Annotated in this window: 106 protein-coding genes and 1 tRNA gene (1 of these 107 only partly in view); 54 read left to right on the top strand and 53 right to left on the bottom strand. The window is 45.8% G+C overall.

Annotation, left to right across the window (positions count from 1 at the left end):
* Nucleotides 1-175: 175 nt before the first annotated feature.
* Nucleotides 176-511 (top strand): hypothetical protein, encoded by a 336-nt coding sequence (locus K0O23_RS00770; protein WP_219875472.1) that lies wholly within the window; start codon nt 176-178, stop codon nt 509-511.
* Between the two features lie 159 nt (nt 512-670).
* On the opposite strand, the gene K0O23_RS00765 is transcribed toward K0O23_RS00770, so the two are convergent.
* Together K0O23_RS00765 and K0O23_RS00760 are read right to left on the bottom strand one after the other, a co-directional pair.
* Nucleotides 671-744: transfer RNA gene (locus K0O23_RS00765), tRNA-Arg, on the bottom strand.
* Between the two features lie 66 nt (nt 745-810).
* Nucleotides 811-1,533, bottom strand: a complete 723-nt coding sequence (locus K0O23_RS00760) for a TVP38/TMEM64 family protein (protein WP_219875471.1) — start codon at nt 1,531-1,533, stop codon at nt 811-813.
* A 176-nt stretch (nt 1,534-1,709) separates the two neighbouring features.
* On the opposite strand from K0O23_RS00760, the gene K0O23_RS00755 reads away from it, so the two are divergent.
* On the top strand, nt 1,710-2,849 hold the full coding sequence (locus tag K0O23_RS00755) for a cystathionine gamma-synthase (protein ID WP_219875470.1): 1,140 nt from the start codon (nt 1,710-1,712) through the stop codon (nt 2,847-2,849).
* A gap of 194 nt (nt 2,850-3,043) precedes the next feature.
* On the top strand, nt 3,044-3,553 hold the full coding sequence (locus K0O23_RS00750) for a DUF6141 family protein (protein ID WP_219875469.1): 510 nt from the start codon (nt 3,044-3,046) through the stop codon (nt 3,551-3,553).
* Nucleotides 3,554-4,011: 458 nt separating this feature from the next.
* On the opposite strand, the gene K0O23_RS00745 is transcribed toward K0O23_RS00750, so the two are convergent.
* The 4 genes from K0O23_RS00745 to K0O23_RS00730 all read right to left on the bottom strand — a co-directional run bounded on the left by K0O23_RS00745 (nt 4,012) and on the right by K0O23_RS00730 (nt 6,585).
* A complete protein-coding gene (locus tag K0O23_RS00745; protein ID WP_219875468.1) occupies nt 4,012-4,722 on the bottom strand; it encodes an OmpA/MotB family protein in 711 nt (236 codons plus the stop codon).
* 239 nt (nt 4,723-4,961) lie between these two features.
* A complete protein-coding gene (locus K0O23_RS00740; RefSeq protein ID WP_219875467.1) occupies nt 4,962-5,516 on the bottom strand; it encodes a hypothetical protein in 555 nt (184 codons plus the stop codon).
* A gap of 290 nt (nt 5,517-5,806) precedes the next feature.
* Entirely contained in the window at nt 5,807-6,190 is a 384-nt protein-coding gene (locus K0O23_RS00735; protein ID WP_246596854.1) for a SpoIIAA family protein, read from the bottom strand.
* A 56-nt stretch (nt 6,191-6,246) separates the two neighbouring features.
* Complete coding sequence (locus tag K0O23_RS00730; protein ID WP_219875466.1) at nt 6,247-6,585, bottom strand: DUF5329 family protein; 339 nt, start codon at nt 6,583-6,585, stop codon at nt 6,247-6,249.
* Nucleotides 6,586-6,785: 200 nt separating this feature from the next.
* Here K0O23_RS00730 and K0O23_RS00725 point away from each other — a divergent pair, with 200 nt between their 5' ends.
* Both K0O23_RS00725 and K0O23_RS00720 read left to right on the top strand, forming a co-directional pair.
* Nucleotides 6,786-8,720, top strand: a complete 1,935-nt coding sequence (locus tag K0O23_RS00725; RefSeq protein WP_219875465.1) for a hypothetical protein — start codon at nt 6,786-6,788, stop codon at nt 8,718-8,720.
* Between the two features lie 37 nt (nt 8,721-8,757).
* Nucleotides 8,758-9,264 carry a DUF421 domain-containing protein gene (locus K0O23_RS00720; RefSeq protein WP_246596853.1) on the top strand — a complete coding sequence of 169 codons (507 nt, stop codon included), beginning with the start codon at nt 8,758-8,760 and terminating at the stop codon, nt 9,262-9,264.
* Between the two features lie 84 nt (nt 9,265-9,348).
* Here K0O23_RS00720 and trxA read toward each other — a convergent pair whose 3' ends face one another.
* From trxA to dnaE, 3 genes are all read right to left on the bottom strand, one after another.
* Entirely contained in the window at nt 9,349-9,675 is a 327-nt protein-coding gene (gene trxA, locus K0O23_RS00715; RefSeq protein ID WP_219875464.1) for a thioredoxin, read from the bottom strand.
* Nucleotides 9,676-10,272: 597 nt separating this feature from the next.
* Entirely contained in the window at nt 10,273-10,512 is a 240-nt protein-coding gene (locus K0O23_RS20065) for a transposase (RefSeq protein ID WP_246596852.1), read from the bottom strand.
* A gap of 255 nt (nt 10,513-10,767) precedes the next feature.
* Complete coding sequence (gene dnaE / locus K0O23_RS00705) at nt 10,768-14,388, bottom strand: DNA polymerase III subunit alpha (protein WP_219875463.1); 3,621 nt, start codon at nt 14,386-14,388, stop codon at nt 10,768-10,770.
* Nucleotides 14,389-14,666: 278 nt separating this feature from the next.
* Here dnaE and K0O23_RS00700 point away from each other — a divergent pair, with 278 nt between their 5' ends.
* Nucleotides 14,667-15,986, top strand: a complete 1,320-nt coding sequence (locus K0O23_RS00700) for an MFS transporter (protein ID WP_219875462.1) — start codon at nt 14,667-14,669, stop codon at nt 15,984-15,986.
* Between the two features lie 417 nt (nt 15,987-16,403).
* Here the strand turns inward: K0O23_RS00700 and K0O23_RS00695 are convergent, their stop codons facing one another.
* From K0O23_RS00695 to K0O23_RS00680, 4 genes are all read right to left on the bottom strand, one after another.
* A complete protein-coding gene (locus tag K0O23_RS00695) occupies nt 16,404-19,055 on the bottom strand; it encodes a LysM peptidoglycan-binding domain-containing protein (RefSeq protein ID WP_219875461.1) in 2,652 nt (883 codons plus the stop codon).
* 303 nt (nt 19,056-19,358) lie between these two features.
* Entirely contained in the window at nt 19,359-20,003 is a 645-nt protein-coding gene (locus tag K0O23_RS00690; RefSeq protein ID WP_219875460.1) for an O-methyltransferase, read from the bottom strand.
* Between the two features lie 76 nt (nt 20,004-20,079).
* Nucleotides 20,080-21,318 carry a M16 family metallopeptidase gene (locus K0O23_RS00685; protein WP_219875459.1) on the bottom strand — a complete coding sequence of 413 codons (1,239 nt, stop codon included), beginning with the start codon at nt 21,316-21,318 and terminating at the stop codon, nt 20,080-20,082.
* Between the two features lie 500 nt (nt 21,319-21,818).
* Entirely contained in the window at nt 21,819-22,607 is a 789-nt protein-coding gene (locus tag K0O23_RS00680; protein ID WP_246596851.1) for a hypothetical protein, read from the bottom strand.
* A gap of 256 nt (nt 22,608-22,863) precedes the next feature.
* Between K0O23_RS00680 and K0O23_RS00675 the strand changes: the two genes are divergently transcribed.
* The 3 genes from K0O23_RS00675 to K0O23_RS00665 all read left to right on the top strand — a co-directional run bounded on the left by K0O23_RS00675 (nt 22,864) and on the right by K0O23_RS00665 (nt 27,134).
* A complete protein-coding gene (locus K0O23_RS00675) occupies nt 22,864-23,865 on the top strand; it encodes a glycosyltransferase family 9 protein (RefSeq protein WP_219875458.1) in 1,002 nt (333 codons plus the stop codon).
* A 109-nt stretch (nt 23,866-23,974) separates the two neighbouring features.
* Complete coding sequence (locus tag K0O23_RS00670; RefSeq protein WP_219875457.1) at nt 23,975-25,267, top strand: aminopeptidase P N-terminal domain-containing protein; 1,293 nt, start codon at nt 23,975-23,977, stop codon at nt 25,265-25,267.
* 400 nt (nt 25,268-25,667) lie between these two features.
* The gene (locus tag K0O23_RS00665; RefSeq protein WP_219875456.1) at nt 25,668-27,134 is read left to right on the top strand and encodes an OmpA family protein; all 1,467 of its coding nucleotides are present in this window, start codon (nt 25,668-25,670) and stop codon (nt 27,132-27,134) included.
* 82 nt (nt 27,135-27,216) lie between these two features.
* Here the strand turns inward: K0O23_RS00665 and K0O23_RS00660 are convergent, their stop codons facing one another.
* From K0O23_RS00660 to K0O23_RS00630, 7 genes are all read right to left on the bottom strand, one after another.
* On the bottom strand, nt 27,217-27,753 hold the full coding sequence (locus K0O23_RS00660) for an RBBP9/YdeN family alpha/beta hydrolase (protein ID WP_219875455.1): 537 nt from the start codon (nt 27,751-27,753) through the stop codon (nt 27,217-27,219).
* Nucleotides 27,754-27,801: 48 nt separating this feature from the next.
* Nucleotides 27,802-28,725 (bottom strand): aspartate carbamoyltransferase catalytic subunit, encoded by a 924-nt coding sequence (locus tag K0O23_RS00655; protein WP_219875454.1) that lies wholly within the window; start codon nt 28,723-28,725, stop codon nt 27,802-27,804.
* Nucleotides 28,726-28,736: 11 nt separating this feature from the next.
* On the bottom strand, nt 28,737-29,285 hold the full coding sequence (pyrR, locus tag K0O23_RS00650) for a bifunctional pyr operon transcriptional regulator/uracil phosphoribosyltransferase PyrR (protein WP_219875453.1): 549 nt from the start codon (nt 29,283-29,285) through the stop codon (nt 28,737-28,739).
* A 292-nt stretch (nt 29,286-29,577) separates the two neighbouring features.
* Nucleotides 29,578-31,059 carry a hypothetical protein gene (locus K0O23_RS00645; protein ID WP_219875452.1) on the bottom strand — a complete coding sequence of 494 codons (1,482 nt, stop codon included), beginning with the start codon at nt 31,057-31,059 and terminating at the stop codon, nt 29,578-29,580.
* A 122-nt stretch (nt 31,060-31,181) separates the two neighbouring features.
* Complete coding sequence (locus tag K0O23_RS00640) at nt 31,182-31,586, bottom strand: EVE domain-containing protein (RefSeq protein WP_219875451.1); 405 nt, start codon at nt 31,584-31,586, stop codon at nt 31,182-31,184.
* 26 nt (nt 31,587-31,612) lie between these two features.
* Nucleotides 31,613-32,041: a hypothetical protein gene (locus K0O23_RS00635; RefSeq protein WP_219875450.1), complete on the bottom strand. Its 429-nt coding sequence runs from the start codon at nt 32,039-32,041 to the stop codon at nt 31,613-31,615.
* Between the two features lie 96 nt (nt 32,042-32,137).
* Entirely contained in the window at nt 32,138-32,539 is a 402-nt protein-coding gene (locus K0O23_RS00630; RefSeq protein WP_219875449.1) for a hypothetical protein, read from the bottom strand.
* Nucleotides 32,540-32,665: 126 nt separating this feature from the next.
* Between K0O23_RS00630 and polX the strand changes: the two genes are divergently transcribed.
* The 3 genes from polX to K0O23_RS00615 all read left to right on the top strand — a co-directional run bounded on the left by polX (nt 32,666) and on the right by K0O23_RS00615 (nt 35,872).
* Nucleotides 32,666-34,369 carry a DNA polymerase/3'-5' exonuclease PolX gene (polX, locus tag K0O23_RS00625; RefSeq protein ID WP_219875758.1) on the top strand — a complete coding sequence of 568 codons (1,704 nt, stop codon included), beginning with the start codon at nt 32,666-32,668 and terminating at the stop codon, nt 34,367-34,369.
* 120 nt (nt 34,370-34,489) lie between these two features.
* A complete protein-coding gene (locus K0O23_RS00620) occupies nt 34,490-35,461 on the top strand; it encodes a glycosyltransferase family 9 protein (RefSeq protein WP_219875448.1) in 972 nt (323 codons plus the stop codon).
* A gap of 18 nt (nt 35,462-35,479) precedes the next feature.
* Nucleotides 35,480-35,872 carry a hypothetical protein gene (locus K0O23_RS00615; RefSeq protein ID WP_219875447.1) on the top strand — a complete coding sequence of 131 codons (393 nt, stop codon included), beginning with the start codon at nt 35,480-35,482 and terminating at the stop codon, nt 35,870-35,872.
* Nucleotides 35,873-36,151: 279 nt separating this feature from the next.
* Here K0O23_RS00615 and serS read toward each other — a convergent pair whose 3' ends face one another.
* Complete coding sequence (serS, locus tag K0O23_RS00610) at nt 36,152-37,426, bottom strand: serine--tRNA ligase (RefSeq protein WP_219875446.1); 1,275 nt, start codon at nt 37,424-37,426, stop codon at nt 36,152-36,154.
* Nucleotides 37,427-37,710: 284 nt separating this feature from the next.
* On the opposite strand from serS, the gene rho reads away from it, so the two are divergent.
* The gene (gene rho, locus K0O23_RS00605; RefSeq protein ID WP_219875445.1) at nt 37,711-39,528 is read left to right on the top strand and encodes a transcription termination factor Rho; all 1,818 of its coding nucleotides are present in this window, start codon (nt 37,711-37,713) and stop codon (nt 39,526-39,528) included.
* Nucleotides 39,529-40,023: 495 nt separating this feature from the next.
* On the opposite strand, the gene K0O23_RS00600 is transcribed toward rho, so the two are convergent.
* The 4 genes from K0O23_RS00600 to K0O23_RS00585 all read right to left on the bottom strand — a co-directional run bounded on the left by K0O23_RS00600 (nt 40,024) and on the right by K0O23_RS00585 (nt 42,852).
* Nucleotides 40,024-40,497 carry a hypothetical protein gene (locus K0O23_RS00600; protein WP_219875444.1) on the bottom strand — a complete coding sequence of 158 codons (474 nt, stop codon included), beginning with the start codon at nt 40,495-40,497 and terminating at the stop codon, nt 40,024-40,026.
* A gap of 54 nt (nt 40,498-40,551) precedes the next feature.
* Nucleotides 40,552-41,427 (bottom strand): UbiA family prenyltransferase, encoded by an 876-nt coding sequence (locus K0O23_RS00595; RefSeq protein WP_219875443.1) that lies wholly within the window; start codon nt 41,425-41,427, stop codon nt 40,552-40,554.
* Nucleotides 41,428-41,480: 53 nt separating this feature from the next.
* On the bottom strand, nt 41,481-42,272 hold the full coding sequence (locus tag K0O23_RS00590) for a class I SAM-dependent methyltransferase (protein ID WP_219875442.1): 792 nt from the start codon (nt 42,270-42,272) through the stop codon (nt 41,481-41,483).
* 73 nt (nt 42,273-42,345) lie between these two features.
* Nucleotides 42,346-42,852: a hypothetical protein gene (locus tag K0O23_RS00585; protein WP_219875441.1), complete on the bottom strand. Its 507-nt coding sequence runs from the start codon at nt 42,850-42,852 to the stop codon at nt 42,346-42,348.
* 188 nt (nt 42,853-43,040) lie between these two features.
* Here K0O23_RS00585 and K0O23_RS00580 point away from each other — a divergent pair, with 188 nt between their 5' ends.
* Nucleotides 43,041-45,368: a penicillin-binding protein 1A gene (locus tag K0O23_RS00580; RefSeq protein ID WP_246596850.1), complete on the top strand. Its 2,328-nt coding sequence runs from the start codon at nt 43,041-43,043 to the stop codon at nt 45,366-45,368.
* A 76-nt stretch (nt 45,369-45,444) separates the two neighbouring features.
* Here the strand turns inward: K0O23_RS00580 and K0O23_RS00575 are convergent, their stop codons facing one another.
* From K0O23_RS00575 to K0O23_RS00565, 3 genes are all read right to left on the bottom strand, one after another.
* Complete coding sequence (locus K0O23_RS00575) at nt 45,445-46,356, bottom strand: TIGR01777 family oxidoreductase (protein ID WP_219875440.1); 912 nt, start codon at nt 46,354-46,356, stop codon at nt 45,445-45,447.
* A 125-nt stretch (nt 46,357-46,481) separates the two neighbouring features.
* Entirely contained in the window at nt 46,482-47,174 is a 693-nt protein-coding gene (folE, locus tag K0O23_RS00570; RefSeq protein ID WP_246596849.1) for a GTP cyclohydrolase I FolE, read from the bottom strand.
* On the bottom strand, nt 47,137-47,544 hold the full coding sequence (locus tag K0O23_RS00565) for a 6-pyruvoyl trahydropterin synthase family protein (RefSeq protein ID WP_219875439.1): 408 nt from the start codon (nt 47,542-47,544) through the stop codon (nt 47,137-47,139). The genes folE and K0O23_RS00565 overlap by 38 nt, the downstream gene beginning before the upstream one ends.
* A gap of 218 nt (nt 47,545-47,762) precedes the next feature.
* On the opposite strand from K0O23_RS00565, the gene K0O23_RS00560 reads away from it, so the two are divergent.
* Nucleotides 47,763-48,461, top strand: a complete 699-nt coding sequence (locus tag K0O23_RS00560; protein ID WP_246596848.1) for a DNA repair ATPase — start codon at nt 47,763-47,765, stop codon at nt 48,459-48,461.
* Nucleotides 48,462-48,774: 313 nt separating this feature from the next.
* Here the strand turns inward: K0O23_RS00560 and K0O23_RS00555 are convergent, their stop codons facing one another.
* The 9 genes from K0O23_RS00555 to K0O23_RS00515 form a co-directional block, all read right to left on the bottom strand.
* Nucleotides 48,775-49,359 carry an inorganic diphosphatase gene (locus tag K0O23_RS00555; protein ID WP_219875437.1) on the bottom strand — a complete coding sequence of 195 codons (585 nt, stop codon included), beginning with the start codon at nt 49,357-49,359 and terminating at the stop codon, nt 48,775-48,777.
* A 148-nt stretch (nt 49,360-49,507) separates the two neighbouring features.
* Entirely contained in the window at nt 49,508-49,861 is a 354-nt protein-coding gene (gene rplS / locus K0O23_RS00550) for a 50S ribosomal protein L19 (RefSeq protein WP_219875436.1), read from the bottom strand.
* Between the two features lie 172 nt (nt 49,862-50,033).
* On the bottom strand, nt 50,034-50,711 hold the full coding sequence (gene trmD, locus K0O23_RS00545; protein ID WP_219875435.1) for a tRNA (guanosine(37)-N1)-methyltransferase TrmD: 678 nt from the start codon (nt 50,709-50,711) through the stop codon (nt 50,034-50,036).
* Nucleotides 50,711-51,289: a ribosome maturation factor RimM gene (gene rimM, locus K0O23_RS00540; protein ID WP_219875434.1), complete on the bottom strand. Its 579-nt coding sequence runs from the start codon at nt 51,287-51,289 to the stop codon at nt 50,711-50,713. Before rimM ends, trmD begins: the two co-directional genes overlap by 1 nt.
* 12 nt (nt 51,290-51,301) lie before the next feature.
* Complete coding sequence (locus K0O23_RS00535) at nt 51,302-51,856, bottom strand: 30S ribosomal protein S16 (protein ID WP_219875433.1); 555 nt, start codon at nt 51,854-51,856, stop codon at nt 51,302-51,304.
* A 198-nt stretch (nt 51,857-52,054) separates the two neighbouring features.
* Complete coding sequence (locus tag K0O23_RS00530) at nt 52,055-52,816, bottom strand: acyl-CoA desaturase (RefSeq protein WP_219875432.1); 762 nt, start codon at nt 52,814-52,816, stop codon at nt 52,055-52,057.
* A gap of 162 nt (nt 52,817-52,978) precedes the next feature.
* A complete protein-coding gene (locus tag K0O23_RS00525; RefSeq protein WP_246596847.1) occupies nt 52,979-53,668 on the bottom strand; it encodes an RluA family pseudouridine synthase in 690 nt (229 codons plus the stop codon).
* A 19-nt stretch (nt 53,669-53,687) separates the two neighbouring features.
* Nucleotides 53,688-54,506 (bottom strand): 3-methyl-2-oxobutanoate hydroxymethyltransferase, encoded by an 819-nt coding sequence (gene panB / locus K0O23_RS00520; protein WP_219875431.1) that lies wholly within the window; start codon nt 54,504-54,506, stop codon nt 53,688-53,690.
* Between the two features lie 76 nt (nt 54,507-54,582).
* Nucleotides 54,583-57,204: a putative LPS assembly protein LptD gene (locus K0O23_RS00515; protein WP_219875430.1), complete on the bottom strand. Its 2,622-nt coding sequence runs from the start codon at nt 57,202-57,204 to the stop codon at nt 54,583-54,585.
* Nucleotides 57,205-57,319: 115 nt separating this feature from the next.
* On the opposite strand from K0O23_RS00515, the gene K0O23_RS00510 reads away from it, so the two are divergent.
* From K0O23_RS00510 to K0O23_RS00495, 4 genes are all read left to right on the top strand, one after another.
* Entirely contained in the window at nt 57,320-58,102 is a 783-nt protein-coding gene (locus K0O23_RS00510) for an N-acetylmuramoyl-L-alanine amidase family protein (RefSeq protein ID WP_219875429.1), read from the top strand.
* Between the two features lie 25 nt (nt 58,103-58,127).
* Nucleotides 58,128-59,207, top strand: coding sequence for an MlaD family protein (locus tag K0O23_RS00505; RefSeq protein ID WP_219875428.1), 1,080 nt, complete (start codon nt 58,128-58,130; stop codon nt 59,205-59,207).
* Nucleotides 59,208-59,300: 93 nt separating this feature from the next.
* Nucleotides 59,301-60,929, top strand: a complete 1,629-nt coding sequence (locus K0O23_RS00500; RefSeq protein WP_219875427.1) for an acyl-CoA carboxylase subunit beta — start codon at nt 59,301-59,303, stop codon at nt 60,927-60,929.
* 147 nt (nt 60,930-61,076) lie between these two features.
* A complete protein-coding gene (locus tag K0O23_RS00495; RefSeq protein ID WP_219875426.1) occupies nt 61,077-61,925 on the top strand; it encodes a transglutaminase-like domain-containing protein in 849 nt (282 codons plus the stop codon).
* A 73-nt stretch (nt 61,926-61,998) separates the two neighbouring features.
* Here the strand turns inward: K0O23_RS00495 and K0O23_RS00490 are convergent, their stop codons facing one another.
* Entirely contained in the window at nt 61,999-62,583 is a 585-nt protein-coding gene (locus K0O23_RS00490) for a thioredoxin family protein (RefSeq protein ID WP_219875424.1), read from the bottom strand.
* A gap of 21 nt (nt 62,584-62,604) precedes the next feature.
* A complete protein-coding gene (locus K0O23_RS00485; RefSeq protein WP_219875422.1) occupies nt 62,605-63,243 on the bottom strand; it encodes a 4'-phosphopantetheinyl transferase superfamily protein in 639 nt (212 codons plus the stop codon).
* A 106-nt stretch (nt 63,244-63,349) separates the two neighbouring features.
* On the opposite strand from K0O23_RS00485, the gene K0O23_RS00480 reads away from it, so the two are divergent.
* From K0O23_RS00480 to folB, 3 genes are read left to right on the top strand one after another with little or no spacing between them, the layout of a single operon-like run.
* Nucleotides 63,350-64,312, top strand: coding sequence for a WD40 repeat domain-containing protein (locus K0O23_RS00480; RefSeq protein ID WP_219875420.1), 963 nt, complete (start codon nt 63,350-63,352; stop codon nt 64,310-64,312).
* Entirely contained in the window at nt 64,272-65,246 is a 975-nt protein-coding gene (locus K0O23_RS00475) for a DivIVA domain-containing protein (RefSeq protein WP_219875419.1), read from the top strand. Before K0O23_RS00480 ends, K0O23_RS00475 begins: the two co-directional genes overlap by 41 nt.
* Nucleotides 65,247-65,255: 9 nt before the next feature.
* Nucleotides 65,256-65,612 carry a dihydroneopterin aldolase gene (folB, locus tag K0O23_RS00470; protein WP_219875418.1) on the top strand — a complete coding sequence of 119 codons (357 nt, stop codon included), beginning with the start codon at nt 65,256-65,258 and terminating at the stop codon, nt 65,610-65,612.
* Between the two features lie 433 nt (nt 65,613-66,045).
* On the opposite strand, the gene meaB is transcribed toward folB, so the two are convergent.
* Nucleotides 66,046-67,026, bottom strand: a complete 981-nt coding sequence (gene meaB, locus K0O23_RS00465; protein ID WP_219875417.1) for a methylmalonyl Co-A mutase-associated GTPase MeaB — start codon at nt 67,024-67,026, stop codon at nt 66,046-66,048.
* A gap of 270 nt (nt 67,027-67,296) precedes the next feature.
* On the opposite strand from meaB, the gene K0O23_RS00460 reads away from it, so the two are divergent.
* A complete protein-coding gene (locus tag K0O23_RS00460) occupies nt 67,297-68,691 on the top strand; it encodes a DUF5723 family protein (RefSeq protein WP_219875415.1) in 1,395 nt (464 codons plus the stop codon).
* A gap of 82 nt (nt 68,692-68,773) precedes the next feature.
* On the opposite strand, the gene K0O23_RS00455 is transcribed toward K0O23_RS00460, so the two are convergent.
* The 3 genes from K0O23_RS00455 to K0O23_RS00445 form a co-directional block, all read right to left on the bottom strand.
* Nucleotides 68,774-69,907 (bottom strand): YncE family protein, encoded by a 1,134-nt coding sequence (locus K0O23_RS00455; protein ID WP_219875413.1) that lies wholly within the window; start codon nt 69,905-69,907, stop codon nt 68,774-68,776.
* A gap of 138 nt (nt 69,908-70,045) precedes the next feature.
* On the bottom strand, nt 70,046-70,441 hold the full coding sequence (locus tag K0O23_RS00450; RefSeq protein ID WP_219875411.1) for a hypothetical protein: 396 nt from the start codon (nt 70,439-70,441) through the stop codon (nt 70,046-70,048).
* A 30-nt stretch (nt 70,442-70,471) separates the two neighbouring features.
* Nucleotides 70,472-71,014, bottom strand: a complete 543-nt coding sequence (locus K0O23_RS00445) for a metal-dependent hydrolase (protein WP_219875409.1) — start codon at nt 71,012-71,014, stop codon at nt 70,472-70,474.
* Nucleotides 71,015-71,108: 94 nt separating this feature from the next.
* Between K0O23_RS00445 and K0O23_RS00440 the strand changes: the two genes are divergently transcribed.
* Complete coding sequence (locus tag K0O23_RS00440; protein ID WP_246596846.1) at nt 71,109-71,558, top strand: REP-associated tyrosine transposase; 450 nt, start codon at nt 71,109-71,111, stop codon at nt 71,556-71,558.
* 309 nt (nt 71,559-71,867) lie between these two features.
* Here K0O23_RS00440 and scpA read toward each other — a convergent pair whose 3' ends face one another.
* From scpA to K0O23_RS00420, 4 genes are all read right to left on the bottom strand, one after another.
* Complete coding sequence (gene scpA / locus K0O23_RS00435; RefSeq protein WP_219875407.1) at nt 71,868-74,012, bottom strand: methylmalonyl-CoA mutase; 2,145 nt, start codon at nt 74,010-74,012, stop codon at nt 71,868-71,870.
* Between the two features lie 154 nt (nt 74,013-74,166).
* The gene (locus tag K0O23_RS00430; RefSeq protein WP_219875406.1) at nt 74,167-74,607 is read right to left on the bottom strand and encodes a YybH family protein; all 441 of its coding nucleotides are present in this window, start codon (nt 74,605-74,607) and stop codon (nt 74,167-74,169) included.
* An 80-nt stretch (nt 74,608-74,687) separates the two neighbouring features.
* Entirely contained in the window at nt 74,688-76,514 is a 1,827-nt protein-coding gene (locus K0O23_RS00425; protein ID WP_219875404.1) for a methylmalonyl-CoA mutase family protein, read from the bottom strand.
* A gap of 90 nt (nt 76,515-76,604) precedes the next feature.
* The gene (locus tag K0O23_RS00420; protein WP_219875402.1) at nt 76,605-76,985 is read right to left on the bottom strand and encodes a YkvA family protein; all 381 of its coding nucleotides are present in this window, start codon (nt 76,983-76,985) and stop codon (nt 76,605-76,607) included.
* A 751-nt stretch (nt 76,986-77,736) separates the two neighbouring features.
* Here K0O23_RS00420 and K0O23_RS00415 point away from each other — a divergent pair.
* On the top strand, nt 77,737-79,056 hold the full coding sequence (locus tag K0O23_RS00415) for an amidohydrolase (RefSeq protein ID WP_219875401.1): 1,320 nt from the start codon (nt 77,737-77,739) through the stop codon (nt 79,054-79,056).
* A 61-nt stretch (nt 79,057-79,117) separates the two neighbouring features.
* On the opposite strand, the gene K0O23_RS00410 is transcribed toward K0O23_RS00415, so the two are convergent.
* A complete protein-coding gene (locus K0O23_RS00410; RefSeq protein ID WP_219875400.1) occupies nt 79,118-80,515 on the bottom strand; it encodes a T9SS type A sorting domain-containing protein in 1,398 nt (465 codons plus the stop codon).
* A 174-nt stretch (nt 80,516-80,689) separates the two neighbouring features.
* On the opposite strand from K0O23_RS00410, the gene K0O23_RS00405 reads away from it, so the two are divergent.
* The 3 genes from K0O23_RS00405 (at nt 80,690) to dnaA (ending at nt 83,922) form a co-directional block, all read left to right on the top strand.
* The gene (locus K0O23_RS00405; RefSeq protein WP_219875398.1) at nt 80,690-81,445 is read left to right on the top strand and encodes a 5'-nucleotidase C-terminal domain-containing protein; all 756 of its coding nucleotides are present in this window, start codon (nt 80,690-80,692) and stop codon (nt 81,443-81,445) included.
* 13 nt (nt 81,446-81,458) lie between these two features.
* Entirely contained in the window at nt 81,459-82,391 is a 933-nt protein-coding gene (locus K0O23_RS00400; RefSeq protein WP_219875396.1) for a bifunctional metallophosphatase/5'-nucleotidase, read from the top strand.
* Between the two features lie 106 nt (nt 82,392-82,497).
* A complete protein-coding gene (gene dnaA, locus K0O23_RS00395) occupies nt 82,498-83,922 on the top strand; it encodes a chromosomal replication initiator protein DnaA (RefSeq protein ID WP_219875394.1) in 1,425 nt (474 codons plus the stop codon).
* Nucleotides 83,923-83,994: 72 nt separating this feature from the next.
* On the opposite strand, the gene K0O23_RS00390 is transcribed toward dnaA, so the two are convergent.
* Both K0O23_RS00390 and K0O23_RS00385 read right to left on the bottom strand, forming a co-directional pair.
* Nucleotides 83,995-84,501: a hypothetical protein gene (locus tag K0O23_RS00390; protein WP_219875393.1), complete on the bottom strand. Its 507-nt coding sequence runs from the start codon at nt 84,499-84,501 to the stop codon at nt 83,995-83,997.
* Between the two features lie 63 nt (nt 84,502-84,564).
* Nucleotides 84,565-84,999 carry an OsmC family peroxiredoxin gene (locus K0O23_RS00385; protein ID WP_219875392.1) on the bottom strand — a complete coding sequence of 145 codons (435 nt, stop codon included), beginning with the start codon at nt 84,997-84,999 and terminating at the stop codon, nt 84,565-84,567.
* A gap of 158 nt (nt 85,000-85,157) precedes the next feature.
* Between K0O23_RS00385 and K0O23_RS00380 the strand changes: the two genes are divergently transcribed.
* From K0O23_RS00380 to K0O23_RS00355, 6 genes are read left to right on the top strand one after another with little or no spacing between them, the layout of a single operon-like run.
* Complete coding sequence (locus K0O23_RS00380; protein WP_219875390.1) at nt 85,158-86,657, top strand: GH3 auxin-responsive promoter family protein; 1,500 nt, start codon at nt 85,158-85,160, stop codon at nt 86,655-86,657.
* Nucleotides 86,658-86,670: 13 nt separating this feature from the next.
* Entirely contained in the window at nt 86,671-87,042 is a 372-nt protein-coding gene (locus K0O23_RS00375; protein WP_219875389.1) for a four helix bundle protein, read from the top strand.
* A 25-nt stretch (nt 87,043-87,067) separates the two neighbouring features.
* Nucleotides 87,068-88,219: a 1-deoxy-D-xylulose-5-phosphate reductoisomerase gene (locus tag K0O23_RS00370; protein ID WP_219875388.1), complete on the top strand. Its 1,152-nt coding sequence runs from the start codon at nt 87,068-87,070 to the stop codon at nt 88,217-88,219.
* A gap of 48 nt (nt 88,220-88,267) precedes the next feature.
* Nucleotides 88,268-89,581, top strand: coding sequence for an RIP metalloprotease RseP (gene rseP / locus K0O23_RS00365; RefSeq protein WP_219875386.1), 1,314 nt, complete (start codon nt 88,268-88,270; stop codon nt 89,579-89,581).
* Nucleotides 89,582-89,595: 14 nt separating this feature from the next.
* The gene (locus tag K0O23_RS00360; RefSeq protein WP_219875382.1) at nt 89,596-90,690 is read left to right on the top strand and encodes a LysM peptidoglycan-binding domain-containing protein; all 1,095 of its coding nucleotides are present in this window, start codon (nt 89,596-89,598) and stop codon (nt 90,688-90,690) included.
* Between the two features lie 2 nt (nt 90,691-90,692).
* Nucleotides 90,693-91,196, top strand: a complete 504-nt coding sequence (locus tag K0O23_RS00355; RefSeq protein WP_219875381.1) for a DUF6702 family protein — start codon at nt 90,693-90,695, stop codon at nt 91,194-91,196.
* A gap of 344 nt (nt 91,197-91,540) precedes the next feature.
* On the opposite strand, the gene K0O23_RS00350 is transcribed toward K0O23_RS00355, so the two are convergent.
* Nucleotides 91,541-92,275 (bottom strand): DUF4184 family protein, encoded by a 735-nt coding sequence (locus K0O23_RS00350; protein WP_219875380.1) that lies wholly within the window; start codon nt 92,273-92,275, stop codon nt 91,541-91,543.
* Nucleotides 92,276-92,280: 5 nt separating this feature from the next.
* Nucleotides 92,281-94,218: an OmpA family protein gene (locus K0O23_RS00345; protein WP_246596845.1), complete on the bottom strand. Its 1,938-nt coding sequence runs from the start codon at nt 94,216-94,218 to the stop codon at nt 92,281-92,283.
* Nucleotides 94,219-94,488: 270 nt separating this feature from the next.
* On the opposite strand from K0O23_RS00345, the gene lon reads away from it, so the two are divergent.
* From lon to hslU, 3 genes are all read left to right on the top strand, one after another.
* Nucleotides 94,489-96,975, top strand: coding sequence for an endopeptidase La (lon, locus tag K0O23_RS00340; protein ID WP_219875376.1), 2,487 nt, complete (start codon nt 94,489-94,491; stop codon nt 96,973-96,975).
* Between the two features lie 189 nt (nt 96,976-97,164).
* Complete coding sequence (porQ, locus tag K0O23_RS00335; protein ID WP_219875373.1) at nt 97,165-98,214, top strand: type IX secretion system protein PorQ; 1,050 nt, start codon at nt 97,165-97,167, stop codon at nt 98,212-98,214.
* Nucleotides 98,215-98,269: 55 nt separating this feature from the next.
* Nucleotides 98,270-99,664: an ATP-dependent protease ATPase subunit HslU gene (gene hslU / locus K0O23_RS00330; RefSeq protein WP_219875371.1), complete on the top strand. Its 1,395-nt coding sequence runs from the start codon at nt 98,270-98,272 to the stop codon at nt 99,662-99,664.
* A gap of 53 nt (nt 99,665-99,717) precedes the next feature.
* On the opposite strand, the gene K0O23_RS00325 is transcribed toward hslU, so the two are convergent.
* The gene (locus K0O23_RS00325; protein ID WP_219875369.1) at nt 99,718-99,951 is read right to left on the bottom strand and encodes a hypothetical protein; all 234 of its coding nucleotides are present in this window, start codon (nt 99,949-99,951) and stop codon (nt 99,718-99,720) included.
* Between the two features lie 45 nt (nt 99,952-99,996).
* Here K0O23_RS00325 and K0O23_RS00320 point away from each other — a divergent pair, with 45 nt between their 5' ends.
* The 17 genes from K0O23_RS00320 to K0O23_RS00240 all read left to right on the top strand — a co-directional run.
* Nucleotides 99,997-100,725 carry an SDR family NAD(P)-dependent oxidoreductase gene (locus tag K0O23_RS00320; RefSeq protein ID WP_219875367.1) on the top strand — a complete coding sequence of 243 codons (729 nt, stop codon included), beginning with the start codon at nt 99,997-99,999 and terminating at the stop codon, nt 100,723-100,725.
* A gap of 246 nt (nt 100,726-100,971) precedes the next feature.
* Nucleotides 100,972-101,235 (top strand): DUF4212 domain-containing protein, encoded by a 264-nt coding sequence (locus tag K0O23_RS00315; RefSeq protein ID WP_219875365.1) that lies wholly within the window; start codon nt 100,972-100,974, stop codon nt 101,233-101,235.
* A 29-nt stretch (nt 101,236-101,264) separates the two neighbouring features.
* Complete coding sequence (locus K0O23_RS00310) at nt 101,265-102,956, top strand: sodium:solute symporter family protein (protein ID WP_219875363.1); 1,692 nt, start codon at nt 101,265-101,267, stop codon at nt 102,954-102,956.
* A 157-nt stretch (nt 102,957-103,113) separates the two neighbouring features.
* Nucleotides 103,114-105,027: an acetate--CoA ligase gene (gene acs / locus K0O23_RS00305; RefSeq protein WP_219875361.1), complete on the top strand. Its 1,914-nt coding sequence runs from the start codon at nt 103,114-103,116 to the stop codon at nt 105,025-105,027.
* A gap of 530 nt (nt 105,028-105,557) precedes the next feature.
* Nucleotides 105,558-105,968 carry a cyclic nucleotide-binding domain-containing protein gene (locus tag K0O23_RS00300; RefSeq protein ID WP_246596844.1) on the top strand — a complete coding sequence of 137 codons (411 nt, stop codon included), beginning with the start codon at nt 105,558-105,560 and terminating at the stop codon, nt 105,966-105,968.
* 123 nt (nt 105,969-106,091) lie between these two features.
* Nucleotides 106,092-106,223, top strand: coding sequence for a hypothetical protein (locus tag K0O23_RS20260; RefSeq protein ID WP_262902602.1), 132 nt, complete (start codon nt 106,092-106,094; stop codon nt 106,221-106,223).
* Between the two features lie 252 nt (nt 106,224-106,475).
* A complete protein-coding gene (locus tag K0O23_RS00290) occupies nt 106,476-107,147 on the top strand; it encodes a TlpA family protein disulfide reductase (RefSeq protein WP_219875359.1) in 672 nt (223 codons plus the stop codon).
* A gap of 144 nt (nt 107,148-107,291) precedes the next feature.
* Nucleotides 107,292-107,798: a GNAT family N-acetyltransferase gene (locus K0O23_RS00285; RefSeq protein WP_219875358.1), complete on the top strand. Its 507-nt coding sequence runs from the start codon at nt 107,292-107,294 to the stop codon at nt 107,796-107,798.
* Between the two features lie 47 nt (nt 107,799-107,845).
* Complete coding sequence (locus tag K0O23_RS00280; protein ID WP_219875356.1) at nt 107,846-108,226, top strand: RidA family protein; 381 nt, start codon at nt 107,846-107,848, stop codon at nt 108,224-108,226.
* A gap of 35 nt (nt 108,227-108,261) precedes the next feature.
* Complete coding sequence (locus K0O23_RS00275) at nt 108,262-108,591, top strand: DUF1801 domain-containing protein (RefSeq protein WP_219875354.1); 330 nt, start codon at nt 108,262-108,264, stop codon at nt 108,589-108,591.
* Between the two features lie 32 nt (nt 108,592-108,623).
* A complete protein-coding gene (locus K0O23_RS00270) occupies nt 108,624-109,178 on the top strand; it encodes an NUDIX domain-containing protein (protein WP_219875350.1) in 555 nt (184 codons plus the stop codon).
* A 712-nt stretch (nt 109,179-109,890) separates the two neighbouring features.
* Nucleotides 109,891-110,697, top strand: coding sequence for a lysophospholipid acyltransferase family protein (locus K0O23_RS00265; RefSeq protein ID WP_246596843.1), 807 nt, complete (start codon nt 109,891-109,893; stop codon nt 110,695-110,697).
* Nucleotides 110,639-110,926: an Asp-tRNA(Asn)/Glu-tRNA(Gln) amidotransferase subunit GatC gene (gatC, locus tag K0O23_RS00260; RefSeq protein WP_219875349.1), complete on the top strand. Its 288-nt coding sequence runs from the start codon at nt 110,639-110,641 to the stop codon at nt 110,924-110,926. Before K0O23_RS00265 ends, gatC begins: the two co-directional genes overlap by 59 nt.
* Nucleotides 110,927-110,941: 15 nt before the next feature.
* Nucleotides 110,942-113,983: a hypothetical protein gene (locus K0O23_RS00255; protein ID WP_219875347.1), complete on the top strand. Its 3,042-nt coding sequence runs from the start codon at nt 110,942-110,944 to the stop codon at nt 113,981-113,983.
* A 10-nt stretch (nt 113,984-113,993) separates the two neighbouring features.
* A complete protein-coding gene (locus K0O23_RS00250) occupies nt 113,994-114,722 on the top strand; it encodes an ABC transporter ATP-binding protein (protein ID WP_219875345.1) in 729 nt (242 codons plus the stop codon).
* Nucleotides 114,723-115,274 (top strand): cob(I)yrinic acid a,c-diamide adenosyltransferase, encoded by a 552-nt coding sequence (locus tag K0O23_RS00245; RefSeq protein ID WP_219875344.1) that lies wholly within the window; start codon nt 114,723-114,725, stop codon nt 115,272-115,274.
* Nucleotides 115,275-115,304: 30 nt separating this feature from the next.
* Nucleotides 115,305-115,343 carry the 5' portion of a branched-chain amino acid aminotransferase gene (locus K0O23_RS00240; RefSeq protein ID WP_219875753.1) on the top strand. Its footprint extends 1,035 nt past the window's final position, so only the first 39 of its 1,074 coding nucleotides appear in the window; the start codon lies at nt 115,305-115,307; its stop codon lies beyond the right edge, outside the window.

The following is a 115,343-nucleotide window of genomic DNA, read 5'->3' as shown; positions in this document are numbered from 1 at the left end:
TCAGAGTACTGCATAAGGTATCCTATAGAATTAGTAGCATGTTGTGTTAAACAATACTTAATAAATATATTTTAGTAATGTTCTATGAATCTGCTGTTTAAGCACAACTACCTTTTTGCGGACCAAGTATAGGGAGGTACGGCAAAGTATTGTGTCATAGTTCAAATTGATCCTTATGCTTCACCCTTCAACCAATAAGGCCTGTGTTCGGTATTATTATCTGGCCCCGCGCAATGGAAATAAGGCTGAGATAATTAAAGTGCTTAACAGCCACCGCTACACAATTGATGTGCCTATGTGGGAAGAAGACGTAATTCTGGAGCCTTTCTATACCCGTCCCATGACAGTTAAAGAAGAGCACAACTGCAGAGGAGCCGAAACCTGGAAGCTTTTTTCCGACTGGAGCAAAGTATGCGCCGACCTTTTAAAAAATGGTGTTGCCGAAAATGAACTGAAAGAACTGGAAAACTATAGAGATAATTTATTGTCGTCTGAAAACATGGTGGCCTAAACCCAAAAGGTAACAAAAGGCTAAAGCCAGGTACCAAACTATATTGCATAGGGCGGTACCTGGTTTTTTTGTGGAGAGAAGTTTTTGAGACTCAAGTGTACCCAAAACTGCTCGGCACAATAAAAAAAGCCTCTCAGATTTCTCTGAGAGGCTTTCCGGTGGTCGCGAAGGGAGTCGAACCCCTAACCTTCTGATTCGTAGTCAGATGCTCTATCCAGTTGAGCTACGTGACCAATTCCGTTATTGTGAGTGCAAAGTAACGGCGTTTTTTGATTATACGCAAGTCCTTTTTTAAAATTTTAGTCATTTTTTACTGTCGCTTTCCGCAGCGCTTTCTTCAGGGCACGGTCAAAAACAAAGTATAAACCACCTATCGAAATGACTATCAGCGAGATCATGAGCAGCTGGCCGCCTGTGCCGCTGTCGGGGTCCTGCAATAAATTTATGATGTCGTTGGCCTGTGTGCCTATCCAAAAGAAGAAAAGCGTGCGCGGAAGCATGCCAATGATACTTGCCACCAGAAATTTTTTCTTATTTACCTGTAGCAGCGACAGTACAAAGTTCATCAGGGCAAAGGGCAATACCGGTGAGATGCGCGTTAAAAAGATCAGGCTCCAGCTTTGGTTGCGCAGTTCCTGCATCAGGATTCGTGCCTTTTCGAAGCGGTTTAAAAAGCTCATCATTTTGCCGTGGTCTATCAGTTGGGCCAGGCCATAGCCAACTAAAGCTGCAATGCCATACGATACCACAATGCCTGCAAAGCCGTTCCAGCCCAGGTAAAAACCGCTCACCAGGGCCACAAAGGTGGTAGGCGTTAAGGCAAAGGCCATGGTAACGGAGATCACTGCAAAGAATACCAGCATCTCCAGCCAGGTTAGTTCGCGCAGAAAATCCTGGTACTGGTAAAGTATAAAAGCCAGCGTAGAGCTTACCACCACAGGCACCACCACCAACAGCAACATCGATATAAACGTAGAGGCATTTTCGCGTATAAGGTTGCGCAGTACCGGAAATAACTTCATGCAATAGTTTTTGATTTATACTTGCCTTTAGACGAAATACAAAGGACAAAAGATTTCTGCGGCTTTAAAAGTGCTTTCTTTCCGGGGCAGGGCCAAAGTATAAACAGAAGTGCCTCCCTCTGTCTTAATTTTTATAACTTGCAACATACCCATCATTCTGAAAACATACTTTGAACATGAAATTCGGAACAAAAGCAATACACGCCGGCGTAGAGCCAGACCCAACCACAGGCGCCATCATGACGCCAATTTACCAGACATCAACCTATGTGCAGCGCTCTCCCGGCGATCACAAAGGCTATGAATACTCACGCACGCACAACCCAACCCGTACGCAGCTGCAGAATGCCCTGGCTGCCCTGGAGAACGGCAAGCATGGCCTTTGCTTTGCCTCTGGCATGGCTGCTATAGATGCTATCATTAAAATGCTGAAGCCCGGTGACGAGGTTATCTCAACCAGTGACCTTTACGGCGGCAGCTACCGCATTTTTACAAAGATATTCCAGAATTACGGCATCAAGTTCCATTTTACCAACATGGCCGACCTGAGCAAAGTTGAGGCGCTTATAAATGAGAACACCAGAATGATCTGGGTCGAAACGCCAACGAATCCGCTGCTGAACATTATCGACATTAAAGGATGCGCTGCCATTGCTAAAAAGAATAATCTGCTATTGGTAGCCGATAATACCTTTGCTACACCATATCTGCAAACGCCGCTTGATTTGGGGGCTGATATGGTGATGCACTCACTTACCAAGTATATGGGTGGCCACTCTGATGTAGTGATGGGTGCCGTTATTGTAAAAGATGACGAACTGCGCGAACGCCTGGCGTTTATTCAGAATGCGTGTGGTGGCACACCTGGCCCACAGGACTGCTTCCTAGTGCTGCGCGGTGTTAAAACGCTGCACCTGCGCATGGAGCGCCATTGCCAGAACGGACGTAAAATTGCCGAGTACCTGCGTAATCACCCGAAAGTAGAAAAAGTATATTGGCCAGGCTTTGAGGATCACGCCAACCACAACGTTGCCAAAGAGCAGATGCGCGATTTTGGTGGGATGGTGTCGTTTGTATTAAAGGGCGATAGGGTGGAGGATGCAATTAAAGTATTAGAGAAACTTAAGTTGTTTGCTTTGGCGGAGTCGCTTGGCGGTGTTGAGTCGCTTTGCGGCCACCCGGCTACTATGACACATGCCAGCATTCCAAAAGAAGAGCGTATGAAAGCCGGCCTCAGCGATTCGCTTATCAGGCTGAGCGTGGGTGTAGAAGATGCTGAAGACTTGATTGAAGACTTAGAGAAAGCAATAGGGTAAACTTGACAAAGGACTATTTGACAAAGGATCTTTTGACAAAAGAAAAAAGATTGCTCTGAAAGAAGACCGTCTGCTGATTTAGTTTAGCAGGCGGTCTTTTTATTTTAATGTATGTTGGCTAACTTATCTTTCCGTACTTTAAGTTAGGTCCTTTATCTATAAGTCCTTTGTCAAAAATATCCATTGTCAAGTAAATGTCAGATCAGGTTATACTTTACAGCGAGCAGCAACGCTTTAAGCAGTTCTGGCTATGGGCAATTATACTTGGTGCGGCTGCAATATTCTGGGCGGGGTTTATTTACCAGGTGTTATTGGGTGAGCAATTTGGCAACAGGCCGGTTTCAGATGTGCAACTGGCTATACTTTTCGCCTTGATGGGAGTGGGCATGCCGTGGTTCTTCTACCAAATGAAGTTAACCACAGAAGTCAGGCCCGGAGAGATACACATACGATTCTGGCCTTTTCATGTGCGTCCTGTGATTATACACCTGCATTTAGTTCGTGATTTCGAAAAAGTAACCTACAACCCAATCGGCGATTACGGTGGATGGGGAATAAGGTGGGGCTTTAAGGGTAAAGCCTACAACATGTCTGGTAATGAAGGGGTGCAGCTGCGCTTCTATAACCGGAAGCCGCTCCTGGTTGGCTCACAGGATGCTGTTGCACTGTTTGAGGCTATTAAGCTGGCAAAGGAGCTGCGGTGATGGCTGATTGTTAATTATTGTTGAGATTGTAGAGACGCAATATTTTGCGTCTTTTGCGTCACGGGATCCAACCACCCCTGGCCCCTCCTTATCTAAGGCGGGGAATCGGGCTTTGCAGGTTCTGAAGTATAAGTTTTATTGTTGAAGCCAATGGCGGACAGGTCGCGACCTGTCCCTATAGCGCAATTCCCTGCCCTCTCTTTTGTCATCTTGGAAAGATCCTGGTAGAAGGGAGGTTAAGCGGAAGCTACAGATCTTAGGCTTCTGTTAAAGTAAGGTCAGAATTCCCCGCCTTGGATAAGGAGGGGCCAGGGGTGGTTGGACCCGGTACTGCAGATAATCATATAAATCAATATAATCCCCTTAATCACCGGTCAACAACCCTGATTCAGCTACAAACAAAAAAGCCGATGCCTCTTACGAAGCATCGGCTTTTTTTACTTTAATCAGTTAAAGAACTACGCCTGGATACCCAGGATCTTGTAGATCTCAGTGAAGTCTGGAGTTAAGATGATCTCAGTACGACGGTTTTTAGCTTTCGCCTCAGCAGAACGTCCTGTGTCAACTGGCATGTAGTAAGAACGGCCAGCTGGCGTGATTCTGTCTGGAGAAAGACCTTTCTCAGTCATCATACGCGTGATCTCTGTAGCGCGAAGTACGCTCAGGTCCCAGTTGTCAGTCAGGTATTTCATGCCGTTGGCAACTGTTACGTCGTCTGTGTGGCCTTCTACCATAACACCAACCTGCTGGTTTTTCTTAAGCACGTCTACCAGTTGGTTGATCGCTTTTTGGCCACCAGTGTTTACTTTAGTGCTACCAGTAGCAAAAAGAAGCTTGTCAGACATAGAAACGTATACTTTGCCGTCTCTTACGCTAACGCTAAGGTCGCCTTGGTTAAAGCCTTGTAAAGCAGAGTTAACCTCATTTTTAAGGTTATCCAATACTTTTTGCTGCTCGTTCATGGCACGCTCCATTTCAGCAAGCTTCTGCTCGCGTTCTTTTAGAGATGCAGCTAATTGGTCAGCTTTTGCTTTAGAGTCAGCAAGCTCACGCTCCTGAGCCTCTTTGCTAGCTTTCAGATCTTCGTACTTCTTAGAAGAAACACAAGATACCATTAGGGAAGAGCACAGCAACATTGTAAATGCCGCTTTGAAGAAGTTGAATTTCATGTGCGTTTGTGAATTTGTAGTTTAAGGTTTATTTAATTGCTTATAAAACTTGATTGCAAATATGGTAAAAGATTGGTCGGTAAACTATAAAAAAGTATAAAATCAGTGTCTTACCTATAAGATTTTTGTTGCTAAACGCTTATTTCACTGATATATTGTATTCTATCTATATAAATTCAAAATAATTTTAAAAATTGGATTTAAGGAGTTTAAATACCAATCAGGTATAAAGTAAATACCTAGTTTATAGGGCCTTCAGAGTTAAATTTGTTTAAGCGCGGTTGTAGGAACCAAATGCCAATCGGCAGAAACAATACCTGCACTAATACCAGAACAAATTCATGAAATGCCACCACCCGCTGCTGCGCTGCGCTCACAATACTTCTTGCCACAAAGTATACCACGTACAGGTAACAGAAGGTGGCAAACAAATGCATAGGGATTAGTAAAGCCAGCATGCCCAAGGGAAGTGTTCCATCAATTATACTTTCGTGCACAATACCCAGTGTATAGATCAGCAAAAGAATATACAGGGCAAAGTATAAGGCACCCAGGTTAAAGAATACGGCAGTTATGTTAATGCTGCCCGGCAAGCGCCTGTAAAAGTATAAACCCAGCCACCAAAGCCAGAGCACCGGAACAATACTTGGAAGCGCATCAACTAAAGTATAAAGCACAGACGAAGAGGCAAGGACGGCAACGGGTAAAAGCTGTGTTAGCGCATACCGAAGTATAAACGGAAGTATAAAAAGAAGCAGGAAAGCCTGCCAGTGTTTGAGCCGGAGTAAAAGCATTTGGTGTTATTAAAGTATAGACTGCACCTAGGCCGCCATTTTGCAAAATTGTAGATAATACGCTAAACAGACTATCTTTAATATAGCACTAATTTACAGTTAACCCCACACGCACCGGTAAAAAGAACATATGCCTTTCAACTCGGCGGGAATGTACCACGGTGTTATAAAAATCGGAAAGGAGGAAGTGTCTATCTACAAAGACTAGTTTAACAGCATGAATACATTATAAAGCAGAAGGGCTGGAATTTCGAAATCCCAGCCCTTCTGCTTTATAAACGCTATATCGGTCAGGCATGTATCCAGGCCCACGCCTGGTCACGCTGTTTAAAGTCAAAGTACTTAACCTCGGCGGTTGTAAAAGGCTTTGCAGCAAGGGTAATCCAGTCTATCCATTTTTGGTCGCCTACAATAGCTGCGCGGCTAAAGTCTGCGGCATGTGTAAAGTCAAATCTTATTTCCTCCCAAAGTGCCCTGATAGAAAAATCTTCAATATCCTGTACTTCGGCATACACCTTTATCTTGCCATGTTGCTTTATCTTTTCTTCCAGAATAGGTAACATCACGTTGTAGTCGTTTATGTCGATATGCCCGGATATCCTGAAGGCTACTAAATCATCTTTAGACTCTTCTAACAGTTGTATCATAGACATTTCTTTTATCGTGTGATTCATACTTTTATACGTTGGCCTTCGAAGTATAAAACGCCGGTCAACGGATAAAAGTATAACTACAGGTTTTCCAATCTCTTTAGCTCCTGGCTTAACACAAAGCCAGTGGTTTGTACAGTGCCATCTTTAAATCTTATTTTATAAGGCTCGCCTGAAAATCCGGATTTAGATGCGAGGAGCTCTATAAACTCCCTTGCTGAACTGATCTTATCTTTGTGCTTTAGCCATTTGGCCTGCAAATGATCGGCGGCCTGTTTGCAGGTGTGCTCGCTGCCGTTTCGGATGAACGTTGCACCCTCCAAGCCTCTTACAAACTGTATCAGCCTGTCTACTTTTTCAACTTCTGTTAAACCTGCTTCGGTTCGGTTTATAACACTACCTGCAGTTGCAGATGGCATATTGGCCTGCAAGCTTCCAGAACATATTAATACTACCAAACCGCACATCACATATTTCAACATGTCTTCCCTTTCTTTAAATAATTATTTTATGATTATAGCGTTATTATTAGCAATTTTAATGCACTTATGTTCAATCAATAACGTTTCGCTGTCTCGGTGCGTTCACCTGCGCCGCTACAAGACAATTAACGTAGTTTATGAAGAAAATAGTTTTCGCTTTTTTTCTGCTGCTGCTTTGCCAGCAGGCCTTTGCCCAACGCAATATCGAAACGCGCCTGGGCTATAGTTATAACGACGACTTTGCCTTTACGGATGAATGGCAGTACTTGTCCACGGATATTTATCTGTTTAACGGAAATAAATTTACCCGGGTACTCAACGAACTGGAGAAAGGAGTAAGGAAGCCAAAGAAAAAGTATGGCAACTCGCTGGAGTACCTCTTTATAACAGCGCAGCTAAAGAATATGAAGCTGTTCGGCAACGACGCCATTGTGTATCCGCTTTACAACTTTCACATTAACGAGGATAAGAGAGAGTATAAAACACATGTAAGCGACCACCTGGAGGTAGTGCGTATTATCGATAAAATGCCCTTAACCTCTGCGCAAAGTAGTATTGATGCCGTTATCAATGCCAAAGCTGTTACAAACAACGACGGCGACCAGGTATTTAGCCTGGTGGCTAACCAACTGGTAAACCTCTCCAAGCTTACAAACCCATCAAGTGCAGTGCTATCGCTGGTTGGTGAATTTGGTAACCTGCTTAATGCCCGCACCGGAAAAAAAGAGTATAAATTCAGTTCTACCATCCGTCTTTACGAAGGCCAGGATTTTGACACGCGCCTGCATTCAGTACGCATATATGTGTTTGTGCCAGGAGACGTGAAAACAGTAACTATAAAATCTGTTAAGCTTACTGATTACCTTTCTAAAAGCTCTAATAAACTGGACCGTAAGAGCCTGGAAGAGCTTACCGCCTATAAAGACTATCCGTTTATGGTGGTGGCTAACTATAAGTCGCTCTACAAAATGGATGTACTTACAGGCGATGAAGTAACTCTGGACCTGATTGAAAAGCGCAAGCAAAAGATACTAAGCGCTTATGAGCAAAAGCTGGTAAACGATGAGACCTTCCGTCAGGAGAAGCTATATGTGGAGTTTCTGCGTGTGTTTGCCGAGATGAAGCAGAACCTGAACACGTACCGCCTGAACTATCGCAACAATAGCCCTGAGGTAAATGCCAAAAACCTGTTCGGGATAGTGCAGGAGTACAAGCGTTTAAAAAGCACATACGATGCCCGCGAAAAAGAATTTGCAAAGAACAGCACGTATATCAACATCTTTAAGCAGGAGTATGAGGCCATACTTGGCAACGCAGATCTATACTTAGAGGCCGACCATAACCTGAAAAACGGTAAGATACTGGTAAACACATTGCGCGAACTGGAAAATGAGCCAAAAAGCTGGAATACCCCCGAGAAGCGTGAAGCAGCCCTTGCAAAACTGCATGCCGTAGAGCTTCCAAAGCAGGAGTTTTTGTCGGCGTCGGTTGAAGGTGAGGCTATTATCAGGCTAATAAAAAAGCTGGAAGACCTGCAGTATAACGAGGTTTTTGCCCAGGACCTACAGAAACTAAGTGCTGCAGAGGCAAGCGACGAAACCTTGGCCCAGCGCAACGCCCTGCTCGACAAGGCTACATCAAGCAAGTGCCAAAGCTGCCGCGATAAAGTACGCGATGCTGTTACAGAGTATAACAAACGATACGATAGCTTTAAGTTAAGGCAAGCACTTAATAAGAAAAATGAGCTTAACCAGTTGGCTGAGCAAACTGTGTTCAAAAACCTAAAGAAGCAGCTGTGCATCGAAAGCAATCTGCAAACTGCAACAGCTGCCGCTAACCCCACGCTGGAGCTATATGTTAGCCGCATGCACGAAAAGAACAACGAGTTCGGCAAAAGTATAAAGCAACTCGACGAGTTTAACAAGCAGGAACCGGAAGCTACAAGGCTCTCTAAAGTGCAGGAGTACAATACCAGGCTACAGCAGCTTATGAAAGAGGTTGAGCAGAACTTTGAGATCCTGTATAGCCTGGATAAGACCTTGTGCAACTGCAGCGAGGTAGGTCAGGGATAAGAAGAAACCCTTCTGAGGGTGCTTCGTTTTCTGAAGTATGCAGGAAACTTTAGAAACGATTGATCACTTATTGGGGATTGGTGCTGAGTCGCTGAACTGGTGGCAAATGTCTTTAAGAGCCATCGTGGTGTTTTTTGTAGCACTTGCCATTATCAGGGTGGGCAATCACCGCATCTTTGGTAAGAATACTGCCTTTGATATAGTACTGGGTATAATCTATGGCTCTATCTTAAGCCGCGCTATAACAGGTAACTCACCTTTCTGGGCCACTATTTTTGCAGCTTTTACTCTGGTTATATTACATAAGCTATTAGCTATAGTAGCCTATCATTCTTCATTTGGTTTTGGCAACATGATCAAAGGCAAGCCCAAAGCGCTGGTTAAAGACGGAGAAATGCAAAAAAATGTTATGCGTAGCAGCAGTGTAACCGAAAATGATATAAAAGAGGCCTTACGCAGCTCAGGGCACAAACCAGACATCAGTAGTATTCACAGGGCCTATCTGGAGCGTAGCGGCGATATCAGTATTATATGTAAAGATTAAGGATTAATATTGGTAGGCTATATAAACAGCGAAGCCTCTCCTGAGTAACAAGAGAGGCTTCGCTGTTTATGCTTTATACTTTGATTAAGCCATCTGGGCATCCAGCTTCTGCGACAGCACATTTTTAGGCACAGCGCCTACCTGCTTGTCCACCACTTCGCCATTCTTGAAAACAAGAAGGGTAGGGATGCTACGGATACTGAATTTGGCAGATGTCTGTGGGTTAGCGTCTACGTCTACTTTACCGATAACGGCTTTGCCTTCGTACTCGCCAGCCAACTCTTCTACAATCGGGCCTACCATGCGGCACGGTCCGCACCATTCTGCCCAAAAGTCTACCAATACTGGTTTATCTGAATTGATGATCTCATCAAAATTTGCATCTGTAATTTCTAATGCTTTGTTAGCCATAACTTTAACGGTTTGTTGTGTTAAATTCTGTTCTTAAATATAGTAACAATTATAAGTTTGGCAAATATCTGCCCAAACTCTGTTTACCTGACAAGCTGTCTTATTGCCTATACTTTATATATGCAGGGCATATCTGTATACTTACGGCGAATAACAGGTAGAAGTATAAAATGTTTGTATAAACAAATTTTGGTGGTAAAAGTTTAAGAAGCAAGTATCAAGCATAAAAGTTTGTAGAGTAAGGTGTTAAAAGTATAAGTAAGGGTGGCAATTAAGAAAAGTATAAAAAGCTTAATCCAGCATCTCCATGTGCAGCAAACTGTATAGATCGGCATAATTGGTGGCAGAGCTATATCGGTAATGCTCCGGCTCGTTTACCCACTCTGCCCGCACCGGGTTCTGGTGGATATAGTTAAGCTTTTGGTCAATGAAAGCATTGGATAGAAGCTCCTTTGCCTCGTTTCCATCTTGCCATACTTTGTAATATCGTACTTTGGGATTTTGTCTGGCATTGAACTCAAAGCGATGCAGTAACCATTGCCTGCGGCTTTCAGGTTCTTCCTAGATGGTTGTTATAATTTTGCGGCTGGTAAACTGCTAAAAATCGCGGAGGATGTCTGATAGATTTTTGTCTTCTGCCGTTGAGGCGATCAGGTGCAGGTGGTTGCTCATCAATACCCAGGCGTGGAGCCGCAGACCTTTGTTTTCCTGACAAAATCTGAGAGCATCAACTATAATATGCTTGTAAACAGGACGTGTGAAGATATTTACCCAATCGACTACCGTCATCGTCAGAAAGTATAAACCTCCGGGTACAATTCTGTTTTTGATTCCCATGGGAGTTTTATACTTTGAATAACTCTATGCTGTTTCGGATTTCCTAATCCGAAACTAAACCTGAAGCGGATTTCCTAATCCGCGTTAACCGTGACACGGGGATTAGGAAATCCCCGTCAGATGGCTTCCGGACTAGGAAGTCCGAAAGAGCAAGAACAAAAAAGGTATGCCACGACAGCAGCACACCTATTTTATACTTTATCAATTACACAAGAAGTTAATCCTGTGAATCCTTTAATCCTATCAATCCCAGTCCTAGAGCAGCTTACACTCACCCAGTCCCAGGTCTTTTATCGAGCTCAAAAACAGTTTCGGGTCAATTCTATACTTTCTGGAGTAGGTTGGCAGTGCAAGTTTTTCCTCCGGCACGTGCAGCATAATTTCCAGGCGTTTCTGGCCGGGGCTTGTAACGATGGCATTTTCTAAGGCTTCGGCCAGGTTTGGCGTGAAAAGCTGCAGGTTAACATTAACCTGAACACCTTGTGCCATTTTATCCAGTACATCACCTAGCAGCTGAATGTTCTGCGGCTTTAGCTCCCATTGGTCTTCGGTTTTATAACGCAGCTGTACTTTGCCCCGGATAAACAAGTATAAACCCATCTTCAGGTAAGGCGAGAACTTTACGTAATCTTCCCCAAACAACGCCATCTGCATAGATGTGTCGTAATCCTCGATTGTGAATAGGGCAAATGGGTTACCGTTTTTGGCTGTTCGGATCACCACATCGGTTACCATACCAGCCACGTTCACATCACGGGTTTTATATTCTTCGATTCTATCTAGCGAGCAAGTACAGTACGAATCTATCTCCAGCTTAAACTGATCCAGTGGGTGGCCCGACATGTAGAATCCTACCACTTCTTTCTCGCGGCGAAGCATTTCTGCCTGCGTCCAAACGGGCACTTCCGGTATTTTTGGCAATGGAGCGGCTACTGCGGCGCCTCCACCGAACAATGACTGCTGCGCGGCCTGCTGCTCTGCCTGGTAACTGTTGCCGTAGCGTATAGCCTTCTCCAGTATGCTCATGCTTTCTCCTTCCGGTATCTCTATCAGTTGGGCCCGGTGGTACAGCTCCCACGAGTCGAAACAACCGGCCAGAGCCATACTTTCGAAGGTCTTTTTGTTTACTGCACGCAGGTTAATGCGCTTGGCGAAGTCGAAGATATCCTGGTACAAACCATTCTCGCGTTCTGCAATAATAGCATCTACAGCAGCTTCGCCGGTACCTTTTATTGCACCTAAACCAAAACGGATCTGTCCCTGCTCGTTCACGTTAAACTTGAGTAAAGATTCGTTTACATCCGGACCCAATACAGCCACACCTTGCTTGCGTGCTTCCTCTATAAAGAAAGTCACCTTTTTGATGTCGTTCATGTTGTTGGTCAGCACCGCTGCCATGTATTCAGCAGGGTAGTGGGCCTTCAGGTAACCAGTCTGGTAAGCAACCACCGAGTAAGCGGCAGAGTGGGAGCGGTTAAAGCCATACTGGGCGAACTTCTCCATCACGTCGAATACCTCAGAGGCTTTCTTGGCAGGAATTTTATGAATCTCGGCGGCTCCGGCGATAAATTTTTCACGCTCCTCGGCCATCTTTTTCATGTCCTTTTTACCCATGGCGCGGCGCAGTAAGTCGGCACCACCCAGTGAGTAACCGGCCAGGATCTGGGCCGTCTGCATGATCTGCTCCTGGTACACCATGATACCATAGGAATAGTTCAGGATAGGCTCCAGCAGCTCGTGCGGGTATTCTACTTCCTCTTTACCATGCTTGCGGTTAATAAAGTTCGGGATGAACTGCATCGGGCCCGGACGGTAAAGGGCGTTCATGGCAATCAGGTCTTCAATGTTGGTCGGCTGCAGGTCTTTAAGGTACATGCGCATACCCTCCGACTCGAACTGGAACGTACCAATGGTATCACCGCGCTGGTAAAGCTGGTACGTTTTCTCGTCGTCTATCGGAATGTTATCTATGTCAATCTCAACGCCGTGGTTCTTTTTGATCAACTCCATCGCATCTTTGATGATGGTCAGGGTTTTAAGACCCAAAAAGTCCATCTTCAGCATGCCCGCACTCTCGATCACCTTGCCGTCAAACTGCGTTACCAGCAGGTCGGAGTCTTTGGAGGTAGATACCGGGATATAATTCGTGATATCATCCGGGGCGATGATCACACCTGCCGCGTGAATACCTGTGTTACGCACCGAACCTTCCAGCTTTTCAGCCAGTTTCAGTACGGCAGCGCGGTGGTCGGTGCCTTCGCGAATAGCGGCCAGGTCCAGGTTCTCCATAAAGGCCTTCGCCAGTGTCGTGCCCGGGGTATCTGGAACCATTTTGGCCAGCTCATTGGCCTCTGCAAGCGGAAGCGAAGTGGAGCGGGCTACGTCTTTAATCGACGATTTAGCAGCCATCGTACCGAAGGTGATGATCTGTGCTACCTGCGTTTTGCCATACTTATCCACCACGTAGTCGATCACACGCTGGCGGTTCACGTCGTCGAAGTCAATATCAATATCGGGCATGGATACACGCTCCGGATTCAGGAATCGCTCGAACAGCAGGTTATACTTGATCGGGTCGATGTTGGTAATACCGATGCAATAGGCTACTGCCGACCCAGCCGCAGATCCACGACCAGGTCCCACGAACACGCCCATGTCACGACCTCGGTTAATAAAGTCTTGCACAATGAGGAAGTAACCGGCAAAACCCATGGTCTCCACAATGCGAAGCTCATAGTCCAGGCGTTCCTCTACTTCAGGGGTGATGTCGGTATAACGCTTTTTTGCACCTTCATAAGTAAGGTGGCGTAGGTAAGCATCGGGGCCGGCATGCTCTGGCGGAATCGGGAAGTTAGGCAGCAGGATATCGCGCTTCAGTACAGGCGGCGTAATCTTGTCAACGATATCATTTGTATTATCAACAGCCTCCGGCACATCCTTAAACAGCTCGTTCATCTCGGCCTGCGTCTTGAAATAGAACTGGTCGTTAGGGAAACCAAAACGCGTTTTCTGGCCGGCCTCGTCAATGCGGTTCAGCATCTGGCGCACGCTGGATTGGTGGCCATATTTGTTGCGCACATTTTCTATCGTATCATAGATCACCTTTTGATCATCACTCAGAAAACGGTAGTATTTTGTGGTAAAGTCACCAACCGGAGTGCTCTGATCTTCGCCTGTATTTACGCAAAGCAGAATATCGTGTGCGTTCCAGTCTTCCTGATCTACATAATGCGAGTCGTTGGTACAGATAACTTTTACATTATACTTTTTGGCCCACTTTAGCAGCACCTGGTTTATGTCTTCCTGGCTTTTGCCGGTGCCATCAATGTTCATCAGGCCGTGGCGCTGAATTTCGATGTAGTAATCCTCGCCAAATACATCCAGCCACCACTTAAATATTTCCTCGGCTTCCTCTTCACTCTTCCAAAGTATGGCTTGCGGCACCTCAGCGCCAATACAACAGCTGGTGGCAATAAGGCCTTTGCTGTATTTTAAAAGCAACTCCTTATCAATACGCGGCCACTTGCTGTAAATACCCTCAATATAGGATAAAGAGCACAGCTTAGCCAGGTTCTGGTAACCTTCCTGATCTTTGGCTAAAAGCAGCTGGTGGTGGCGCACATCCTTTACTTCTTTACTAAAAGTTTTCTGATGGCGGTCCGTAACAAGGTAAAACTCGCAGCCCACGATCGGCTTCACGTTATACTTGTTAGCCTCGTTCACAAAGTTGAAGGCGGCGAACATATTGCCGTGGTCAGTCATGGCAACGGCGGGCATGCCATCGGCCTGCGCCTTTTTCATGAGCGCGCTGATGCTAGCCTGGCCGTCGAGCAGCGAGTACTGTGTATGCGTATGTAAATGCGAAAAAACAGGCATTTGAGGGAATTAGTAATTACGAATGATGAATTATGAATGACTTCCGGATAAAGTATAAACTGTTTCGTGAGTCATTTTCGGGATGTTAAAATTACGGAAAATAGGCCGGCTGCCCAAACAGAAATCAACCCTTGGCAGAACAAAATTTAAAACAGAATAATGCCTTATCGGGCGGGCGATTTTATACTTTTATTTGTATGCTGTTAGAGTATAACTTGTAAACTCAGGCTACACGTAAGTATAAGCCTGTGCCATAGCGGGCACACCAGATATAAAGTATGGCAGCAGAAAATAAACTTAGCGGAATGTTCAGGGCTTTGCAATCGCGTAACTACAGGTTGTTCTTTGTAGGGCAGGGCATCTCGCTTATTGGTACCTGGATGCAGCAGATTGCTTTAAGTTGGCTGGTGTACCGCCTTACCGATTCTGTATTTCTTTTAGGAGCAGTTACCTTTTCAAGCCAGATACCTTCTTTTTTACTTGGCCCGTTTGCAGGTGTGCTTGCCGATAAATTTAACAGGCACAAAGTATTACTAGTAACGCAGGCGCTGTCTATGGTGCAGGCTTCCACGCTGGCTGTGCTTGTTTTAACCGATACCATCCAGATATGGCATGTGCTGGCACTAAGTGCTATGCTGGGTACTATCAACGGGTTTGATATTGCCACCCGGCAGGCTTTTGTAGTGGAACTGGTAGAGCGGCGCGAAGACATGAGCAACGCCATCGCCCTGAATTCATCTTTATTTAACATGGCTAGGTTGGTAGGCCCTACCGTTGCCGGCTTACTGATTGCGGCAGTAGGAGAGGGCATCTGCATTCTGATCAATGCGGTGAGTTATATTGCCGTGCTGGGGTCGTTGCTGCTGATGCGGCTTAAACCTTTTGAGCGTGTAAAGCAGGACCGCAAAGTATGGAAATCGCTGCAGGAGGGGTTTAGTTATACTTTTGGATTTCCCCCGATACGCGCCCTTATAATTATAGTAGGCCTTATAAGTTTGTTTGGCATGCCTTTTACAGTACTGCTCCCTGTTTTTGCACGTGATATATTGCATGGAGGTGCTAATACGCTGGGTTACCTGATGGGTGCTTCCGGGTTTGGTGCATTGGCCGGGGCGATGTTCCTGGCGCAGCGTAAATCCGTTATAGGCCTGGGTAAGGTAATCATCTTTACCATGTCGCTTTTCGGGTTGGCGCTGATGGCTTTTTCGTTCTCGGAAATATTTCTGCTTTCGTTTCTGTTAATGCTGTTCAGCGGTTTTGGCATGATCGTAACCATGGCTTCCTGCAACACACTGCTGCAAACCTTAGTGGATGATGACAAGCGCGGCCGCGTAATGAGCCTGTATGCTACCGCTTTTATGGGGATGGCCCCCATCGGGAGTATGCTGGCTGGTTCGGTTGCCGAGCATATCGGGGTAGCTTATACGTTGCTGGGCTGCGGCTTCCTGTGTACCATCAGTGTGATACCATTTGCCATACACCGTCCGCGTTTGCGACAAATGGTGCAGCCCATATACGAGCGCCTTGGCATTGTACCCGAGATAGCTTCTGGTTTGCAAACAGCTTCTAACCTGACCGCACCGCCAGAGGATAGGTAAGATTGGTTATTGGTTATTCGTTAATGGTTATTGGTTGATTGTTGTTCGGGAACGTAGAGACGCAATACTTTGCGTCTTGCTTGTTACAAGGCAGTGTCTTTTAAAGTTCGCAATAGCAGACATCCCAAAGTATAACCTATGGCTTACGGAAGTCTGAAGACTTCCCATCATGTAAAGTCACGCTATCGCTTAAGACTTGCGCCAGAAAAAATATAATTTCAGCGGCCAGAGGCCGTGGGATAGCTCACACTCGCCAGAGGCGAGCGAGGGCCCTCGACTGATTTAATCATGCGTCTTATTCGCTACAGGCCGGAAGGTGTTATTGGTTTTTAGCATAAAGTATAAAAGCCGGCTATAGGGCCGGCTTTTATACTTTATGCTATTTGATTATCGATGCTAATAACCAGCAACTAATAACTACTTCTTCTTAATCAGCAGTTGTTCGCCTGGCTTCACATTAAAGTCTGATTTCTTGTTCCACTCCATTACATCCTTAATGGTAACGCCATACTTGCGTGATATCTGGTACATGCTTTCGCCGGTTACTGCGGTGTGGTAAATGCTTTCGCCAGTGGCTGTAGCAGATGCTTTCTCCTGTGTTGCTGGTTTGGCTGTAGGCGCAGCTTCTTTTCCCTCTTCTTCAGGTGCAGCAACACGCAGTTCCTGGCCTAACTTCAGGTTATTATCTGCCAGGTTGTTCCACGTGCGCAGTTGGTCTACCGTTACATTGTAGCGTTTTGAGATCTGGTAAAGCGTTTCGCCTGCCATTACTGTATGCAGATCTACTACAGTCGCGGCAGTTTCCTGAACTTCCTGCTCTTCTGTAACTACTTCTGTTGTGCTGCCCAACGGCTCCGCAACAATTAGCTCCTGGCCAAGCTGAAGTGCCGTAGTACTTAACTTGTTCCAGGCTGTAAGCTCGGCTACTGTAACATTATACTGCTTTGATATAGCATAAAGTGATTCACCTTTGGCTACCACGTGTTTAGCAGATTTGGCTGCCGGTGTAGCTGTTTCATTGCTATTAGTGCCGCCAGATGGCCAACCATCTTCTTCACGCGCCTTTTTGTAATCTTCTCCGGTTTTTTCTTTGGCCGGCTCCGCTTTAACCGGCGTAGTAGCAGGAGCAGTTTTAGTTGGCTCCTGTACTGGAGTTGATACTTTGGTAGAAGCAGGTTTAGCAGTTATGATTTCCTCCTGAGTTGTAGTAGCTTCTTCTTTCTCAGGCGCTTGGTAAAGCACAGATTCAACTTCTTCGGCCTCTATTTTTTCAGTTTCTTCTTTTTGGGCAATAACAGGTTTTTCAGCAGGCTTAACATCTGCTTTCGTTTCCTGCTTTGGCTCTGATTTTACCGGTGCTTTTGTTTCTTGTTTCGGCTCTGGCTTCATTTCTGCCTTTGCCTCTGTTTTAGTTGCTGCCGGGTTCTCTGTTTTTGGCTTTATAACCAGTTTATCTTTACTGGATGGGTACAAAGCACCTTTCGGCTGCGGCGTAGCCTCAACAACCTCTGTTTTCTCAGTTACAGTAGTCTCCGGAGCTTGCTCTGCTACTACAGGTTCAGCCTCTTTGGCAGGTGCAGGAGTTGTAGCAGGAGTGCTTTGAGCTACGGTAGCTTTCTCTTCTACAGGTACCGTTTCTTTTTTATCTTTCTTAAAGCTATTAATAAAACGCTTGAATACATTTTCTTTCGGAGTCTCGTCTTTAGCTTTTGCTACAGGAGTTTCCTTAATCGTTGTGCCTTCCGGGCGGTTATAGCTTGGGACTGTTGAGGACGCTACATTTTGCTTTGCATTGGCTTCTTTTACCTCTACCGGTGTAGTTGACGGACGACGTTTTTGTAACCACAACACGCGGCCAGGTACTGGTACTTCGTTTTTAGCCATGCGATTTTTATAACGCAGGTAATTAAGCCTGATACCATAGTGCTGTGAGATCAGCTGCATGTTTTCGCCTGGCTGTACCACGTGGTACTCTGCATCAGCAATAGTTTTCTTTTGCTCGATGTAGTAAGCAGATCCGGCCACAATCTCATCGAAGTTGTGCAGGTCGTTATACTTCAAGAATTTGCGGGTTGATATGCCTGCCTGTAGCGCCAGCTTGTCTTTTGTGTCGTTTGGCCGGGCAATCAGGGCATTTAATCCATTGCGTTTTACTACCGTTGCGGCTGCCGCTGTTTGCTGCGGCGCTGCACTGGGAGTGGACTTAGCCACTGGTTTTTCTTCTTTAGCTGCTGGAACGTTTGCAGATGCCACCAGTCCGGTTTCGTTGTTGCGTACCGGTACAATTACATAGTAATCCTTATCAGATGGTATCTTGTTACCTAAAAGCCACTTGTTATACTTTTCAAGCTCAGCATAATCCGTTTTGGTAGACAAGGCTATATCGGTCAGGCTCTGGCCTGGAGTGGCACGCAGTTCGCGCAGCGATACAACTGGCTTTTCTCTGCCGACAAAGTTGTCGTAGGCAATTTTGTGTGCCAGAAAGGTAATAACGTAAGGGTGCGACTTTTCAGTAACATCAAGCTTTTTAGAACCTTTGTCGGCTGGCTTTGAGTAGGTCTGCACACCTGTGTAGCCAAGGTAGTACGACAAGAGCGAGGTAAACCAGTTGTCGTAGTTCTTGTTGCTGCGTTTAAAGTATAAAGCAGCGCCACGGCTGGCCTCAATAATATGACGGCGCTCATCCACTACGTTATCCATGCGCAGATTGAAATCAGAGGCGGCCTCTTTTTTAAACTGCCAATACCCCACCGCGTTGGAAGTAGACACAGCATCGCCTATCAAACCACTTTCCTGCAGCGCCAGGTACTTAAAATCATCCGGAACGCCCTCTTCTTTAAAAACACGCTCAATTATCGGGAAGTAAGCATTGGCCAGGTCTACTTTTATTTTAAAGTATGTCTGGTTACGGTGCAGGGCATCTACTTTTTTCTGAATTTCCTGCTGCGCTCCGTCCGAGATTCTAAGCTGGACATCTGCGAAGTAAACGTTTTTGGGAACAGTAACAGTTTGCGCCCATGCCAGAAAAGGCAAAAGCAACAAAACGAGAAGTGGTAGTTGTTTTCTCATAAAAGGAAATGGTAATTATACTTTGGCTAAATAAATTGCTTTTGGGCTCTACTACCGGTTGAATAGCAGAGAGCTAATCATCTCTGAATTAATATATTCGAGAAATAATATAGTGTTTGCAAAAATAAAGGATTTTACCGCTCTTTATACTTAACAACGAAGTATTTTTAGTAAAATTTTTTAGAGCGAGTAGGATTTATTCTTTTATGGTTTGCACAGCCTTATACTTTGCAGAAATGGCTGTAAATGTAAAATGGAATGAGCGTTGTATACTCATTCCATTTACTGCTAAGTATAAGTTGGTTATAATTTTCGTGCAATCATCAAACCGTCGCGGATAGGCAGTAGGATGTTCTCTACGCGCGGGTCGTCGTGCACCTTTTTATTAAAGGCAAGCAGAGCTGCTGTGTCTTCGTCGAGTTTTTTTCTATACTTTTCGAGCACTTTACCGCTCCAGAGCACATTGTCAGCAATAATATACCCACCCTGTGCCATTCGGTCAATTACCATGTCGTAGTAAGCGGCATTGTTTATTTTATCAGCATCTATAAATACCAAATCAAAAGCTGCATCTATAGTCGGAATAATATCAAGGGCATTGCCGATGTAGTACTTTATACTTTGCGATAAACCTGCTTCTTCAAAATAGCTACGCACCCGCTCCTCCAGCTCTTCATTTATATCAATGGTGTGAAGCGTGCCGCCTTGTTGCAAACCTTCGGCCAGGCAAAGCGCCGAGTAGCCGGTATAAGTACCAACTTCCAGTATCTGCTTTGGCTTTATCATGTGCGAAAACATTGCCAGCAACCTGCCCTGCATGTGGCCCGACAGCATGCGCGGTTTCATCACGCTCAGGTGCGTCTGGCGGTTTACTTTGTGCAGCAACTCACTCTCTAGAGAGGTATGCTCCTCAGCGTATAGTTGCAGGTCCTCGTCGATAAATTCCATCTGATTAAATTGTTAAATTGCTGATTGTTGAATAGTTGTTTTGGGAAAGTGCTTAGCAATTAAGCCATTTAACAATTTAAACTTTAACGGGCACATAATTCAGGAAACTCAGCTGTTCTTCGCGCAGCACGTCATTGGCGATATCCAGCAGGTCACCGGCCTTTATACTTTTAATCTTATCAAATATCTCGTTCAAAGATTCTACCCTGTCCAGGTCAAGTATACTTTTGCCGATCATCATCATCAGGCCCATGTTGCTTTCCTCGGCCATGGCTAACTGCCCCATCAGCTGCTCTTTGGCTGTGTGCAGTTGCAGTGAGCCAAGTGGCTTTTCGCGCAGCTTTTTTAGCTCCTTAAGTACGAGCGAAGTAGTACGTTTTAGTTGCTTCTTCTCCGTGCCAAAGTATATGGTAAGCAAACCTGTGTCAACATAAGTCGCATAATTGGCATCAATGGTATACACCAAACCATGTTTTTCGCGCACGGCCAGATTCAGGCGGGAATTCATACCTGGGCCACCCAACAGGTTTACCAGCATAAAGTATGGTATCCGACGATCATCAGACAGAGCATAGGCAGGAGACCCCAGTACACAATGCGCCTGCGAGATCGGTTTTTCTATGGTTACCGTTTTAGGTACGTAGTTGGTAAACGGTACTCGTTCCCGCTGTTGATGAACTACAGGTATATCACTCAAATACTTTTCAGCCAGCTTTACCACCTTTTCAAAAGGGAGGTTGCTAACAGAGCAGAATAGCAATGAGTTATTGCTTAGGTTGCGGTTGATAAAGTCCAGGAAATCCTGTTTAGTAAGGCTGGATACACTTTCTGTAGTACCCAGTATATTATTCCCCAGCGGGTGACCGTCGAATACTACCGAATCAAACTCATCTACAATGGCTTCTTCCGGTGTATCGAGGTACATGGCCATTTCCTCGAGTATAACGCCACGCTCTTTCTCAATTTCCTTTTCCGGGAAAATCGAGTGGAAGGTAATATCTGTCAGCAACTCAAACGATTTCTCGAAATGCTTATCCAGCACTGAGCTGTAAAAGCAGATCTTCTCCTTTGTAGTATAGGCATTCAGCTCTCCACCAACAGACTCTAGGCGGTTAAGTATATGGAACGACTTGCGCTTTTGTGTGCCTTTAAAAGCCATGTGCTCCCAGAAGTGCGCCAGGCCCAGTTGATTCGGGCATTCGTCGCGGCTGCCAATATCCATAATAAACCCGCTGTGGGCTATCTTGGTGTGAGACACCTGCTTGTGTACTATTCGGATTCCGTTTGGTAATGTATGGATTTGATATTCAAGCATTCAATCTGAAATTAGCCTGCAAAGGTACGGAAAATGTGGCAGATTCTTGAGGAAGGGGTAAAGGTTCTTTGTTTGAGTTAGTGTGATTTTCTGTACTTTCTAGCTGTTGTTCTTTTTCAGTCTTATTGAATTTCCTTATACTTTTTAGCTACTGCTGTCCCTCATTCTTAATTGCCCATCCTTTCACCTCAGGCTTTGGTACCCTCAAGGCCGGGAGGCCTCGCCTTTGCGCATCGCGCTGTCTATTGAAGTTGCCTAACGGCTGCCCTCGCGGGCACCGCAACAATAGAAGGCGCTCAACACAAAGCCTGGGATGGACACTTCTTAGCTTGGGGCTTTAGCAACTGGAAAGACTTTGTAGGGACAGGTCGTGACCTGTCCGAGGAATGGCTAGTGCTACGAAACTAATACTTATGTTATGGCAAAGACAGAGCTCTCCTCCTTGGTTAAGGAGGGGTAGGGTGTGTTAAAACGCGGATTTCAGATGTATAAACTCAAATCTACCGGCCCAGATTCCGGCCCCCGACATTAATCACAAACCCAAGCGAAAACACAGAGTAGGCTGCTGTTAACGCATCACGATTTTTAAGGCCAAAGGTGGTGCCGGAGGTATACTGCAGCTGCACCGACGGATTTAAGGTAAGACGTGTGTAAAAAATAGGCTCCAGGAAAATATTGTCTTCTTCTTTGGCAGGCTCACCGTTAATTTTGTAATCGTGCATGTTTACATAACTGGCGCGCAGCGTGGTGCCATAGTTTAACGGAAACTCTCTTTTAAGCAGCTTCAGCGACTTCTTTCTTTTGGATGTAAAATTTGCCTGCACAAAGTACTTGCTGAAGTCAGCCTCCATGCGCTTAAGATGCAGCGTGCCATCCTGATGCTTGTCTTTTTCAACCCGATCGCTGCTGCCACCGCCATAGCCTGCATAAAACTCCAGAATACGTTCCTGGTTAGGGCCAAAAGTGGTAAAGTAGCCGCCTCCAGCCTCCAATAGGTTATGCCTGAAGTCCATTTTTTTGCGCTCGCTGTTTAGCATAGAGCCATTCAGCACCACTGCGAAATGGTCGGTAACCGCATAGGCCGTATTAAACGTGATATTGCCTTTTGGAGTAACATGTCCTCCTGCACTTAGTTCTCCTTTCTGAGTAAACATAGGCACGTTTGGCACATTGGGCATATACGTAGATACACAGCCCGGCATAAGCAGTAGCAGGGCGGCTATGGCACTGTAAAGTATAAAGGTATTGCTGGTAGGCTTGTCTAAAGAGCGGGTACTTGTTTTTTTCATACTTAACTTGGGTGCTATACTTTGACGTTGTGCGTGAAAATCTGGATAAGCTTTAGAGTTTTTATACTCGGAATATAAAGCAAGGCAGAAAACGAAATAAAACCTAAACTTTTAAGAAGAACTTAGAGAAAATATTTTAGCGCTTAAGTATATATAAAATACTATATTTATACTGATTTCATTGTTGCTGATCGGTCTTAAATTTTTAACTGAAGTGAGTTTGCTGTAGCTTTGCCCTGTACGTTGAGTGTCCACCATGAATAAAATACTGATCATACAAACGGCTTTTCTGGGAGATGTTGTGCTGGCAACAGCATTAATTGAAAAGCTACATGCGTTTTACCCGGAGGCACAACTTCATTTCTTATTGCGCAAAGGCAACGAAAGCCTTTTAAAAGATCACCCGCTGCTGCAACAGGTACTTATCTGGAACAAAAAGGAAGGCAAGTATAAAAGTCTGATGAAACTGCTCTCTAAGATTCGCGCCGAAAAGTATGATCTGGTTGTCAACGTGCAGCGATTTGGAGCTACAGGTATACTTACTGCCTTGTCCGGAGCCCGCGAAACAGTTGGGTTTGACAAAAATCCGTTCTCCAGGTTTTTCACCCGCAAACACAGGCACGACGTAACTTCCGGCACCCACGAGATAGAGCGCAACCACCTGCTCATACAAAGTATAACCGATAACAAACCAGCAAAGCCGAAGCTATACCCCAGCCAGGTTGATTTTGCAAAAGTTGAGGAGTTAAAGCAAGAAAAGTATATCTGCATGGCGCCTACCTCGGTGTGGTTTACCAAGCAGTACCCCCTCGAGCAGTGGGTAACACTTATTAATAGTATAGATCCTAAGTATAAAGTATACCTGCTGGGCTCGCCTGCAGACAAAGCACATTGCGACGAGATAATCAGGCAAAGCAGTAACCAGAAAGTAGAGAATTTGTGCGGGCAACTGAGCCTGCTACAGTCTGCTGCCCTGATGCGCGACGCCACACTTAATTATGTGAACGACTCCGGACCGATGCACCTGGCTTCTGCGCTTAATGCACCTACCTGTGCCATTTACTGCTCTACTGTACCATCATTCGGGTTTGGCCCACTTACCGACTTCGCCAACATTGCGCAGCGCGACGAGCCATTATACTGCCGGCCTTGTGGTTTGCATGGGTATAAAGCCTGCCCTGAGGGCCATTTTAAATGTGCCAAAGATATCCGGAACGAGCAGTTGCTGGAGGTGTTGCAATTGGCCGAGATCGTGTAAAACACCTAAAATGCGAAACGTAAAGTATAGCTTGCTATGCAGTAAGGGCTTTTTGCGTAAAATATTTCTTATCTTAGGCTGATAATCACACGTTTCCAATCAGCTACCTATGAGATACGCACCAATTGCACAAGAACTTTTTGTGCGCAACCGCCGCCGCCTTGTTAAACACCTCAAGCAGTCGTCTGTTGTTATCTTCCACTCTAACGATGTAATGCCCACCAATGCCGATGGCACTATGCCTTTCCGGCAGAACAACGACCTGTTTTACTTATCTGGCATAGATCAGGAAGAAAGTATACTGTTGCTATTTCCGGATGCACGCGACCCACGCATGCAAGAGATACTTTTTGTGCGCGAAACCAACGACCACATTCTTACCTGGGAAGGCTACAAGCTTACTAAAAAGCAGGCTGCCGAGGTTTCAGGAATCAAAACCATACTCTGGACCCACGAATTTAACAGTGTGCTGAATACACTTCTGGGTGAGGCAGAGCAGGTTTACCTTAACTCTAACGAGCACCCAAGAGCAGTAGTAGAAGTTGAAACACGCGATGCCCGTTTTATAAAATGGATAAAGGAGCATTATCCGCTTCATAAATATGAGCGTGTGGCACCGATCATGCACCTGCTTCGTGCGGTTAAGTCTGAGGAAGAGATTGCACTAATCCGCCAGGCCTGCCAGATAACAGAGAAAGGATTCAGGCGATTGCTCAAGTTTATCAAGCCAGGCATAATGGAGTATGAGATAGAGGCAGAACTATATCATGAGTTTATCCGGAATAGATCCCGGGGGCCGGCATACCAACCAATTATAGCATCCGGAGCAAATGCCTGCATCCTGCATTATGTAGACAATAACCGTGAGTGCAAAGACGGCGACCTGGTGCTGATGGACTTTGGTGCAGAGTATGCCAACTATGCCTCGGATTTAACACGCACGGTACCCGTAAACGGTAAATTTACGAAGCGCCAGCGCGAGGTGTACGATGCAGTGCTACGTGTAATGAAGGCCGCTACGCAAATGTTGGTACCAGGCAATACGCTGGGGCAGTATCACCAGTTTGTAGGTACTGTAATGGAAAACGAACTAATACGGCTGGGCTTGCTGGATGAAGGAGATGTTCGTAACCAGGATTCTCATAATCCACTTTACAAAAAGTACTTTATGCATGGCACTTCGCATCACCTTGGCTTAGATGTACACGATGTTGGCGATAAGCACCGGGCTTTTGAAGAAGGCATGGTTTTTACCTGCGAGCCGGGTATTTATATAAGAGAAGAGGGGATAGGCATCAGGCTTGAAAACGATATTCTTGTAACAGCTGGTGGCCCCGAAGACTTGATGGCAGATATACCGCTGGAGGCCGAAGAGATACAGCATCTTATGCAAATAGGTTGAAAATTTGTGCCAACATAGTGCATTTGTTAGGTTGCCGGTTACAATGCCGGCAACCTTTTTTATTGTCCTTACACTAAAATAGCGGCCTTTGCATTAATTTTTTCGCTAACCTAAAACCTTGTAAACCTAATTCAGTTTAAATTATTGAGTAATTACTTCTAGCCATAGAGAGTGGTATAGCTGCTTTAGCTGTACAATTTTAATTTATAAAAGTGTTGGCTTTCAGAGCTTTCCTTTTACAAACTTTAAATCTGTTGCTTATGAATAGAATATTTACTTCACACCTAATGCTTTCTCAAGAATCTCCTCCAAGACTCCACGTTCAGTTATTTTTTTAACATCTGAAAACTTGAATGAAAACATGCGCGTATTATCATATCAAAATATACTATATAGAATCATGCGAACTAGAATTACAAAACTGAGTACAATTGCGTTTGTGCTTACTTTAATGCTAACAGCAAGCTCAAACCTGCTGGCACAAAACGCAGATCGACGGACCAACATACAAATATATGGAAGTGCTTTACAGTACGATGGAGAACTGGAAAACCAGAAATGGGAAAGTAGCCGACTTGAATGGGGCGGTGGTCTTTCACTTAATCGTTACTTAAACTCTGCCCTTGATCTTGGTCTGCACTTAACCTACGGTAGTACAGAGTCTAAAAACCAGCCCTTGGGTAGCTTTGATGCCCAAATGGGTACAGCCATGTTAGGCCTGAGACTGAAAATGTACGGTAATATCCTGAAAGAAGACGCCTTTATCGGGCCATACCTTACGGTAGCTGGTGGTGGTGCGTGGGCTAAGACAGATGCTGTGAGAGCTGACGGTACTAGGCAAATGGATGATAAATTCGTTACTGCTGCTGCCAGAGGTGGTGCCGGTATTCGTTTCCGTTTCTCCGATGGCGTTAGTGCTTTCGTAGAATCAAACTACCTGATCATTGGTCAGGATAAAATTGACGGATATGATACAGGCAAAAACGACCGTTTCCTGATGCACAACATTGGCTTAGGCTTTAACCTGGGCAAGGCACCAGATACAGACATGGACGGTGTGCCAGACAGAAGAGATAAATGCCCTGATACGCCAACCGGCGTGCAGGTAGATAAAGATGGTTGCCCTATCGATACAGACGGTGACGGTGTAGCTGATTACCAGGATGAGTGCCCAACAGAGGCTGGTGTTGCTAACCTGAACGGTTGCCCTGACAGAGACGGCGACGGTGTAGCTGATAGAAACGATGAATGCCCTGATGAAGCTGGTACAGCTGCTACAAGAGGTTGCCCTGATTCTGACGGTGACGGCGTAGCTGATAAAGATGACAAGTGCCCAGACACACCAGCTGGTGTACAGGTAGGTGCCGATGGTTGTGCCACAGACTCTGACGGTGACGGTGTTGCCGATAACGAGGATGCCTGCCCTAACACACCAGGTCCGGGTACTGCCAACGGTTGCCCTGAACTGGATGCAGCAACTAAGAAAATCCTGGAAGAAAAAGTTCGCTTCGAGTTCGACAGAGCCAGAGTACAGGAAGGCTACAAGCAACTGCTGGATAGCATAGTGATGGTACTGAGTAAATATCCTGACCACGTGCTGCTGATCAAAGGCCACGCTGACCATATCGGTTCTGAAGAGTACAACCAGGCACTTTCTGAGCGCAGAGCACAGGCTGTTAAGGATTACTTAGTACAACGTGGTGTTCAGAACCCAGACAGACTAGTAACAAGAGGTTATGGTGAGAGCCAGCCACTTGTAAAAGTAAACACAAGACTGTCTAAAGCAAGAACAGAAAGCGCAAGAGCCAGAAACCGTAGGGTAGGATTCGAGATGAATACCCCGGATATGCAACTGAACTTAGATTAGATAATTGGTAATAAAGCAAAAAGGGCCGCAGATCTCTCTGCGGCCCTTTTTGCTTTATTTATACTTTGCTATACTTTATAACTTATGTCTTCAATCCTTCGAAAAGTTTCTGGCCTTGCTCCCAGGCTCCTATATTTGAGTAAGTGTTGATATGGCCTATTGCCCCCACGTTTACAAACTCACTACCCCAAAGGTTTGCCAGATATGCTGCCCTTTCAATCGTTAAGTAGTCATCATCAGCACTGGCCACCAACATCGATTTAAATGGCAACCTATACTTTGGGAACGGGGCGAAGTCAAGTACCTCTTTTAACTCAACGTTTATTTCGACTTCAGGTGGAGCTACCAGAAATGCTGATTTTATGGGTGCTGTATACTTCTGAGCCCAATGTGCTACGGTAAGGCAGCCTAAACTATGTGCCACTAACAGGATGTCTTTATCCTGTACAGCAGAGATTGTGCGCTGCAATTCTTCTACCCAATCCCTGCAAACAGGATTGTCCCAGTCGGCTTGCTGTACCCGTATGCTGGCAGGATCGTTGCTTTGCCAGATGCTTTGCCAGTGCTCCGGACCCGAGTTTCCCAAACCGGGTACATGTATTACCTGCATATTTGTCATAAGCTGGAGATTTTACCCGAAAGTGATAATGATCAAAAGATTAAACGCCTATTGCCTGGAAGCCAGCAAATATAAAACGGCCATGCGTATGGCAACACCGTTCTCTACCTGGTTAAGTATGATAGAATGATGTGAATCGGCTGCATCGGAGCTTAGTTCTACGCCTCGGTTTATTGGACCTGGGTGCATAAGAACAATCTCTTTATCGAGACTGTCGAGCAATTTTTTATCGATGCCATAGTATAACGTGTACTCACGCAGCGATGGGAAATACTTCATTTGCTGGCGCTCCAGCTGTATGCGCAGCACGTTGGCCACATCGCACCAGGCAAGGGCCTTACGTACATCCAGCTCTACTTTTACACCCAGTTCCTTAATATACTTTGGCAATAGCGTAATTGGTCCGCAAACCATTACTTCGGCACCAAGCTTCTGTAAGGCAAAAATGTTCGAAAGCGCCACCCTGGAGTGCAGAATATCGCCGATGATCACCACTTTTTTGCCGGCCACGTCGCCAAGTCTCTCTCTAATAGAGAAGCTATCCAGCAGTGCTTGTGTGGGATGTTCGTGTGTGCCATCGCCGGCATTTACGATATTAGCAGTGATATGTCGGCTCAGGAAATGTGGGGCTCCCGGGCTGGAGTGTCGCATCACGATCATATCCACTTTCATGGCCAGGATGTTGTTTACGGTATCAAGGAGCGTTTCGCCTTTTTTTACTGAGCTGCTGCTGCTGCTAAAGTTTATTACATCGGCAGAAAGCCTTTTCTCGGCAAGCTCAAAAGAGAGGCGCGTACGGGTTGAGTTCTCGAAAAAAACGTTGGCAATAGTAATGTCGCGGAGCGAGGGCACTTTTTTAATTGGCCTGTTAAGCACGTCTTTAAAATTGTCGGCAGTCTCGAAGATAAGCTGGATATCCTGCGGAGTAATGTCTTTGATGCCTAAAAGGTGCCTAACGCTAAGCTCTTGCATGGGTGAGAAATCTATTCGTCGGTTTTTGTAATTAGCCAGATATTGTCTTCCGGTGTATCCTGCCCCTGCCACTCTACCAATACCCGCTGGCTTAACAGCGAATTAACATGGCGGCCCACATAGGTGGGCTGTATGGGCAGATGGCGCGTGTACAGCCTGTCTATCAGCACCAGCAGCTCCACGTTGGCAGGGCGGCCGTAAGCAATCATGGCATCCATGGCGGCTCTTACAGAGCGGCCGGTGTATAGCACATCATCCACCAGAATCACTTTTTTGCCCTCAATCAGGAAATCAACTTTGGTTGCGTTTGCTGTAAGTGGGGTATCACGTCGGCGAAAATCGTCGCGGTGAAAGGTAGTGTCGAGGTAACCGGTAGGCACCTGTTTGCCAAGTATGGCTGCTAACGTTTTCTGGATGCGCTGCGCTACGTAAATGCCGCGGGGCTGCAGGCCAAGAATAACGGAATCAGAAAAGTCGCCGTGGTTTTCGATGAGTTGGTGGCAAAGGCGCATCACCATTATCTCGAGCAACTTGTGGTTTACGATGATTCTTTTCTGCATAGCCGGAGGTCTTGCTTACAAATATAGGTTAATTGTTGGATTGTTGAATTGTTGATTGCCGGTTATTTGTTATTGGTTGTTGGTTTATCGTTATTGGTTGGATTAAATTCCTGGCGAAAGTCTTTAGCACAGTGGTGACTTGTGACGTGTCATGATGGGAAGTCTTCAGACATCCGTGAGCCATAGGTTATATTTGTAGATGGTCTCTGTAGCGAGCTTTGAAACCCGCTGCCCTGTAGCAAACAAGACGCAACGTATTGCGTCTCTACAACCAATAACGAACAACTAATAACTAAAAACTGATCTTGTTGAGGTAAAAAACGGTGCGGTATTCTGCTCCTGAGGGTTTAATGCGCTGGAAACCGAAAGCTACGAAATGGTTATCATACCACTTAATGATGCCAGGGTCTTCTGTTGCCTGCGCTTTTTCGTTTTCATTATAAGTCATGATCTTCAGTTTGTGTTCCTTGTCATCAAACTTATCTTCCTGCATGATGTGGTATATAATTTCTTCCTGATCGGGGTAGGCCATAATCACACGTCCGTCAGGCGCACGTGCCACTTCTACAGTGTGCACTAACTCCATACTTGCGACATCCTTTAATGGAAAGGTATTATCCCAGAGCAAGTTTCCTTTTTTATCAAAACCCATGGCAACTGCATGTGTTCGCTTATAGCCTTCAGTGTTCTGCATAAAAGCCTGCCTGCGCTCCAACGGTAGCGATACTGAGTTGTTGCGGTATTGGGGATAGTATGCTTCGCCGGCCAGTATGTAACCAGTTGGCGTAGTTATCAGGTCGTGCAGCAGTATCCGGAAACGGTAAAGTGGCTCTTTGCCGGCACGCAGACGTGCTGCCTCGCGTGCACGAGTACGCTCTTCACGGCGGGGCTTCATGTACTTCAGGAAGTTCTTGAGTTGCATGATGCTGTAAAAGTCGCCGGTATTGTATACAGCAGATACTGGCTTTGTGAAAAAACCGGAGGTATAGCGCAGGTCTCGGGTGCCATATGTACCTAACAGCATTTTCTGGGCACTGTCGCCGGGGGTAATCTCGGCGTTTAGCAGACTTTTATCATTTTGCTGAAGTATAAAGTGGTTGCCGAGCAATTCTCCGTCTGCGTTAAAACTTTTTACCTGCAACCTAGACACACGCCCATTCGATTCGGATAGCACCACATCCAGGCGCCTGTTTTCCTGGTCGGCCAGCATATCTGAAAACGTGGATTCTTCGCCATACACAGAGGGCAGGTGCTTTGGCTTTTCTTCTGAAGGCTTCAGGTGAAGCAGCAGCGGTTTCTGGCTAAAGCGGTTGTGCCCAATCAGGAAGTAATTTCCCTGCAGTACATTAAACTCATGTATCGCCTCAATGTCATCCAGTTTATACTTTTTAACATCTGTGCGGCCATTAATGCTGTTGGTGCGGGTAAAAATATACTCTTCAGGAATATCGCCGGTAAATATCAGATAAGTATAAGGCATCTCGGTATAGTGCCTCACAAAATCATAGCTGGGAGGAATGTCTACGGATGTAGTCCAGACTTGCTCAAGCTTTTGATTGTACTTTGTAAAGTAGAAATCGGCTTTGGTGTTCCAGGCGTTACTTGTCTTGTGGTAAACCAGCAGGCTGCTATCAGGCAAGGCTAGTACTTCTACACTGTTTTCTGTTCTGTTAAAAGGTAATTCTAAACGCACAGGCTGAGTCGGCTCCTGGGCAAAAGCCAAAGAGGTAAAAAGCAACAGGTAAAAAATTAACACAAAACGTACTTTAGCCATAGTAGGGTATTTATGCTATGCAGTACCGGGAAAGTATAAATGGTGCCTGTCTCTATGTACTCCTTTCAGGTGCCGTTCGTTGTTATTTCATCCGTACTTTATTAATTACAGAACTATGATGCTTAATTACCTAGTGCAAGCAGCACATCAAATTCCTCGGCCTTTAGCGGCATAACAGACAAGCGCGACTGGCGCAGCAAGGCAATGTTTTCCAGGCGTTTGTCCTTTTTGATCTGCTCTAATGTTACAGGCTCTTTAAAATCGCGGAATGGTACGAGGTCAACTACTACCCAGTTGCCTTCTTTAGCGGTAGGGTCTGGGTAGGCAGCCTTTTCTACTTTAGCAATGCCCACAATGGCTTTCTCTGATACGCTGTGGTAAAATAAAACCATATCGCCGGGTTGCATTTGCTGCATGTTGTTGCGGGCCTGGTAATTGCGTACGCCATCCCACATTGTTTTCCCATCTTTTATCAGATCGGCCCAAGAGTAAGTTTCCGGTTCTGATTTTACAAGCCAGTATTGCATTGTTGTAAATAAAGTTAAAGTATATTTTATGGTTTAAGCTGATTTTTCTTGATTCGGGCATTTAGCTTTAACCGTTTCCGCCTGATCATTATTATATCGTTGGCAAGCAGCGCCAGTAGCATACCGCTAACAATACCACCCCAAAAAGTGGCTAGCACGCCAGTAAGTATAAGTATAGTTACTATTACCTGCAGGCCAGCTTTAATAAGTATTTTCTGTTCGTAGATAAGGTTATTGTAGTGCTTTAACAATCCTGTTGTTGATGACGCTCTTTTTAAGGTTTTCTTGAAAAATTTCTGGACTTCTACTTCAAACTGCATCAGTAGCACACCAAGTAATACACCTCCGAAAAAGCTGATAAACAGATCGGCTATTGCAAGCACCATGTACAGCAGGAGCAGCAGTATGGCTGTTCTGGTGCGGGTAGACCTGGATAGCTTTTCGTAATTCAGCATAACAGATTATTTTATATAGTTCTGTATGGGAAGTATAAATCCTTTATAGAGCATAAATTGGTTTTGCCGCCAACTCATACTTTTTTCAGGCTTGCTCTAGTTATTACCGGCTGTGGTCTTCTTTATTTTGAGCACGTCATCTTTAAGCGATACCACCTCTATTACATAGTTCTGAGCTGGTATTCCGTTACCCTCAAGCCGAACATGTATTTTGTTTTTGTCTTCTCTCTTCCATTTGCCCAGGTGCTCTTCCAGTCCATCGGTTGGGGCTATATCATACTGCTTTAGCACGCCTTCTTCTTCAAGGGCAAATCCGGTTCGGCCGCGCGATGGCGGAAAGTCGTAGGTATTGGGGCGGTAAACGGTTATGTCGTCTACATCTTCCTCGTAAGAGTGCAGCCATGTCTTGCCCATCAATTCAGACTCTAACGTGTTTTTCTTACAGGTATTTGCCAGGAAAAGTAAACATACCAGACACAGTAGCGACGCGTATTTCATATTTTTAAGAGGGTTTACTTTGCTAAGATAGTCAATTCTGAATTTATATAGAAGTAAACGAATATAAATGCATGCGTGAAGGGTTCGGGTGGTTTTTCTATCTTTGTAAGTATACGCGACAGAGCCTTGGAAAATAAGAAGATCATCAGATTATTTAAGCTTGCAGCCGAGCTGATGGAGCTGCACGACGAGAACCCGTTTAAGGTACGTTCTTACATAAACGCTGTAGGTGCGCTGGAACTTGTAGAGGACCCTCTGGCAGGCATGAGCCAAAGTCAACTGGAGAGTATACAGGGAGTAGGAAAAGGCATTGCGGCGAAGATTGTAGAGATAAATGCTACCGGCTCTTTTGAGGAGTTGGATCAGATGCTGGCAGCCACGCCTCCGGGCGTAGTGGAGATGCTGCGTATCAAAGGCATTGGGCCTAAAAAAGTGCGTAATCTCTGGAAAGAACTGGGAACAGAAACTGTAGAAGAACTGCTCGAAGCCTGCGAACAGGACAAAGTAAGCAAGCTAAAAGGCTTTGGTGCTAAAACCCAGGATAACATAAAGCAGGCTCTACTCTTTACACAGCAAAACCGTGGCAAATTGTTGTATGCCGAGGCAGAAGCCAGCGCAGGAGAGTTACTGCAAAGTATAAAAAATGCACTGCCAGATGCACAGGTAAGTATGGCCGGAGAAATACGCCGCCGCCTGGAAATCATTACCAGCCTGCAATTTGTACTTGCCACCAACACCCCCGTTGCCTCACACCAGACCTTGAGCACTATTGCAGAACTACAGGAGGACGAAAGAGCATCAGGCCCGTTTGCCTGGCGTGGCGTTTATACTTTAAATGGCTTAAATGTAGAGATAAAGCTTGTGCCGGAAGAGCGGTTTGGCAATGAACTGTTGCTTTGCTCATCAAGTATAGAGCACCTGGCACAGCCGTTTACCAGCAGCACCAACCTGCTTACCGTAGTGCGTGAGCAAGGATATACTTCCGAGGCTGATATTTACAAATCGGCGGGAATGGCTTTTGTAGAGCCTGAGCTGCGCGAAGGTACCAACGAACTTCAATTGGCTCTGGAGAATAAGCTGCCAAAACTGCTGGAGCTGTCCGATCTCAAAGGCATCCTGCATAACCACAGCACTTATTCTGATGGTGCGCATACTTTAGAGCAGATGGCTACTTTCTGCCGCGACATGGGCTACCAATACCTGGGTATTTCCGATCACAGCAAAACGGCATCGTATGCTGGTGGCCTGCGCGAAGGAGATGTGCTGCGTCAGCAAAAAGAGATTGATGAGCTGAACAAGAAACTGGCTCCATTCAAAATTTTCAAAGGCATAGAGTCTGATATTCTGGGTGACGGTTCGCTGGATTACGACGAGGATATCCTGAAATCCTTCGACTTTATTGTAGCCAGTATTCACAGCAGCCTGAACATGGATGAGAAGAAGGCTACTGCACGGCTTATCACAGCTATCGAAAATCCATACACCACCATGCTGGGCCACCCGACAGGGCGTTTGTTGTTACGCCGCGAAGGCTACCCGATAAACCACAAAATGGTGATAGATGCCTGTGCTGCCAATAATGTGATCATCGAGATTAATGCTAACCCATGGCGTCTTGACCTTGACTGGCGCCACGTGCAATATGCTTTAGAGAAGGGTGTAATGCTAAGTATAAACCCCGATGCCCATCACACCAGCGGCTACGACGACATGAAGTATGGCGTGTTGGTTGGCAGAAAAGGAGGACTTACCAAAGAAATGACCTTTAATGCGAAGCCGATGGAGGAAGTGGAGAAGTATTTCAGAGAGCGCAAGGGGAAGATAAAGTAAGTACCAAAGTATGATTTGGAAGACCGGCACAAGCGTCCGCTTGAACCTCTGTTTTTCCAGCCACTATAATGGTAAATTGAAGCATAAGCGAACGCTTGCGCTATGGTTTAAAAGTATAAAATGCCAAAAATCCTTATACTTCGTTTCTCCTCCATCGGGGATATTGTGCTTACTACGCCAGTGGTGCGCTGCATAAAGGAGCAGGTGCCGGGGGCGGAGGTGCATTACTGTACCAAAAAAGCCTTTCAAAGTATACTTGCCCATAACCCTTACGTGGATAAGGTACATGTATTAGGCGATAAACTAGGAGATTTAGTGCAGGAGCTGAAGGCAGAGAATTTCGATTACGTAGTTGATCTGCATAACAACTTACGCACGCGCATCATCAAAACAAGGTTAGCTAAACCGAGCCGCAGCTTCGATAAACTGAACTATGAGAAGTGGCTGATGGTGAACTTTAAAGTAAACCGCTTGCCCGATGTGCACATTGTGCAACGCTATTTAGATGCAGCTTCTGCACTTGGTATAAAAGACGATGGCAAAGGGCTGGACTACTTTATACCCGTTCAAGATGAAGCAGATGTTCATACTTTGCCAGCTGGTTTTCAGGATGGGTATGTTGCCTTTGCCATTGGCGCGCAGCATTTTACCAAGCGTTTGCCCGTTAAGCGAATTATAGAATTATGCAAGCAGCTGCAGCAACCGGTTATACTTTTAGGAGGCAAAGAAGATTCACCTAATGGCGAAGTTATTGCGGCTTATTTCAAGATTCATAATTTACCAAATAAGATATACAACGCCTGTGGTAAGTATAACTTGAACGGATCTGCCTCTCTGGTTCGCCAGGCCACACAAGTTGTAAGTCATGATACAGGCCTCATGCATATTGCGGCAGCCTTTCAAAAAGACATCATCAGCGTTTGGGGCAACACGATTCCGGAGTTTGGTATGTACCCATTCCGCACAAAGTATAAAGTGCTGGAAGTGCATGGTCTCAGTTGCCGTCCCTGCTCTAAAATAGGCTATAAAAAGTGCCCTAAAGGACATTTTAAGTGTATGAGGGATATTTCGTTTGATGATTTGGAAATTTGAAAATGGAGAAATTTGAAGATGCCCAAGTATAATCTGATCTGGAAAGCACCCGATGCTGGTTTTGCAGAAGCCATACTTCTGGCAACAGGTGGTGAAGGCGGAGCCCCTTTGCAGGAAGTGCTGTTGATGGCAGATGCTGCAGACGGTACCGTTTATACTTTTAAAGAAGCAGAGGAGGCGCTTGAAAAATTGACTGCGGCGGGCCTGGTGCAGGTTCAAAAAAATAAGCTAGCGCTTACTCCTGCCTTTATGCATGCCTATGAAAGTATGGATACTGCTGATAAGGAAGCTTTGTTTGAATTGCTGCAGAACTATGTGCTTACAGAGCAAAGCATAGATGAGGCTAGAGAGATACTAAAGAAGTATAAACTGAAGAATTACTATCAGCAGTACTTGGAGCAGTATGGGTAGGTGATTAGGAGATTTGAAAATTTGGAAATGTGAAGATTATATAATTTCTGCAAATCATTAAGATGAATGTTGCAGACTTCACAGTATTTTTCAAGCTTTTGAGTGCTATCGCCGACTACAAAGCTCTATGTAGAGACGCACTATTTTGCGTCTCCTGTCTGGCAGTACCATCAAACCCCGAGTATAATAACCAAAACAGCCACTGAAGTATAAACTCAGCGGCTGTTTTGGTTAAAGGAGAATCATCTCCCCATCTTCAAATTTCCTAATCTGCAAATCTTAAGAAATCTTCTCAAACCCTAAGTATGGGTGCAGCACCTTTGGCATGTTAATGCCATCTGGAGTTTGGTTATTTTCAAGTATAGCTGCTACAATGCGTGGCAGGGCAAGAGCGCTGCCATTTAAGGTGTGCAGCAACTGCGTTTTACCAGATTCGGTTTTGTAGCGCAGTTTTAGGCGGTTGGCCTGGTATGTCTCAAAGTTAGAGGCAGAGCTTACTTCCAGCCAGCGGCTTTGGGCAGTAGAGTATACTTCCATATCATAGGTAAGGGCAGAGGTAAAGCCCATGTCGCCGCCACACAGGCGCAACACACGGTAAGGTAGCTCCAACTTCTGTAAAAGACCTTGTATGTAGCTGCTCATTTCTTCCAGCGCCTCATACGATTTCTCTGGAGTAGTTATCTGAACAATTTCTACCTTATCAAACTGGTGCAAGCGATTCAGGCCGCGCACATCGGCACCCCACGAACCTGCCTCACGGCGGAAACATGGCGTATGGCCTGTATTTTTGATTGGTAGCTGCTCGGTTGGCACAATCACATCGCGGTAAATATTGGTGATAGGTACCTCGGCAGTCGGGATCAAATAATAGTTATCTTCCGTAGCATGATACATCTGGCCTTCTTTGTCAGGTAACTGGCCGGTGCCAAATCCAGAAGCTTCGTTCACCAGAATCGGAGGCTGTATCTCAGTATAACCAGCCTTCATAGCCTCATCTAAAAAGAAGTTGATCAAAGCACGCTGTAACCGGGCTCCCTGCTTTTTATACACCGGGAAACCTGCACCTGTTATCTTGTTGCCCAGCTCGAAATCGATGATGTCGTACTTCTGGATAAGATCCCAATGCGGCTGTGCCCCCTCATGTAATTGAGGAATTTCGCCGTGTTGCAGAACTACTTCATTGTCTTCTGCTGTTCTACCTACGGGCACACTTGTGTGCGGAAGGTTTGGCAGCTTATAAAGTGCCTGCTGAATCTCTTCCTCAAGGGTAGATTGTTGCTCAGCCAGGGCCTTGGTCTTAAGTTTAAGTTCAGAGGTTTCAGCTTTACATGCTTCTGCCTTGTCACGCTCTCCGTTCTTCATCAGCATACCTATTTCCTTGGATAGCGAATTGGCTCTGCTCTGAAGTTCATCATGCTCGTTCTGCACCTGGCGTCGGCGCTGATCAAGCTCTAGTAAGGCGGCAACCTCCTCGGCCGCGTTTTTGTAGTTTTTCTTGCTCAAGCCGGCAATCACGTGCTCGGTCTGCTCTCTTAAAACTGTTAGCTGTAGCATAGTTGGTGTTATGTATTACCTACAAAAATATACTTTTTTGAGTAGTTTGAGGCATTTACGAAATCTTTTAGACAAAAAATGAAACTTTTTTCATAAAATGCTCCGTAATACTTGTTAATTACGCGGCATTGCAATAACATTGCATTGCAATTTAATGAAGGCCCTTTCCTGTGCCTCACAAACTCTTTCGCAACCTATTCTATTTCCTAGTTTAAAAATAAATTCTCTCGCTGCGTTCGCCCATGCAAACCTGGCAAGTTTAGTTAACTACCATACCACTATTTATGTACAATATTGAAGAATTGAAAGATAGACTTCTTTCAGAACTCAAGGAAATTGCTGAAGATCTGGGTGTTAAGAACTTTAAGAAACTTAGTAAACAAGACCTAATCTACAAGATCCTGGATCAGCAAGCCATTACCCCTCCCGAAAAAATAGCCAAAAAGTACAAATCTCCTGCCCGTACTACTGAAGTTTCAGCTGAAGACGCTGAAGAAAACACAACTGTTGAAGTTGAGGAAGCTGTTGCAGCGGAAGCTCCTGCGCAAGCAGAAAGAAGAGCACCCCGCGAGCAGGTAAACCGCAGAGAAGCCCCTGCGCAGACACTTGTACAAGCCCCGGCTCCGGTTGTTAAGGACCATGGCCCGCAAGACCAGTCGCGTGAGCCTCGTGAGCGCATTAACCGCCGCGACAACCGCCCTGAAGGCCGTGACCAGCGCAATGACAACCGTGTCGAGCAGCGCGAAAACCGTTCCGACAACCGTAACGAACAACGCGATAACCGTAACGACAACAGGGAGAACCGTAACGATAACAGAGATAACCGCACTGAGCGCAGCGATAACCGTGCAGAAGGTCGTGAGCAAAGAAGCGACAACCGTAACAACGAACAGCGCGATAACCGTGGAGAGAGAAACGACAATCGCAACGAGAACAACCCGCGCCGTAATAACCAACCACAGGCAAGCAGCAGCAACTTTAAGGAGTTTGACGGAATAATCCTAAACGAGGGTGTTCTTGAGCTGATGCAGGATGGCTACGGTTTCCTTCGCTCAACACACTATAATTACCTGGCTTCCCCGGACGATATTTATGTGTCGCCGTCGCAGATAAAGCTTTTCGGACTTAAAACCGGTGATACGGTAAAAGGCCAGATACGTCCGCCAAAAGAAGGTGAGAAGTATTTTGCCCTGCTTAAAGTAGAAACTGTAAACGGACGTACTACAGAAGAGATCCGTGACCGTATCCCGTTCCAGCACCTTACGCCGCTTTTCCCTGAAGAGCGCCTGAAACTGACAACGCGTCCGAGCCTGATGTCTACGCGTATTCTGGACCTTTTTGCTCCAATCGGTAAAGGGCAGCGTGGTATGATCGTGGCGCAGCCAAAAACAGGTAAAACCGTGTTGCTGAAAGAGATTGCTAACGCTATCTCAGAAAACCACCCGGAAGTATACCTGATGATCCTATTGATCGACGAGCGTCCGGAAGAAGTAACAGACATGGCCCGCAGCGTGAATGCAGAGGTAATCGCCTCTACGTTTGACGAGACTGCCGAGCGCCACGTAAAAGTATCTAGCATTGTGCTGGATAAAGCAAAGCGCATGGTAGAGTGCGGCCACGATGTGGTTATACTTTTAGACTCTATCACGCGTCTGGCTCGTGCCTATAACACGGTAGTTCCGTCGTCTGGTAAGATCTTATCGGGTGGTGTGGACGCTAACGCACTGCACAAGCCGAAGCGATTCTTCGGTGCTGCCCGTAACGTAGAGAACGGTGGTTCACTTACCATCATTGCTACTGCTCTTATCGACACCGGTTCTAAAATGGACGAGGTTATCTTCGAGGAATTCAAGGGTACTGGTAACATGGAACTTCAGCTGGATCGTAAGCTTGCCAACAAGCGTATTTACCCGGCTATCGACGTTCCTGCATCTGGTACACGCCGCGAAGACCTGCTAATGGACAAAGACGAACTGAACCGCGTTTGGATCCTGCGCAAGTTTATGTCGGATATGAATTCTGTAGAGGCTATGGAGTTCTTAAAAGACAGAATGAAAGGCACGAAGAGCAACGAAGAGTTCCTGATTTCGATGAACGGCTAAGCATAAGCTTCAGCTTAAAGTATAAAAAGCGCCTGCCAGGTTTTGTGCCTGGCAGGCGCTTTTGTTTCCGGACCACAGATTAAGGGGATTTGGTCGATTACTGGGATTATTCTCAGCCCGGGTCCAACCACCCCTGCCCCTCAAACCTATATTCGCTAGTTTCGAACTCGCGTTCTCACCAGTCCAAGGAGGGGAGTTGTCTTACTGCTTCTACTGTCATCTCAATAGGTTCTGGTCCTCTTTTTTGTCATCCTGTAAGGATCTTGGTGGAAGGGAGGTTGAGCATCTGCTACAGAGTTTATGCTTTCTAGAGTAATGTCAGAGCTCCCCTCCTTAGTTAAGGATGGGTAGGGGTGGTTGGATCCGGTACTGCAGAAACAAGAATTGGGAATCTACTTTAACTTAATCGTTAGACCAAGAAGCCTGAGAAGTTAAAAAGTGTTTTATGCTCTCACAATTTTCAACTCATTATTCCTCATTCCTAACTAAAAACGCCTACCACCAAAAAGGATAATCTGGTTCTAGCAGCAGATAAAAAGTATAAGTAACTACAAATCCAAAAACAACATGAGCAGAAATAAGTGTGAGCAAGTATGATTTTAAGGGAATAATAGGTGGGTTAGGATGAAGCATAAAAAAGAAATACCACGCAAACATGGCAATGATACCGTGCGCCAGACCAAAAAGCAATCCCCAGGATGCGGTAATAAAGCCAACTTCAGAATTCCACAGAGCCAGGTAAATCACAGCAAAGAAAATCCCGATCAGGTAATGTGCAAGGGTGCCTATTATTCTTGTACTGGTGGCATCAGAAAGGTTTCCGTCTGGTTGTGTGCGGTTGGTAAGCATGGTGCCCAGTATCTTTACCACTTTCATAACACGGTGCGTAAGGTAAGATAGCAAGTATAGAAAGGCAGTCATGGCGGCAGTTGCTGCCAAACCAGCGGGTATAGCGTAGAGGAATTTCATAGGCCGGTTAGGTTATTTTTCAATGTATACGGAGTATTATACTTTAGATATACTTCAGAAGTACAGGTTTGCTACAATCATTAATATAAAGGCTAAACTGATGCACAGCGAAGATATCTTATTCATGAGCATGGTATTACTGTAGTTTACAACACGTGTGTCTTTTAAAGCACGCAGTGCCCAGCCTGCAAAAAAGTATACAATCGGCGCGGTGCACACCAAAAAGATAAAAATGTTGTGTACCTGATAATTTGTAAAGTATAGCCATAGCAATAGCCCTGTGCCCAATAGCAGACTAATTGCCGCAAAAAGGTATGTTCCTTTAATGCCCAGTAAAAGGCTTAGTGTTGTATCACCGCGCTGCGCATCTTCCTGGTGCTGGTAAATTTGCGTTAACGGATAAGAGCCGCAGAGAAATAGCGTACTTACCACGGCGAACCAAACATTTGGCTGCTGCAGTACTTCTGATGCCGTTAAGCCAACACCCACCTGTACCATAAAGTATGTAAAGGCCCCCTGAAAAACCGTAACTACAAATGTGCTGAGGATAGGGTATTTTTTAAGGCGGATTCCCTTGTAACTATAGGCTTTGGATATAAGCAGGTATAAAGCCACTAAGCAGCCAAATAACGGCGAAAGCCAGAGAGCAAGCAAAACAGCCAGCACATCAAATAGTAGCACAAGGTGCATTAGTTCACGTGTAACCTGCGGTGGCCGTTCCAAACCCCCAATGCTGCCTTCGTCGCGGTCGTAATAAGAGTTGTAGCCGTTGCTGGCAGGGTAAACAAGCAAGTGCAGTATAAGGAAAACAACAACAGCACGCCATGCGTCAAAGCTTTGCAATGTACTTAGAGCAAACCAGAACACAGGCATCAGGTACACCGAAAACGGGATACGCAAAAGTGTAAGTGCACTCCGGTAGCTTTGCATTATAGTTATTAGTTGTTGGTTATTTGTTAGTATTCACTCATTCGCACATCCACTCACTCACCATCCTTCGGATATCCGATCAGGTAGATTACGTGTTTGCCTGGTCCTTTGCCTACTCTGCCAGCCTTCCAGGTGTAATTTGAGCCTGCTGTCTTTTTTGCCAGGGATTCTAACTTTTTAGGCGGATAAATACGCAGTAACGACACAGTGCCATCCCATAAAATACCAATCGGAATTAGTGGAATAAGGTAAGTAAACAGAATCCTGCTAAGCTTAAACGGCTTAATAAAAAGAGTCACAAAAATGATCACAAACGGAAAGGTGACCCATAGCAGCAGCATTTCGGTCCAGCTTTTTTTAGCGCCTTCAAATATGCCTATAGCTGCTTTTTTATCAACAGCATCCTGAAGTATACTTTTAGCAATATGCGGCGGGAAATGGTGGAAAGACGAGAAAATAGTTCTGACGCCATGTAAATTTTCAGGCACAGCCAGCGCATTAACCGGGTCAGGCACAAACGTAATGGTTCCTCTAGACTCGTTGTAAAGGTATTCATATGCGTCGAGGTTAGGGTAGAGATCTGTCAGGGTAACCCGAACCGGTACATTCATGCGTTTGCTTAGGGCCTCGCGGATGCCTGCTATGCCGCCTCCGGCTCCTGAACAAAGGTCAGTAATGTGCTGTTGCTGAGTTTTAACCAAAAGCTCCTCCAGTAAAGGCAGGGCTGCCTCATATGTAGATAGGGTGCTGATCATAAACCGCAGATAGTCCTGCATGCCCTGCCGCACCACATGCGGAAACCATTTCTGGTCTTCGAGCTCAAAAAGTTGAAGGCGTATGTCCAATACTTTTTATTTTAAAGTACTATACAGCCGCCTTAAAAGTTGCCGGCGCCATGCTGGGCCTGTTATTGTATCGTTAAAGTATGTAGCCGTTTGCGCCGGCTCCTACAGTAAAGCTATCGCCGCTGTTGCTGAAAAGCTGCCAGTATTCGTCTGCGGGTGTTTCAGGGTCGGGCAGTACAGAAAGTACAGTGCCATCGCTAAAGTATAGCAACAAAGTATAATCCTGCTGCTGCTCTATTCGTTCCACCACGAGGTTTGGGTTGTCGTGGGTGAATTGCATCAGGCGCTGGTCACTTAGGCTGGAGCCGGGTTGCTTCCAGTCCCAAACAGGAGTAGGCAGTCCTGCTTCGCGCTTACGGATGTATACTTCGCTGTGCTTTATACTTTGGCCATCGGGTTGCTGTACCTGCCAGGGGCAGTTTATGGCCAGCGTCATCTCCCCAATGTCGAGCACAAGGCCCTGCGGGGTAGTATAATGTGTGTTGCCAAAATGGAAATACTGTATTGCTGCGTTGCGTGTGGTTTTCGTAAGCGGTAAGCCTATAATTCTGTCAAAAGCCTGCTGAAGTGTCTGCTCCATACTTGTTATGTATTTTATACTTGCTAAGACAAAGATAGTCAGCCGCCTTAAATTAAAGTCTATTTACGTATTATTGCTCAAGTTTTATGACATAATTCCCCTAGATGTGGTGTACAAAAAGTATATTTGCACTCGTTTTTCACTCCATTAAAACGGAATTTTAAGAGGCTCGCCTCTGTTTGATAGCAATGCCGAAAGAGCAAATAGAAATAGAAAAACCAAAGAGGTCGGTTTACAGTGGAATTATCAGGTTTATCTGGAAAGGCTTTTTCCTGGGTTTTGCCTTGGTTGTGCTGTACCTGCTAAGCGTAGAGCACAACATTTTATACTTGTTTGGCTCCTCGCCAAGCCTGGACAGGCTAGAGAACCCGCGCTCCGACCAGGCGTCTGAACTTTATACTTCAGATGGGCAACTGATCGGTAAGTACTTTAGGGAGAACCGCAGTCCGGTAGCTTACAATAAAATGTCGCCGATGCTGATAAAAGCGCTGGTGGCCACAGAAGACGTTCGTTTTTATGAGCATGCCGGCATAGATCCGCAGGCTATTGCTTCGGCGGTGTACGGCAGCTTTAACGGAGATGCACGCGGAGCGAGTACCATTACGCAGCAGCTGGCCAAAAACCTCTACAAAACAAGAACCACCGAATCCAAGGGCGTACTGGGGCATATACCGGGGCTAAGTATAGTTATCTCTAAAACCAAAGAGTGGCTAACGGCCATTAAGCTGGAACAACGGTATACAAAAGACGAGATACTGGCCATGTACCTGAACACCGTAGACTTCGGTTCCAACTCCTTCGGTATAAAAGTAGCCTCTAAAACATTCTTTAATACCTCACCGGATAGCCTTAAAATGGAACAGGCCGCAGTATTGGTTGGCTTGTTGAAAGCACCAACGTACTACAGCCCACGGTTTAACCCTGAAAATGCTACCCGTCGCCGCAACACAGTACTGGCCCAGATGGCAAAGTATAACTATCTTCCGCAGGCCAAATCTGACTCACTTGCTCAGTTACCGCTGGTGCTTGATTATAAAGTAGAGAACCACTATGATGGCCCGGCAACATACTTCAGGGGCGCTGTGGCAGAGTATCTGCAGGAATGGTGCAAACAGAATGGCTACGATTTATACCGCGACGGCTTAAAAGTGTATACCACCATCGACTCCAGAATGCAGCAGCATGCCGAGGATGCGATGACCGAGCATATGCGCAAACTGCAAAAGCGATTTGACAACCACTGGCAAGGCCGCAACCCATGGGTAGACGAAAAAGACCGTGAGATTCCGGGGTTCATAGAGGAAACCATCAAGCGTACGTCTTACTACCAGCGCCTGAAGAAAAAGTATGGGAACGACACTGAGGCTATTAACCGTGAGCTGAACACACCACGCAAAATGATGGTGTTTACCTGGGATAACCCAGCCATGGAAAAAGAAGTGACCATGACCCCGCTGGATTCTCTGGCGTACTACAAGCACTTCCTGCACGGCGGCATGATGACCATGGATCCATTTACAGGACAAATTAAAGCCTGGGTAGGAGGCATTAACTTTAAGTACTTCAAGTATGACCACGTAAAGCAGGCTCGCCGGCAGCCAGGATCGACTTTTAAGCCTTTTGTATATGTGGCAGCCATTGATAACGGTTACTCGCCCTGCGATAAAATTGTAGACCAGCGCATCACGATTAATTATGTAGAGAACGGGGAGAAAAAGTCGTGGTCGCCTACAAATGCTGACTGGCAGTATACCGGGGCACCCATGACGCTACGACGCGCTATGGGTAAATCTGTGAACTCTGTTACAGCAAAGCTTACCGAAACTATTGGCTGGGAAACAGTTGTGAAGTATGCCAAACGCCTTGGTATAAACAGTCCGCTTCAGTCGGTGCCTTCCATTGGCTTGGGGCCAAGTGATGTTTCTATTTTTGACATGGTAGGCGCCTATAGTACTTTCCCGAACAATGGTTTTTATACGAAGCCGATGTTTATAACCCGTATCGAAGACCGCAACGGCAACCTGATACATCAGTTTATGCCAAAGCAGAAAAAAGTATTAAGTGAAGAAACTGCTTTCCTGATGATGCATATGCTAAAAGGAGGTATTGAGGAGCCAGGAGGAACATCTCAGGCGCTTTGGGAGTATGACCTCTGGAAAGGCAATGAGATAGGCGGTAAAACAGGTACAACCTCCAACCACTCTGACGGCTGGTTTATGGGTGTTACAAAAGATCTTGTTACCGGTGTTTGGGTTGGCGGCGAAGATAGAAGTATACACTTCAGAACATCGCAGCTGGGAGAGGGCTCAAAAACAGCCTTGCCAGTGTTTGGCCTTTATATGGAGCGGATTTACAAAGATAAATCATTGGGGTACATGATGGGGCGTTTCCCGGGGCCTGCTGTCAAAATCAGTAAAAAGTATAACTGCACTACTGTGTTGCCAAAAGTTACTGTACCTGATTCTACAGATGTTGATTCTGTGCTGGAGATACTGAATTTCGAAGAGATACTTTAAGATTGCCTGATAAACCAGAAGCGGCCTGCTATAGTTAGCAGGCCGCTTCTGGTTTATACTTTAATATGATTGATTTTTAGCTGGGGCTATAAAATGACTCCAGGGCTTCTTCCAGGTAGTTGTACTCGAAGGTAAAACCAGTTTGCATTACTTTGTTAGCACTTACCCGCTGGCTGGCTAATACTACTTCACTCATCTCGCCCATCATCAGGTTTATGGCAAAGGCCGGTACTTTAGGTAAGACCAACGGCTTGTGCATTATTTCTGCCAGTTCTTTGGTAAACTCCTCGTTGGTTACCGGGTGTGGTGCTACAGCGTTGTAAACTCCTTCAAACTGCGTATCCTCTATAGCTTTGATGAACAGGCGGCAGGCATCGTCTATATGAACCCAGGACATGTATTGTTTGCCTGTGCCAAGTGGGGCGCCGGCCATCATTTTAATTGGTTTTGCTATTTGAGGCAGTGCACCACCTTTTTTACTTAACACAATGCCTAGCCTAAAAATAACAGTACGCAGGTTCAGGTCGCGCATTTGCCAGGCTGCTGCTTCCCAGGCTTTGCATACTTCAGCCAGAAAATCATCCGCGAAAGTGCTTTCTTCAGATACAAGCCTGTTGCCTGAGTCGCCGTAGATGCCAATAGCAGAAGCAGATAAAAACCCTTTTATATGATGTTGGGTATTGCTCAGGCATTTGTGCAGCAGGTTTATACTATCTACCCGACTATTTAAGATTTCTTTTTTTCGTTCTTCAGACCACTTCTCATCTGCCACACTAGCACCCGCCAGGTTAATGAGATAATCGGCATACGATATAGCATTGTCGTCAATGTAGCCTTTATCTACATCCCATTTAAAGGTTTTGTAGTTGGATACTTTGCTAGGGTTACGGCTCAGGTGGGCCACTTCATATCCAAGGTCTATCAGCATTTCAGACAGGCGCATGCCTATCAACCCTGATCCACCTGTAATAAGTATTTTACCTGGCATAATTGTGTTTTAGAATAATAAATATAGAAATGTTCCTATACGTAAACAAACTAGTATTAAGTTTAATCTTTAACCAAATACTTAGCAAATTGCGTTTTCAGATAAAATGGCAGGTACTGAGCAGTTTATTTCTTGCGAATATGAGCCAGAAACTCGTTACGGAAATGGTCTTCCTGAAAAAGTCCTGAATATTCTGCAGTGATGGTGCTGCTGGTTACATCGTTTACGCCACGGCTCATTACACAAAGGTGATCAGCCTCTATAACCACAGCTACGTTCTCTGTTTTAAGGGCCTGCTTAAGCTCATTGGCTATTTGCATGGTTAAGCGTTCCTGCACTTGTGGGCGTCGCGCGAAATACTGCACAACGCGGTTAAGTTTAGATAAACCAATTACGTGCTCATTCGGAACATACGCCACATGCGCCTTGCCTATAATGGGTACAAAGTGATGTTCGCATGATGAGTAAACCGTGATGTCGCGCTCTACGAGCATGTGGTTGTACTTATACTTGTTCTCGAATCGGCGCACAGCCGGCTTATTGTCCGGGTGCAGTCCGTGAAATATTTCTTTCACATACATTTTAGCCACCCGGTGCGGAGTACCTTTCAGGCTGTCATCTGTCAGGTCGAGGCCAAGGGTATGCATGATGTGTGCAAAGTGCTCTTCAATGATTGCGATCTTCTCGCTGTCGGAGAGGTCAAATGCATCGGGGCGCAATGGGGTTTCCAATGAACTCAGGATGTGATCATCCATTTCATCGTCGCGATCCCAGTCCTGGTTATCCATTGTATTCAACAAAATTTCGTTCTGTTTCATAAAGTACTACTGCCAGTTCGTAACCGGCGTCAATTTTCGGGCGCAGTTTGTTCCATATCACCACTGCAATATTCTCGGCGGTTGGGTTAAGTTGCGCAAACTCTTCTGTATCCAGGTTCAGGTTTTTGTGGTCAAATCTGGCTATCACTTCTTCCTGCACCAAGGTACTCAGCTTTTTCATGTCGTACACATAGCCTGTGTCCGGGTCTACGGTGCCGGTAAGCTTTACAATAAGCTCATAGTTGTGGCCATGGTAGTTCGGGTTGTTGCACTTTCCGAAAAAAGCGTCGTTCTGCTCATCGCTCCAGGCGGTGTTATACAGCCTGTGCGCAGCGTTAAAGTGTTCTTTCCGGCAAACGGTTACTTTCATAGTTTCTCCAACAACCTTGTACAACTAATGTTCACCCTTTTAAGCCCTAGTTTAAGGGTAGGTTATAAGTTTACAAAGGTAACGCTGCTATTTCTAATCCCAAACCAATTTTTCGCTAAATTAATCCCCTGGTACATCCTGAATATCAGACCTATTACTTATTTTCGTAATTCATATCAAAGTATACATCACACAATTCACTAAAGTCAGGCATGAGAATGAGAACAGTTTTACTTGTAATGCTATTAATGGTAGCCGGCATATGCCAGGCGCAGCAAGTTAAGGTAGAGGAAAGCGAGCAGACCGTAAATGGTGTACTTCGCCGTGGGCAGCAACTAACCGTGCAGCTTGATCCGAAGTTTGTAGAGAAATTCTGGAAAGACCATCTTGCCAACAAAGCCGGTAAGGTAAAGTATAGCAAAGGGGTTTATACCATCGAGAATGCGGTGGTGGATACCATTAGCAACAAACCTATGCGTGTGCTGTCCACAGTTGGTAGCGGTACAAATGGCAGTTATGTATGGTGGAGCCTTGACATGGGAGTAGCTTATGTAGATAAAAGTGCAACACCTCAGGAGTATGCAGCCGCTGAGAATTTTATGCGTGGCTTTGCCCGTAAAGTATACCGTGAGGATGTGTTGCGCCAGATTAATGAGGCCGAAGATGTGCTGCGTGCCACCAAGCAGGAGCAGGACCGCGTAGTAAAGCAGGCAAACGACATCCAGTTAAATATAGACAAGAACAAGAAGCGTAAGCAGGAACTGGAGGCAGAACTGGTGCGCAATGCAAATGACCTGAAGCAATTGGAGCAGGAAGTAATTAATAACCAGACACAACAGGAGGTTAGCCGCCAGCGCGTGCAGGATATGGAAAAAGCTGTTGAGGCAGCCAGAGCCAAGCTACAGCAGATAAGGTAATACCCACTTACAATTTAATTTTTACGCTGATTAGCAGATGTGATAATGCATTATGCTGATCAGCGTATTTTTTTGTAGTAGGTAGAGGCTAAGAGTTGCTTTTATCCAAATAAAATCGGTTGCGTACCTACACCCTCGCTCGCCTCTGGCGAGTTTGAGTTATACCACGGCCTCTGGCCGTTGAAATCTATACTTTTATACTTCAGCCTAATTTATACTCATAGTATAACGTGGCGAGACGCCACTTAATAGCTCACACTCGCCAGAGTGGGGACACTATATTGCGTCTCTATCAGGCAGTAAGAATGTCCACCTACAGCTTCATCCAGCGCTGTATTTCCTTATCTGCAAAACGTTCGTCGCGCCAGGCAACAAATTTGGTGTTGGCAGTTTTGTCTTGGTTTACAAACCACTCTTTTAGTATAACTTGTGCAGCAGGGTAGGCTTGGGAAAAAGTTGCAAGGGTAGTGGCACTAATTATGCGCTCACGAGGCCGGGCTGGTACCGCTATTACAATTGGTTGTATCTCGCCATCTGTTTCCAGTTGAAGTATACCCAGCGGCAAAACTTCCGTTACTGTGCCTGTTTCCATCCTTTGAGCAAGTACAAGTATAGGCAATCCGTCTCCGTCTTTGCCAACTTCTGTAGATGGTATAAACCCATAATTACTAGGATACGGCAGAAACTCTACAATCCTATCTCCGCCGGCATGCTTAACACTTACAAATTCCTGTGCCTGGCGGTCATACTTTAGTTGCAGGTTGTTGCCGGCCGGTACTTCTATTACAGCCTGTAATTGTCTGCTGCCTGTGTAAGTAGGCAGGTTGGCATAATCGGTTTTACAACTTGTTAGCAACGCAATGGTGCACAATAGTAGCGGGTAAAGTAAACTTCTCATCGGGTAGCTGTTTTTATTTTAGGATGTCGTTTATAAATGAGCTTTGCTAAAATAGTAACGTTTTAAAGCGTATACATAAAAAAAGAGGAGCTGCGCAAACAGCTCCTCCTCACTAAAACTACGGAAAAATTTATGAAAACAGGTATTCTTATCTTCTTTCTTTGATACGAGCTGCTTTTCCGGAAAGACCTCTTAAATAGTAAAGTCTAGCTCTTCTTACTTTACCTCTTCTCACAAGTTCGATTTTCTCGATAGATGGAGAAAGAAGTGGGAAAATACGCTCTAGTCCGATCTGATTAGATACTTTTCTAACAGTAAAAGTTTCGCCGTTAGTGTTCACGTTTTTACGCTGGATCACAACGCCCTGGAACTGCTGGATGCGCTCTTTGTTACCCTCACGGATTCTTACGTGGATATTGATTGTATCACCCGCCTGGAAAGCTGGGAAAGAGGCGCGTTTGTCAGTATATTCCTGCTCAATAAATTTAATTAACTCGCTCATGATGGCTATTTTCTTAAAGTATCTTCTTCAAAATTCGGACTGCAAAGATATGTAATTATTTATTACATAAGAACATTTGCAGAAAAAAATTATAGTTTTTTGCTGGCATTGCTCAAAATTCAGTGCAATGGCAGTACTAAAGTATAAAAGCAGCTGGTTGTCAGTTGCTAAATCAATCGTCAAGCAGATCTGGTCTACGCTGTTTAGTACGCTCCACAGCTTGCTCAAACCGCCATTTTTCTATCTTGGGTGCATCTCCCGACATCAGTATATCCGGCACTTTCATACCTTTATACGTTGCCGGGCGTGTATATACCGGGGGGGCCAGTAACCCATCCTGGAAAGAGTCTGTAAGCGCAGAAGATTCATCGTTCAGCACACCGGGTATGATGCGGATAATAGCATCTGCCAGCACTGCTGCCCCCAGTTCTCCGCCTGATAGTACGTAATCACCTATGCTGATTTCATGAGTAACAAAATGCTGTCTTACGCGCTCATCCACGCCTTTGTAGTGGCCGCAAAGTATGATCACGTTCTGCAGCAGCGAAAGCTTGTTTACAGTTTGCTGGTTTAGCGTTTCACCGTCGGGCGTCATATAAATAATGGCATCGTAGGTGCGCTGTTCCTGCAGCTCAGTAATGATCTTGTCTATGGGTTCAATCATCATTACCATACCGGCGCCGCCACCAAAAGCATAGTCATCTATCTGGCCGTGCTTGTTAATGGCGTACTTGCGCAGGTCATGCACATGTACTTCCACTAAACCTTTTTGCTGGGCACGCTTAAGTATAGAATGGCTAAAGGGGCTTTCCAGCAGGTCTGGCTGGCAACTGATAATATCGAAACGCATTACTTATCCTCCGTGTCGTCGTCCTGATCGTCGGCGTCTTCGGGGTTTGCTGGCTCTGTGTATACTTCCAGTAAGCCTTCCGGCAGGCTTATGTGCAGTTCTTTGGCTTCATGGTCTGCGCGAAGCAGGATTTCACCCATTACAGGGATAAGCATTTCCTGGCCCAGGTAATCCATTGCCATTAGCTGCTGCTGCGGCAGGTCATAGAACTCTTTTACCGTTCCAAGCTTGCCATGGTTCGCATCCACTACCTGGTATCCGATCACCTCATGGAAGTAAAACTGATCATCTTCCAGTTCAGGCAGTTCGTTTAGCGGCAGGTACAAAGAAGTACCACGTAATGCCTCTGCCTGTTCCATCGTGCTGGTATCCTCAAACTTGATGATGAAGCGGCTGTTTTTTATCGGCTCCATAGAATCGATAAAAAAAGGAATCAGTCTTCCTTTTTGTTCAAGGAAAACTGATTCCAGATCTTCATAATCCTCAGGAAAGTCTACGTCGAAAAACGCAACGACCTGACCCTTGGTGCCATGGGTCTTGACGATGTATCCTAACAGAAAGCAGGCATCAATATTCATGGCAGAAAGAAATTATGCTTGCTCTTCAGTAGACTCGCCACCTTCAGCTGCTGCCTCAGGAGCCTCTTCTGTAGTTTCTTCAGCAGCAGGAGCGTTCGCAGCAACTTTATCAGCCTCACGCTGACGGATAGCCTCTGCACGAGCTTCTTTAACTTTAGTCTCAGCATCGAAAGCAGCTTTTTTCTTAGCTTCTTTGTCTGTAACAAGACCCTGACGCTTGCTTTCAATTTTAGCTTCTTTCTCTTTCTTCCACTCCTCGAAACGAGAGTCAGCAGTTTCCTGAGAAATAGCACCTTTGATCACACCAATCTGTAAGTGTCTTCTGTAAAGAACACCTGTGTAAGAAAGCATAGCCTTAACTGTATCAGTTGGCTGAGCACCGTTCATAACCCATGTAAACGCCTTCTCCTGATCGAAGTTGATAGAAGCAGGGTTTGTGTTTGGATTGTAAGTGCCCAATTTCTCGATAAACTTACCATCACGTGGTGAACGAGCATCAGCTACTACGATATCGTAGATAGCGGCTTTCTTGCGGCCTCTGCGGGCCAGTCTGATTTTTACTGCCATTTTTTATAAATAGTTAAGTCGGCGAATCCCGTCCGCCAGTTTTTTAGAACCGCAAAGGTACGGATTTAATTCTGTTAATTACAAGGTTTTTAAAAACGAAATTAGGTGATACTGAGGAATTATAGTTGCTGAAGTATATCCGATTATGATGGGAGATATAAAAAGAAAAACCCTCCGTTGCGGGAGGGCTTTTTATATTTAAGCGTTTGCTTTTGCTCTTACTGTTTTGGCCTTTGGTGCCTTCAGCTTAATAACACTCAGTTTATCCAGTGTCCAGATAATTGGCCAGGTTGGGTCAAACTCCCACCACTTTACACCAAAGTTAACGCGGTTAGGCAGCTTGTGGTGGTTGTTCTGGAACAACTCGCCACCTGTCAGGAAGTCGAAGAAAAGCGAGTTTCTTGATTTATCATTATTGTCGAAGTTCTGATAGCCATACTTGTGTCCGCTCCAGTTTACGATAGCGCCGTGTACCGGGCCCATCAGGAAGTGGATCGGTAACAGCAGGTACATCCACCACTGAGTAGCAAACTCAATGTAGAACAGTACATATAGAACGCCCCATCCAATTCTGGAGAAGTATGAATCACCTAACTTTTCGATGGCACTCCAAACCGGGTAGTTACCCTCAAAGCGCTGCTCCGGCTCTACACGGCGGTTAAGTACGTTGTTGTAAATCTCCTTTGTCTTCCACATCATGGTAAAAGCATTGTTAGAAAAATGCGGTGAATGTGGGTCGCGCTCTGTATCAGAGAAGGCGTGGTGCATACGGTGTAACACAGCATAAGCACGCGGCGACAGGAAAGACGATCCCTGGGCAATATAAGTTAAAACGTAAAATGCTTTTTCCCAGAAAGGGTTCATCGTGAACATTTTGTGGGCGGCATAGCGGTGCAGATAAAACGTCTGAACAAAAAGAGACAGGTACCAATGCACCACAAAGAATATAAGAATTGCCATTTAACTAATGTATAGGTGTTTAGAGTTATTGTAGCAAGGCACATAGGCAACATGCCGTACTAATTTGCAAAGCTACAACACGAAATTTAAAGTAAAATAGAGTAAGGCGTATAAAAGTTCAGAAAATGATCAAAATCACTTTTTCGGCAAAGCGAAACAGTATTAAAGCATATTTCTGAATGGCTGCCACACAGGAGTGGCAGGCGGAGGGGCACTTGCAGTTATCTGGGTTTTAAGAGTAGGGTGTTCGAACTGCAGCTGGCGGGCATGCAGCGCTATACTTTTATCGGGAAGGGGTTGTGCCGCACCATATTTTAAATCGCCAAGTATAGTGCATTTCATGGAGGCAAGCTGCACACGTATTTGGTGTGGACGTCCTGTTATAGGGTTTACTTCCAGTAAATACTTTCCATTGTCAGCGCTTAACAGTTTATAGTGCAACTCTGATCTAAGGCCACTTTTGTTTTCTTTGGTGTAGGCCTTGGTTACATTTTTAGAACTATCTTTTACAAGCCAGTGTACGAGTGTGCCCTGTTCGTTTTGAGGCTTTTGATGCACAACGGCCCAATATGTCTTCTGTGTTTTTTTGCTCCGGAAGAGTTCGTTCAGCCTGGCGAGTGCCTTGGATGTTTTCGCCAGCAGCACTACGCCACTTACGGGCCTGTCGAGGCGGTGCACTACACCTATAAAAACATTACCGGGCTTGTTATACTTATGCTTGATATACTCTTTGGCAAGATCGGCCAGGGTAATATCTCCAGTTTCGTCGCCATGCACCAGCAGGCCTGCTGGCTTATTCACCACCAGCACATGGTTATCCTCAAACAGGACGTCTAATTCTTTAACTCCCAAACTCTCTAACTCTTAAACTTTAATATGCTTCCTTATCGTTCGGGAAATCCTTGCTCTTAACGTCTTTCACGTAGTTCTGTACAGCATCTGTCATGATAGAATGCAGGTCAGCATAGCGGCGCAGGAAACGAGGTTTAAACTCTTTGTTAATGCCCAACATATCATGTACAACCAGCACCTGCCCGTCTACGTGTGGGCCCGCGCCAATGCCTATGATCGGGATTTGTAATTGCTCGGCTACGCGCTTGGCTAACTCTGACGGGATTTTCTCGAGCACAATTGAAAAGCAGCCAAGCTCCTGCAGCAACAGCGCATCTTCTATCAACTTCTGAGCTTCAGCCTCCTCTTTAGCACGTACCGTGTAAGTGCCAAATTTATAGATTGACTGTGGGGTAAGGCCCAGGTGACCCATAACCGGTACTCCGGCACTAAGTATACGGGTAATTGATTCTTTAATCTCTGCGCCACCTTCCAGTTTTACGCCATGCCCGCCGGATTCTTTCATGATGCGGATGGCAGAGCGTAATGCCTCAGAAGAGTTGCCCTGGTAAGACCCAAAAGGCATATCAACTACTACAAATGCTCTGTTCACACCACGCACAACCGAGGAGGCATGGTAGATCATTTGATCCAGCGTTATAGGTAATGTGGTTTCGTGGCCAGCCATTACATTGGAGGCAGAGTCGCCAACCAGCAGTACATCAACGCCTGCGGCATCCAGAATGGTAGCCATTGAAAAGTCGTAAGCGGTGAGCATAGAGATTTTCTCGCCGCGCTCTTTCATGTTCTGCAGCTGGTGCGTGGTTACCTTTTTAACGTCGCTTTTGTGAACAGACATAGCAATTACAGTAGTTAAGATGTAAAGCTATAAAATCTAAAACAAAAACAGCCACATTTTGGTGTGGCTGTTTTTGTTAAAATCTGTTTCGTGCCGATCGGTTCCGGGTAAGTCTTAGGTCCTGGAGCAAAGCAGACTTGGCGTTGATGGTGATGTTGTACCCCTGTGCAAAGCCAAATGGAATCCAGCCGATACTCATTTCCCAGCAATGCAGGTCACGATATATCTGTAGGTTGGCGTTTGATATATTGTTGTTGGTAAAGTCGTAGCCTGCAAAGTATGTTATTTTCCACTTGTCCGTCAGGTTTACCGAGCCATTCATACTCAGGGTCTGGTTAATGTTTGTGCCTGCGGTAGCACCATACGTCCTGAAGTAGCCAATAGTATAGTCAAAGCTTAAAGTCCACGGAATTTTGAAGTCAACATAGTCTGGTAGCAAAGGGTCCCGATCCGGATTTAAGATTGGCAGATTGCTTGGAACCGACGTGCTTGATTGCCTGGCTTCGGGGTTAAGGCTGGCACCTATTGTAAAGTTTGCATTTGTAAGGTTGGCCAGTTTTAACTTAGAGAAATCAAAAACATAATCATCAACCTGTCTGCCCAAAGTATCCCGTTTGTAGGGATCAAAAGTAGAGTTAAAGGTTACGTTGAAAATCTTAAACAGCCTGGTGTTGGCTACAAGGCTTACGGGAGCAAGCTTAATAGAATCTGCCGCAAAATTATAGGATGTAGAAAATGCAAGGTTGTCAAGTATACTTACTTTTTCAAATTGGTTTGCAGCTGTGGTGTCGGTTTTCGACCTGACCTTCATCTCGATGTTATTGGAAACATTAAGGTTTAACCTGCTTTGCAGCCCAGGGCCCGGTGCGTTGGCAACGCGGGGCAGTAAGGTAAAAGCATCGCGGCCAGCAGCCGGGAAAGCAGCGGTTTGCACATTCTGGTAAAAGCCGAAACTCTCTCTGCCAAAGTCTGGGCGGTAACTATAACTGATGTTCGGGCGGATAAGATGGCGGATAGCCTCTACACGCTTACCTCCTATATAGGCTGTACCGTAAATAGTGGTGCTAAGCGATGCGTTGGCACTATAATCATAAATCCGGCCAAAATTTGTCGTATCTACATCTACCTTCTGCGAGTCGGGGTTAAAGCGGAAACTATATCTTTGGTCGGTCCAGCTTTCGCGGTAACTCACCGATGGCGAGAAGTTAAAATAGCGTGCTATCTTGTAACTGCCCAGGTTAAGCTGGAAATTATGGTCTGCAGAGCGGCGACCATTCTTCCAGAGTTGGTCAAAATCACTCAGGCTGATGGTGTCCTGTCTTGCAACACCCTCCGTGATCGGCACACCGAATGTATTGCTTGTGGCTGGCCTTATATTAGTTAGCCTGTTCTGTGCATTTACGTTATAGCCAATTGTAAACTGTTCGTACCATTTACCTGTAGGCAAGTTGTTGGTGAGAACCTCAAAAAAGCTAACTGGCGTCATCGAGAAGTTCAGGTCCGGCAGTACAAAGTTGTAAACACCACCGCTGGTTTGCCCCTGCGATAATTTAGCTGTGTAGCTGAAAGGCGTGTTCTGTATTGTTTTCTGGTAGGTTATGTTGGAGTTAAACGTAGGTGACAGGTACTGTGAAGTGCTGTTATAGTTAATACGTTGATGCCCCGTGCTACCAGCGTTTACACTTGCCGAAAAACGGCCACGGCCAGGTTTTTGCTCCGGCGAGTGCGACCAGTTTATCCAGATAGTGCGTTGGGTAGGTGGCAAAGCGTTTAGAAGATCGTTGGTTGTGCGTGACCGCTCTATATCGGCTTCGTCGTTTTTAAAGTATCTATACGACACACCCAAATTACCGCTATAGGAGTATCTTTTGCGGTAAGTGTTGTCCATACTTATGTTATAGCCGCCCAGTGAGTAAATGTCGCCGGTAAGCCTTGTACCAATGTAATCGTTCCAGGCAAAGTAGTACCCGCCATTGCTCAGGTAAAAACCCTGTGCCCTCGACTCGCCAAAAGTTGGTACAATAACTCCTGAAGCGCGAGTATTTTTAGGCATTGGGAACAAACCGAATATAAACCCAAGCGGTGTTGGTATATCGGCTACTACCAGGTTAAATGGCCCTGTCATTACCTTGTCGTTCGGGATACCCTTCATCTTTGTAGCTCCGATAAAGAAGTGCGGGTGCTCCAGGTTACAGGTAGTGTACTGTGCATGGTAGCCGAAGAATTCGTCGTTCTCGTTCTTTTTTACAACCTCTGCATGTATATAACCTTCACCTTGCTGCGTTACTACTTCAGATATACGGCCTTTCCTGGTTTTATAGTTATAAGCGATCTGCTTGGCCGAGTAAGTGCCACCAGAGTCTTTAAAAACCGGCACACCGGTGTCTTTGCCAGTAGAGTCGGGTAGCGGGGTAGCGAGTAACGTATTGGTTTCGTAGTCGATCTGGATATAGGCTGCTTCCAGGTTTAAGTCACCGTAACTGATTTTGGCATCACCATAAAGGTTTACTACCTTACGGTCTACCTCAAACATAATGGAATCTCTGGCAGAGTATTTGATTGTGGACTTGATGTCGCCCTGGGGTGCCGAAACGCGCAGAGAGTCCTGCCCAGCTGGGATAGTGTCTTGTTGGCTAGCTGGTTTGAGCGTACGCAATTGAGGTACACGCTGGCCTGACACCATCGTTGGAGTGAGCACGGCAAACTGAAACAGCAGTAAAAAAAGTAAAATGTGGCGCAACTTCTTCAGACTTCCCTAAAGTTTTATTTATTTTGTACAAAGTTATTGTTTTAGCTTTTAACTAACGAACGTTGTGAGAAATATTGTTACTGTTTCATTTCTGGCTATCGTTTTCTTGCTTTGCTCATCCAACACATTAGAGTTCAAGAAGGCTTATAAGGTACGCACGGTGGTAATTGACGCCGGCCATGGCGGAAAAGACAATGGCTGTAACGGTAAGGTTTCGCATGAAGCAGATGTTGCGCTTCAGCTTGCCCTGCAGGTAGGCAGCCTGATTGAGAAGAACTTACCGGATGTAAAGGTAGTGTATACGCGCAAAACAGATAACTTTGTTGAGCTTATTGACCGCGCAGGTATTGCTAACAAGAATAACGCCGACCTGTTTATCTCTATACATCTTAATGCAGGTCCTGCATCTGCCTACGGCACAGAAACCTATACCATGGGGCTTCATACTTCGGAGGGTAACCTGAACGTGGCAAAGCGTGAGAATGCGGTAATTTTGCAGGAAGATAATTATAAGGAGAACTATGGTGGTTTTGACCCTAAGTCACCGCAAAGCCATATTCTGTTTGCCCTGCACCAGAGCGCGCACATGGATAACAGCATTCGCTTTGCTGATAAAGTAGAAAAAGAGTTCAAGCACAGGGTAGGGCGCCACAGCCGTGGTGTAAAACAGGCAGGCTTTCTGGTGCTCTGGAAATCCTATATGCCTAGCGTGCTGATAGAGTGCGGTTTCCTTACAAATCCGTCCGAAGAAAAATTCCTTAACGATAAGTCCGGCCAAACGTATATGGCATCAGGAATATATCGTGCCTTTAAAGAGTATAAGCAAGAACTCGAGGCAATGAACTAAAGCTTACTAGCTAGACACCCCTTACGTGAAGATATCTAAAGAAATTAAAGTTGCGCTGCTAGGTATAGTGGCGCTTGTGGTCCTGTATTTCGGGTTTATGTTTCTGAAAGGCTCCGACCTGTTCTCAGATACCCGCTCATACTTTGTTGTGTATGATAATGTAGATGGACTTACTGTATCCAATCCGGTCATACTTAATGGCGTGCAGGTGGGCTCTGTTCAAAGTATTACCCTCATGACAGAGCAGCAGAACAATATTCTGGTAAAGATAGACGTACTCAAGACCCTGCAGGTAGGAGACTCTACTATTGCTGCGCTTGGTAACTCAGACCTGCTTGGTAGTAAGGCTATTACGCTCTACCTGGGCAACAGCACGAAGATGTATGATGGCAACGAAAAGCTGATTCCTTATAAAGAGAGCTCCATTACAGACATCATCTCATCTAAAACAGTGCCTGTAATTGACAGGGTAGATACCACACTTGCCCGTGTAAACAGGCTGCTGGACAGTGAGGCAAAAGGAAACATACAGGCCATACTTGCCAACACAAACCAAACCACGGCGGCCCTTAACGAAATGCTGCGCGCCAATCAGCAAAATATCAACGCTATTACAGCCAATGTAAGCGCTCTTACGGCCTCTTTGGTGCAAACAGAGCGCCAAATAAACCGCTTGGCCCGTAACATGACCGAAATCACGGATACCCTGAAGCGGGCAGAGTTCAATAAACTGGTAGCTAATGCAAACAGCGCTGTTTTAGATTTGCAATCGGCTGTAAATAAACTTAACTCAGACCAGGGCTCTATTGGCAAGTTGATACACGACGAACAGTTGTATGAGAACATGAACCGTTCTACAGAGGCACTTAACCTGCTGCTGCGCGATATACAGGCTTACCCTAAACGCTATGTTAACTTCTCTGTATTTGGCCGCAAAGACAAGTATAAAGTGGATGCTACAGGCCGTGTAATTGGCCTGGATGAGGTGAAAGACCTGCAGGACAAGTATCCTCAGGAGTTCCGTACAGTGCCAGATACTGTGTATGTGCCGGTAACGGATACTGTTAAAGTAGTTAGAAGTGCTGCCGGTTCAAAATCTAATTAATCCGTAAAAATGTAAAATCGTATATTTGTGAAATCCGCTTATCAGGGCGGATTTTTCATTGATATTCTTTCCTATACTTCAAACTAGCCCTACATGGATATTGAATTTAACAAGAACGAAGACGCACTTAAACAACTTATTTTTCAGTTACAGAGCAGACTAAAGAAAGTACATTTGGGTGGTGGCGAGAAGCGCATCCAGAAAGAACACGAAAAAGGCAAGATGACTGCCCGTGAGCGTGTAGAGTACCTTCTGGATGAGGATTCGGAGTTTTTAGAGATCGGAGCCTTTGCAGGTGACGGTATGTACCAGGAAGTAGGAGGCTGCCCAAGCGGTGGAGTAGTAACAGGCATAGGTTATATAAAAGGCCGCCAATGTGTGGTGGTTGCCAACGATGCCACAGTAAAAGCGGGTGCCTGGTTTCCGATCACAGCTAAGAAAAATCTACGTGCCCAGGAAGTTGCTATCGAAAACAGGTTGCCTATAGTGTACTTAGTGGATAGCGCCGGTGTCTTTCTGCCGATGCAGGACGAGATATTCCCGGATAAAGAGCACTTTGGCCGCATGTTCCGGAACAATGCAGTGATGAGTTCGATGGGCATAGTGCAGATTGCCGCCATTATGGGCAGCTGTGTTGCCGGCGGGGCTTACCTTCCAATTATGAGCGACGAGGCCTTGATCGTAGAAGGGACAGGCTCAATTTTCCTGGCGGGATCATACCTGGTTAAAGCAGCCATTGGCGAAAGTATAGACAACGAAACCCTGGGCGGTGCTACTACCCATAGCGAGATTTCCGGTGTTACCGACTATAAGTGCAAAGACGATAAAGAAGCACTGGACCACATCCGCAATATTTTTGACAAAATGGGAGATTATAACAAGGCCGGATTCAGCCGTGTGGATCCTGTTGCGCCAAAACTGGATGAAAAAGAGATCTATGGCCTGATGCCAGCCGACAGGGCAAAACCTTACGATATGATGGATATCATACTTCGCATGGTAGATAATTCTGAATTTGAGGCTTATAAAGACCATTACGGCCAAACCCTTATCTGTGGACTTGCAAGAATAGACGGTTGGGCGGTAGGCATTGTGGCCAACCAGCGCAAGATCGTTAAAAGTAAGAAAGGCGAAATGCAGATGGGTGGCGTAATTTACTCCGACTCTGCCGACAAAGCCGCGCGCTTTATCATGAACTGCAATCAAAAGAAGATTCCGTTGGTGTTCTTGCAGGACGTGTCAGGGTTTATGGTGGGCAGCAAGGCTGAGCACGGCGGTATTATTAAAGACGGCGCCAAAATGGTGAATGCCATGGCCAACTCTGTAGTGCCAAAGTTTACCATACTTGTAGGCAACAGCTACGGAGCCGGTAACTATGCCATGTGCGGTAAGGCCTACGACCCGCGCCTGATCTATGCCTGGCCAACAGCACAGCTAGCCGTAATGAGCGGAGCCTCTGCAGCCAAAACGCTGCTACAGATACAGGTTTCCTCTTTAAAGGCAAAAGGAGAGGTTATTACCCCGGAGGCAGAGCAGGAGTTGTTGGAGCGCATCACGGCCAAGTATAACGAAGAGCTTTCGCCATACTATGCCGCAGCACGTTTATGGATAGATGGCATAATAGATCCGTTAGAGACACGAAAAGTAATATCGATGGGAATTGAAGCAGCCAACCACGCTCCAATCGAAAAGCCATACAACGTAGGCGTTATCCAAACGTGAGAATAATGATGAATGAGTTAAACTTTGTTTGCTGCTGTAGTTAGGTTTGAAGAGATTATTAAGTGAATGAAGTATCCATTTTTTCTTTATTACTGTAAGTTATTAGATGTTGGTAGTGAGTTTACTCATTAATAATTACATATCACTTTGACGAAGAACGAGATAAAAGCGCTTATATCGCTGCTGGATGATAGTGATGACGATGTGGCGTCGCATGTGGAGAAGCAAATAGTTGCATTAGGCGAAGGTATAATTCCTTACCTGGAAGAAGAGTGGGAGGAAACATTAGATTCTGATCTTCAGAAAAAGATTGAAGACCTGATCCATAACCTGCAGTTTGACGGTTTGATGGCGCGCCTGAAAGAGTGGAAAGAAAATGGCGCAACAGATCTGTTGGAAGGAATGTACCTGGTTAACTCCTACTTATATCCTGATGTTGAGTATGCCACTATTACCAAAACTATAGACCAGTTGTACTTCGATGCCTGGACCCACATGAAAGAGGAGATGCATCCGTATGACCAGGTAAAGGCGCTGAACAATGTGCTGTTCAAGGAGAAACGCTTTACAGCCAACACCAAAAATTTCCATTCGCCGGCAAACTCTATGCTTCATCTGGTGCTAGAGACCAAACGCGGAAACCCGCTAACGCTATGCGTAATTTACATGACGCTGGCCCAGCGTCTCGATATGCCAGTATATGGTGTAAATTTGCCCAACCTGTTTATACTTACCTACAAGCTGGATGGCGTACAGTTTTACATTAACGTGTACAACAAAGGGCTTATACTTTCGAAGGCAGATATCGATAATTACATATTGCAGTTAAACCTGAACCCGATCGATATCTTTTATGAGCCCTGCGGAAACATAGACATCATAAAGCGGGCTTTACGCAACCTGGCCTTTTCTTTTGAAAAAATGAACGACCCGGAAAAAGCCACGGAAGTTATAAAACTGCTGAATGCCATTACCGACGAAGAGCCACCTGTGTAAGGTGTCGAAAATTATAATGCTAAAAAAAGAGCGGGCCGACTATTAAAGTCGGCCCGCTCTTTTTTTTAAAAACTTAGTACTTTTTAATCAAACAACCTGTGGCTCTTTTATCGCCGGCAGCGATGGGCTTATTAGACAGCACATCATCGATCACACCGCGCAGGTAAAAGTTTTTCACACCGGATTCTACTTGTGGGTTATCATCAATGGCGCCTTTATACTTTAGCACAAAGCTATCGCCGGTATTGTGCAGTACAAACACCTCAGGGGTTTTGGTAGCACCGAACTGCGAGCTTATTTTCTGGCCCCTATCTGCCAGGTACGGGAAACTGTAGTTCTTGGCGCTCATTTCTTCAAGCGTTTCTGTACCCTCGCCTGCGCCCGGATTTATAAAGATAAACTGTACGCCACGGTTAGCATAGGTACTGGCCATGGTAACCAAACGGTTTTCGTAAAGCTTGGCATAAGGGCATTGGTTATTTGTAAACACCAGCACCACGGTTTTGGCATTGGTAAAATCACTAAGCGATACAGCCTGGTTATTAGCGCCCTGAAGCGAAAAGTTGGCAACTTTATCGCCCAATTGGTAACCACCACCCTGCGCATACGCACAGGCAGTTAATAAAAACGCGGCGGCAAATGTGGCAAAGTGTTTCATGGTTTTAAGCGTTAGTTCTGTTTAAGTTTGTGTATAGTCGATGCAGTAAGTAAGCACATGGTTTTGCAGAAATTCAAATCTAATCTGATACAATTTACTCAAATCAGCGGTTATTACCTGCCCTTCCAGAATATTTTGATCTTTACCCGGACATAAAATCAAATTGTCCTTAAAAATCAATCGCTTACGGCTATACAACTTATACAACGTTTCTTTGGCACTCCAGTACAGACAGGTCTGTGTTTCATCAAGGGCAGTATAAACTTTTTCTGCCTCGCTTAAAAACTTGCCTGCCACACGCAGCGCCTTTTGCGATACAAGTTCAATATCTATGCCAACTTCATGTTTAGCAGAAATTATAACGGCGGCTAAGTAAGGCGAGTGCGAAATAGAAACGTGAAGACCCTGTTCTTCAAAGTAGGGCTTACCATTTTCATTTTTTCTGAGAACGGTAGGAGTAGTGGTAAATTGCCCCAGCAAAGTATAAACCAGTACCCTGCTGGCCAGCCACTCCCTTCTGCGTTTGTCGTGTACCTGATCAATCTCCGATACATTTACGTGCGCAGGCAACAAGCTTAGTAGCTCTTCCAGAGTTTCCTGGGTTTGCCAGATACCCAGAACTGCATGCTGGTTTAGTTGCTGAATTTGTAAGAGGGGCATGGCAATATACTAGCAGGTAACAGGTTTTATAAGTATGGGCACGCTTTGTTAGGCTATATTGTTGTAAATTTAGCTAAATTTTAAGACACAGAACCATATTGGCATTATGGCCAGCAAGATACAAGTACAAAAAGTAGCCACCTTAACCGGCCACCGCGACTGCGTTTATACTTTGGAGAGAAGCAGTGATGAAAACGTCTTTTTTTCCGGTGCCGGGGATGGCATGGTGGTAGCCTGGGACCTGAACGAACCTGAGAACGGGGAGCTAATTGCAAAAGTAACCAGCTCTGTTTACGCATTACGCTATGTACCAGACCGTAACCTGCTGCTGATCGGCCAGAACCAAGAAGGTGTGCAGGTGATAGACCTGGCTAATAAGCAGATTTTAAAATCTGTGCCGCTGCCTAAAGTTGCCATTTTTGATATAATTCATACTTCAGAGAAAGTATACGTGGCCATGGGCAACGGTGCAATTTGTGTGCTTAATAGCCATACTTTTGAGTTGGAAACCATTATCCGGAAATCTGACCAGAGTGCAAGGTGCTTGGCCTATAATAAGTTTAGCAACGAACTGGCTGTAGGCTATAGCGATAATGTGGTGCGGATTTTTGATGCCACAAGTATGGCCGTAAAATATGAACTGAAGTCGCATACCAACTCTGTTTTTACAGTGGCTTACACGCCCGATGGCAAATTGCTGCTAACGGGAGGCCGCGATGCTCACCTGCGGGTGTGGGAGATAGAAAATCAATATAAAGAACGTGGTTACCTGATTGCGCATATGTACACCATCAACCACATTACCTTTAGCCCGGATGGCCGCCATTTTGCCACCTGCAGCATGGATAAGTCTATCAAAGTATGGGATGCCGAGACTTTTAAGTTGCTGAAAGTGATAGACAAAGTGCGAAATGCGAGCCATGGCACATCGGTTAATAAATTATTTTGGTCGGCTCACAAGAATCAGTTAGTTTCGTGTAGCGATGACCGCACCATTTCGGTTTGGGATATTAATTTAGGTTCAAGTTATGAAGATTACACCATTAGAGATCAGGCAAAAAACGTTTGAGAAGGCATTTAGAGGATTAGACAAGGACGAAGTAAACGCTTTTTTGCTAACCCTTTCGCAGCAGTGGGAAAAGCTGCTGGATGAGAACAAGGATCTGCGTATGAAACTGGATGCTTCGCACCGCGAAACCCAGAAACTGCGCGAGGTGGAATCGTCGCTATACAAAACGCTTAAGACGGCCGAAGATACAGGAAACAGCATATTAGAGCAGGCCACCAAATCTGCTGAGTTAAAAGGACGCGAAGCAGAGCTGAAGGCCAACGAACTGCTGAACCAAGCCCGAAATGAGGCCCGCCAGATGCTGGAAAACGCAAAAAAAGAATCTGAGAAAATGGTGGCAGAGATGCAGCAGGAGGTAAAGAACCTAGAGCTGGATTACCTGCGCATGGAAGACCAATTGGATACAGTGGTGCGTGAACTGAGAAACCTTGCTAACGAGGCGCTTGAGAAGGCAGAACGAACTAAATCTAAACCTAAAAACGGTACAAACAGTATTCTTTCAAGAGCTGCCGGTGTTCGTGTGGAGAACACGGAGCTGTTAAAAAATCTGAAAGAAATGAATACTGAAAACAACACATACATCCTGCCTGAGTCTACGGCAGCGAACGCGCCTATAGCATTAAGTAATGGTAACGGCAAAGAGTACGAACCGTTTGGCGATCCGGCTCCGGATGTAACGCAGCCAAACGAGGTGCCTACCCCAACAACGCCAGTGCCCAATATTCCGTCGCCGGAGATTGAGCCAATACAGCCAGATTATCCGGGTCGTGTGCCTGCGCCGGATATTGAGCAGCCAGTTCCTGAAATACAGCCTGTAACGCCGGATAAACTAGAGGTTCAACCTCCAAACACAGAGCCATCGCGGAATGCCTACGCTACAAACGGAGTTGCTGTTAAACAAGGCGGCGGTTCTTTCTTCGACGATATAGGCTAAGCAGCAAATATGGGGCAGATTGCGCTGGAGGGCATGGAGTTCTTTGCCTTCCATGGGTTTTATGACGAGGAACAGCGAATTGGTAATAAGTATGGCATCGACCTGATTATCAACACCGATCTGCGCCGTGCCGCCGAAACCGATAACCTTGACGAAACGGTAAACTACGAAGTGCTGTACAAACTAGTGCTGGAGGAAATGAAAATACCTGCACGCCTGCTAGAGCACCTCGGCCACCGCATCATCGACAAAGTATACGATCGGTTCCCGTTTGTTCAGTCGGTAAAGGTTAATGTATATAAGTTTAATCCACCACTTGGCGGTATCTGTAAATGGGCCAAGGTTAGTTTAGAAGAAGCACGCTAGGACTAGGATTCATAGGATTTGGGGATTTTAGGATTCTCTAATCTGAAAGTATAAAGTATAAAACAGCCGGTTCAGTAATGGGCCGGCTGTTTTTTTAGTATCAGCAGCTCCATGTCTAACTATTCCTAGCCCTCAGAGCTGAGTTCACTACCTTCAAACTCGCGTTCCCGGTAGTCTAAGGCGAGTAATTCTTACATTATTCCTGTAAAAGTATAAGCTGTGTAGCTCCTGCTTAACCTCCCTTCTACCAAGTTCCTTGACAGGATTACAGAAAAGAGAGGGTTGGGAATTGTTCTGTAGGGACAGGTCGCGACCTGTTCGCCATTGGCTTCATTAATGAAACTTATACTTTAGAACCTGCAAAGGCAGCATTCCCCGTCTTAGACAAGTCGAAGATCCCGGACTTGCTTCGGGAGAGGGGTGGTTGGATATCCTATACCAGCCGCAACAACTCATCAGCAGCGGCAAAGGCAGACTTCTGGCCCTCCTTAACCTGATCAGCTATGCCGAGCAGCTGCTCTTTTACCTGCTGATGACCGTAGAAGTTATCTTCCAGGCCCTGTCGAATGGCTTCGTACATCCATTGCAGGTTCTGATCACGGCGCTTTTTATCGAAGAAACCATTGTTATGGGTAAGGTCCAGGTAATCGCTAATGATTTGCCAGATAGTATCGAGGCCGGTATTCTGTAGCGCAGAGCAGGTACTAACCCGAGGTACCCAACCTGAAGCACCAACCGGGTAAAGGTGCAGGGCATTTTGGTACTCAGCTTTGGCAGCGTTTGCTTTATGCACATTATGTTCATCGGCTTTTGTAATGGCTACGGCATCGGCCATCTCCATGATGCCGCGCTTTATTCCCTGCAGCTCATCGCCGGCACCGGCCAGCATCAGCAGCAAAAAGAAATCAACCATGGCATGAACAGCAGTTTCAGATTGGCCAACACCTACTGTCTCTACTATAATGGTATCAAAGCCTGCGGCCTCACAAAGTATAATGGTTTCGCGGGTGTTTTTAGCAACGCCACCCAGTGATTTACCTGCAGGTGAGGGCCGTATGTATGCCTGCGAGTTCATGGAGAGTTCCTCCATGCGGGTTTTATCGCCCAATATACTTCCGCCGGAGCGCTGGCTGGTGGGGTCTATGGCTAGTACAGCCAACTTCTTATTTTGTTCTTTAATTAAGTAACTGCCAAAGGCCTCGATAAAAGTGCTTTTGCCAACACCCGGCACACCGGTTATACCTATCCGAACAGAATTACCAGCATGAGGCAGTACAGCATCAATAACCTGCTGAGCTAGTTCCTGGTCAGAGGCTAGCCTGCTTTCTACCAGCGTGATGGCACGGCTCAGCATTACCCGGTCTCCGGAAAGTATGCCTTTTACGTAGGTTTCGGTGCTGAATCTCTTTGCCAAATCTAATCGGTATAGGTTGCGGTGATGTTCACAAATTTAAAACTTATACGCGTATTCGTTTTAGATAAACTTATTAATATAGATTTCTATATATAATTGAACAAATAATTTTGTGGATATATATGGAAATCAAATCTAAAAACCGGAAATTGCACCTGATTTGATGCCTTTGTAAAGTATTGAAGTATAAATAGTTTCAATGCAACTGCACAACAGCATCGGCAGCTTGATCTAACCAAACAAAAGTTTAAAATACAACAACCAACCCTTATGAAAAAATTGTTGATGCTGGCTGCTGCCTTTGCGGGGGTACAGGCAAGTGCGCTGGCGCAAACAGAACTTAGCAGCTTTTCGGTAGTAGGCCGGGGCGGTGTAATGAATACGTTCGTGCATGATTTTCAGGCGATAGGTGTAAATCCGGGTAACCTGGGCCGAAGCACTTCTATTGTATCGTTTACTATTGGCGAAGGAGGAGTGGGCGCCAGTTCGCAGGCCCTAACCAAAACCACTATGAAGCGCTTTATAGAGGCTGCAGAAGGAGATGAATTAACATTGGCCGCACGCCGCGATTTGGCAAAAGCCTTCACCAGTGACAATGTTCTTAACGCCGGGGCAGATTTTAACACATTTGCCATCTCTATCAACCTGCCTAAGTTTGGCGGACTGGCATTCAGTAACCGTCAGCGCGCTTTAAGTCATGTGGCTTTTAATAAAAACTTCTCTGAGCTTTTGTTCCTGGGCCAGGATGCAGAATTATATCAGCAGTATGCTCCGGGACAGACAGTGTATGTGTCTAAATTGTTTGACGGCACCGAAATAAAAGCTTCGTGGGTTAACGAGTGGAACGTTGCCTACGGCCGTAAGATAATCGACCTACCTTTGTTAAATATTTATGGTGGTGCCGGTTACCGTTACATTCAGGGTATGGCTTTATATGAGTTCAGCTCTAATGGCGGTGAAGTAAAAGCTTACAGTGCAGCCTCTCCAATTTTGGATATCGACTATGACAAATACCTAAACGACCCGAAGTTTACTTACAACGATGCTGATGGACTGTTGAGTCCGGTAGGACGCGGCCATGGTTTTGATATTGGCTTATCTGCCGAGATCGTTAAAATTGTGAAGGTAGGTTTATCTGTAACAGACTTGGGTAAAATGACCTGGACAGAAAACCTGCTGCAGGCTCAGGACAAAGGCTTTAAGCTACCAGAGATTGACGGCTCAGAAGAGTATAGTTTTGGTGAGGCGGCTAATATGGCTAAAACCATTATTGATAGTGCCCTTGTGTTTAGCCCTGTAAGTGAATTAACAACTGACTTGCCTACTCGCCTAAGAGCAGGTGTTGGCGTAAAGATTGGTGAAAGAGTGGAAGTTGGAATAGACTATGTACGTGCCCTAAACAACGCTCCGGGCAACATTTCCCAGGATTTTGTTGGTTTAGGAATTGATGTAAAGCCATTTTCTGCGCTACGTTTAAGCACAGGCGTATCGACTGGTGCAGGCGACAAGATAAACTTGCCGGTTGGTATTGCCATTGTTACGCCTGTTTATGAGTTTGGTGTAAGTACCCGCGATGTAACTGCGCCTTTCGTGGAAAATAATCCGGGTGGATCGTTTGCTATGGGTTTCCTGAGATTTAAGATCGGTAAGCCAAAAGTGCTTTAATAGGTTAAATTGCTGATTAAGCTACAAAGTATAAAATGAGAAGCGCCAGCCTTTTGTAGGGCTGGCGCTTCTCATTTTATACTTATTTTATACTTTGTCTTGTAAGACCCTGCGGGAAGTTTGGCAAACCTAAGTCGCTTTTTTGTTTGCCCAGGTGGAAGCCGTTGTCTGCATATTCGCTGGCGGTGCCTTTGGCGTTTGGTTTGTTTATCACTCCAAGGTAGTAGTTATCTTTTCGGGCCACATAAATCTTGCCGTCCGGGCCAAGTTGTAAGGCGCCTATACTTGGGCTGCCCGATGTGCCTATTATTGTAGCTGATTTAGCAATTGCGTCAGCGCTGCCAGTTCTAAGGTCAAATTGTACGATCTGGGCTTTGTTCATCTGGCCATTGTTAGTCGTACCATATAATTTGCTGCCATCCGGAGAAAAAGCTACACCATAGGCCTGTTTAAAACCTTTTAAATGGATCGGGTCTGATACTTTGCCAGTGCTGCGGTCAAACTTTAGAATCTCAAAACTGCTGTCGTCGTTCCAGAGGGCGGCGGCAAGGCGTGTTCCATCAGGGGATGGTACCAGGTAACCGATAGCTTTGCTGTTTGGGCCGCCATGCACTACGCCAACCATACTCATAACCGGTTGGGTGGCAACACCCTCTGCATCTACCATGTATGCCATATAACCGTTGCTGTTCCAGCGGTGTGCTATTACCCACCAGTCGCGGCCATTGCTATGGCGCACTGCAGTTAGCTTTTCGGTGGCAGGGGCAATCATAAAGTTGTTGCGGGTTACAATATCTCCGCTGCCTCCGTCTTTGCTCATATCCACCACACTATAGCGTAAGCCGTTAGACTGTGCCTGAATATCTGTCGTGAAGATATAATAAATGGTCTGGCTGCCAGGCTTCGGAAGTATAAGCGCAGACTGAGTTGACGATTTACCTCCCATCAGGCTATTGCCGTTTGGCATTACTTTGTGGTTACGGTTCCAGACGGTGATGCCGTTGGTGTACAGTAGCAAATTGCCGTCTTTATCAGAAAGAGTAGCGCTGCCTTCTTCGGTAAACAGACGGCTTGAAGTGGCAGTAGGGGTGCCCTCAGAAAAGACAATACCAGCCCCTTTACCAAAATACCAGTTGTTTTTTTCGCCCTGGGCAAATACACTCAGGCTACTTAAAGTAAGTATAGCGGCAGCCGCAAAATGTCGGAATCTTATCATAGCAATTGTTTAAACGTCTGTTATCAGCAGAAAGTACAAATGCAATGCCAAGTTAATGTAAAGTATAAAAGTGAAGGAGTTGAAGTATAAAATGAAGTAGGCGTTAGAGTATAGCAGATAGTAATAATTCGCTGGATTTTACTTGTAAGGATGCTTTATAAACGATACCTGCCCCATAGCATCTTTCTCATACCTGGCTAACACATAGGTATTAAATTGAGCGTCAATGTTTGCTTCGCCAGCGTATACTTTGCCAGGTGCTGGAGTATCCTGATGAAAGAAATATACTTTGGTGTTGCCATACTTGGTGTGTGGCATATAATCGCCGTATGCCTGCATTTCCTGCCACAGCGTATCGTTTACTGTAACGGCATACACTCTTACTATCGGCCCGGTATTGTTCTCGTTCCGGTACATGGCCACTTCCTTAAAATCGCCTTTCAAATCATCAACGCTGGGTATAGACAGGGTATCGTAAATAAACCAGCCGATAAGTATAACCAAGACAAGTATAAGTATGTGTTTTAGTTTCATGGCAGAAGTATGGCTAATGTTTATTTAAGCTTATTTGTTTTTACGATGTTTGAAAACTGAGGCAGTAATAATATAAGCTAGAGCAGGCAACCCCACCCAAACCACTTCGCTTTTGATTACCCGCCATCCCCATTCAGTAAAAAAGTTGCTTATCCCGATCGGAGAAACCTGTATGGGCCGCCAAGGTAAGAAATAGCGGGTACTATCAAACGGTGCAAAAACAGCAACGCCTAAGCCGCCATTGGTCAGAGCATCTAGCAGGATATGAGAAGCAGTGCAAAGTGTAAAGAAAAGTATAAATGCTGCACCTGCTTTACTGGTAAGTTTTGTACTACTGTAGAAGATAGCAGTAACCAGTACTCCAAGGAACAGTGCAAATACAAGTGAATGCGAGAATCCTCTATGGCCCAAAACATGCTCATATGGCACACCAAACTTAAACATCATCACATCAGCATCTGGAATGATGGTGCATAGCATACCCAATAACCAAAATTTAGTTGAAGTGTACCTGCTGGGGAGGGTTTTGCCTATAGCAACTGCTGCTAGTGCGTGTGCGAAAGCTGAGGCCATGATTGTAGTGTTGTTTTGTGTGAAGGTAAGGAGATTTTGGGTTTGGGGGATACCTTAACTACTAAAACTGAAGAAGTGGTTTTTCGTCTATAGGATGATGAGCACTAAGAACAAGTTTTCTGATCCTGAAGGTATTTATTTTATTACACTTACTGTGGTCGAGTGGGCGGATGTATTTACAAGACGCGACTACTGCGAATTAATTTGTGAAAGTATAAATTACTGTCAGCAGAAGAAAGAGCTATCACTTTATGCCTGGTGCATCATGACGAACCATGTACATATGATATGCTTGGCACCTAAGCTAACCGATGTGATACGAGATTTGAAAAAGTATACTTCTCGGTTCATAATCGAATCTATTCAGAGCAACTCTAAAGAAAGTAGGAAGAACTGGTTGTTATGGATGTTTAGAAGTGCTGCAGAAAAAAGCACCCGACATGGTGATTTCCAATTCTGGCAATTGGGAGGCCATTTTGTAGAACTTAGCACAAATCAGATGATTGACCAACGGTTGGAATACTTACATCAGAATCCCGTATAAGCCGGATTTGTAGAGGAGCCTGAGCATTGGTACTATAGTAGCGCCCGTGACTATGCAGGACAAAAGGGGAGGCTAGAAGTAGTGTTGATTGAATAATGTATAATAGTTACTCTGGCGCCGGTATCTAACCGGTGCCGAGGGTGGGTGTGAGTCTCCAGACTCACTTGTGCAACTAAAAAGTATAAAAGCGAGTCTGGAGACTCGCGTACACCGTAAGTCACCGGATGGATTCCGGCGCCAGAATAAATGCAAGAGCCGCAGCTGAATTTACTCAGATGCGGCTCTTGGAGTATTTTAAATTGTAAAGACTTATGCCTCCACCCGCTTAATCAGCTTCTCCAGAATATTCTGCGCTGCCACCGAGATAATGGTACCAGGGCCAAACACACCTTCTGCACCAGCTTTAAACAGGAAATCGTAATCCTGGGCTGGAATAACACCACCTACAATCACCATGATATCATCACGATCTAATTTGCGAAGCTCTTCGATGAGTTGCGGTACCAGTGTTTTGTGACCTGCTGCTAAACTGCTTACACCTACTACGTGCACGTCGTTTTCGGCGGCTTGCATGGCTACTTCAGCTGGCGTTTGGAACAGCGGCCCTATGTCTACATCAAAGCCAAGATCGGCGAAAGAGGTGGCGATTACTTTGGAACCACGATCGTGGCCGTCCTGGCCCATTTTGGCAACCATAATTCTTGGCCTGCGACCCTCTAGTGACTCAAACTCGTCGGCCATAGCTTTGGCACGCTCAAAGTTCTCATCGTCGGAGAGTTCTGCCGAGTAAATGCCTGATATAGATCTGATCACAGCTTTATGTCTTCCGTAAATTTTTTCCAGTGCATCGGATATCTCACCTAAAGTAGCACGATGGCGGGCAGCCTCAACGGCTAAATCCAGCAGGTTACCCTCACCAAACTCGGCAGCGTTTGTTAAAGCCTGTAACGCTTTTGCAACAGCATCAGCATCGCGCGTTTCTTTTATACTTGCCAGTCGGCGCAACTGCGATTCACGCACTACAGTATTGTCAATGTCCAGAATGTCGATTTCCTGAATCTGGCTCGGTTTATACTTGTTTACGCCTACAATAATATCTTTACCGGAGTCGATGCGGGCCTGTTTGCGGGCAGCAGCTTCCTCGATGCGCATTTTCGGCAAACCAGTTTCAATGGCCTTGGCCATACCGCCAAGCTCTTCCACTTCCTCTATCAATGCCCAGGCTTTGTGTGCGATCTCATGTGTCAGCGCCTCTACGTAATATGAGCCACCCCATGGGTCTACCACTTTGGTAATGTTGGTTTCCTGCTGCAGGTAAAGCTGCGTGTTACGTGCAATGCGTGCCGAGAAATCAGTTGGCAGGGCAATGGCTTCGTCGAGGGCATTTGTGTGCAAACTTTGCGTACCGCCAAGTGCAGCAGCCAGGGCCTCCACGCAAGTTCGTGTTACGTTATTAAATGGATCCTGCTCGGTTAAACTCCAGCCGGATGTCTGGCAGTGTGTTCTCAAAGCCAGTGATTTCGGATTTTTCGGGTTGAATTGCTTAATGAGCTTAGCCCACAGCATACGCGCGGCACGCATTTTGGCGATCTCCATAAAGTGGTTCATGCCAATGGCCCAGAAAAACGACAAACGCGGCGCAAAATCGTCAATATCCATACCTGCCTGCAAGCCGGTTCGTACATACTCCAGGCCATCAGCTAAAGTATAAGCCAGCTCAATATCGGCTGTAGCGCCGGCTTCCTGCATGTGGTAACCCGAAATAGAGATAGAATTAAAGCGCGGCATCTTTTTAGAAGTATAGGCAAAGATGTCGGCAATGATCTTCATACTTGGCTCTGGCGGGTAGATGTAGGTGTTGCGCACCATAAACTCCTTCAGGATGTCGTTTTGGATGGTGCCGCTTAGATGCTCCGGCTTCACGCCCTGCTCTTCGGCGGCCACAATGTAAAAGGCCATGATCGGCAGCACAGCACCGTTCATCGTCATGGAGACCGACATCTCGTTCAGCGGAATCTTGTTGAAGAGAATTTTCATGTCCTCCACTGAGTCGATAGCCACACCGGCTTTACCAACGTCGCCAACTACACGAGGGTGGTCAGAGTCGTAGCCGCGATGCGTGGCCAGGTCGAACGCCACGGAAAGGCCTTTCTGACCTCCAGCCAGGTTACGGCGGTAAAAGGCGTTACTTTCCTCGGCAGTAGAGAAGCCGGCGTACTGGCGGATGGTCCAGGGCTTTTGCACATACATGGTGCTATAGGGGCCACGTAAATAAGGCGGCAAACCGGCAGCAAAATCCATGTGCTCAAAGTGGGCAGCATCCTCCGAAGTATAAAAGGTCTTTACTTTTATTTGCTCCGGCGTTTTCCATACACTGGCATTGGCTGGTGCCTGTGTGGCATGCTCAACTGCAGCTACTTTGTTTATATCTATTTTCGAAAAGTCAGGCTTCATAAGTTAATTTTGAATGAGTGATGGAGTGAATGAGTGAATAATGCTTTTCAATTCATTCCTCATCAAAATTCAGTTATACTTTTTATACTTTAGAATGAGTGTTCAAGTGCTAAAATCATTCACTCCATCACTCATTCAAAATTCAGTCACTTTATCAACTGGCATGCTCCGAGGTAACTACCCAGCGGCCGTTTAGCTTTTTCCATACCTGCGACGATACTCCTCCCATCAGGCGTTTGCCATCCAGTTCTATCTTCCAGCGGAAAACAAAGTATACGACTTCTCTGGATACCTGCTCTATATGCAGTGGCTCATAAGTATAAACTCCCATTTTACTGCGATCCGTAAAGTCCTGCAGAAACATATCGTATACTTCCTGGAAGCCTTTTTCGGTACCGCTTTTACTTATCCATAGCATTTCCGGCGAGTTCCAGTAAAAGGTCATGGCAGTTTCGAGGTCGCCTCGGTTCCAGGCCTCTATCTGTCCTTCCAGTGCTTTTTTTACCTCTTGCACAGCATCGCCTTTAGGCATGGTAAAAGCTGAAAGTATAGTTGTTGTGGCCATGGTTAAGAGTATAAAGTATAGAGATCTCATTTGTTAGTTTTAGAATGAGTGGTTGAGTGAATGAGCGAATGATTATTTAAGATTCACTCATTCACTCAATCAAAATTCAATCATTGGTTTCCTCCCTCGTGCAGCCTTCTCTGGATCAGATCCAGGATGGTAGACATGTCGCAGTCTTCAAAGATAAATTCCTGATAGCCATTGGCAATCATTTCAGCTTTCATGTGCTGTGGGTCGTCGGCAAGTATAATGGTTGGTTTGGCATGGTGGTTTCGTATACGTGGGCCAAACTCACGCACATAAGCTGCCTCCGACGACGATACGATCACAACCTCAGCGGAAGTGCTTTCCAGCTTGTCAGAAGCTTCTTCTACAGAACTAAACTGCTGCACATCAGTTTCAAAGCCGGCGCAGGAAAAGAACTCCTGGGCAAACGTGGCGTTGATGTGGCGCTGTACAGTCTCTCCGATAACAGCAACAATGGCCCTAGGCCTTCGCTGCAGTTTACGCAAATGCAGTTCTGTGGCCATGCGCATTACCTCTGTTGGATAAGAGGCACGAGTGGTATCAAACAATTCGCTCTGTATAAGTTCTTCCGGGTCGTAATCGATAACCTCTTTTGGGTTCGGGTATTTGTTGGTGCCTACCAGTACCTCGCGGCCTGTGGCAATATTCCGGAACTTCTTACGGCTTATTTCTGTGATTGTGCCAAGTATAAACCCATCCTCGTAAGCAGCTTCAAATCCGCCGCGCTCCTCTACGGTTTTAAACAGTTTCCAGGCCTTGGTGGCCAGTTCGTTAGTTAAGGCCTCCAGGTAATAAGAGCCTGCAGCAGGATCAATGGCTTTATCAAGGTAAGCTTCTTCTTTCAGGATAACAGACACGTTGCGTGCAATTCGCTCCGAAAACTCATCGGAATGGCGGAAAGTATTGTCAAAAGGAGTGATTGTAAGTGAATCGCAGCCGGAAATTACAGCAGCCATGGCCTCGGTGGTGGTGCGCAGCATATTTACATGCGGGTCGAGGGTGGTTTGGTACCAGCTAGATGTAACACTGTGTATACGAAGATTAGCAGCCAGTTCCGGTTTTGCCTGGTAAGCCTCTATTACTGCCGCCCAAAGCAAGCGCAGTGCACGCAGTTTGGCTATCTCGAAAAAGTAGTTCGTACCCAACGCCATTACAAACTGCACGTTGCGCAGCACCGATTCAAGCGGCTCACCGGCAGTGGTCAGCTTATCGATGTAAGTTACGGCTGCACTCAAAGTATAGGCTATCTCTTGTGTAACAGATGCGCCAATACTGCTAAAGCTGGTTCCGTTTACAGTGATACCATAAAATTCGGGGCTGTCTTTTGTCAGGTCAAGTGTTTTAATGATGCCCCTGCCTTCTTCGTGATTTATCTTGCTTTTAACAGAAACCGGGTCGAAGTTGATAAAGCCTTTCAGGTTATGGTGTGATATGCCGCATTTTTGCAGTTCAGTATATAGTCGCTGCAGAAAACAGTCAGGCTGCTCTGTAACGGCATAGCTCACCGTATACTTACTTAAGTCTATTCTGCGAACCAGGTACTCCAGGTCGAACAGCTCCTGCTGCTGCACCACATAGTAAATGCCATCGGCTCCGCGGGTAAGTGCATCTGTAGCCTTATCTATGGCTTTTCTACCGTCTCCGGAAACGCTGATCTCTTGTATGTTTTCCCAACTGTTATCATTGGTTTTACGGCCGCGCAGGTAAGGGAATTGCCCCGGCTGATGCTGCACAAAGGGCAGGCCAGCTATATCTTCCTTGCTGTAATAGGGCTTAACGTCGATGTTTTCGTAGGTCTGCCAGGTAAGGTTTTCCAGGGATGTTTCGCGCAGGTCTTTCTGTGCTTTGTGCTCCCAATCAGCGGCTGTGGCCGAGTTGAATTCTGAAAATAGCTTCTGCTCTTCCGTCATCGTGGTGGTGTTGTAATTTGATGTAAAGATACTCTTTTCTACGTAAGGTTTTACTGCTGCATTGGCTCTATATCTGCTAAGTGCTATACTTTAGTCTATCTGGTCCATATACGCCTGGTAAACCCAGTACCCGATCAGCAACCAAATGATAACGATAACCGCTGCCATTACATAACTGGGTTTGCGCTCCAGCATCTGCTCCTTTGCCTTTTGCCGGTACTGCTCCAGCACGCGTGGTGGTATTAATTTTATAGAAAACCAGATACCCAGCGGGAGTATCAGCAGGTCGTCGAGGTAGCCGATGATGGGTATGAAATCCGGGATAAGATCTATGGGGCTGAAAGCGTAGGCAACCGTAACAATTAATACTACTTTAGCGGCGAAGGGTATTCGTGGGTCTCTGGAGGCAAGGTATAAAGTATAGATGTCCTCTTTCAATTTACGTACGATCTCTTTCCATTTCCGAAGCATGATAGGTTGTACGGTAGATTTGTGGTTTTGGAGATTTGTACAATGGTACTTAGCTGATGTTCTGATTTATTCTTCCGCTAGTCTATCGAGTTGCTTTCTTCCTCAGTCTTACTTGCCTATCGTTTCATTTTAGGCTTTGGTGCCCTTAAGGCCGGGTGGCCTCGTTTCTCTGCATTGCTGCTGTGTTCCCTCCTGCGCCGGGGGCGCTGCCACTAACGTGGCACCGGATCTCACAAGGCAGCTCAACAGAGAAACTGGGATAGACACTTCTTAGCTAACGACTGTTGCAACTATGAACAAAGTATAAATTCTGATTTGTAGGGACAGGTCGCGACCTGTCCGAGCAATGGCATCAGCGATAAAACTTGAGCCTCTGCTAAAGCAACGGCAGAAAGTCCCCCTTTGAAGGGGGCGGAGGGGGATGTTTAACAGTTGCTATAAAACAGTGGCTTTGGTCAGGTGCACCAAACGACGGTCCACTGTTGGGGGTAGGGGCCCCGAATCAAGTTCGGGATGTGCCACTTGACTTTTTTGCCTACTTTTTGTGTCAAGTAGAATATCCCGAACTTGATTCGGGGACAAAAAGTAGGGCCCAGCCGGCGAGGCGAAAAGCCTGCTACCAACAATTAAGCTTAATTGATCAAGAAAATTGAAAAGAATTGGTTATTGCTACCCAAATAAAATCCACTCATACTTCCAACATTACATCTAACTCCTTATCTTCATATTTCCCTTAATACAAACTAGACTAATGAACACAAAACGAGTTATACTAGCCGCGCTAGGCCTAAGCTTGCTAACAATACCTGCCATAGCGCAGGACGCTAAACTGCTAGCCAAAGCAAATACCCTGGCCGATAAAATAGAACCTCAGGTAATAGAATGGCGCCGCGATTATCACGAGCATCCGGAACTGGGCAACCGCGAGGTAAAAACAGCAGAGAAAATAGCTGCTCACCTTAAAAAGCTGGGCCTCGAGGTAGAAACAGGTGTAGCAAAAACTGGTGTGGTAGCCATTTTAAAAGGCGGCAAACCCGGACCTGTTGTGGCATTGCGGGCAGATATAGATGGACTACCCGTTACAGAGCGTGCCGATGTGCCTTTTGCCTCCAAAGCCAAAGGTGTTTACAACGGGCAGGAAGTAGGAGTCATGCATGCCTGCGGCCACGACACGCACATTGCCATGCTTTTGGGTGCTGCCGAGGTGCTCACAAGTATGAAAGCTGACCTGAAAGGTACAGTAAAGTTTGTGTTCCAGCCAGCTGAGGAAGGACCGCCAGCCGGAGAGGAGGGAGGCGCTGCCCTGATGGTAAAAGAAGGTGTGCTGGAAAAAGGACCTAAACCGGAGGTGATTTTTGGTTTGCACATAAACTCACAAACTGAAGTAGGCACTTTAAAGTATAGACCAGGCGGTATCATGGCAGCTGCCGATGTATTTAAGATCAAGGTTAAAGGTAAGCAGGTGCACGGCGCCAGCCCATGGAATGGCATTGATCCGATTGTAGTGTCTGCCCAGATCATAAACGGTCTCCAAACCATCATCAGCCGCCAGACAGAGCTTACCGAAAATGCTGCTGTTATAACAGTAGGTATGATCCATGGCGGGGTGCGCAACAACATTATACCAGAAGAGGTGCTCCTAGAAGGCACCATCCGCACGTTGGACAAAGAGATGCAGAAGAAGATCCATGATAAGATCAAGCTTACGGCTACCAAGATTGCTGAGAGTGCCGGAGCAACCGCTGAGGTAGAGATAAACGAAGCGGCAGCTTTAACCTACAACGACCCTGCTCTTACAGAAAAGATGCTCCCTACGCTGCAGGCAACAGCCGGCAAAGACAAAGTGGTGCTGATGAATGCCATGACCGGGGCGGAGGACTTTTCATACTTTCAGCAGAAGATTCCTGGTTTATACTTATTTGTGGGCGGCATGAAAAAAGGCCAGGACCCAGCTACAGCGCCGGCCCACCACACCCCGGATTTTTACATTGATGAAAGCGGCATGAAGCTAGGCGTTAAAACCCTGACTAACCTGACGCTGAATTACATGAACAGCAAAGGCAAGAAATAAGTACAACAAAAAAGCGGAACTGTTGAGGTTCCGCTTTTTTGTTTATTCTGCTACAGGCCAGTTATTCCAGCACCAACCTTCCGGTTTTTATAATTTTGCCTCTCTTTACAATATGGAAAACATATACACCAGCTGCTACCTGTGCAGGACGTTTTAATAGATTCCTGCCAGCTGCTAAGTTAGATGTAAACACATGCTTCCCGTTACTGTTGAAAACCTTTAACTGTGCGTTGTTCAAGTCATCGCCTTCCACAATAAACTTACCTGAAGCCGGATTTGGATAGAGCTGCACCCTTACATTATCGGCCAAATCTCCTGACGAAGTAGGCTGCTGTGCTCCGATGTATACATTCACAAAGTCCCAGCCATATGCAAATTGATTTCGTGAACTAGGGTTTGTTTCAATTTCGGAAGCTCCTCTTAAGCCAATGATGTAAGGTTGGTTACGTGCTATACTTATAGCTGGGGTTAATCTTAAAGTTACAGCCAGGCCATTGGCAGAGTCGCGGGCTGCAAATTCAGGGGTAGCCAGGTCAAGCGTGTCCAGGTCGCTGAATTGCTTTGCGTAAAGAGGATTGGTGCTATTCGGGGCTTTATCTACAAAAAACTCAAGCTTTAGTTGCTGTTCCGGCTTTGCATACACAGAACCATCGTAGTTAATAGTGAGTCTGTCTTTGTTCAAAAGTTTTACGATAGGTTCATGTACTCTATCCTTTACACGTAATTGCATATCTACAATTGTATACCCAACAGCCTGATTATCTTTGTATTCTGTAACCTTAACAGCAATAACATTCTCACCTTTTACAGTAGGATTTTGCCAATGCAATTCACCGAATTTATTAATGTGCAGGCCAACCGGAAACTGGTAACCCGGCAGGTTTTGAGGTATACTATTCTGATCGATGTGCTGTGGCGGAACTAGTTCATATGTAAGCTTATCACCGTCTGCATCATAGGCAATCATATTCATCTTAAAAGGCTCTCCTGTAAAAGCCTCTAAAGGCGCGGGTATAATAGTCTTAATACTATGCCTGTTTTGGGGAGTAAGCCGTGGTTGTACCTGCGTGTATACAAAAAATGTAAGTTGGTCTGAAGGCGGGGTTACGTTTAAGATACCCGGATTTCTGTTTATACCTTTCCAGGAAACTACATAGTTACCGGGGGCGGCATACGTATACTCCCACTCGAAAATTTCAATACTAGTGTTGTTAAGATAGGGTATTGATATTGTTTTAGGCACTCTAACTGTTGTTAGGTTACCCATACCTATCTCAACAGTAGATTCATCTGCGTTAGACTTGTCATTCTCAAACAAAGTAAATTTAAAACTATACTTCAGCGGATTTTGCGGATCTACTTTATAGCTGATGTAACCGCCATTTATGTGTGTGGCAGAAACTGTGTTTGAAGTTAGCAGTATTGCAACCGATAGGAGGAGTAAAAGTCTGGTTTTCATAGGTCTATAGGTTTATGCACAATATACTATATTAACTGAAAATCAGATATAGATATTGTTAATATTATCCTGTATTTCTAATCAAATCTGATGTAGAATTTCTGTGTAAGAACTTACTCTGTTTGCTTACTGTTGAGTAGGCTGGTAAATTAGAGCCATACTTTACACACAAACATGAAACAAAACACCCTGAAATACATAAGTGGCCTGTTGCTGGTGCTCAGTTTAGCAGCCTGCCAGCGCACTTTTGTAGCCTCGCCCGCATTAACCAATACCGACGTTCCCGTTGATAACTCCATAGCCGCTGACCCGCAGATGGAGGCTAAAATTTCGCCTTATCGCCAAGAGGTAACCGTTAAAATGTCGGAGGTGGTGGGTACTGCACCAAGAGCCCTGCAAAAAGGAGATTATGAATCGCCACTGGCTAATTTTGTAACCGACCTGCAGATTACCCAAAGCAAGCCGCTTTATAACAAACCAATTGATATGTCGCTTACTACAAATGGTGGCTTGCGCGTACCGCTGCCGGAGGGCAACATTACCACCGGACATGTGTTTGAGCTGATGCCTTTCGAGAACGAGCTGGTGGTGCTGACGCTGAGTGGCGAAAAAGTAAAGCAATTGTTTGACTATGCCGCCGAAAAAAAGTTTGTGGTAATAAATAACTCCACTTACACAGTAACCGGCGATAAAGCAACAGATATTAAAATAAACGGCAAGCCGCTGGATATAAACCAGAGTTATACTTTAGTTACTTCCGATTACCTGGCCAATGGCGGTGATAGCTTAAATATGCTGAAGGAACCTGCAAAGTATGAAAAAGTAGGTTCTCTGCTGCGCGATGCTATCCTGCAGCAAATCAGGCAACTAACAGCTGCAGGCAAGCCCGTAACAGCAGAAGTACAGAACCGTGTAACCATCCTCCCTTAAAGTATAAAAGAGTATGAAAAGAAGAGATTTCCTTAAAACTACAGCAGTAGGGGCGGCTGGTGTAAGCTTGCTTGGTGTGCCTTTTTCGGCAGCCGCTGCCCAAAGTATAACCCTTACCATACTTCACACCAACGACCAGCACTCCCGCATCGATCCTATTCCGGACGACGGCCGAAAGTATGGCGGCATGGGTGGTATGGCCAAACGCAAAACCCTTATCGAACAGATAAGGAAGCAGGAGCAAAACGTACTTCTTTTAGACTGCGGTGATATTTGGCAGGGGACGCCATACTTTAATTTTTTTGGCGGCGAACTGGAGTATAAACTCATGAGCGAGATGAAGTATGATGCTGCTACCCTCGGTAACCACGACTTCGATAACGGCTTGCTCGGGTTAGAGAAAATGCTGCCGCATGCGGCTTTCCCATTTGTATCTGCCAATTACGATTTCTCTAAAACCATATTGAAAAACCGTTTCGAGCCTTACAAAATCTTCGAGAAACAGGGCGTGCGCATTGGCGTGTTTGGACTAGGCATCGAATTGGACGGTTTAGTTAGCAAAAACAATTATGGCGAAACAGTTTACAACGATCCGGTGGCCGTGGCCAGGGAAATGGTACAGGAACTGCGCGATAAACAAAAGTGTAACCTTATTGTCTGCCTTTCACATTTAGGTTACAAGTACGAAAGCGAAATGATAGACGATGTGAAGCTTGCCCAGCAGGTACCAGGCATCGATCTTATACTCGGCGGGCATACCCATACTTTCCTGGATGAGCCTACTGTAGTGCAACATAGCAGCGGCCACGAAACGCTTGTAAACCAGGTAGGTTGGTCGGGTATTTTCCTGGGCCGCATCGATTTCTCGTTTAACAAAAGCTCTAAGAAAAAGACAGATGTGAGAACCGCACTTTTGCCGGTAAACATACCTGTAACAACTTCGTGAAAAAATAATTTTTTGTTTACATATATTTAAGCAAATTTGTAACCCCCCTGCCGATATAAGGAGGTTGGTTTCACCAAACTAATCTTAGTGAGTTTTGGAAAATTGGATGATTAAAGATTGTACGACTGTATGGAGTAACTGCCTGCAGGTGATAAAGGAAAACATTGGCGAACAGAGCTTTAAGACTTGGTTCGAGCCGATTAAGCCTATATCCTTGCGCGATAGTGTACTTACCATACAAGTGCCTAGCCAGTTCTTTTACGAGTGGCTGGAGGAGCACTATGTGCAACTTCTGAAAAAAGTCATTTACCAGGAACTGGGCAGCGAGGGCCGTTTGGAGTACTCTATTATTGTGGACCGCGGCAACGAGGCTAACAAACCACAGACGGTAAACATCCCAACCAAGAAAATACCGCAGGCTGTAGTTAACTCTTACCGCCCGGAGCAGAACTTCATTAAAAGTCCGTTCGAGTCGAAGACGATTGACCGTAACTTCCTGAACTCGCAGCTAAACCCGGCTTATACTTTTGAGAACTACATTGAAGGTGACTGTAACCGTTTGGCGCGCTCTGCAGGTTATGCCGTAGCCAACAAACCGGGCACAACTTCTTTTAACCCGCTAATGGTTTACGGTGGCGTAGGACTTGGTAAAACGCACTTGGTGCAAGCCATTGGCAACCAGATCAAAAGCAGTAACCCGGATAAGTTTGTGCTTTATGTTTCGTCAGAGAAGTTCGTGAATCAGTTCATCGAGTCCCTGAAAACGAACAACGTACAGGACTTTGCGAACTTTTACCTGCTGGTAGATATCCTGATCATCGACGACGTGCAGTTTCTGAGCGGAAAGGAGAAGACGCAGGAAATGTTCTTCCACATTTTCAATCACCTGCACCAGTCCGGCAAACAGATTGTGATGACATCAGACTGTCCTCCACGTGATCTGAAAGGCTTGGAAGAGCGTTTATTGTCCCGTTTTAAGTGGGGTTTGACAGCCGACTTACAAAGCCCCGACTTTGAAACGCGTATGGCCATCATCCAGAAAAAGATGCAGGGCGATGGTATAGACATTCCGGACAACGTGGTAGAGTACCTTGCTTACAGCGTAGATACCAACGTGCGTGAACTGGAAGGCGTTTTGATCTCTTTGATCGCGCAATCGTCGCTTAACCGTAAAGAAATTGACCTGGAGCTTGCCAAGCAGGCCCTGAAGCATATTATTGAGGATGTCGAGACAGAGGTAAACCTCGACTTCATCCAGAAAACCGTAGCCGAGTACTTCCAGGTAAGCCTGGACTCACTTAAAGCCAAAACGCGTAAGAAAGAGATCGTGACTGCACGCCAGGTGGCCATGTACTTTGCCAAAGAGTTTACCAGCCACTCACTAAAATCTATCGGTTACCACTTCGGCGGCCGCGACCACAGTACGGTAATTCACTCGGTACAAACTGTATCCGACCTGATCGACACTGACAAGAAATTCAAAGCCAGCATACAGGAGCTTCAGAAGAAGTTTAAATCCAAGGCTGGTTAAAAAGTATAAAGTATAAAAAGAGAGCGGCCATACTTTGCAAAGTATGGCCGCTCTCTTTTTATACAAAACCTATTACGGCCTGTTCGCAGTAGACTCTGAAAGCGCAAAACCGTTTACAGCGGCAATATCCTTCACTTTGTTCTTAATCTTTTCCAGGTCACGTTTTTTGCGTACCTGCTTCAGGTCTAAGTATACTTTGGAATCGTCTTTCTGAGTTACCCGAAGTGCATACGGCGACACATGAACCGATTTTATATCAGGTATCGCAATAATATGCTTGGTACGGAACACGCCATACTTTTGCACGATGTACTGCGGGGTAACTTCTATGTAAGACTGCACCCCGAAAATAGAGGTGTTTTGCAGTACCACGTAGGTAAAAAAGATCAACGCCAGGCCAAAGAACACATAGTACAGGTAATTCTGTCCGCTATCATCAGTCACGAGCAGCATAACAGCCCAGGCCAGCCAGAAAAGTGTGAGTATAATTTGTACTGTAAAAGAGAGCTTTGCACTTTTAGTTGGGCTTAGCTGCACAATCAGCGACGATCGCGCGTTACTACTACCGGGTACTGCCATGTTCTGGTGGTTTGGTGAAACATAAGATGTTATCTGATAACATTCTTGTTGCAAGATAACAATTTATTCAATTAAAGAAACCTGCAAATTAACCTCCGGAATTGCCTTAAGTGCTTTAGAGATCGGACATTTTTCTTTTGACTCCTGGGCCAGCTTCTGAAGTTCCTCGTCAGTTATCTTAGCAACCTTAGCTTCCACGGTCAGGGAGATGCTTTCTACCAGTGGGGCTCCTTCTTTTTCTCCTAGAATTACTTTGGCTCTGGTATGGATGTAGTCTGGCGTATAGTTCTCTTTGCCCAGCAAAGCGCTTAAAAACATAGAATAGCAACCTGCCAGTGCGGCCCCAATTAGTTCTTCGGGAGTAGTACCGTTTGTTTCGTTGCCAAAGCGTGTGCCGTAACTATAAGCTGACTCTATAGTGCCGTTACCTGTTTTGATGTTACCGGTACCGTCTTTCAGGCCTTTTTCCCAGGTAGCCTCTGCGTGATGTTCTCTCATCGTTTTATAATTAAATGGTATACCCATACAGTAGTTTAAATGGGGTAAGGATGTTTCATTTAAAGTATAAAATTTAGGCTCAGGTTATTGAAATTAGTAGACGATATGGCAATACTGGTTTATCTGGCTATATTTACCATCAGACAAAAACGGAATGTATGGGTGTTAAAGCATTGTTGAGTAAGCCGCTTGCTGCCTATGTGTTTAAAAAGCACCAGCGCTGGATAGACAATCCGGTAGAAGCACAGCAGGCAGTTTTACAGAAGATCATACACAAAGCTCAGAATACCCTGTTTGGACGCGACCATGATTTCAGCAACATAAAAACACATGCTGATTTTGTGAAAGCCGTGCCGGTGCGCGATTACGAAGGCCTGAGCAATTATTTTAACAAAGTTAAAGACGGAGAGAAGGACATTCTCTGGCCGGGCAAGCCTCTTTACCTTGCCAAAACTTCCGGTACCACTTCAGGCGCAAAGTATATTCCTATTACAAAAGACTCTATACCGAACCATATTAACGGAGCCCGCGATGCCCTGTTGGCTTATGTGCAGGATACAGGAAAGGCCTCTTTTTTAAATGGCAAGATGATCTTTTTATCGGGCAGCCCTGAATTGGAGCAAGTGGGAGGAATAAATACCGGGAGATTGTCTGGCATTGCCAACCACCACGTGCCCGGCTACCTGCGCACCAACCAGTTGCCTACTTACCATACTAATTGTCTCGAAGACTGGGAAACCAAACTGGACGAGATCATCGAAGAGACCATTGACCAGGACATGACCCTGATCTCGGGTATTCCGCCATGGGTGCAGATGTACTTTGATAAGCTGATGCGGCAAACAGGCAAACAGATAAAGGACATTTTTCCAAACTTTAACCTGTTTGTATACGGTGGCGTGAATTATGAACCATACCGTAAAAAATTGTTTGAGTCGATAGGTAAGCAAGTAGATTCTATAGAACTTTTTCCGGCTTCGGAGGGCTTTTTTGCCTTTCAGAATAAACAAAACGATCCAGGTTTATTGCTACTGCTGGATACCGGCATTTTTTATGAGTTTATCCCGGTATCGGAGTACTTCAACGAGAACCCGACCCGCCTGACCATCGGCGAAGTAGAAGTTGGCTTGAATTATGCCTTGGTTATCAGCAGTAATGCCGGTTTGTGGGCTTACTCTATCGGCGACACTGTAAAGTTTACATCTGTTAAGCCATACAAAATTGTGGTAAGTGGCCGAATTAAGCACTATATATCTGCTTTTGGCGAGCATGTTATCGGCGAAGAGGTGGAGAAAGCCATGAAAGCAACAATGGCAAGGTTTCCGGAGGTAGAATTAACTGAGTTTACAGTTGCGCCATTTGTTAGCCAGGACAAGGGCGCATCGTACCACGAGTGGCTGGTTGAGTTTGCGAAGCCTCCGCACAATGCCACAGCATTTGCCGAAGAGCTGGACAGACAGATGCAGCAGCTCAACAGTTACTATAACGATCTGATCACTGGAAATATCCTGCAAAAGCTAAAACTTACATCGCTGGCCAGAGGATCTTTCCGCAATTATATGAAATCGGAGGGTAAATTAGGTGGTCAGAATAAGGTGCCACGCCTGAGTAACGACAGGAAACTGGCGGATGGGTTGCTATCAATTACGAATTCCTAATTACAAATTACGAATGAAAGAAAATCCTATAGTTACTAAGTCTTATGCCTTTACTGTTAGAGTAGTAAGGTTGTATCAATATCTGGAAACTGAAAACAGAATTGATGTACTGGCAAAGCAGGTGTTGCGTAGCGGTACTTCAGTTGGGGCTAATATCGAAGAAGCTATTGCCGGACAGTCTACTCTTGATTTTATTCATAAATTAAGTGTTGCCAGAAAAGAAGCGCGAGAAAGCAGTTTTTGGCTAAGGCTGCTACACGATACTGGTTATCTGAAGTCAGAGCAATTCGAAAGTATACATAAAGACTGCGTAGAGTTAATAAAAATATTAAACAGCATCATTATTACGAACAAGAAGAAATTGGAGAGTAAATCCAATTCGTAATTCGTAATTAGGAATTTGTAATTAAATGAAAAGAATTGCCATACTGGGCTCTACCGGTTCTATCGGTACACAGGCCCTGGACGTTATTAAGGCAAACCCTGATAGCTTTGAACTGGAGGTGCTTACTGCCCACAGCAACGCAGACCTGCTGATACAGCAAGCTCTGGAATTTAACCCCAACACCATCGTTATAGCCAACGAGAACCTGTACGACAAGGTGCAGGATGCTCTGCAGCACACTGATATAAAAGTATACGCCGGCGCCAATGCACTTTGCGCTGTTGTGGAGATGGGTACTGTGGATATGGTGCTTACGGCAATGGTGGGCTATGCTGGTTTGCAGCCTACTATTCGCGCTATTAAAGCAGGTAAGCACATTGCCTTAGCCAACAAAGAGACGCTGGTAGTAGCCGGGCAATTGATCACAGATCTCGCTAAAGCGCATGGCGTAAACATTTATCCTGTAGATTCCGAGCACAGCGCCATTTTTCAATGTCTTTCAGGCGAATTTCATAACCCGATCGAGAAAATCATACTTACAGCTTCTGGTGGGCCATTTAGAGGGCGCACCGCAGCAGATCTTGCCACGGTAACCAAAGCACAGGCCCTCAAACACCCCAACTGGGACATGGGAGCAAAGATCACTATCGACTCGGCTTCGCTGATGAACAAAGGGCTGGAGGTAATAGAGGCAAAATGGCTTTTCGGACTAAAGAACGAGCAGATAGAAGTAGTGGTGCATCCACAGTCTATCATACATTCGCTGGTACAGTTTGAGGATGGCTCTATAAAAGCACAACTGGGTTTGCCAGATATGAAACTGCCTATACAATACGCACTAGGCTACCCGAACAGGCTAAAGTCAGATTTCCCGCGCTTTAACTTTATGGATTACCCGCAGCTTACCTTCGAGCAGCCTGACCTGGAAACTTTCCGGAACCTGGCACTCGCTTTTAAGGCTATGGAGCAGGGAGGAAATATGCCTTGTATACTGAACGCAGCCAACGAAATAGCCGTAAGTGCATTCCTGCGCGACGAAGTAGGTTTCCTTCAGATGTCGGATATCATTGAAAGCTGTATGGCAAAAGTTGCGTATATTGCGAATCCTTCTTTCGAAGACTATGTTACTACAGACAGAGAGGCCCGGGAAAAGGCAATACAACTCATAAATAACTAAAACCTGTTGCCTTACGGGCGCAGAATACAACAAGAATAAGTTTTATTGATGGATATTTTAATAATGGTTGGTCAGCTCATTCTGGGCCTGACAATTTTGGTAGGATTGCATGAGCTGGGCCACATGCTTACGGCAAAGTGGTTTGGAATGCGCGTAGAAAAGTATGCCATAGGTTTCCCACCGAAGATATTTAGTAAAAAGATCGGAGAAACAGAATACATGCTGGGTATGATCCCGCTGGGCGGATTTGTGAAGATCTCGGGTATGGTGGATGAGTCGATGGATACGGAAGCCCTGAAAGAGGAGCCAAAGCCATGGGAGTTTCGTGCCAAGCCAGCCTGGCAGCGTCTGATCGTGATGATGGGCGGTATAATTGTAAACGTGATCACAGGTATTGTGATCTACATTGCGCTTACCTATAACTACGGCGAGCAGTATACGCCTATTTCTGAAGTTAAGTATGGAATTGTGCCTAATGAAATAGGCCAGGATATTGGTTTTCAGACAGGCGATAAGGTAGTGGCCGTAAATGGCAAAGAACTGGAGCGCTTCGAAGATATCCGTTCTATGGAAGCTTTGCTTGGCAGAAACTCATACTATACCGTAGAGCGCAACGGCCAGTTGGTAGACTTAAAAGTACCGGTAGACCTGATGGATAAGTTGGCTGACGATAAAAGCTCGGTCTTTTTTGTAGAGCCGCGCACGCCCTTTAAAGTAGGTCAGGTGGTAAAAGGTAGTCCAGCTGCCAAAGCAGGTCTGGAAGCCGGCGACTTTATCACGATGATTAACAGTGAGAGTGTGAAGTTCTTCCATGAGTTTCAGGAAGCACTGAAAGACAACGCCGGTAAGGCCGTTTCCATGACTGTAGAGCGCAACGAAAAGCTGGTAAAACTAAAGGTTAATGTAGATGAGGACGGAACGATTGGATTCCGTGCTGAGCCCTTGTTACAGACAGCCACCCGCGATTTTAGTTTAAGCGAGTCTATTCCGTTGGGTACAAACCAGGCATTTGGTGTAATTACAGCTAACCTGAAGGGCTTTGGAAAGATATTCAGAGGTGAGGTATCGGCTTCTAAATCACTGAGCGGCCCTATCGGCATTGCCCAGATCTTCGGCGACACATTTAGCTGGTACAAGTTCTGGAGTATTACGGCCATGTTATCTATGGTGCTGGCCTTTATGAACTTCCTGCCTATTCCGGCGCTGGATGGCGGCCATGTGGTTTTCTTAACCTACGAGATGATAAGCGGCCGTAAACCGTCGGATAATTTTTTGGAAAATGCCCAAAAAGTGGGTATGGTTTTATTGTTAGGCTTAATGGCATTTGCTATATTTAACGATGTGTTCAAGATAATCTTCTAACCAAAGACGCTCTTATGAAAGCCATTGTGACGTATGCTCTAACAAACTTATTTTTAGTATTTGCATTAATTAACGCCGAGGCTGCCCCCGCAACCTGGCCCCAAAGTATAAACCAGCACGCTATTGCCGCACAAGGCGATAGCGTGTACCTGGTTAAGCAAGGCGATACGTACTACAGCCTATCCCGCCGCTTTAACATCCCCCTGGATTCGCTGCAGAAGTGGAACAACAACACGCTACAAATCGGGCAGACGTTGTACCTGAGTCGCCAAAGTATGGCTCTGGGTGCTAAACAAAAGCTACAAACAACTGCTCCTAAGGCTGCTAAAGCCACACCTGCCACTACTAAACCAGCTACCAGTACATCTGCGGCTATTGCCGCTGCACCACGCACTGCCGAGCATAAAGACAAGAGCCGGGTCATGATTATCCCTTTTGATCCCTACTTATACTTTTCAGATGCCGACGATGAAATTGCCAATAAATCAAAGATACCGCGGCAGAACGTACGCCATGTTTTCCGTAGCCGTCTAAATGCCTTGTTAGCGCCGGAAGGATACGAAACTATCCATTTGCTGGGCGGCGTGTACCGCGATAGCGTGAGCGAACTCAGCCGCTTGTACAAATCGCTAAGCTACGGCTACCAGGACAATAAGCAATCAAAGTATAATAGCCAGCCGGTTGTAAAGGATGACAACGGGGGAGCTCTGGACTGGGTGCAGCGGCAGAAAGAAAAGTTAGGACTTGAGAAGGAGGAACAGCCTGTTTCCGTAGCCCAGGACCCCTCCAAGCACTTTGGTGTAGCCGTAAAAGACCCGAATTTTTTCAGCTATTTTAACAACCAGTACGGCATAGATTATTACGTTTTCATTAATCAGTTTGAGGTAAAAACAAACTATGAAAACTGCCTGGACCGTGCCGCCCTGAACTATGAGCGTGATTTCATGGTTCATTATTCCATCTACAACAGCAAAGGAGAGCTGGTATCAGGCAATAAGGTTAAGATTGCGTATCAGTCTAATATGAACGACGTGCAGCGCATTGTAAGCGATAACATGCCGGTTATGGCCAAACGCGTACTATCTGACCTGCCTCCATCCGGAAAATAAGTATGAAGTATAAATTCCTGTTTTTGATGCTTGCCTTGGTGGCAACATCCTTTTTACCTGCCCTGGCTCACGATTTCCATACCAGCATCACGGATATAAAGTATAACCCACGCACTCAGGCCCTGGAGGTCTCGCTTAAGGTGTTTACTGATGACCTGGAGGATGCTGTGTCTAAGTTTTCTAAATCTAAAATTACCTACAATAGCAAATCAGCGGAGCAGCAAAAACAGATCTATGCTTACCTGCAAACCAGACTGAGCTTCGAATTAACGAAAGGTAAGCCACTAACCTATACTTTGCTTGGCTCGGAAGCAGAAACCGACGCCGTGTGGATGTACGTAGAAGTGCCTGTTAAGAATGCAAAGCTGGCGCAGCTGTACGTTAAAAATGCCGTGCTCACCGAGCTCTTCAGCGACCAGATGAACGTCGTAAACCTGAACTACAAAGGCAAAACAGAAAGCGCCCTGCTGCAACGCGGCGAAGAACAGAAGAGGTTTAGCTTTTAGTTTAGGTTTGACTTAGACAACTGGCTTGTTGCGTTTTTTATAATCGCCAGTAGCCCAACCACCCCTAACCCCTCCTTGTCTAAGGCGAGGAATCTTGCCTTTACCGGTTCTGAAGTATAAGTTTCATTGTTAAAGCCAATGGCGGACAGGTCGCGACCTGTCCCTACAGAACAGTTCCTAGGCCTCTCTTTTGTCATCCTGTAAGGATCTTGGTAGAAGGGAGGTTAAGCACAAGCTACAGCACTAACGCTTTTAATAAGGAAATGGCATAGTTTCCAGCCTTAGACAAGGAGGGGTTAAGGGTGGTTGGATATTGAGCTGTAAACCTATTTTCTAACTCTAAGTTACCTCTGTCTCAGTTTAAAAAAAGCCGTTAGCACAATAACCGCCAGCAGACAGCCGCTTAAAAATCGCACCACCCATACTTCAATCTGGTTTATACTACGCACTTCGGGTCTTGTAACCAGTAGCAACACAAACCCAGCCCCAACAACAGCCAGCCAAAAGTATACCCAGCCATACTTTCTTCCGCGAACAGAAGTATAAACCGGAAGCTTCGCTACAAAGAGACTAATGGCTATAAGTCCTGCTATTGTACTAAAGTGCTGTAGCCATCGGCAAAGCGGCAGTGCGTACCCGAAAAAATCTATTGGTCTACGAAGTATGGCAAAGTTGCGCACAAAAAAGCCTGCGTAATGGGTAAAGCTGTCCCAAAACAAATGTGAGAGTATGCCGATAAGAGCGGAAAAAAGAAAGATATGCCAGTTGTTTCGCAGGTAGGTAAACCACATTGCATGTGCAGCCACAGAAGCTCTGCGTTCTAAAAATGGTGGTAAAAACCGGATGATCTGCTCACGCACAATCCCATGGAAAAGTATGGCAAGTATAATTGTAACCGGCAGATTAAATAACAGAACTCCTTTTAAAGTATGGCTTACTTTGGTGGTTAAAAGTGGACTAAGAAAATACGCAAAATCAGGGGCTATACTTCCAATTACCAGCCCGGTAGTAGAGAACAGGCGGCTGAATTTATACTTTAACGGAAGTATGATGGCAGGATGCGCGGCAGTAAAAGGCATGCTGTTTATTTAAAACCGCGTTCCGGCTTCTCAGGCTTTATCAACCTGAACTCTACACGGCGGTTAATTTTACGGTCTTCGGCGGTCTTTTCTTCTTTAATCGGCTTTGTGCTACCGTACCCTATGGCATCAATCCGGCCCTGCACCATGTTTACGCGGCTCTCAATGTACTGCCTGATGGCATCAGCACGGTTTTGCGACAATACCAGGTTAAAATCCTTATCGCCGGCTCCGTCGGTGTGGCCTGCAATTTCGAGCCTGAAGGTTGGATGGTCTATTAGGAAAAGGGCTACATCATCCAGGATAGGTTTCATGTTCTCTTTTATCTCCGACATATTCGGGTCAAACTCTATGTTCTCAAATACCATCGGTATACTGTAATCGATTAGGGTGGTCATCAGCTGAAAAGATGTATCCTGCTGCAAGGCAATTTCCCGCTCAATGGTAAAAAAATCAGGTCCTTGTATCATCAGCATATACCGTGAGTTATCTATCAGGTCAAACTCAAAAGAACCGTCTGGCCGCAGGTATTTGGAGGATACCTCGATGCCATTGTCCAGGTCTATGATAGAAACGATGCCAGATAGTGGTTTATTGGTTAACGAGTCTGTTAAGATACCTTGTACTTTGGTAACGGCCAGCGGGTGCGCCTCCATTGGCAGCGGGAAGGAGAACAGGTCCAGGTTTTGTAGGTCGTCTGCTTCGGAGCGGGCATAGTACAGGTTCCTGGAGTCGGCGTCAATGGTAAAATAATATTCACTGCCGCGGCCATTTACCAGTGGTCCTATGTTACGCGGCTCCTGCCAGTGCCCTTGTACTTTGTAAGTTTTGTAAATGTCGAAATCGCCGAAGTTATACAATTGCCCTCTCGAGCTAAAGTATAGTACCTGGTACTTAGGGTGGAAGAAGGGACTCACTTCGCTTTCGCGGGTGTTAATGGTAGGGCCTAAGTTTTGTGCCGGAGCCCAGCCGTTTTTGGTTTTGTAGGTAAAGTATAGGTCAGATAGTCCGAAGCCTCCTAAACGGTCAGAAGCAAAGTATAACGTGTCTTCGTTTCTGGAGAGGGTAGGCTGAGAGTCCCAAGCGCTTGAGTTTACGTTAGGGCCTAGGTTTGTTATGTTGCCCCACTTTCCGTCTTCCCCCATTCTGGCTATGTAAATGTCGCAGTTGCCATAACCATCCGGCGATTCGCAGCGGGCAAAGTATAAGGTCTTACCATCGCGGCTAAGGCAGGCAGAACCTTCGTTGTAAATGCTGTTTATAGGTTTGCCAAACGATTGTGCGTCTTCCCAATAGCCGTCGTTATACTTCGAAAAGTATAGATCTTCGTTGGCGCGTCCATTCAGGCCCTGCAGGTTACGCTTGGATGTAAATATAAATACCTCGTTCTCGCTGTTAATGGCCGGGCCATAGTCCTCATAAGTTGAGTTGATGGAATTACCCATGTTCAGGTAAACTCCTTTAGGCGGCTTAAAGGTGGCAATGGACTTTCGATACTCTACCAGTTCGTAGTAATAATCCAGCGGCACGTAGTAGTTCTTTGTGTTCTGTTCCAGCGAGTCGTAGTAAGAGTAAACGCCTCGGGCATCGGTTCTGTGGTGCTTCAGTACCAGGCGGTAAAGCTCTTTTGCCTCGTCTTTTCTGCCTGTGCGTTCAAAAAGCTGCCCCAGTCGCCACAGCAGGTAAGTATCTTTGTAAAAGTTCTGAATACCGAAACTTGTAACATAGCTCTCCAGTAAAGGCAACACGCGGTCATACTGCTTTCTTTTTTCTAGTTTTTGAATGGCAGAAAGCTTTTTCTGGTCGCGGTAATAAGCTATTTTGTTTATATTAGGGAAGTTGAGATGAACTTCCGGGTTAGGAGCCTGTTTACTGATCTTAAGCCCGCTTGTGCTATCCAGCGGGATGTGCTGTAACTGCCCATGGCTTAGCAGGGGTGCCAACAACAGTGTTGTAATTAATAATATAAGCAGGGATTTTAGCCGCATTAAAGTAGATTTATCCTCGTGCTCAAAGATATCATTTTTGAATTATACTTTTGTGATGATTACTGTTTACAGAAGCATATTAGCTGTAATTTCGCACTGCGCACGCAATAGGATAAGACAAATAAGCATAGTGCAGTACTATGGCACAGGTCTTGACAAGTATATAAAAACCCAGAAATTAAGCTTTGGAGGCTTTATTTCTGTCATTATGGCATTGAACTCTATATGAACTATACGTTAAATAACTTCTTACAGAATCTTTTACTAAGTAATATATCCGACGACGACGAAGTGGAATTGATCCCGATCATTACTGCAGAGGCCGAAGATGATATTCCTACCGATACCCTCCCTGATGAGCTTCCAATACTGGCGGTTCGTAATACTGTATTGTTTCCGGGGGTGGTGCTGCCCATTACCGTTAGCCGCAAAAAATCGGTTAAACTTGTGCGCAGAGCACATAAAGGTGATAAAATAATTGGCGTTGTTGCCCAGAAGAACTCCAACAGCGACGACCCAACCGCCGAAGACCTGTTTGAGGTTGGTACCATGGCCAAGATATTGAAGATGTTAGTATTACCGGATGGTAACACAACCATCATCATTCAGGGCCACAGCCGCTTTAAGATTGAAGAAGTAACTTCAGAGGATCCTTTTCTTACAGCCAAGGTTACAGCTTGCACCGAAACGCCGCTCGATAAGAAAAACAAGAAGGTAAAAGCGCTGGTGCAATCGCTGAAAGATGCTGCCGCCAAAATGCTTAAGCTAAACCCTGAGATTCCGCAGGAGGCACAGGTGGCCTTGGATAACATAGACAATCCTGGCTTTTTAACGCATTTCCTGTCTAGTAACCTGAACGTGGATGTAGCCCAGAAGCAGGCTTTGCTTGAAGTGAACGACGGCGTAGAGCGCGGCACACAACTGCTGGAGATGATGCTGCGTGAAATACAGTTGCTGGAGCTAAAGCAGGAAATCCATACCAAAGTGCACACCGACCTGGATCAGCAACAGCGCGATTACTTTTTACGCCAGCAGATTAAAGTACTTCAGGACGAACTTGGCCAGGAGGGACCGGATCAGGAAATTGAGCGTTTCAGAGAACGTGCCGCCAAAAAGAAATGGCCTGAGCCTGTGGCGCAACACTTTAAAAAAGAAATAGATAAGCTTGCCCGCTTAAACTCGCAGGCAGCAGAATACCCGGTGGCAGTAAACTACCTGGAGTTTTTGCTGGACCTTCCCTGGAACGAGTACACCAAAGACAACTTTAACCTGAAGCGCACTAAAAAGATACTCGATGCAGACCATTATGGCTTGGAGAAAGTAAAGGAGCGTATTCTGGAGTACCTGGCTGTGCTTAAGCTGAAGAACGACATGAAGGCGCCTATACTTTGCTTGTACGGACCTCCGGGTGTTGGTAAAACTTCCCTGGGCAGGTCTATAGCAGAGTCGCTAGGGCGTAAGTATGTCAGGATGTCATTGGGTGGTGTGCGCGACGAGGCCGAGATTCGTGGTCACCGCCGTACCTACGTGGGTGCCATGCCAGGCAAAATCATCAACCAGATTAAAAAAGTAGGCTCCTCTAACCCGGTGATCATACTGGACGAGGTAGATAAGATTGCCTCAGATTTTCGTGGCGACCCGTCTTCTGCCTTACTGGAAGTACTGGACCCGGAACAGAACAGCACCTTTATGGACAACTACCTGGATGTGGAGTATGACCTCTCTAAAGTGTTGTTTATTGCCACCGCCAATTCCCTTGATACCATACAGCCAGCCCTGCGCGACCGAATGGAGATCATTGAGCTGACGGGTTATACGATGGAAGAGAAGACCGAGATTGCCAAGCGCCACCTGCTACCAAAGCAGATCGCAGAGCACGGCCTTACAGAAGCAGATGCAAAAGTATCAAAGGCTACTATCCAAAAAATAATCGAGGATTACACCCGTGAGTCTGGGGTGCGTAACCTGGAGCGTAAAATTGGCCAGCTGGTACGCCACACGGCAAAGCTAAAGGCCATGGAGGAGGAGTATGCAAAATCCATTAAGCCGGAAGATGTAGCCAAGCGTCTCGGTCCAGAGATATTCGACAAAGAAATTTACCAGGATATTGATACTGCTGGTGTAGTTACCGGTTTGGCCTGGACATCGGTAGGCGGCGATATACTTTTCATCGAATCCATACTTAGCAAGGGCAAGGGCAAACTTACATTATCTGGGCAGTTAGGAGATGTGATGAAGGAGTCTGCTATGACAGCCATATCCTACTTAAAAGCACACGCAGAGCTGCTTAACATCGATTACCGCCTGTTCGACCAGTACGACCTGCACATTCACTTCCCTGAGGGAGCTGTGCCAAAAGACGGCCCATCGGCTGGTATTGCCATCTTTACCTCTATTGCCTCTGTGTTTACGCAACGCAAAGTAAAGGCGCGTTTGGCTATGACCGGTGAAATTACGCTGCGTGGTAAGGTGTTGCCTGTAGGTGGTATTAAAGAAAAGATCCTGGCTGCCAAGCGTGCCGGCATCACCGACATTATACTTAGCCAGAAAAATAAAAAAGACATTACCGAGATTCCGGACCAATATATCAAAGGCCTGCACATACACTATGTAGACCGTGTGGACGAGGTGGTGAAAATTTCGCTGCTGAAAGAAAAAGTAAAGCACCCGTTGAAACTGGTGGTAACTGAGGAGAAAGTTGCGAATGAGTAGCTAATATCTGTCATTTCGAACGCTAGTGAGAGATCTGAAGTTTTTTACAGATACAAAATATTCCAGATTTCTCTCAGCTACGCTGGCTCTCTTCGGCTCACGCCTCAAGAATATTCGAAATGACAACAATGATGCGCTCATTTTAAAACATTCACTAATTCACTCATACACTCATTCAAAATTGTTAACGTGAACAGGACCCTTGCCCTTATACTTTGCATACTGCTGAGCTTTGCGTTTACGGCGCAGGCACAGGTAGGAGGGCAGCGTGGTTTTACTTTTCTCGAGTTGCCGAGCAATGCTAAGCAAGCTGCTTTAGGTGGCGTAAATGTTACGGCTGGTGGTCACGATGTAAATATGGTTTCGGCTAACCCGGGCTTACTTAATACTGAAATGGATAATCAGTTTAGCCTGAGTTATGTGGGTTATCTGGCAGACATCAAACAGAGCAACCTGGCCTATGCCTTTAACACCACAAAGTATGGCCGCTGGGCTGCAAGTATAAATTACCTGAACTATGGAGATTTTGTACAGCGCGACGCTACTGGTTTAGAGGAAGGCACTTTTAATGTAAACGACTATACGTTGGGCATTACCCATGCCCGGCAGGCAGACGCCTTTACGATAGGTGCAACAGCAAAAGTAGCGGTATCAAGCATGGCGGGTAACAAAGCAGTGGGTATACTTGGCGATGCCGGTGTAACGTTTAATCACCCTGAAAAAGATTTTACTGTTGGCCTGGCGTTTAAAAATGTAGGCTACCAGGTTAAGCCTTTTGATGACGGAGAGCGCCAACTCATGCCCTGGGATGCCCAACTAGGTGTAAGCTATAAACCAGAGCACATGCCGGTCCGCCTTTCTGTTACTGCACATAAGCTTTACCAGTTCGATATCGTATATTTAGACCCCAACGCACCAGGCCAGCTCGACGAGAACGGCAACGAGGTTAAAGAAGAAAAGCAGTTAGGCGATAAAATTGCACGTCATTTTGTAGCAGGTGCTGAGTTCGTGTTCAGTAAAAACTTTAACCTGAGAGCCGGCTACAACCACCTGCGCCGCAAAGAGCTTCGCCTGGATAACGGCGGTGGCGGAGCAGGTTTTTCGATGGGAGCCATGTTGCGTGTCCGGGCCTTTGAACTTAACTACAGCAACGCCTTCTTTCATCCTTCCGGCGCTACACATTATGTAACGGTAAGCACCAATACCAGCACAATTCTAAAAAAGAAAAACAGTTTATAACGTATAAGCTACGGTGCCTGTAACGTACTGTAGTACATTTTCAAATTATACTAACATGTTAGATTCGATAGAACACTTAACACCGGCTCAGATTGTAGCAGAGCTGGATAAATATATCATTGGGCAACGCGACGCAAAGCGTAACGTGGCTATTGCGCTACGCAACCGCTGGCGCCGTATGAATGCCGATAAAGACATACAGTCGGACATTGTGCCGAACAATATCCTGATGATCGGTGCAACCGGTGTAGGTAAAACAGAAATTGCACGCCGTCTGGCTAAAATTGCTGATGCACCTTTTACTAAAGTAGAAGCATCTAAATTTACAGAAGTAGGTTATGTTGGCCGCGACGTAGAAAGTATGGTCCGCGACCTGGTAGAGCAGTCTGTAAACCTGGTAAAGCAGAAGAAAAAAGAAGAGGTGAAGCAGAAAGCCGCTGAGTTAGTGGAGGATATTATACTAGACGCGCTTATTCCACCTATCCAGGGGCGCAACAACTCCCCGGTAAATCTTAGCTCCGACCCAAACGCGATGCCTGAAACAGATTACGAACTGAACGAGCGTACCCGCGAAAAATTCAGAGAAAAGATCAGAAACGGTGAACTAGAGGACCGCAAAATAGAGATACGTGTGCAGCAAAGCGCTATGCCAGGCATAGGTGGTTTAGGACCGGGTATGGACGAGGCCTCCATGATGAACATCCAGGAGATGATCTCAGGCATGATGCCTAAGAAAACCAAGAAGCGCAAAGTTACCATTGCTGAGGCCCGTAAAATTCTGCTCGAAGAAGAAGCATCTAAGCTGATTGATATGGATGAGGTAAAGGAGGAGGCAATCTTCAAGGCAGAGAACTCCGGCATCATCTTTATAGATGAGATAGACAAAGTTGCCAGTTCGAGCAAGAAAGGCGGCGGCGGACCAGATGTGAGCCGCGAAGGTGTGCAGCGTGACCTGCTTCCAATTGTAGAGGGCTCAACAGTAAACACAAAGTATGGCATCATCAACACCGATCATATTCTGTTTATTGCAGCCGGTGCGTTCCACGTGGCCAAGCCATCCGATCTGATACCCGAGTTGCAGGGTCGTTTCCCGATTCGCGTGGAGCTGGACAGCCTGACAAAAGACGATTTCTACCAGATCCTGAAATTCCCGAAAAATGCACTTACAAAGCAGTATGAAGCACTTTTAGGAGCAGAAGATGTAGAGCTTAGCTTTAACGACGAGGCCCTGGATGAAATAGCTTCTATTGCCTTTGAAGTAAATAGCGAAGTAGAAAACATAGGAGCCCGCCGTCTGCAAACGGTTATGAGCCAACTACTGAACGACATACTTTTTGATGTACCGGATAAGATCGGTGCTAATGCACGCATTTTAGTAGACCGCGCCATGGTGCAGGAACGTCTGTCAGATATGGTGAAAAACCGCGACCTGAGCCAGTATATTCTTTAAGTTAGAGAGTTAGAGGATTTAAAATATAAACTGGCGCGGAAGTTACTTCCGTGTCAAAGTATAAAAGCGAATCTCCAGATTCGCGTAAGATGCACACCTGGAGCCGGTATCCAACCGGTGATGTAGGGTATGTTCGAGTCTCCAGACTCGCCTGCTTGTTTATACTTCAGACCATACTTTAAAGCTGGTGCTTCTGCAAAGGCAGGGGCACCAGCTTTTTGTTTTGGAGGATATTTTATACTTTGGAGATAGCCAAAACCTTTCCTTCCACTATTTCCGTACCTCATAACTCCCAAACTTTCTAATTCCTAAACTCTCTAACTCAAAAAGCTGTGAACTACTACATCATCACCGGAGCCAGCAAAGGCATAGGAAAAGCGATAGCCGAAGAACTTTTGAAAGACGAGAATAACCATGTGGTGGGCGTATCGCGCACCAATAGTATAAAGCACCCGAATTATCGCTACCAACCCCTCGACTTTTCTGATATTGAAGCTGTAGAGCACAACCTGCAAAAGGTGTTTCTGCCCTACAAAGATGCCGATCGGTTAGTACTGATAAACAATGCCGGTGTGCTGGGCGATATTGGCTACGTAGGAGAGGGAATGCCGAACGAGCGGTTTGAGTTTGTGTTTGATGTGAATGTGATTGTGCCAGCCATGTTGATGAATACCTTTCTGGAAGCATACCGCCAGGTATCCTGCGAGAAAGTGATCGTGAATATTAGCTCTGGCGCGGGCAAATATCCGATTGATGGCTGGGCCGGTTACTGCGCCTCCAAAGCAGCATTGGATATGTTTTCGCAAACCATACAGCAGGAGCAGAACGTACGCGGCTCAGGTGTAAAAGTATATGCGTTGTCGCCGGGTGTGGTGGATACGGGTATGCAGGAGCACATAAGAGAGAGCGATGCAGAGCGCTTCAGCAACGTTCAACGCTTCCGCGATTACAAAGCCAACGGCGAACTTGCCTCACCGGAAGTGGTAGGCAAAAAGATTTTAGCTTTTCTTCAAAACACGCATAAGTATAACGAAGTGCTGGTTTCTGTCAGGGATATGTAGCAGTAAAGTATGAAAATGTTAAACCAAGTATAGCCTGGCTACTATGGCCGGGCTTTTTTTGTGTATGCCAAAAGGATTAAGCTGCAACAGGTTTGATTTATTGCTAGTTTGCTCTAGTTGTGCTAACTTACTATAACTGAGAGTCTGAAATTCTCACATTTTCAGCTTTTGATCCGGCTTTACCTGCTATCGAATGCAAAGCATAGGTGTCTCTAAAATTAACTAAGTATACATCAACTAATCCCAATGGAAAATAACAGAGCAAAAATGCACGAATACTGGCAACGCAATGTGCGCATCCTTCTCATCTTGCTGGGGCTTTGGTTTGCAGTATCCTATGTATTCGGTATCCTGCTTGTAGACCAACTTAACCAGATCAGGTTGGGTGGCTTTAAACTGGGCTTCTGGTTTGCACAGCAGGGTTCCATCTACTTTTTTGTGCTGATCATTTTTATCTATGTCTGGCTGATGAACAGGCTGGACAGGGAGTATGATGTAAATGAAGAATAGGCCAGGAGTGAGTTTAAAAGTATAAAGCAATGGATATCTTAACCTGGACTTACATTATTGTAGGCCTGACATTTGCCCTTTACATCGGTATCGCCATTTGGTCTCGGGCAGGCTCTACAAAAGAATTTTACGTAGCAGGTGGTAGCGTAAGCCCCCTGGCAAATGGTATGGCCACAGCCGCCGACTGGATGTCTGCTGCGTCCTTTATCTCTATGGCAGGCCTAATCTCCTTTATGGGCTACGACGGCTCTGTTTACCTGATGGGCTGGACCGGAGGTTACGTGCTGCTGGCGTTGCTCTTGGCCCCGTACCTGCGCAAATTCGGTAAGTTTACTGTACCCGATTTTGTTGGCGATCGCTACTACTCTAAAACTGCGCGTCTGGTGGCAGTGGTATGTGCTATCTTTATCTCTTTTACCTATGTTGCCGGACAGATGCGTGGGGTAGGTATTGTGTTCTCCCGTTTCCTGGAGGTGCAGATCGGTACAGGTGTAGTCATTGGTATGATCATCGTGTTGTTTTATGCTGTGTTGGGTGGTATGAAAGGCATTACTTATACCCAGGTGGCACAGTACTGCGTGTTGATCTTCGCTTACATGGTACCAGCTATTTTTATCTCTATGATGCTGACAGGCAACCCGATTCCACAGTTAGGTTTAGGCGGCACTTTACAGGATGGTACTTACCTGCTGGATAAATTGGATGGCCTGCTGACGGAACTTGGGTTTGCCGCTTATACGGATGGCAGCAAAGCAACTATTGATGTGTTCTTTATCACGGCTGCCCTTATGGTGGGTACGGCTGGTTTGCCGCATGTTATTGTTAGATTCTTTACCGTGCCTAGGGTTAAAGATGCTCGTAAGTCGGCGGGTTATGCGCTGGTGTTTATTGCCATACTTTATACTACAGCTCCTGCGGTAGGCGCTTTTGGTATGTACAATATGCTGAACACTACCGTAAACAAGCCCATCGATTCTATGCCACAATGGGTTAACAACTGGCAACAGACAAAGCTGATCGGTATTGATGATAAGAATGGCGACGGACGTGTACAGTATGTAAAAGATCCGGCCAGAAATGAGTTGATGATCGACAAAGACATTATGGTACTGGCTAACCCGGAGATTGCGAGACTGCCTAACTGGGTAATTGCTCTGGTAGCGGCAGGTGGCCTGGCAGCAGCGCTTTCTACTGCGGCAGGTCTGTTGCTGGTAATCTCTACGTCTATAGCCCACGATTTGCTTAAAAAATCTGTGATGCCAGCTATATCTGAAAAGCAGGAACTGATTGCCGCACGCATCGCAGCAACTATTGCCGTCGTAATTGCAGGTTACTTTGGTATCAATCCTCCGGGCTTTGTGGCTGAGGTGGTAGCTTTTGCCTTCGGTCTGGCAGCTGCGTCATTCTTCCCGGTTATCATTATGGGCATTTTCTCTACCCGTATGAACAAACAGGGAGCCATTTGGGGAATGGTAGTAGGTATGGTGTTCACTATCAGCTATATCTCATACTTCAAATTCGTAAACCCGGAGATAAACACTTCTGAGAACTGGTTTTTGAACATCTCTCCGGAAGGTATAGGCACCCTTGGTATGATACTTAATTTTATTGTATCTTTTACCATATCACGGTTCACACCAGCGCCCCCAGCACGTATTCAGGACCTGGTGGAGGATATCCGTATTCCGCGTGGAGCAGGTACTGCTACGATACATCATTAACGGTTAGTTGTTAATTGATGAATGACTGCCCTTGAAAAAGTATAAAGTCAGCACTGTTCCCAAGAGGGGTTAGGGATGGGTTAATCAACATCACCAAAAGTATAAGAGTATAAACTGACTAAACCGAAATCCAATACACATCTAAACCAACTAACCGATGACAAATTTTCAAGTCAAGACGTACGACGAATACCAGCAGGCTTACCAGCGTAGTTTAGAAGATCCGGAAAGCTTCTGGAGTGATATTGCGAGCACCTTTACCTGGCGCAAGAAGTGGAACACTACCCTGGAGTGGAACTTTGAGGAGCCTGACGTAAAATGGTTTAAGGGTGGTAAGTTAAACATCACGGAAAACTGCCTGGACCGCCATCTGAAAACGCGCGGTAACAAACTAGCCCTTATCTGGGAGCCTAACGACCCGAAAGAAAGATTTGTGCGCTATACGTATCGCGAACTGCACGAGAAAGTATGCCAGTTTGCCAATGTGCTGAAGAAAAACGGGGTGCAGAAAGGAGATCGTGTGTGCATCTATATGCCGATGATTCCGGAGCTGGCCTTCGCCGTGCTGGCCTGCGCCCGAATCGGCGCCATTCACTCTGTAATTTTCGCTGGTTTCTCGGCCGTAAGTATGGCTGACAGAATTAACGACGCCGGTGCTAAGATGGTGCTCACTTCGGATGGCCTGAACCGCGGAGCCAAGCAAATCCCTGTAAAGCGTGTGGTAGACGAAGCGCTGGAGACCTGCCCTACAATAGAGAAAGTTATCGTTGTAGAACGTTTGGGCTGGGCCGTGAATATGGTAGAAGGCCGGGATGTGTGGTATCACGACGAAGTAAAAGATGTAAGCAAAGAGTGCCCGGCAGAAATAATGGATGCAGAAGACATGTTGTTTATACTTTATACTTCAGGCTCGACGGGCAAACCAAAAGGCGTTGTGCATACTTGCGGTGGTTATATGGTATATGCAGAGTATAGTTTCAGAAACGTGTTCCAGTATGAAGAAAGCGATATTTACTGGTGTACCGCCGATATCGGCTGGATCACAGGCCACACCTATTTGCTGTACGGTCCGCTGCTGGCAGGCGCTACAACGCTGATGTTCGAGGGCGTGCCAACCTACCCGGATATGGGCCGCTTCTGGCAGGTGTGTGATAAGTTTGGCGTTACTATTTTCTATACAGCACCTACTGCCATTCGCTCACTAATGGGCGGCGATATTGATGACGTACTATCTTACAGCCTCGACTCGCTGCGCGTGCTGGGCTCGGTAGGAGAACCGATAAACGAGGAAGCCTGGCATTGGTACCACACCCACGTAGGTAAAGAACGCTGCCCGGTAGTAGATACATGGTGGCAAACCGAAACTGGTGGCATCATGATCTCTACGCTGGCTAATGTTACACCAATGAAACCAAGCCATGCCACACTGCCTTTACCAGGAGTGCATCCCATACTTGTAGACAGCGACGGAAAAGAGATCACCGAAAATGGCGTAGAGGGTCACCTTTGCATCAAGCATCCATGGCCAAGTATGATCCGGACCACCTACGGCGACCACGAACGCTGCCGCCTAAGCTACTTCTCTACTTACAAAGGTTTATACTTTACCGGCGACGGTGCCAAGCGCGACGAGAATGGCCTGTACCGCATTATCGGACGCGTTGACGACGTTATCAATGTGTCCGGTCACCGTTTTGGTACAGCTGAGATCGAAGAAGCTATCAACCACAACAACCATGTGATAGAGTCGGCAGTGGTGGGTTTTCCGCACGATGTAAAAGGCCAGGGAATTTACGCCTTTGTTATCTGCAAAGACAAACCGGAAAACGAAGAGTGGCTACGCGCAGAGATCATAGAAACAGTAGTGGAGAAAATCGGTAAAATTGCCAGACCGGATAAGATCCAGATCGTGAGCGGCCTGCCAAAAACCCGCTCCGGCAAGATCATGCGCCGTATCCTGCGCAAAGTAGCCGAGGGCGATGTGTCTAATTTAGGTGATACTTCTACTTTACTTGACCCTGCTGTAGTAGACGAGATTGTGGAGGGGTCCTTGAGCAAAGCAAAAGTTTAGTTGATTATAGTTTAGTTGATTGTTAAAAGTCCTGCTGCACCTGTAGCAGGACTTTTGTTTTACCTCACTGTCCTCTGGTCTTTTCTGGCGCCAGCATCCAGCTGGTGACGTTGGGTGTGTGCGAGTCTCCAGACTCGCTTTCTGCAGTACCGGGTCCAACCACCCCTGCCCCTCCTTAGCCAAGGTGGGGAGCCTGCTACTACGTTAGCAAAAGTATAAACTCTGAGCTTTTGCTTAGTCTCCCTTCCACCAAGATATTTCCAAGATGACAGAAAGGATTAGCTTCAACTATAGTGATGGAAGAAAGTGTAGTAAGAAAAACTCCCCTCCTTGGACTAGTGAGAACGGGAGTTCGAAACTAGCGAGCGTAGCTCTGAGGGGCAGGGGTGGTTGGACCAACAGCAACTATATAACTATTAGCCAGATTACAGCTGAGCCACAAGCTCTCTCCCATTTTTTGGGAAGACCGGCAATCAGCCTGTTGCAAAGCCACAGCCAAACCCGTAACTTAAAAGCTACAAACCACCGCTATGAAACCCTCCAACGCCATACAGGAACGGGTGCAGGAATTCCTGATCAAGTACCCGCAGTTTAACCTGGTAACGCCTGAAAAGCTGCAGCAACTGGCGGCGCAGGTGCGGGTTTTATACTTAGAGCCGGAGCAGGTGCTATTCTCGCAGGGCGACCCAAGGCACCCATACTTTTATGTGGTAAGGCAGGGGTCGGTAAGGTTACTGCAGCAAGATGAGTTGCAAGGGCAACGGCTGGTAGATATCTGTGACGAAGGAGATGTTTTTGGAGCACGTGCCTTGATCACAAAAAACAACTATGCCTCTACAGCCAAAGCAGCAGAAGAAACGCTGGTAAATGGAGTGCCCGTTGCACTATTCGAACCCATACTTCACGAGAACCCCGAAGTAGCCTTATACTTTGCAGCCTGATTTGCGGCGGGAGCATCGGTACAGCATGGCCGTATGCAAGAAACCAACCAAGCCCACCGCGGACTAAAGAGCCAGCTGGGTATGCCCTTGCCGCTGCACACCTAGAAACAGTATTTCTATAGCTTGATACACGAACCCACCGAAGCCCGTCACACCGCCCCCGGCGACGCCTTTACTACAGCCATACTTTTGTTAAAGCTGCTGGCCCTGGCTAAGAAACGGGTGATTAATACGGTGGGGGAGTTGGTGAGGTAGTGAAAATCCGATGATACTTTATATGTTTTTAAGTATATTCAAAAGTCAATAAGCATCAATGTTAACTATATCTGCTATGCAATTGAAAAGAGGTGTTCTAATTCTCGTGTTTTCAACAGTTGCGATGTTCACCTTGGCAATGATTGGATACTTTGGCCATCATTATAAATTCTCGGCGGTTACTATTTTATACTTTCTTTTAACATTATACTTTCTGGGGAGGCTGCAACTTTACAGGAAAAAGTATGGGTAATGTTCCTGATACTGCTTCCCCCGGCAGTTCTTTACCTGCCATTACACCTGACGAGTTTTGAAAGTACTCAGCTGTCAGTTCCAAGTTCTGCAGCACATCTTATTGGTATTGGTTCCGGCGCTTTAGTAAATGTATCAGGCAAATCCATCAAAATTGGTTTAGTAACCTCAGTGTTACTCCTGTGTATTTGGACTACATTAAAGGGATATGACCTTTGGCTTAACAAATTGAGTTTTGGCACATATACAGGTTCTGTTTCAGAGCAGCTGCCACAGTTTTCATTATCAGATTCAGAAGGTAATGTTATAACAAACAGTAGCTTTACTGAAAAACTTGTTGTACTGGATTTTTGGACTACAAGCTGTGGAATATGTTTTAAGAAGTTTCCTGTTTTACAGGAGAAAGCTAAAACTTACAGGAACCATCCTAAAGTTGAATTTTATGCTGTGAACATACCTGTACCAAGAGATACCTTAGGACAGGGACAAAGGACAATTGAGAATTTAGGTTACTCTTTTCCTAATTTATTCGCTAATGGAGAGGATGTAGCAAAAGCTTTTGGAGTAAGATTCTATCCTACAGTGCTTATACTTAAAAATGGAAATGAGATTGTCTATAGAGGTAGTATTGAGGGTATTGAAGATGAAATAGCCAATTATTTAGACTTATAAATGTACTTAAAGGGCCTCTATATAACTGTTTACCCTATAGAGCTCCCAAAATCATAACCAATGAACCTGCAAGTAACCGACTACATCGAAAAAGATGGAAAGCATAAAAAGTAATGGGAGCTATCCACCAGTTAATACATAAAAATGAGCCATATACTTGAAACTGAAAGGCTAAGGCTTCGTGAATTCACACTCCACGACACAGCATTTGTGCTAGAGCTTTTAAACAGCCCGGGGTGGTTGCAGTTTATCGGAGACAGAAACGTGAAAACAAAGGCACAGGCAAAAAGCTATCTCAAAAACGGCCCCCTGAAAAGTTACTGTGAGAATGGCTTCGGGTTATGGTTAGTTGAGAAAAAGGACGATAGCAAGGCAATAGGAATGTGTGGCATATTGAAGCGCGATACCCTGAAAAACCCGGATATTGGCTTTGCGTTTTTGCCCGGATTTGACGGCAAAGGCTACGCTTACGAATCCGCCACTGCAACAATGGCTTATGCAAATAACAAACTAAAACTACCAAGCATAGCGGCCATAACCATAGCTGAAAATGAAAGGTCGATCAGGCTTTTAGAGAAAATTGGCATGGCCTGTACCGGCACTGTTCGCTTAGCTGATGATCAGGATGAATTGCTTTTATACTGTAACTGATCAAGTATAACTCGTATCTGTTTTAGATTAGCTTTAAACTATAAATTATGTCAAGAAAAGCATTTAACGCAGAAGGGGCAGTAGCCGTAGGTCCGTATTCACACGCCGTAGAGGCCGGTGACTTTGTATACCTCTCCGGTCAAACACCAATTTATGCAGCAACCGGGAAACTGGTGGAAGGCGACATAGCTGCCCAAACGGAGCAATGTTTCAAAAACTTATTTACTGTGCTGGCTGCGGCAGGCTTAACGCCCGATGATGTGGTGAAGGTAAATGTGTTCCTGACGGACATGGCCAATTTCTCTGCCATGAACGCTGTGTACGAAAAGCAGTTCTCAGCCCCTTACCCGGCCCGTACAACCATAGGCGTGGCTTCGTTGCCTTTAGGTGCGCAGGTAGAACTGGAGATGATCGCTAAAAGAGGCTGATGCTATAGTTTATTTTGTATCTAAACCAAACATACATGAACCCGCAAGTAACCGATTACATAGAGAATGCCGGCAAGCAGAAAGAAATAATGGAAGCACTCAGGCAATTGATACATGAAACTGTGACAAATGTTACAGAGGACTTTAAGTGGAGCAGGCCTGTTTTTAAAGCTGCCAAAGACTTTGCTTATCTCAAATCAGCGAAAGCCTACGTAACGCTGGGTTTCTTCAACTTCCAGAAACTGAACGACGAGCAAAACTTGCTGGAAGGAACAGGCAAGGATATGCGCCACATCAAACTAAAGTCCGTTGCCGATATAGATAATGCCTTGCTTACAGAGTGGTTTATGGCTGCATCGTCTTAAGTATTATCTTTGCAGGCCAATAAACTGTAACTATGATCGACGAAACGCACAACCCCTGGACCACCCTGTCCAGCAAGGCTATTTACCAGAACCCCTGGATTGAAGTACGCGAAGACCAGGTGCTGAACCCGAAAGGCGGCGAAGGCATTTATGGCGTAGTAAGCTTTAAGAACAAAGCCATTGGTGTTATCCCCATTGATGACGAAGGTTATACTTATTTGGTAGGGCAATACCGTTATGCGCTAAATGAGTACAGCTGGGAAATACCAATGGGCGGAGGCCTCGTAGAAAACGACCTATTGGAGTCTGCGAAGCGTGAACTACAGGAAGAAACCGGCTTTACGGCTGCCAAATGGACTAATATCTGCAGGCTTCATACTTCCAATTCCGTTACCGACGAAGAAGGCTTTGTTTTCCTGGCGCAGGAGCTAACCGCCGGCGAAACCGCTTTTGAGGAAACCGAAGAGCTGCACATTAAACGCGTGCCATTTTCAGAAGCCGTACGCATGGCCATGAACAACGAAATAACCGATGCCATTAGCGTAGCTGGTATACTTAAAGCCGCTTTTATACTTGGTATTAAATAGGGTTTACCCCATTCAAACCGTCCCCTTTTGTCGAGGGTCCCAACCTCCAAAACAGGGGAAAGAGTCCGGTCACTACGTTAAATTCCCTCCTTGAGGAAGGTAGGGAGGTGTTTTATAGTTGGTTATTCAACATCCCCCTTCGCCCCTCCCGAATCAAGTTCGGGAGGGGCGACTTCAAAGTCATGGACTCCGAACTGGATTCGGAGGGGGACTTTCCGCTAAGGCTATGGTAAGTATAATTGTTTGATAGTTACAGTCTATGAGCGGACAGGTCGCGACCTGTCCCTACGAAAATACAAACGCGAAAAATCTCGAAGCTTGACGCTCCAAATTATAAATGGAGGTAGCTATGAGAAAGATATCAGTCTTGAGGTTGAGCGCCTCGAGAGGTTCCGGTGCCGTAAGGCATGGCGACGTAGGAGCCAAGGAAGCGAAAGCAGCGCGATGCCTCAAGACGGGGCCTTGCGGCCCTTGAGCAAGCCCAGTTAACTATAAAACATTAGGTTAATAGCACTGAGTATGAAAGCCAACTATAAGACAATAGCTTGATTCGATTAGTTATCAAAGTTAACGATAGAACTAACATCAATAAAACAACAGAACATACATAAAACTATACCACGCAGCAACACAATACGTTATTGAATTATTCTGAAACTGCATTGGTTCTTGAGGAGTTGAACAATAAGGGAATATTATTACATTTGAGTGCATGAAAGCGATTAAATACCTCTCCCAAAGACTGTATGCAACCTGGTGCTGCACCTGGTTCATAGTGCCGTTTGTAATTACATACCCGGCACAGGCAATCCTTATCCAGAAAGAGAAGTGGTATAAGCACGTGCACGGCATCAACAGAGTATGGTCTACAGTATTTCTGCGCATGTTTATGGCACCGCTTATAGTAGAGTGGCGCATGAAGTTCAACCCGAAGCAACAGTATATTTTTACGCCCAACCATAGTTCTTACCTCGACATCCCGATGATGCTGCATTCCATCCCCGGATTTCTTAACTTTGTAGGGAAAAGCTCTCTGACGAAGGTGCCTTTGTGGGGACAAGTATACAGCAAACTGTATATCTCCGTAGACCGTAAAAGCGCTGTAAGTAGTGCTAAGAGTTATATTAAGTCGGTTAAAACGCTGGAGCAGGGCCGTAACCTGGTTATTTTTCCGGAGGGCACGATTCCGCCTACAGCCGGGGAGCAGTTACTGCCTTTTAAAGACGGGCCATTTAAGCTGGCCATCGAAAAACAGCTGCCGGTTGTGCCGGTAACTATGCCTTACAACCAGCACTTTTTACCCGACCTGGACGGCAAGCTGAAAATAAGGTGGCATCCGCTTAAAATAGTGTTCCATGAGCCTATTGAAACTAAAGGGATGACACAAGCAGACCTGCCATTATTAAAGGAGCGGGTTTTCAACATAATTCAAACAGAAGTAACGAAACATATAAAGACCGATGTCAACAGATATTCAGACTATCAGAAAATTAGCGCACTTAGCAAGGCTGGAGTTTAACGAGGAAAAAGAGCAGGAAGTGCTGCAGGACCTGAACAAGATCCTGAACTGGGTAGACCAGTTGCGCGAACTGGACACAGAGAACGTAGAGCCGCTTACGCACATGTCTGAAGAAGTGAATGTATTGCGCGAAGATGTAGCTCAAAATACCATCACACACGAACAGGCATTACTGAATGCCCCTAAAAAAGACTCGGATTATTTCAGAGTGCCAAAAGTGCTAGAATAGTCTGCTGACTTACCTATGAGCAAAATCAAATTCTGGAAAGGCTGGGATACTGACACCAAGTATCCCTATCTTTTTTTATTGCTGCTGAGCCTGCTGGCGCTGGCAATAGGCGTATTTTATTACTTTGCAGGAGAGGACCAAGCCTACGGTTGGGACAAGATAACAGACCTGCAGGTAGTGCCTGTTCCGGTGCACGAAGTATCACGTTTGCTCGAGAACTTTACGCTATCAGCAGACGGCTATCTGCTTTTTGAGCAGTACGACGTAACCCTTCCAACAATTAACACCACGGCTGCCACCCTGTTTTTGGGCTTTATTGCCCTTAGCATTGCCTTCTATGCTGCTGCCATCAGCACCATGAAGCGTATTCCGTACTTTGTGGGCATGTTGTTGCTTATGCTGTTTCTGGCCAGTTTTTACTTCGATGAGCTTAGTATATTTGGTTCTGGTGCCAGCCAGACGGCCTTACTGGTAAGTATAATTCTCCTGGCTCTTGGCAGCTATGCTTTCCAGGCATTCCTACCGCAAACCAGGTTTTCGCTGCGCTTGCTGGCCATGCTGGGTATTGTGGGTATACTTGGCGTACTGTTTTACACAGAAGCTGATTTCTCGGCAGAGTTGGTAACACTGCACCTGGTAAACTACAGCAGCATCGGTACCCTTATTGTAACGCTGCTGTTTATGGTGTGGGTGTCTTATGAAAACGTAAATGCATTGCTATGGATAAATACGCAAAGTAAGACGCCGGAACGCCGTTTTAGCATGTGGCAGTTTATACTTGTAACCGTGCTTTACCTACTTAACCTTCTGCTGCTGTATTTGCGCCACATCGGGTACCTGCATGCCGACCTGCTCTATATAAACGCTTATGTTGTCCTGTTGCTGTCGGCGGTGGCTGGTTTCTGGGGTATGCGCCAGCGTGAGGCTTACTATAAAAAAATATTCCTTTTCAGGCCGACAGGTGCTGTTTTGTACCTGGTGTTTGCCACCATTGCCTTTGCAAGTATAGGCTATGCCTTTGCCACTGCCAACGACACCTACATTGCCCTTTTCCGCGATCTTATAGTATACACGCACCTGGCTTTTGGCTTTGTGTTCTTTATCTACATCATGATAAACTTCGGAAGGCTGATAGAACAGCGCCTGCCGGTTTATAAAGTGGTGTATGAACCCAAAAACCTGTCGATGTTTTCATTCTTTATGATGGGGCTTATACTTTGTGCCATACTTATCGTGCGCACCCAGTATCGCTCTTACATGTATGCGCAGGCTGGTTACTACAATTATCTCGGCGACCTGTACACAGCATCCGGCAACGATATTCTGGCAGAGCCTTACTACATGGAAAGCGACCTGTATGACGTAAATAACGTGAAGGCAAATTACAGCCTGTCTGGTTTGTACCGCAAAACAAATCAGCGCAACAATGAGATACTGCGTCTGAAAGATGCGTTGTTTAAACGGCCTAACCCGAAACTGTATGTACGTTTAGCTAACCTTTACGACGACAAACGCTATTTTTTCGAGAAGCTTTATGTATTGCAGGAGGGGATCTCTAAATTTCCGGAAAGTGCCGAAATCTATAATAACCTGGCCTTGATGTATGCCCAGACCAACGTGCAGGACAGCACCGAGTTCTACTTTAACCTTGCCCAGGAACATACTTCTGATAAAGACTTTATTTACAGCAACAGGTTGGCTTACTATACCAGGCAGGCCATGCTGGAGCCAGCCCAGGCCCTACTGGACCAATCGATTAAAGGAAAGTATAAAACCCTGCGCAGCAACACAGCAGTGCTAAGACAACTACTGGGCATGGAGCCCCGTGAGAAAGAAGCTTACATGCCCGATTCGCTTGAAAGCATAGAAGACCTTACATTATTTTATAACCAGACCATCAGCAGGCTAAAGTCAGGTGATACAGCCAGAATAGAACCTATAAACCGGTACCTGTCTTCGCCGGGCAACCAGATGTTCTTTGAGGACCTGTTCTACCTGAAAGGTCTGGTGCACCATTATAACGGCCGCCCAAGAGAGGGCAGGAGGCTGCTGGAGAACCTGGCATTACAGGCCGAGGCCAAAAGTGGTTATTATAACTATGCGCTGGGGTTATGGATGATGGAGGAAAAAAATTACAGAGCCGCCGCCTCATATTTTAAAAGATCAAAGGACAACGGGTACCAGAATGCTTTTTTGGCGCACGGTTATGCGCTGGCACTGGCTAATCAGCCGCAACAAGCCATAGAGGCCTTGCAGGAAGTAGGTTACACCGAAAACCAGGATGCCATTGCCATAGCCCAGGACCTGATGGCTGTGCTGGACCAAAACACACAGACCATTGTGGCAGCGGTACCAGATAAAGATAAAGTACAGTACATGCTCACGTTTCTGCCTCAGCTTACCAGCCAGGAAGTAAATGCGTTGGTACAGGCCGTGCAGGATAAAGACCTGAACCGCCACGCGCTGGTAGCACGCGTAGATTATCTGATAGGGAAAAAACGCTGGAAAGAAGCCTATGATGCCATACAGGATGCGTCTTCAAAATTGCAGCCAGAAGGCGAGCTCCGTTCCAGGTTAAACCTGCAGCAGTTGCGCCTGTGGTTGTATACCGGTAAGTATGATGTACTGCTTTCCAGGATGGGCCAGTTGTATCTTACGGATAGAGACAAACGGCAGCATTTATACTTTAAGGCAAAAGTGGCTGAGGCCAGGGGCCGAAACGAGGAAGCAGCCAGCAGGTACAATCAAGCGCTGAAAATGCTTATGTATGATGAGGAAGTAGTACTGGCCGCTGCGGAATACTTTAACAAGCATGAGCCTAAAACAGAAAAGGCATATAATATTTTGCTGAGCGGTATCACGTATAACCCTTATGCGGCAGAACTACACAAAGCTTATGCGCTCGAAAGTATAGAATTAGGCCTATACAGCTACGCTGACGAGGCTAAAGAGACGCTTGAAAGCTTGCTTCCGGCCTCAGAATACACTACATTTATACAGAAATTAGACAAAAAGCGCCAGGAGGCAGAATTGCGCGCCGACGACTGGCAACTATGAAATTAGCTGTATGAGCGTTATCATCGAGACTCACGATATCTCAAAGGTTTACAGAATGGGAGCCGAAACCATTCATGCCCTTAAATCTGTGTCTATCAAAATAAGCAAAGGCGAATATGTGGCCTTTATGGGGCCATCAGGTTCCGGTAAATCCACGCTGATGAATATAATCGGCTGCCTGGATACGCCTACCGGCGGACAGTATATCCTGAACGGGCAGGACGTAAGCAACATGACAGACAACGAGCTGGCAGAGGTGCGCAACAAAGAGATCGGCTTCGTATTCCAGACATTTAACCTGCTGCCACGGCAATCGTCATTAGAAAATGTGGCCCTGCCCCTGATCTATGCCGGCTACAGCAAAAGCAAACGCACGGAAAAAGCCCAATTGGCTCTGGAAAGTGTAGGTTTAGGTAACCGTGGCAAGCATAAACCAAACGAGCTGTCGGGTGGTCAGCGCCAGCGTGTGGCTATTGCCCGTGCTTTAATAAACGACCCAAGCATTATACTTGCCGACGAACCCACAGGTAACCTCGACTCCAAAACATCTTACGAGATCATGGAGTTGTTCGAAAACCTGCATTCAAAAGGCAATACCATTATCATGGTAACGCACGAGGAGGATATTGCCCGTTATGCGCACCGTATTGTACGCCTCCGCGATGGTCTGATCGAGTCCGATATTATGAATCAGGATATAGTAACGGCATCCAGGTTACAATCCGAACATTCAAGCTAAATGAAGATCTATACAAAAACAGGCGACAAAGGGACTACTGCACTCATTGGAGGCACCCGTGTGTCCAAAGCTGATTTACGGATAGAGGTGTATGGCACTGTAGATGAGTTAAACTCCTATATTGGCCTGGTGCGCGATCAGGAAGTGAATAGGTTAAGAGCAGATATACTTAAAGAAATACAGGACAGGCTATTTACAATTGGCTCTACGTTAGCCACTGACCCGGACAAGAATATAAAAATGGCAACTCCGGACCTGCACGAAGAAGATATAACGCTGCTGGAACAGGAAATAGACAAATACACTGCTGAAGTGCCTCCGTTACGTGCTTTTGTGTTGCCGGGCGGGCATCAGTCGGTGTCGTTTTGCCATGTGGCCCGTTGCGTTTGCCGGCGTGCCGAAAGGCTGGCCATAAGCCTGCAGCAAACAACAGAAGTGGATAACCTTGTTATAAAATATTTGAACAGATTATCTGACTATCTGTTTGCACTTTGCCGTAAAATGACGCAGGAACTCGGTGCCGAAGAAATATCCTGGAAGCCTCGCGTCTAATACTTAATGAAGGAACCAAACAAATCTACTATGTCTTTAGATATGCTAACGATACCAGCCGAGTGCGTT

Origin of the sequence: Pontibacter aydingkolensis, assembly GCF_019443125.1 — a bacterium.
Taxonomy (GTDB): Bacteria; Bacteroidota; Bacteroidia; order Cytophagales; family Hymenobacteraceae; genus Pontibacter; species Pontibacter aydingkolensis.
Note: the sequence above shows the minus strand (reverse complement) of the source record. Positions and strands in the feature narration are given on the sequence as shown.

What these genes read in the sequence shown, in the direction of transcription:
- K0O23_RS00770 (WP_219875472.1), top strand. Translation starts at nt 176, where the DNA reads ATGCTTCACCCTTCAACCAATAAGGCCTGTGTTCGGTATTATTATCTG.
- K0O23_RS00760 (WP_219875471.1), bottom strand. Translation starts at nt 1,533, where the DNA reads ATGAAGTTATTTCCGGTACTGCGCAACCTTATACGCGAAAATGCCTCT.
- K0O23_RS00755 (WP_219875470.1), top strand. Translation starts at nt 1,710, where the DNA reads ATGAAATTCGGAACAAAAGCAATACACGCCGGCGTAGAGCCAGACCCA.
- K0O23_RS00750 (WP_219875469.1), top strand. Translation starts at nt 3,044, where the DNA reads ATGTCAGATCAGGTTATACTTTACAGCGAGCAGCAACGCTTTAAGCAG.
- K0O23_RS00745 (WP_219875468.1), bottom strand. Translation starts at nt 4,722, where the DNA reads ATGAAATTCAACTTCTTCAAAGCGGCATTTACAATGTTGCTGTGCTCT.
- K0O23_RS00740 (WP_219875467.1), bottom strand. Translation starts at nt 5,516, where the DNA reads ATGCTTTTACTCCGGCTCAAACACTGGCAGGCTTTCCTGCTTCTTTTT.
- K0O23_RS00735 (WP_246596854.1), bottom strand. Translation starts at nt 6,190, where the DNA reads ATGAATCACACGATAAAAGAAATGTCTATGATACAACTGTTAGAAGAG.
- K0O23_RS00730 (WP_219875466.1), bottom strand. Translation starts at nt 6,585, where the DNA reads ATGCCATCTGCAACTGCAGGTAGTGTTATAAACCGAACCGAAGCAGGT.
- K0O23_RS00725 (WP_219875465.1), top strand. Translation starts at nt 6,786, where the DNA reads ATGAAGAAAATAGTTTTCGCTTTTTTTCTGCTGCTGCTTTGCCAGCAG.
- K0O23_RS00720 (WP_246596853.1), top strand. Translation starts at nt 8,758, where the DNA reads ATGCAGGAAACTTTAGAAACGATTGATCACTTATTGGGGATTGGTGCT.
- trxA (WP_219875464.1), bottom strand. Translation starts at nt 9,675, where the DNA reads ATGGCTAACAAAGCATTAGAAATTACAGATGCAAATTTTGATGAGATC.
- K0O23_RS20065 (WP_246596852.1), bottom strand. Translation starts at nt 10,512, where the DNA reads ATGGGAATCAAAAACAGAATTGTACCCGGAGGTTTATACTTTCTGACG.
- dnaE (WP_219875463.1), bottom strand. Translation starts at nt 14,388, where the DNA reads ATGCCTGTTTTTTCGCATTTACATACGCATACACAGTACTCGCTGCTC.
- K0O23_RS00700 (WP_219875462.1), top strand. Translation starts at nt 14,667, where the DNA reads ATGGCAGCAGAAAATAAACTTAGCGGAATGTTCAGGGCTTTGCAATCG.
- K0O23_RS00695 (WP_219875461.1), bottom strand. Translation starts at nt 19,055, where the DNA reads ATGAGAAAACAACTACCACTTCTCGTTTTGTTGCTTTTGCCTTTTCTG.
- K0O23_RS00690 (WP_219875460.1), bottom strand. Translation starts at nt 20,003, where the DNA reads ATGGAATTTATCGACGAGGACCTGCAACTATACGCTGAGGAGCATACC.
- K0O23_RS00685 (WP_219875459.1), bottom strand. Translation starts at nt 21,318, where the DNA reads ATGCTTGAATATCAAATCCATACATTACCAAACGGAATCCGAATAGTA.
- K0O23_RS00680 (WP_246596851.1), bottom strand. Translation starts at nt 22,607, where the DNA reads ATGAAAAAAACAAGTACCCGCTCTTTAGACAAGCCTACCAGCAATACC.
- K0O23_RS00675 (WP_219875458.1), top strand. Translation starts at nt 22,864, where the DNA reads ATGAATAAAATACTGATCATACAAACGGCTTTTCTGGGAGATGTTGTG.
- K0O23_RS00670 (WP_219875457.1), top strand. Translation starts at nt 23,975, where the DNA reads ATGAGATACGCACCAATTGCACAAGAACTTTTTGTGCGCAACCGCCGC.
- K0O23_RS00665 (WP_219875456.1), top strand. Translation starts at nt 25,668, where the DNA reads ATGCGAACTAGAATTACAAAACTGAGTACAATTGCGTTTGTGCTTACT.
- K0O23_RS00660 (WP_219875455.1), bottom strand. Translation starts at nt 27,753, where the DNA reads ATGACAAATATGCAGGTAATACATGTACCCGGTTTGGGAAACTCGGGT.
- K0O23_RS00655 (WP_219875454.1), bottom strand. Translation starts at nt 28,725, where the DNA reads ATGCAAGAGCTTAGCGTTAGGCACCTTTTAGGCATCAAAGACATTACT.
- pyrR (WP_219875453.1), bottom strand. Translation starts at nt 29,285, where the DNA reads ATGCAGAAAAGAATCATCGTAAACCACAAGTTGCTCGAGATAATGGTG.
- K0O23_RS00645 (WP_219875452.1), bottom strand. Translation starts at nt 31,059, where the DNA reads ATGGCTAAAGTACGTTTTGTGTTAATTTTTTACCTGTTGCTTTTTACC.
- K0O23_RS00640 (WP_219875451.1), bottom strand. Translation starts at nt 31,586, where the DNA reads ATGCAATACTGGCTTGTAAAATCAGAACCGGAAACTTACTCTTGGGCC.
- K0O23_RS00635 (WP_219875450.1), bottom strand. Translation starts at nt 32,041, where the DNA reads ATGCTGAATTACGAAAAGCTATCCAGGTCTACCCGCACCAGAACAGCC.
- K0O23_RS00630 (WP_219875449.1), bottom strand. Translation starts at nt 32,539, where the DNA reads ATGAAATACGCGTCGCTACTGTGTCTGGTATGTTTACTTTTCCTGGCA.
- K0O23_RS00620 (WP_219875448.1), top strand. Translation starts at nt 34,490, where the DNA reads ATGCCAAAAATCCTTATACTTCGTTTCTCCTCCATCGGGGATATTGTG.
- K0O23_RS00615 (WP_219875447.1), top strand. Translation starts at nt 35,480, where the DNA reads ATGCCCAAGTATAATCTGATCTGGAAAGCACCCGATGCTGGTTTTGCA.
- serS (WP_219875446.1), bottom strand. Translation starts at nt 37,426, where the DNA reads ATGCTACAGCTAACAGTTTTAAGAGAGCAGACCGAGCACGTGATTGCC.
- rho (WP_219875445.1), top strand. Translation starts at nt 37,711, where the DNA reads ATGTACAATATTGAAGAATTGAAAGATAGACTTCTTTCAGAACTCAAG.
- K0O23_RS00600 (WP_219875444.1), bottom strand. Translation starts at nt 40,497, where the DNA reads ATGAAATTCCTCTACGCTATACCCGCTGGTTTGGCAGCAACTGCCGCC.
- K0O23_RS00595 (WP_219875443.1), bottom strand. Translation starts at nt 41,427, where the DNA reads ATGCAAAGCTACCGGAGTGCACTTACACTTTTGCGTATCCCGTTTTCG.
- K0O23_RS00585 (WP_219875441.1), bottom strand. Translation starts at nt 42,852, where the DNA reads ATGGAGCAGACACTTCAGCAGGCTTTTGACAGAATTATAGGCTTACCG.
- K0O23_RS00580 (WP_246596850.1), top strand. Translation starts at nt 43,041, where the DNA reads ATGCCGAAAGAGCAAATAGAAATAGAAAAACCAAAGAGGTCGGTTTAC.
- K0O23_RS00575 (WP_219875440.1), bottom strand. Translation starts at nt 46,356, where the DNA reads ATGCCAGGTAAAATACTTATTACAGGTGGATCAGGGTTGATAGGCATG.
- folE (WP_246596849.1), bottom strand. Translation starts at nt 47,174, where the DNA reads ATGAAACAGAACGAAATTTTGTTGAATACAATGGATAACCAGGACTGG.
- K0O23_RS00565 (WP_219875439.1), bottom strand. Translation starts at nt 47,544, where the DNA reads ATGAAAGTAACCGTTTGCCGGAAAGAACACTTTAACGCTGCGCACAGG.
- K0O23_RS00560 (WP_246596848.1), top strand. Translation starts at nt 47,763, where the DNA reads ATGAGAACAGTTTTACTTGTAATGCTATTAATGGTAGCCGGCATATGC.
- K0O23_RS00555 (WP_219875437.1), bottom strand. Translation starts at nt 49,359, where the DNA reads ATGAGAAGTTTACTTTACCCGCTACTATTGTGCACCATTGCGTTGCTA.
- rplS (WP_219875436.1), bottom strand. Translation starts at nt 49,861, where the DNA reads ATGAGCGAGTTAATTAAATTTATTGAGCAGGAATATACTGACAAACGC.
- trmD (WP_219875435.1), bottom strand. Translation starts at nt 50,711, where the DNA reads ATGCGTTTCGATATTATCAGTTGCCAGCCAGACCTGCTGGAAAGCCCC.
- rimM (WP_219875434.1), bottom strand. Translation starts at nt 51,289, where the DNA reads ATGAATATTGATGCCTGCTTTCTGTTAGGATACATCGTCAAGACCCAT.
- K0O23_RS00535 (WP_219875433.1), bottom strand. Translation starts at nt 51,856, where the DNA reads ATGGCAGTAAAAATCAGACTGGCCCGCAGAGGCCGCAAGAAAGCCGCT.
- K0O23_RS00530 (WP_219875432.1), bottom strand. Translation starts at nt 52,816, where the DNA reads ATGGCAATTCTTATATTCTTTGTGGTGCATTGGTACCTGTCTCTTTTT.
- panB (WP_219875431.1), bottom strand. Translation starts at nt 54,506, where the DNA reads ATGTCTGTTCACAAAAGCGACGTTAAAAAGGTAACCACGCACCAGCTG.
- K0O23_RS00500 (WP_219875427.1), top strand. Translation starts at nt 59,301, where the DNA reads ATGGATATTGAATTTAACAAGAACGAAGACGCACTTAAACAACTTATT.
- K0O23_RS00490 (WP_219875424.1), bottom strand. Translation starts at nt 62,583, where the DNA reads ATGAAACACTTTGCCACATTTGCCGCCGCGTTTTTATTAACTGCCTGT.
- K0O23_RS00485 (WP_219875422.1), bottom strand. Translation starts at nt 63,243, where the DNA reads ATGCCCCTCTTACAAATTCAGCAACTAAACCAGCATGCAGTTCTGGGT.
- K0O23_RS00480 (WP_219875420.1), top strand. Translation starts at nt 63,350, where the DNA reads ATGGCCAGCAAGATACAAGTACAAAAAGTAGCCACCTTAACCGGCCAC.
- K0O23_RS00475 (WP_219875419.1), top strand. Translation starts at nt 64,272, where the DNA reads ATGAAGATTACACCATTAGAGATCAGGCAAAAAACGTTTGAGAAGGCA.
- folB (WP_219875418.1), top strand. Translation starts at nt 65,256, where the DNA reads ATGGGGCAGATTGCGCTGGAGGGCATGGAGTTCTTTGCCTTCCATGGG.
- K0O23_RS00460 (WP_219875415.1), top strand. Translation starts at nt 67,297, where the DNA reads ATGAAAAAATTGTTGATGCTGGCTGCTGCCTTTGCGGGGGTACAGGCA.
- K0O23_RS00455 (WP_219875413.1), bottom strand. Translation starts at nt 69,907, where the DNA reads ATGATAAGATTCCGACATTTTGCGGCTGCCGCTATACTTACTTTAAGT.
- K0O23_RS00450 (WP_219875411.1), bottom strand. Translation starts at nt 70,441, where the DNA reads ATGAAACTAAAACACATACTTATACTTGTCTTGGTTATACTTATCGGC.
- K0O23_RS00445 (WP_219875409.1), bottom strand. Translation starts at nt 71,014, where the DNA reads ATGGCCTCAGCTTTCGCACACGCACTAGCAGCAGTTGCTATAGGCAAA.
- K0O23_RS00440 (WP_246596846.1), top strand. Translation starts at nt 71,109, where the DNA reads ATGATGAGCACTAAGAACAAGTTTTCTGATCCTGAAGGTATTTATTTT.
- scpA (WP_219875407.1), bottom strand. Translation starts at nt 74,012, where the DNA reads ATGAAGCCTGACTTTTCGAAAATAGATATAAACAAAGTAGCTGCAGTT.
- K0O23_RS00430 (WP_219875406.1), bottom strand. Translation starts at nt 74,607, where the DNA reads ATGAGATCTCTATACTTTATACTCTTAACCATGGCCACAACAACTATA.
- K0O23_RS00425 (WP_219875404.1), bottom strand. Translation starts at nt 76,514, where the DNA reads ATGACGGAAGAGCAGAAGCTATTTTCAGAATTCAACTCGGCCACAGCC.
- K0O23_RS00420 (WP_219875402.1), bottom strand. Translation starts at nt 76,985, where the DNA reads ATGCTTCGGAAATGGAAAGAGATCGTACGTAAATTGAAAGAGGACATC.
- K0O23_RS00415 (WP_219875401.1), top strand. Translation starts at nt 77,737, where the DNA reads ATGAACACAAAACGAGTTATACTAGCCGCGCTAGGCCTAAGCTTGCTA.
- K0O23_RS00410 (WP_219875400.1), bottom strand. Translation starts at nt 80,515, where the DNA reads ATGAAAACCAGACTTTTACTCCTCCTATCGGTTGCAATACTGCTAACT.
- K0O23_RS00405 (WP_219875398.1), top strand. Translation starts at nt 80,690, where the DNA reads ATGAAACAAAACACCCTGAAATACATAAGTGGCCTGTTGCTGGTGCTC.
- K0O23_RS00400 (WP_219875396.1), top strand. Translation starts at nt 81,459, where the DNA reads ATGAAAAGAAGAGATTTCCTTAAAACTACAGCAGTAGGGGCGGCTGGT.
- dnaA (WP_219875394.1), top strand. Translation starts at nt 82,498, where the DNA reads ATGATTAAAGATTGTACGACTGTATGGAGTAACTGCCTGCAGGTGATA.
- K0O23_RS00390 (WP_219875393.1), bottom strand. Translation starts at nt 84,501, where the DNA reads ATGGCAGTACCCGGTAGTAGTAACGCGCGATCGTCGCTGATTGTGCAG.
- K0O23_RS00385 (WP_219875392.1), bottom strand. Translation starts at nt 84,999, where the DNA reads ATGAGAGAACATCACGCAGAGGCTACCTGGGAAAAAGGCCTGAAAGAC.
- K0O23_RS00380 (WP_219875390.1), top strand. Translation starts at nt 85,158, where the DNA reads ATGGGTGTTAAAGCATTGTTGAGTAAGCCGCTTGCTGCCTATGTGTTT.
- K0O23_RS00375 (WP_219875389.1), top strand. Translation starts at nt 86,671, where the DNA reads ATGAAAGAAAATCCTATAGTTACTAAGTCTTATGCCTTTACTGTTAGA.
- K0O23_RS00370 (WP_219875388.1), top strand. Translation starts at nt 87,068, where the DNA reads ATGAAAAGAATTGCCATACTGGGCTCTACCGGTTCTATCGGTACACAG.
- rseP (WP_219875386.1), top strand. Translation starts at nt 88,268, where the DNA reads ATGGATATTTTAATAATGGTTGGTCAGCTCATTCTGGGCCTGACAATT.
- K0O23_RS00360 (WP_219875382.1), top strand. Translation starts at nt 89,596, where the DNA reads ATGAAAGCCATTGTGACGTATGCTCTAACAAACTTATTTTTAGTATTT.
- K0O23_RS00355 (WP_219875381.1), top strand. Translation starts at nt 90,693, where the DNA reads ATGAAGTATAAATTCCTGTTTTTGATGCTTGCCTTGGTGGCAACATCC.
- K0O23_RS00350 (WP_219875380.1), bottom strand. Translation starts at nt 92,275, where the DNA reads ATGCCTTTTACTGCCGCGCATCCTGCCATCATACTTCCGTTAAAGTAT.
- lon (WP_219875376.1), top strand. Translation starts at nt 94,489, where the DNA reads ATGAACTATACGTTAAATAACTTCTTACAGAATCTTTTACTAAGTAAT.
- hslU (WP_219875371.1), top strand. Translation starts at nt 98,270, where the DNA reads ATGTTAGATTCGATAGAACACTTAACACCGGCTCAGATTGTAGCAGAG.
- K0O23_RS00325 (WP_219875369.1), bottom strand. Translation starts at nt 99,951, where the DNA reads ATGAGGTACGGAAATAGTGGAAGGAAAGGTTTTGGCTATCTCCAAAGT.
- K0O23_RS00315 (WP_219875365.1), top strand. Translation starts at nt 100,972, where the DNA reads ATGGAAAATAACAGAGCAAAAATGCACGAATACTGGCAACGCAATGTG.
- K0O23_RS00310 (WP_219875363.1), top strand. Translation starts at nt 101,265, where the DNA reads ATGGATATCTTAACCTGGACTTACATTATTGTAGGCCTGACATTTGCC.
- acs (WP_219875361.1), top strand. Translation starts at nt 103,114, where the DNA reads ATGACAAATTTTCAAGTCAAGACGTACGACGAATACCAGCAGGCTTAC.
- K0O23_RS00300 (WP_246596844.1), top strand. Translation starts at nt 105,558, where the DNA reads ATGAAACCCTCCAACGCCATACAGGAACGGGTGCAGGAATTCCTGATC.
- K0O23_RS00290 (WP_219875359.1), top strand. Translation starts at nt 106,476, where the DNA reads ATGTTCCTGATACTGCTTCCCCCGGCAGTTCTTTACCTGCCATTACAC.
- K0O23_RS00285 (WP_219875358.1), top strand. Translation starts at nt 107,292, where the DNA reads ATGAGCCATATACTTGAAACTGAAAGGCTAAGGCTTCGTGAATTCACA.
- K0O23_RS00280 (WP_219875356.1), top strand. Translation starts at nt 107,846, where the DNA reads ATGTCAAGAAAAGCATTTAACGCAGAAGGGGCAGTAGCCGTAGGTCCG.
- K0O23_RS00275 (WP_219875354.1), top strand. Translation starts at nt 108,262, where the DNA reads ATGAACCCGCAAGTAACCGATTACATAGAGAATGCCGGCAAGCAGAAA.
- K0O23_RS00270 (WP_219875350.1), top strand. Translation starts at nt 108,624, where the DNA reads ATGATCGACGAAACGCACAACCCCTGGACCACCCTGTCCAGCAAGGCT.
- K0O23_RS00265 (WP_246596843.1), top strand. Translation starts at nt 109,891, where the DNA reads ATGAAAGCGATTAAATACCTCTCCCAAAGACTGTATGCAACCTGGTGC.
- gatC (WP_219875349.1), top strand. Translation starts at nt 110,639, where the DNA reads ATGTCAACAGATATTCAGACTATCAGAAAATTAGCGCACTTAGCAAGG.
- K0O23_RS00255 (WP_219875347.1), top strand. Translation starts at nt 110,942, where the DNA reads ATGAGCAAAATCAAATTCTGGAAAGGCTGGGATACTGACACCAAGTAT.
- K0O23_RS00250 (WP_219875345.1), top strand. Translation starts at nt 113,994, where the DNA reads ATGAGCGTTATCATCGAGACTCACGATATCTCAAAGGTTTACAGAATG.
- K0O23_RS00245 (WP_219875344.1), top strand. Translation starts at nt 114,723, where the DNA reads ATGAAGATCTATACAAAAACAGGCGACAAAGGGACTACTGCACTCATT.